This window comes from Paenibacillus sp. FSL H7-0940, from assembly GCF_037979415.1.
Lineage (GTDB): Bacteria > Bacillota > Bacilli > Paenibacillales > Paenibacillaceae > Paenibacillus > Paenibacillus amylolyticus.
The window spans coordinates 5305488-5420830 of sequence record NZ_CP150280.1 but is presented as its reverse complement, the minus strand read 5'-3'; the positions used below and the strand labels follow the sequence as shown (position 1 = coordinate 5420830).

Below are 115343 nucleotides of genomic sequence, written 5' to 3'. Positions count from 1 at the left end.
ATCGCGCTTATGCGGCCCGAAGCCATTGCGTCCATCTCGAACGGGGGCATGCATGGCCTGACTGAAGTTCTCTATGCTTTTGCCTCGGGAGCAGCCAATAATGGATCGGCCTTTGCCGGACTAAATGCCAATACAGACTTTTACAACATCGCAATTGGTATCGTTATGCTGCTGGGAAGGTACGTTTCAATGATCGCCATGCTGGCCATTGCGGGTTCACTCGCTACGAAACGGGTTGTACCGGTAACTACAGGTACGCTGCGTACACACACGCCTTTATTTGCTGGCATCTTGGTCATGATGATTGTTGTTGTCGGCGCGCTTACGTTCTTCCCGTCGCTTGCTCTTGGACCGATTGCAGAGCATCTGGCGATGATTCAATGAGGGATGCAACAGGGGAGCAACAGAGGAATTGGTGCAAGGACGTAACGTATGGAGGTGGCAGTGCACGATGAATGCAGTTGAACGAAAGAAGGAGCAGACGATGCAACACATGGATACAGAAATGTTTAGAACGAAGGGCAATGAGCCGGATAACAACCGAGGTAATATTCAACGTGATCCCGGATCGAAACGGTCGTTAAGCAAGGATATGATACTTCAGGCTTCACTCGATGCGTTCAAGAAACTAAATCCGGTGGTCATGATCAAAAATCCGGTCATGTTTATTGTCGAGATTGGTACATTCATTACGCTCTTATTATGCATTAATCCCGATCTCTTCACCGCATCCGAGGCTGGGCGCGGGTACAACATCGCTGTGTTTTTCATTTTGCTGTTCACGCTGCTGTTTGCTAACTTCGCGGAGGCACTTGCAGAAGGAAGAGGTAAGGCGCAGGCGGATACGTTACGCAAGACGAAGTCGGACACCATGGCCAATCTGGTGCAGAAGGATGGAACGGTTAGACAAGTGTCTTCGACCCAGTTGAAAAAAGGCGATATGGTCCGTGTAGAAGTCGGTGAACTGATTCCAACAGACGGTGAAATTATGGAAGGCTTGGCCTCCATTGATGAATCAGCCATTACCGGAGAATCCGCCCCGGTCATCAAGGAAGCAGGAGGCGATTTCTCCTCCGTTACCGGAGGTACACGTGTCGTGTCCGATTATATCGTCATTCGTGTTCAGACCGATCCGGGTGAGTCATTCCTTGACCGGATGATCTCTCTGGTTGAGGGTGCACAGCGCCAGAAAACACCTAATGAAATCGCGCTGACAACCCTGCTCGCCGTATTAACTCTGATTTTTCTGATTGTCATACTCACGATGGTTCCAATGGCTAATTACCTGGGTATTCGACTGGATCTGGCGACATTGATCGCACTGCTCGTCTGCTTGATCCCAACCACAATTGGTGGATTGTTATCCGCCATTGGTATTGCCGGGATGGACCGTGTTACACAGTTCAATGTGCTCGCTATGTCAGGTAAAGCGGTGGAAGCAGCTGGGGATATCGACACGCTGATTCTGGACAAAACAGGAACGATCACATACGGAAACCGCATGGCATCTGAGTTTATTCCCGTTCAGGGAATTACTTTGTCAGAGATGACGCAAGCTGCTTTACAGGCTTCTGTGCGAGATGAGACCCCGGAAGGACGTTCTGTTGTGGAACTGGCAGGCAAACAAGGCCAGAGCTGGGCTGAGACGGAGTATGCAAATGCGGAAAATGTGGAGTTCACGGCAGAGACCCGGATGTCTGGTCTGAATCTGATCAGCGGAATGAAGATCCGCAAAGGTGCGGTAGATGCGATCAAAAGATATATAACTTCCGAAGGAGGTCGTATACCGGGTGATCTGGATGAGATCGCCAACCGTATTGCGAAGGCCGGAGGCACGCCGCTTGCTGTGGCCATCGATGAACGAATCTACGGTGTGATCTATCTGAAAGACACTGTAAAGCCAGGGCTGAAGGAGAAGTTCGCTGAGATGCGCGCCATGGGCATCAAGACCATTATGTGTACAGGCGACAATCCGCTGACCGCAGCGACCATAGCGCTTGAAGCGGGCGTGGATGATTTTATTGCCGAAGCGAAGCCCGAGGACAAGATTGCGGCGATCAAAAAAGAGCAGCAGGAGGGCAAACTCGTCGCCATGACGGGCGACGGTACCAACGATGCTCCTGCTCTGGCGCAGGCCGATGTGGGCCTGGCGATGAATTCGGGCACCATGGCGGCCAAGGAAGCGGCCAACATGATTGATTTGGACTCCGACCCGACCAAATTATTGTCGGTAGTCTCCATTGGCAAGCAGCTGCTGATTACACGCGGCGCACTCACAACTTTTTCGATATCCAATGATATCGCGAAATACTTTGCCATCATTCCAGCCATGTTTATTCTCGCCATGCCACAACTTCAGGCACTGAACATTATGAATCTGGCTTCACCGCAGTCCGCAATCCTGTCGGCGCTGATCTTCAACGCCATTATTATTCCGCTGCTTATTCCCATCGCGATGAAAGGGGTTAAGTATCGGGCGATGTCAGCCGAAAGGTTGCTTGGCCGCAATGTGTTCATCTATGGCGTAGGTGGCGTGATTGTACCTTTTATCGGCATTAAGCTGATTGATATGGTTCTGTCGGGGATTCTTTAACGAGATAACAACGCTTATCAAAATTGTCCTTCTATCCTAATGAATTCAGGAAGTGATCTGTATGAACATGTTCTTGCCCGCCATACGGTTATCCGTTGTGCTTATGCTGATATGCGGCCTAATCTATCCCCTCGTAACGACTGGTGTAGCCCAGCTTCTCTTTCCTGCGCAGGCGAATGGCAGTCTGATTACGCAAGATGAGAAAATCATCGGCTCGTCCCTGCTGGCGCAGGAAATCCAATCGTCGGGGCTGTTCCAGCCCCGGGCATCAAATGCCGATTATGACCCAACGGCTTCAGCCGGTTCAAATCGCGCCGTAGCTTCGGAGGAATATATCGGCGAGATGAAGGAAAAGATTGCTCAGCTCCAGCAGGAAAACACGGGATTGAAGCAGATCCCTGCTGATCTCGTGACGGGTTCAGGTTCGGGACTTGATCCGGATCTCTCTCCCGAAGCCGCTGAGGCACAGATCCCACGCATTAGCAAAGCTACGGGGCTTAGTGAACAGCAGCTTGTGCAACTTGTAAATGAGCATACGGAAGGTCGTCAGATGGGTATATTCGGGGAACCACGTGTGAATGTAACGGCTCTGAATCTGGCGCTGACAGCAGAAATGAACTAACGAACATATTAGCCTGCTCACGATATATCGGGAGGGGCTTTCTCTATTTGTTTCATCCTATTTTCAAAGGAAAGGAGGAAAGGACGGATGGAAGACAGCTTCAAGCGCAAGTCACCAGAAGAGATGCTGAAGATGATTACGAAGCTGCAGCAGGGTACGCTCAAAATCTACATCGGCCCAGTCAGCGGATCGGGCAAAACGTATCACATGCTGCGGGAAGGGAATACGTTACGCCAACAGGGCATTGATGTGGTCATCTGTGCCGTGTCCACGATGCGCAGACCGGAAACGGTGGAGCAACTTGGCGCACTCGAAAGGATTCCAAGCATTCACTGGGTGCGCCAGAGTGATGATGTAGAGATGAAGGATCTGAACTTGGATGCACTAATGGCGCGTAATCCGGAAGTTGTGCTGGTGGATGGTTTGGCACATCGCAACAGAGAAGGCGCTCGCTATGCTACCCGACTGGAGGACATTCAGTTCTTGCTCCGAAACAACATCAGTGTCATGACAACGGTGAATGTGTATGAGCTGGAAGGCTATACAGAGCTGGCACGACAACTTACAGGGATCGCAGCAGAACATACGGTACCCGCGGATACACTGGAACTTGCGGATGAAGTCAAGCTGATAGACGTCACGCCGGAAACGATACTGAGCCGTCTGGCAGAAGGTCATCTGAAGGGGCATGAGGGAGCAGCTGTATTTCGTCAAGGTAATCTGGGTATTATGCGCGAACTGGCCCTGAGATTGGTGGCAGAAGGGGTGAATGAATCCCTGCGTGAGCATCGGGAGGAGATGGGAATTACCGTCACAACAGGCATCATGGAGCGGATTCTGGTGTCCACGCAATATCATTGGAACGGCTCGATCTATATCCGGCGTGGACAACAGATTGCCAAACGGTTGAACGGTGATCTGTGCGCCGTGGTTTTTCGGGATATGAAGCAGCCATTAACCAAGGAGGCAACCGTATTTCGGCGCAATATGATCAAGCTAGTGGAGAAGTTTGGCGGCCATATGGAGGAGCTGTCTATATTACACCGTCGCAACATCCCGTCTACGCTGGCACGTTACGCCATGGAGCATCAAATCACCCGGATTGTGATGGGGCACTCCCGGCGTACGCGCTGGCAGGAATTGTGGCAGGGGTCCGTTGTTAACTCGCTGTTACGCAGATTACGTGGTGTGGATCTGTTTCTTGTTGCTGATCGAGCGGCCAGGGAGGGTGAGCGTGTGGTTCCGGCCAAGCTAAACGAGGTGGAGTCACTGAAATACCGCAGACTAAGCGAGCAGGAAATGAAGGAACAGATTGGTCAGATTCAGCGCGGCACATTCAAAATATATATTGGAGCCGCACCCGGTGTAGGCAAAACCTACATGATGCTGCGGGAAGGCAATGATTTGCTCCGTAAGGGCATCGATGTGCAGATCGGCTTGCTGGAGACCCATGGGCGGGCGGAAACCGTGGAACAGGTGGGTCACTTATCTGTGATCCCTCGCGTACAGCGAGAGTATCAAGAGGCCCGTCTGGAAGAGATGGACACCGAGGGTATCCTGCGTCTTTGTCCGGAAGTGGTGCTTGTGGATGAACTTGCGCATACAAATGTGCCCGGAAGTGTCCGACAAAAGCGTTATGAAGATGTCCTGCTCCTGCTGAATGCAGGCATCTCGGTGATTACCACAATGAATGTACAGCATCTCGAAAGTCTGAATGATGCCGTTGAGCATATTACTGGTGTTCGTGTGCGCGAGACTGTACCTGATCGGATCATTCAGAAGGCGGATGAGGTGCAGCTGATTGATGTGGCACCCCAGGCCTTGCGGCAGCGCATGAGGGAGGGTAAAATCTATGCAACTGCCAAGGTCGAGCAAGCCCTTGCGAATTTCTTCAAAATCGGTAATCTGATTGCCTTGCGAGAACTTGCCCTTCGTGAACTGGCGGACGATGTCGATGAACGGCTTGAAGCACAGCAGGCCAAAATTGCACTTCGAGGACCTTGGCGCAGACAGGAAGCAGTCTTTGTATGTGTAAGCAGTGATCGCCATGCCGAGCGGCTGATCCGGCGCGGATTCCGCATGGCTTATCGTCTAAAAGCCATCTGGCATGTACACCATATCCACATTGGTGAGTCTATGAGTGACGAGGTGAAGTGCCATCTGGAAGCGTTGGAACAGCTGACGATTCGGCTTGGCGGTCAATTTCACATCCACCACAGCCCAAAGCTGCGGGATGTACCTGGGATTTTGGCAAGAAAGGCATCGGAGGCGCGAGCAACCCAGTTGGTGGTCGGGCAGGCAAGACGGGTGTGGTGGCTGAATGGATACCGTGGATCAGGCTCAGTAGTCAACCGACTTATACGTTTGTCGCGGCATCTGGATGTATTGATCGTTGCAGATTACGATTATGAACTGAGCGGGATGTGAATGATTTTGTCTGAACGAATAAAAAAAGAAACGCGGGCAGCCCATGGGAAACGGGTTCCGGCATATGTATGGGTGACCCTCGGGGTGATACTGCTAACCTTGCTGCTTCATGCCATCGGCATGAGTGGAGATCTGGTTAATGTAGCACTAGTATACCTATTTCCTGTACTGGTGAGTGCCGTGTATTGGGGAATGGGGCCAGCTATATATGCCGCGAGTTTTAGCGTGATTATGTTTGACTTCTTTTTTGTACCGCCATATCTGAGCTTTACGGTTGAAGACTTGAGATACCTCATATCCTTTGTTGTGTATCTTGCGGTGGCGATCCTGACAGCGAGTCTTGCAGGTCGATTGCGACAACAGTTGGAGATGGTAAAAGCACGCGAGGCCACGACGAACTCCCTATACGCATTGAGTCGTCAGATGACAGCTATTACGGATCTGAATACATTACTGGTTAACATTGCAACCCAAGTATCGCTTACCCTGGGTAAGCCAGCAGCTGTGTATCTTCCGAATGGGCAGGGGGATCTGCTGGTTACAAGCTCTTTTGCACCCGCATCAGAAGGGGAAAAGGATGGCTGGGGAGATGGAGAGTCGGAGATTGCCATTGCCAAATGGGTGTATCATCACGGACAGATCGCTGGTAAAGGATCATCCACATTGCGGGAATCTCTCGGGCTATATGTGCCGCTACGTACAGAGGAGCAGATTCATGGCGTGCTCGCCGTGAGCATGGACGCTGGTGAGGTTCATGAGCAGCAAGAACACCTTCGTCTGTTGGAAGCATGCGGAGGACTGGCCGCAGGTGCTATTGCCCGAGTGAAGCTGGCGGAAGAGGCCCGATTGGCGCAGATCACTGCTGAATCAGAGCGCATACGCACAGCGCTGCTGGACTCTGTCTCTCATGAATTGCGTACGCCCCTAACCGCCATTATCGGCTCGGCTACGGGATTGTTGGAGAATGATACTCTTTTTACACCCGAGGATCGGAGAGAATTAACAGGCAACATTCGGGATGGGGCCATGCGTATGAATCGTCTTGTCACGAATCTGCTGGGTATGGTTCGGCTGGAGAGCGGCATGTTGCAGCTGAATCGGAAATGGTGTGACGTGGGGGACATAATCAGCGTTGTACTGATACAGGTTCGGGAATTCAGTCCGCATCGTAACATTCAAGTTGAACTGCCTGATGATCCGGCCTTCATTTACGGAGATGAAGTATTGCTGGAGCAGGTACTGGTCAATATCGTCAGCAACGCCATCAAATATTCGCCTGATGAGAGCAAGATTGTCATCACTGTGGCAAGCGATAAGAGTTCAAATCAATTGACGATCTGGGTAGCTGATCAAGGCATCGGTATACCGGAAGCGGAAAGATTGCGCATATTTGATAAGTTCTATCGCTCAGAGTCGACTCAGCATGTCACAGGAACGGGGCTTGGTCTGGCAATCTGCAAAGGCGTTGTGGAAGTCCACGGAGGTACCATTGTGGCAGAGCCGAATCCGGGCGGGGGAACGAGAATGCGCATAGATATCCCCATGGAGGCTCACGGATCGTCGTTTTCCTATTCAGAACAAGGAGAGGTTGAAGAATAACATGAACGCACCACTAGGGGCTCGCATACTGGTGATCGATGATGAGCCGCAGATTCGCAAATTGCTCAAGGTCACTCTACAGGCGCACCAATTCGATCTCCACGAGTGTGGGGATGGCGAAGAGGGCGTTATTCAGGCCAGTATTGTACATCCGGATCTGATCATCCTTGATCTTGGTTTGCCAGGCATGTCCGGCATGGAAGTGCTTCGCCGGATTCGCGAATGGTCACAGGTACCGATTATTGTGCTGACAGCGAAGGATCAGGAGGGAGACAAAATTGCCGCGTTGGATGGTGGTGCAGATGATTATGTAACCAAACCATTTGGGATGGGTGAGTTGGTCGCTCGTATTCGGGTGGCGCTGCGTCATGTAGCCAAAACGACGGATGAGCCAATACTACGCTTCGGATCACTCACGATTGATCTGGCCCAAAGGCAGGTCGAACTGGAGGGGGCTTTGGTCAAATTAACCCCAACGGAATATGAGATGCTGAAGGTGCTTGCCTCCAATGCAGGGAAAATCATCACTCAGCGTCAGCTTTTGCAGCAAGTATGGGGAGGGCATCATCATGAGTCCGACAGCCATTATCTTCGGGTATATGTGGGACATCTGCGCAAAAAATTAAATGAAGATCCAACGAATCCCCGATATATTCAGACGGAGCCTGGCATTGGTTATCGCTTTTTGCTTCCTGCAGAATAAGGTTTAATGGAGCGGGGCGTTTCTTATAAATGATGTGATGTACGCTTCAGCGGGTGAGCGCTATAGAACGAACAATACACCGTCCCCTTTAGCTGCAAAGGAAACGGTGCTTTTGTATTATGACGTGTATTTTGGCAACCAGTCGCCGTGAGCCTCAATCAACTCATCACACATCGCTACGATGTCATCGATAGACAGCTCCGCAGCTGTATGTGGATCAAGCATGGCGGCGTGATAGATATGTTCTTTTTTTCCAGTGATTGCCGCTTCAATTGTTAGCAGTTGCGTGTTGATGTTTGTCCGGTTCAATGCCGCGAGTTGTGGAGGCAGATCCCCAATGTACGTAGGGCTGATTCCTGATCCATCCACCAAACAAGGTACCTCAACACAAGCCTCGCGAGGCAGGTTGGTGATCAGTCCGTTGTTCATAACGTTTCCGCCAATCTTGTACGGGTTATTCGTCTCCATCGCTTCGATAATATGCGATGCGTATTCACGGCTGCGGGTATGTTCAATATTTTCGCTGGCAAACAGCTTGGTACGCATTTCTTTCCAGCCTTCAATCTGGTTCACACAGCGGCGTGGATACTCATCCAGTGGAATGTTGAAGCGTTCAATCAGCTCCGGGTAATTCCGTTTGATGAAGTAAGGGTGGTACTCGGCATTGTGTTCGGAGGATTCCGTTACATAATAGCCAAAACGCTGCATCAACTCAAAACGAACCATGTCGTCATGCTGTTCTTTCTGTTTTTCCTTCGCCAAACGTTTAATCTCGGGGTACAGATCCTGCCCGTCTTTGGTAACTTCGAGCAGCCACGCCATGTGGTTGATCCCTGCAATCTTAGCCACAACACCTGTCTGATCGATCCCCAGTGCATCAAACAGATGTGGTACACATACCTGAACACTATGACACAATCCTACGGTTTTGATCCCGCCATGCACATTCATGACGTTGGTAAGCACGGCCATCGGGTTGGTGTAGTTCAGGAACCATGCATCCGGACATACTTCCTGCATATCTCGGGCAAAATCCAGCATGACTGGAATCGTCCGCAAGTTACGGAAAATTCCGCCGATACCGAGTGTATCTGCAATCGTTTGACGCAGTCCGTATTTCTTCGGAATCTCGAAGTCTGTAATGGTACAAGGATCATATCCACCGACCTGGATGGCGTTGATGACATATTTGGCCCCGCGTAGCGCTTCTTTGCGGTCATGATATACGTTCACAACGCAACGACTTCCGAGTGAACGGGCCAGACTGGTCAGCAAACGCTCTGAATCGCTCAAACGTTCAGCATCGATATCAAACAATGCCAGTTCAAAATCCTGCAGTGCTTCGGTCATCATGACATCACCCAATACGTTTTTAACAAAGACGGTGCTTCCCGCACCGAGAAACGTAATTTTATTCATTTAAGTTTAGCCTCCCTGAAAAATGTTGTACCCCAACTATAGGCCGATTCGGCACATATAACTATGGCTCAAACCCTTTCAAACATGGCATAATCCCATTTTTGTTCCCGCTTTCAACTAATATGGAAGCACTTTAGCTGTTATAATATAAAATATTAAATAAAGAGGTAAGCGGAACGAAGTCAGGATGGAGGGCGAAAAATGAGTCGCATTGAGATGAATGTGGTTCCCGCAGGCTGGACACAGATGGAGCTGATGTTGTTGTTTTTCGGGTGGGAGGCCTGTGATCCTGCGCATTATTGGGGACCCGGTGTACGTGATTCTTACATTGTTCATTACATCCATGAAGGACGGGGCACCGTGTACATGGGAGATCAGGAATACAAGCTTAGCGAGGGACAGGGTTTTGTCATTCTCCCGGACACACTTATTCATTATGAGGCGGATCCGAAGGAGCCCTGGACGTATTCGTGGTTTGGTTTTAAAGGCATACAAGCCAAAGCATTCATGCAACGTGCCCAATTGAGCCCGGAGCACCCGATATATAATGCCCATGATACAAATACGATGGAAAAGTTGTATACGGAGATGGTCCAGGCTTCTACGCGTCCGGGAGGCGATGTGATGAATCAGAGTCTCTTGTACCGCTTGATGGCAGAATTAATCTCTTCTTCTCCTGTAGAGGAAGAAATAGGGCAGCTCCTTTCGAACAAAGAGACGTATATCCGGCAGGCGGTGCAGTTTATGGAGAACAGGTACAGCCAGCGAACCTCCATTCTGGATATTGCCCAAGCTGTAGGACTGGATCGCACGTATCTGTCGGGATTGTTTAAAGAGCGATATAGCATGTCGCTACAGTCCTTTTTTCTGGAGTACCGTATGAATCGGGCTGCCGAACTTCTTCAGAATCCAGGGCTGTCGGTCAGCGAAGTGGCCCATTCTGTCGGCTATACAGACCCATTACTGTTTTCCAAGATGTTTAAGCGAGTGAAGGGTGTGTCTCCAAAGGGTTCGAGAAATCGAGATTAGACGCACCTAGTGCTTCAAATTTAAAAGAAAAGTTTTGATCATTAAATGTTGTCCCGCGTTACTGATACAGAAGTGTAATTGAATATGTGGAACTTGGTGCTTTGCCCGTCAGGGTGGAAGCTTAATAGGGAAGTCCGGTGTGATACCGGCGCGGTCCCGCCACTGTAACAGAGGAGTCAAGTAGCGATAATCCACTGGTTTAAGCCGGGAAGGAGTTGCAAGTGACGATGATTCCGGAGCCAGAAGACCTGCCAGGTTTAGGAAACACAGTAGTACCCTACGGGAAATAGGAAGGTGTTTAGAGAGCATGATTTTTTCTGAAAATCTGTTTATTTAAGGCGTCCTCATCCAGTAACACGGAGATGGACGCTTTTTTTGATAGAATTTATAAGTTTTCAGCGGAGCTGTGGATGAAGAACATCATGGCACATACATAAAGTTGTGGGGAAGGACGTTAGAGCACTTGAGCAGATATATCGTTAAACGATTATTACAACTCGTAGTCGTATTGTTCGGCATCACGTTCCTGCTAACCTACCTGTCTCCTGGAGAAAGTCTGTTAGGATAATACTAATGTGCGGGTTTTCTTTATAGTCTAAGTAAGGTTATGAAAAAAGAATGATGCAAGAAGGGTTACCCCAGAAGTCCATAGATGACTTTCAGGATAACCCTTTTGTTGTATAACAGGCATGTTGTGTGTAGTTGGGATGTGACACTGGAATCACTTGTGAATGCTTTATCGTATGTGGTTCAGTACACCTATGCATTAAGCACACCATAGTTTTGCGCAGGCTGTATAGTACTCAGTCTGGCACTTCATGGCTATTTCATCATATATTTATTGATTGCTTCATTGGGTGATTATCGGTATACAGATATTCAGTCTTCTTTTGGAGAGGTACTCCGCATACAGACTCTTCTATCCATATGTAGTTGTCTACATATGCTTAGCCAGTCGTGCTGACATGAGAGATTCAAACTAGTGCGGTACTTGGGATTGGAAGTCATTCCGGCTGGACTGATCAGCATGGTAAAAGACAATATCGCCATCCTTCAGCGGCCAGGTTCTGCCTCGAGTGTCTGTTGGTTTTTTGTTGAAACCTTCCATCTGCCATTGATTCATCAGTGGTGCATGAATGTATTGCAGATGAGGTGCATCTGTATTTCCATTCCGCAGGCTCTCCATGTTGAAGTTGACCGCGATATAACCATTCTTTAGAAAAATCTTCGATTTCTCATCCAGCTGATTTTGTCGGGCGAGGGGTTCGAGATCCGTCCCTTTTGGTACAGCATATACATCGGCCGGCAAGCTGTACTCCCCGTACCAACGCTGGATTGCTGCATTGGCCCGGTCCACGTTGACCCCGGAAGGAATCTCCGATTTGGGCCCGATGAGTGTCCGAATCGGAGCGGACAGGATCATCCAGTCATAACGACCTACCCATGTTTTTTGATGAGATGTCTGATCGACTAGGCGAACCATATATTCTGCCAACGTACGCTGATTACGTTCTTCAGCTGACAGTTCATAAGTATACTGGTAACGCGCTGTATCGCCTAACTCTGTGCCGGGTACATTTCGAAGACGTGAGTTCAGGACAACAAAGCGTTTCTCCAGATCCTGCACCGATCCGATACGGATCAGGCGTTCCTGACCGCGATGGTAGTACAGATCCACTTCTTGTCGGGAGGACCCGTCTTTACTTACAAAAGCAAAAGTGGGTGTAATTCGAATACCATCCTGTTTGCCAAACATATTGCCCTTGGTCTTCAGATCGAACTTGAAATGGTATCCAGTCTTCACAGTTGCGTTAGCGAATCCCTGCACCGGATGGCTTCCTGGTCGAATAGGCAATACAAATGGAGCCAGGTTACCTCGCGGATCACCATCAATGCTATTTATCCCGGTCCAGTAGCTATAGCCCGTTGGTTCGGGACTGCCCAATCGCTTGCGAAATACATTTTCCCAGTTGTAATCGGAGATATCAGTGACGTGAAAATCATATAACCTTCCGATAACATCTACCGGTACGGTGTCTGCTGCAACATGATGTGCCAGATTGGTATTCGCATCCTGTTGCTCGGTAAAGTTTGTAGGCGCATTCTCTGCAATATCTCGGAATACAATATGGTATTTGCCTTCGTCTACCCATACAGGGAGATAGAATGTGGTGTCCAGTTGATTGACCGGAATATCCACCCATGTCTTGGCAGGGATAAACTGACTCCGATCTGCGTTATAGACATCAAACGGGAATTGCACCTGTTTGATTCGAAAATATTTGGCATAGTCCCGATTTCCATAACCGGGATAACTCGCTGCGTCCAAGTGCTGTCCCGATGTGGGAATTCGCACAATGAACGGGCGTTCCAGAATGAGTGCAGCGCTGGTTGGGTCCGGTACGGTTTTCTGATTATGCGGCTGATCATCCGATACCCAGGCGTAGTTGACGACAGGGGTGTGTACGGTGACCGTGTTAATGCCGTTAATCGGTAATATTTTACTGGTGCCGCCATTCACGTTACCCGGTAGCAAATCATAATAGATCTCACCAGCGCTTGTGGTGTTTGCTTTATTCAGCAGGGAATTGCTGATCATGTTACCCGGTTTGTACAGCACATCACGCCCAATCGTTGTTGGATTAGGAATATTGGATGGCGTCGGGCCATCTTTGGTTGCTTCCACATCATTCATAATGGTCGTGCTGTTGAATTTCACTAGATCATTATTCACTTTACTTTGAGGTGTGTTGGATTCAGCCATCCCTTTTAACCGTGATGTATCATCAGGCACACTGGGAGGTTGGTTCAAACCACCTGTTAATTTGGGTGGAGTATATGAGATTGAAGTGGTTTGCCCTGGTCGAACATGGCTTTCTACGGATTCATCATTTTTAGACTCTAGTGTTGGTGGTGTGTATCCTGTTGGATTCATCGTAACGGTCTCACCGGGCAAAGCGTAATTATTCATGGTTGCTTTAGCGATCTTGTATACTTCCAGATTGTTAATTTTCCAGTAGGAGTAGTCTCTTGTAATCTGGAAGTTGTATGGCTTGGGTACCGTATCGTTCGCGGGTACAGGTGGCCCTGGTGTACAACCATCATCATCACATTCCTCTGGTCCAGGTACTGTCCACTCTCTGTCGTACGAGATTGTGACATTACAGTTGTATGTAACTTTACCGCTCATTTTCGCCCAAGCTTGTTTAAACAGATAATTGTCAGCAAAGGCATTTGTGTAGAGTGACTCGGAAGTAGGGATTCCTTTTAACACGTTGAATGTTTCATTATCTCTGTTATCTGACTTAATAACACCGTTGGCATTTGGATCAAGATCATTCATGCTCATGATGGTTCCAGCAGAAGGTGGTCCAATCGTTGGTGTGCAACCTCCACCGCCTCCGTTACCGTCGCCTTCGCCAGTACCTGGGCTCTCTTCAACACCGATGTTTGTTGTGGTAGTTAGCTCAAAATCGTCCTTTTCCCACAATACGGTAATGGTTGTGGTTCCTCTGCTGACTGCTTGAACTACTCCGGAGTTACTAACGGTAGCAACACCAGGATTGGATGATTCCCATGTAGTTGTACCACCGCTGCCGTTGTTTACATTGGTCTCCGCTCCAAAGTTTCCATCTCCATTTTTTGTTTTGACCGTTGCATTCAATTGTTTGGACTGGTTCAAGCTAAGTTGTCCACCAGCGGTGAGGTTGATTTCTTTGGTTATCTCAGCCAATGCCTTCCAATAAAGATCAGTTCTGAAAATGTAGTCCGCTGACCATTTCGGAGGGTTATACTCTCTTGATGCAGTAGGGGCGATTGCGCCCCCAATTTGCATTTGGAACTTGGTGCTCAATCCATCGAATTCATCTACAGAAATCAAAATTGGATCTCCAATTCTATAATAGCTAGTGTTGTCCATGTAGTGCGGTTTCTTTGATCTTTCAGTTATTGTAGATGAAGGGGGTTGCTCATTGTTTTTATCTTTGTACTCTGTTGGTTTGTATACATCTTTATCGAGATCTAATTGTACACATACTCTGGATGATCTAGGTAGGTTAGTTGAACTATCATTAAGTAAATCAATGCCGTTACACTGACCTTCCACCCTCCAATCCAAATTATCAAGTTGAAAGATATAGATACCAAGATTTGTTTTTGCTTCTCCTTCAAGAGGAATAACTTTCTTCTGGGACTTTGCTGGTCCTGAGGGTTCCATGTGAAATGGTTTAACTTCTTCTTTAGTGCCTGGCCCTCCGCCAGCTTCAATCGTTGAAAAGGGGGCTAATAATGCACTTATTGTAAAGGCTGCTAAAAGAAATCGACTTAAATTACTTTTTAATGCCAAAATCATCCCATCCTTATTTATTATCGATCACACTAAATGTAACTCCCTCTTTAGTTGTGAGGGTAATTGCAGAAATCAGAGCTTTATCGAAATGTAGTAGTCCATCTCCCCAGAATACAGGATCTTTGACAGTGAAAACTCCTTTATTTTTTAGATATTCAATATTAGTCGGTATTCCGAATGAAGCACTAGTTTTTGTTTTTGGGGAAAGAAGAGGATCAACAGCACTTGAGTTTAATAGACTTCCAGCTTGTAACTGATTCATAGATGAACTTTTAATATTTAATTCAAATTCGACAAATGAGTGGTAGGCACCTCGTAAAGTTGTAATAACTCCTTCATCAACAAATACGGGATAATAAATGCTCCGTTTTGCTCCTACTGCATAAGGACTAACAACAATCCAATTGTGGATTTTGAGATCGGAATAATTTGTTAGTGTTACGAGATTCTTATTTCTTATTTTTGAAAAATCCTCTGTTACAGAATCATAGTCAATGTTAGGATTAACCTTTTTCTGAGGTGTTTTTTTGTACGATGGCGCAATAATATTCAAATTCGTCCCCGTCAAACCCACTGCTCGCAGCTCATTCAGACCCTGAAAATCGGCAGGTTTTGTCTTGGCAACGGCTGCATAACGGGCGATCAATACAGCTACTTCAGCTCGTGTTGTAGTACGATCAACGCCAAATGTTTTATCGTTTGCCACACTCATAAGTCCTGTTCCCAGGGCAACGGCTACTGCATTTTTTTGAGCGCTTGCGAGTTTACCTATAAAATATTCCTTTGCGGGCACAACGGTGTTGGTTACATCAGAGAGTGCTTGTTTGTACTCAGGATCAACCACGGTTAGCCCTTGCGTTAGCCAAGTAGCCATTTCGCCTCGTTGAAGAGCGCCTTGTGCATCCAATTTTCCCTTGTAATTAGAAGGGTTGATAAAACCTTTTGCGATAGCTATTGAGACACCACTCTTTGCCCACTCGGGTATGTCCGTGAAATTGTTTTGTTCTTGTGTCGATGCATTAGGCTGGTCGGATAGACGTCCCAGGATACTTGCCATTTCAGCTTTGGTGACCGGTGAGCTGGGTTTAAAAGTCCCGTCGGCATACCCCTTGAAATAACCTTGTTCCACGGCTGAATTAATCGCTGCGGATGCCCAGTGTGTAGCTGGAACGTCCTTGAATGTAGTTGTAGCTTGTGCGGCTTCTACAGAACTCCCAACGCCTCCAAAACCTACGATACCCCCTGTTAATAAAGCTAATGCCGTTACTCCAGAAATCATCATTTTTTTCATGAATCTTACTCCTCTCAATTGTGAATTTCTCTCCTTGATATGTACTTTTCAGTCTACTAGATACTAAATTTGTAATAATAATCAATATTCTACCATGTATAACTAGGCTGTTGGTATGATTTAGCAATATATTTTCTCCTTTCTACACAACTGTTACTAATGCTCAAGACCTATATTTCCTCAAAAAACACAAAAAAAGGCCACGAATCCGCAGATTCATAGCCTTATGCTTTAAGGTCTCCAACATATGTAGTTCCATCAATAATCAATAAATCAAGAATACTCGATTTCCAAACATTTGAAAAGCCCATATTCTTCTTACTCAAATAAAGTTAGCCTATGGGAATTTCGTTGGGTATTAGGCACCATCGTAGGAGATTAGAAGGGAAATAATATCAGTCGATATTCCCATAGCCGTTGCTGTTTACTTTATACTATAGTAGGATGTATCTCCAAAATTTCAAATGGTAATACATAGTTTTATGCTGTGTGAAAACTCAATACGAAATCAGATAGAACGAATAGGGGGAAATACAACCCTGTTTCCACCTGAATGCGTAAACGAAATTGAATTGCATTAGAAAACCAATCCTGTTAAATATATGTAATGCTGTGGGTGGCCCATTTAGCCTCCATATGGCGTAAACTACTGGAACTCTTTCCCCATTGAAAATCTATTCAAACCCGCTTTAACTTTAAGGAAGAAGTTTGGATAGGTTGCTGAAGTGTGTTCTTTGGACGTGAATAAAGAAAGTATCATGTATGACACATTAGGCAAACTTCGTTTCGAAATTAATGGGTAGTGGAATTCATGACTACAATTAGGGCTTTGAACTTTAATTAAGAGATATTTGACGATTGAGCATATGATGCGAATGAGATTCGAGAGCTTTCTATAGGCTACTTTAGTAATTCCAAGCAAATAGATCTAATTAAAAAAATATTAATGGAAATATCTATTGATAAAACTATTTTGTGTAATACTTATTTTAAAAATTGAGAATTATCGTCTTCCAGCAATCGATCCACTATTTATTATGTTTTTTAGTTTTTTGACACTCACCACCATAATGGTGCGACTTTTCTGATCTTTAATACGCCTAAGTATATCTATGGTAGATCAAAACTTATTTCAATTATAAACTAGATGAGAATGTTTATTAACTAAACTAGTCTTAATTTCTTTAGTAGATAACAATTAGGGGTGTTAAAAAAATCCCTATATTTGATTTCTTTTCCATACAATGATATTATTATAATGTGATTAATACAAAATTTCCTTAAGGAGGAAAATATGCTTAAAAAGAAAACTCTTGTTTCTGGTCTCTTGTCGTTATTTATGTTTTTTAGTCTTTTAACATCAGTTGGTGCTCAAGCCAGCAATGAAGTTGATGAGGCGGTTATTCCTGCATTATCTGATGCCTTTTCTGCTGACGAAAGTACAATAAATAATCATTTGGAAAAAATGGGATTTAATTCAACGGAAATTTTTAATTTACCAATTGATATGAAGAGAGACATCTCCAGTAAAGATGGTAAAAAAGTAGCTTCTCAAGATGTTGATCTCACTATTAATGCTACTGATGAACAAGGAAAATCAGTAAATAAACAAGCTTTAGCTGAACAGGTAAGAGCTGCTGCCAGCGGTCCGACGGTATCGGGTTATGCTGTGTATGGTGGGACATCTAATAATGGAAAAGAACGCATATATCAAGTATATGCGACATATAAATGGAGCAGTAGCCCATTTAATTTTTATACTGATAATCTAGCTATGGCTTGGCAGTCAAATGCTACTCCTACAGGTTCTCCTAATGGACAGCACACGGTTTATAACACGAATGGTGTAAAAGTTGGTAGTTATTCTAGTAAAGTGAGTAAGGAAGAAGTTAGTGGTACTGCTTGGCTTGTGGACATTAAGGCTGGAGGTAGCTACAACGTTCAAGATGGCTGGGGACGTCAGGAATTGCGTTATCCTACTTCTTCTCAAGGGATTAGTACAGCAATTGCAGTAGGCTATTCGCATAGAACTCTTCCTGGATTTACTACAGGAGTAGGCTTAAGTTTCGGCTATGTTTCTTTTACTGGAACAGGTAAAGTGGACTATACTGGTCGATTTAACTTTACTATTTAAATTAATGAAAAAAATAAAAGTAACGCAATCATTTAAAATGATTGCGTTACTTTTATTTTTAGAGTTTCAATTAATAACTCATAGAGTAGCAGTAGCTTCCAAGTAGATACTTGATATAGTTAGATTATGTAAAGATAATAAATAGATGCTTTCTATTTTATTAGAAAGTAATTAATAAAAATGCGTTTTTGTCTGAGAGAAGAAATTTTTATTCAAAATATAAATATACCCAATTATTTCTCACGATAACAAGTTATAAACTTAAAAGACTAAATTATACTAAAAAACCAGATTGTGGTCATACCCCTGTCAAGTAGACAGATGAAAAAAGCTATGCTGCCAGCGCGCATCGATATTCAATCGGTGCGCGCTGTTTGAGTTTGGCTTGAAAGCGTCGGTAGTTGTAATTGTACACGTAATCTTCCACGGCTTGTCGAATCTCGGCTTCTGAATTACACTGGATAAGGTACAGCTTCTCTGTTTTGAGATGCGAAAAGAAAGATTCGATGCATGCGTTATCCAGGCAGGTTGCTTTGCGAGAGTGGCTGCCTTTGACGCCGAATGCTTCTAATCGTGAGTTGTACACCTGAGACGTGTATTGGAAGCCCTGATCCGAATGGAGCACGGCTTCCGAAACGTCTCTTTTTTGTGTCCATTGTTCCACCGTATCCAATACGAGCTGAACATCGTTCCGTTTAGATAATTGCCAAGCGACAATTTCGTTGTTGAACAAGTCTTGAATCACAGACAGGTAAACAAACGTGTTTCCATCCGAAATATAAGTTATATCCGTCACCATTTTTTGCTGAGGTGCTGTGGCATGAAATTTGCGCTTTAGGCGATTCGGATAAATCACAGATGGCGTATAGCTGGACTTCTTCCGCTTCTTGCGAATTACCGATTGGATCGATAGTTCCCGCATGATTCGCCATACTTTCTTGTGATTAACGTTCAGACCAGACTCCCAGAGCGCCGTTGTCATGCGAGGATAACCAAACTCTCGATTTGCAAAATGAATAGCCATCATGTGCTCTTTGATCTCACGCTCACGGTCTTGTCTTGCGTCTCGCTGTGGCTGTGTTGCTCGCCATTTGTAGTAACTGGAACGGGGTATTCCTGTAATCGATAATAGGCGTGTAATGCCATGCGAGCAACGCAATTCGTCTATGATATCGTAGTTCTCCCGTTGGCTTAGTGCTTCTCCTTTACTAGATTTGGATACCGCTTTTTTAAATAATCTACCTGTGCTTGAAGGTAGTCCCGTTCCTCTTCTACACTGCTAAAGGCAGTACGAGGCCGTCCTTTCAGTGGATTCGGAACATTGTTTTTTCGCTCATCGAATGCTTCCCCGTTTTTCCATTTTTTTACCCACACCTTCAGTTGTGAACAGTTTCGAATTCCTTCGCGATCAGCGACCACCTTGTAACTTGAAGAACCTTCGACATAGGATCTAACCGCATTCAATTTAAATTCTTCGGTATACGTGTGAAATGTTTGTCCTTTTTTGGCCATAAAAATATCCCCTCCAAGTGTCACTTGAACCCTCATGATAACATGAAGGTTTTTTCAAGTGTCTACTTAAAGGGGATAATACCAATTGCGCTCTATCGCAATCTGGTTTTTTGTGCCATAAAAATCCAAATCCGCCAAGCTAATAAGAAGTTGCAAAATTAAGCGCCGTTCCAATTCTCTCCGGTGAGGTATTTCTCGGTGAGGATGGATAACATCTGAATACCTACTTCATTATGTCCGCCTTCTGGAATAATGATATCAGCATACTTTTTGGATGGCTCGATAAAAGCATCGTGCATTGGTTTTACCGTTTCGAGATATTGTTTGTATACAGATTGGATCGTGCGTCCACGTTCTTCAATGTCCCGCAGTACTCTACGTAGAATCCGCACATCGGAATCGGTATCAACAAATACTTTGATGTCCATCAGACTGCGAAGATGTTCGTCAATCAGCACATGCAATCCTTCTACAATGACAATATGGTTCGGTGCCAGTTCAACCGTCTCATTGGCAGCACGGTTATCTATGGTGAAGTCATATACGGGGGCATACGCCGCTTGGCCTTTTTTTAACAAGGTGAGATGCTCAATCAACAGATCATTATCGAATGCAAACGGGTGATCGTAATTGGTGAGTCGGCGTTGCTCAGGTGTGAGCTGCGACTGGTCTTTGTAATAATTGTCTTGGGAGATAAACGTAACTTTAGCTGATCCCAGACGGTCTATGACGGAGCGAGCTACCGTCGTTTTACCGGAGCCGGTTCCTCCGGCGATACCAATAATGAGCATGGTTGTTCCATAAGCCTCCCTAAAATGGCAGCATGATGAATGGATAAAAGCGCATCAGAAATCCTTCGTTCATGGCCTTTATCCACATGTCTGTCTCTGAATACACAATTCCTTCATTGTACCATAGCACTCGACTTTTTTCATCTTGGTGTATGGACCATGTTTTGCCTTCAAGGGGCGTTATGCATGCTCATATTCATTTTACTGCATATTTTTGGACGATACTCCCTGTGGTGACTCCCATAGTGCCATTAGTCGCTGGCCGATGGAACTTTTGGTGAACAGATTCAGGATGATAAAACCAAGTACACTTCCTGTTTTATTGGCTATTATATCGTTCAGATCGGTGCTGCGACCGTTGCCCAAGGTTATTCGGAGCAGGAGCTGTGTAATTTCAATGAGGAAACTTAGGGCTAATCCTGCTGTACGCATCGAATGAATCCAAGGCTTTATGAAAGGAAGCATGAACCCCAGTGGCATAAACAGCACAATGTTTAGGAGAAAGCTTGGTGCATCCGCGGTCAGGAGCGGAATCCATTGAATGCTTTGATACCATGGCGTTTGATTGGCATAGATTCCGATGTTCACGTCGATAGGGAAAAATACAAATGCATAACGCCCAACATATATATGGCAAATGCGAGCATCGACACATACTGTCTGACCGTGTACCTGGTTTTGCTCACCCTGGCATGGAGCATCAGGGCGAGCAGGACCAGAACGAATAATGGGCCAAGTACGATGGGAGATGAGATTGAATATTGGATGGACATGGAATGGCTCCTTCGATAAGGCAATGATATTAGGCTATTGAAGCTGAATCTTCATTTCCATTCCCTTGATGAATTGTGTATCTTTAACCTCTTCGGCGAAGTCATCCTTGATCTCAAAAGGTTTCACTATCAGATATTTTACATCCTTGGCTGTTGTGGCATATATGCGTTCCGATTTCAGTTGGTTACCCTCGTATATGCCTTCGCCGCTAAGTGAGGTCAGTTGCCGCCCCTGATCATCATAGACGGCAAATCCGATGTGACTCAGCTTTTCCTGCTCCTTTGCCGTAAGTGTATTCTTATCATTCAAACTGATAACAGTAGCTAGACGAGTAGTGACAGGGGTAACCACAGCTTCCTTAACAGCGGCCATATACAGATCGTTGGTCATGGCTGTGTTAGGCAGAACCTGATGAATGTTTTCTGTTGATTTGGTAAATGGAACCGTAAGCTCGAACTCATGATCGATGCCCTGCAACGTCAATTGAACTTGAGCATCGAACTGATCCGGCCAATGTGCCGTTCCCTGATCGGAGGAAATGACCTGCTCAAAGAGCAGTGTATTTGGCTGCGTTTCTCCTACCGAACTATAGAACAGTCCACTATTCGGAAGGGTTCCGTCGACTTTGAAAAAGACATTCTCAATTCCGCTGCTCAGTTTCACGATGTCCTTGCCATTGTCATATTCGCCTTGATTCAGATTAGGCGCAGTGAAATGAACCAGAAACGCAGCACGGGTACCATCATATACCGCTTCAAGCACTTCCAGCTTCACATCCTGGTAAGCGACCTTGCTGTTAACAGGGGTAGTCAAGCCTTCGTTGCCCGCCGTTCGCAGACCCATATCGGCTTCTATCGAGCTGAAGAGACTGCCCACGAGTGGGATATTGCGCAAGGAGGCAGCCATGGCCGGTGATACAAAGCCGGATGCAAATACGGTCACGCCCAATACTCCGGCTGCGATCGTCGCAGCTGCAGCCTTGTGCCATCGCTTGTTCCGGCGACTGGAGCGCAAAGTCTGTTCCGTTTTCAATGTGTTTGGTGACGTCGGCAGAGATTCCAGTGTGGCATCAATCCGGTTACGAACGAGTTCAGACATCAGAGGACGCTCCTTCGCTTGGTTCTTTAATTCCTGATCGATATTAAACGGGTTTGACATGTAAGTTTACCTCCCGAAAATTTTTGAATTTCTGATATAACTCCTGCCTTGCCCGAGTAAGTCTCATTTTCACTGCACTTTCGGAAATATTGAGGGCATCGGCGACTTGACGCAGGGACAGGTCCTCAAAATAATGCAAAACGACAACAATTCGTTTCGATTCCTCCAGACGGTCTACCGCTTCTCGCATATCGACCTCATCGTAGGGACTGGAATGCTCCTGCTTATCTGAAGGTACTTCCGCATAAGCGGTGGAGAGAGAGCGGCGGGACAGCATCGTGTTACATTCATTGATGAGGATGCGAAACAGCCAGGTTTTGAAATACCGGGGTTCCCGGAGTGTATGCACCGATTTGTATGCGTTCAGGATTGTCTCCTGAATGGCATCGGCCACGTCCTCCTCTTTTCTCAGCATGGATTTTGCCGTATTGTACAAAGAGTTTTCAATGTCTCGAATAAGCCGGATAAAGGCTTCACGATCTCCTTGGATGGCCTGGTTAACGAGATCGGTTGAACCCATGGATAACAGCTCCTTTCGTATTGGAGGGATGAAGCCAGCACTTGGCTGGTTTTTCCCTAAGATTGGATGATTGACTTTTTTAAAAACAGCACTATAATAAACTTATATTCATAACACGGACTGTTACTGGGGAAACCAGGCATGACCGAATTCGATTGCTTTACTGTAATCGCTTTCGGTCTTTTTTTATTTTTGTTGGGGGGTGAGAACATTGAAGGTTATCAAGAAAGTAAACAATAACGTAGCCATCGCTATTAATGAACATAACGAAGAGGTTTTTGTCGTAGGTAAAGGGGTCGGATTTCTGAAAACTCCCTATGAGCTGACGGAGACGGACTTGGTGGAAAAAATATTTGTAGCACCAAAGAACATCCGTATGTATGACCTGCTGAACAGTATTCCGATTGAGGATATTTATCTCGCGGAGGAAGTCATCAAGCTGGGCAGTCAGATCCTGAATAAAACATTTAACCCGAATCTGCTTCTCACCCTGTCCGACCATATCAGTTTTGCATTAACCCGAACCAGAGAAGGTATCCGTATCAAAAACCCGCTGGAATGGGAAGTGCGGACACTCTATCCGGACGAGACCCGGGTGGGGGAGGCTGCGCTGAAGCTGATTCAGGAAAAAACGGATATCGCTCTGCCAACAGCCGAAACAACACTGATTGCTCTGCATTTTGTTAATGCACAGGTGGGCTCTGGAGAGATGACGGACACCACCAAGGTAACTACAGTTACGGGCGAGATCCTGTCCGTGATCAAATATGCTCTCAAAATTGACTTTCAGGAGGATTCCATCCATTTCATGCGCTTTGCCACACATATCCGGTATTTCATTCTGAGGCAGATGAGCGGTAAATCGCTCAAAGACGAGAATGAATCGCTGTTCCTGATGGTGAAGGAGAAGTTTCCAAAAGAACTGGCTTGTGTGGAGAAGATTGCTGATTTCCTGAAAAATAATTATGGCTGGACCTGTTCTGATGATGAAAAATTATATTTGATCTTGCATATTCAACGATTGATCTCAAATGAACCAACGGAATGAACTAACCGAATAATCCATATTGGACTGTTACTGATTCGATCAGGCATGACCAAGCGTAGGGAATGACGATTCCCCGGCTTGGTCATTTTTTATATATCCAATTTATTCATGTAGAGGAGAAGGGTCATGAACAACAAAGACTTGGCTAAAAACGTACTTGATCTCGTTGGCGGCGAGCAAAATATATCGGGTCTGACACACTGTGCAACCCGTTTGAGATTCGTATTAAAGGATGATAACAAAGCAGACCTCAAGGCGCTGGATCAGCTCGAAGGCGTGCTCAAGGCACAAAATTCCGGTGGACAGGTTCAGGTTGTTATCGGTGCTAAAGTAGACGCGGTATACAGTGAAGTGAAGAATCTAACTTCTGACAAGATTGGCGAGCTTACAGAGTCTACAGACAGTGGGCCGAAAAAGAGACGTAACCCCGTCAATGTAGTGCTTGAAACCATCGCAGGTATATTCACGCCTGTTCTGCCAGCACTTGTTGGTTGCGGGATGATCAAATGTTTGGCTACCGTTATAACTGCCATGGGTTACCTGGAAGGCTCCGGCTTCCTGACGATCATTAACATGATCGGGGATTGTATTTTCTACTTCATGCCATTCTTCCTGGCTGTTAGTGCAGCAAATCGTTTCAAAACCAATCCCTATTTGGCGGTAGCTCTTGCTGCGGGGCTGATGCACCCAACCATTTTGAACGCTGCGGCTCAGATTGCTGAGACGGGTGTAAACAGTATTGATTTTCTCGGCATGCCGATTCTGTTGATGAAATATTCCTCTTCCGTCATTCCAATCATTTTGGCGGTATGGATTATGAGTTATGTGTATCCAATTGTTAATCGAGTAATTCCCAAGTTTTTGCAGGTCCTGCTTACCCCAATGATTGTTTTGTTTATTATGATTCCAGTGGAATTAATCGTGCTTGGGCCAGTAGGATCATATATCGGTGACTGGTTGACCAATGGCATTAACTCATTGTTCTCAACCGCAGGTGTTCTTGCTGGTGCGATTCTTGGATTTTTCAAACCAATCATGGTTATGTTCGGTATGCACTATGCCATCATGCCTATTCAGGTTCAACAAGTGGCTACACTGGGCGCAACCGTGTTGTTACCAACGGCACTAGCGGCGAATTTGGCTCAGGCTGGAGCAGCCTTTGGTGTGTTTGTCCTAACGAAGAGTAAAACGATGAAATCAGCGGCTGCTTCGAGTGGATTCACCGCTTTATTCGGGATTACCGAGCCAGCGATCTATGGTGTAACGCTAAAATACAAACGTCCGTTTTTCGCAGGTTGTCTGGCAGGAGGATTAGTTGGTGGATTCTACAGCTTGGTGCATACAACAGCGAATGCAATTTCACTTCCAGGTGTATTGGCAATTGGCACGTATTCATCGGATCGTTACATGTATGTCGTTATTGGTTGTGTTGCCGCAGTTGTACTCGGGTTTGTGTTTACGCTGTTGGCTGGCATCAAGGAAGATACAGATGGAAATAAATCGCAGCAACAAGCTACGAATAAAGTAAATAGCAATCAAACAGCCGTTGCCACAGAGGCAACTACAGCGTCCGTATCATCACTGACATCCACATCTTCTGACATGCTTATCGTTAGTCCAATGACAGGGGAGATTAAACCGATCTCTGAGGTAGAAGATCAGGCATTTGCCCAAGAGTTAATGGGTAAAGGCATTGCAATCGTTCCGACAGATGGAAAAGTATACGCTCCATTTGACGGAGTAGTTGAGGCGCTTTATCGCACCAAACACGCCATCGGTTTGAAGGCAACGAATGGTGTTGAGATCCTGATTCATATCGGGGTGGATACCGTCAGTCTGAAAGGGAAATATTTTAACGCCCATATCGAGCAAGGACAGACAATCAAGGCAGGGGATTTATTGGTTGATTTTGATCCGGAGGGCATTACGTCAGCAGGCTATAACACCATTACATCGATTGTGGTAACCAACATGCAACAGTATGGAGACGTACTGACTACAGCGACCAGCGGCCCGATCCGGGAGAGTGAACCTTTGATCAAGCTTATTCCGTAAGAACTGCTCATCTTTTCACTGGTCCAGCTACGAGTTACAAGCTAGATGGTCTTAATAAGACCTTAATAACACGTAATAACAGGAGGAAACTAAAATGACAAATTCCAATTTTCCAAAAGATTTTTTATGGGGCGGTGCACTGTCTGCCTGTCAGGCAGAGGGAGCTTATAATGTGGACGGCAAGAGTCTGACCATCCCAGAAGTGATGAAGTTTAACGAGAAGAACGATCGCAAAGTGACCAAGCAGATCAGAGTGAATTGGGAGATGATTGAAGAGGCCAGGAATGACCCGGATACCGTGAAATATCCGAAGCGCCGGGGAATCGATTTTTATCATAACTTCCGTGAGGATATCGCCTTGTTTGCCGAGATGGGCTTCAAAGTATTCCGTTATTCCATTTCATGGGCCAGAGTATTTCCGGGTGGCGACAATGCCGCTCCGAACGAAAAGGCACTAGAGTTCTATGATCAGGTTATTGATGAATGTCTTAAACACGGTATGGAGCCCCTGATCACCATCAGTCACTTTGATACGCCAATCGTACTGATGGACAAGTTCGGAGGATGGTATAACCGCAAATTGATCGATCTGTATGTGAACTATTGTGATGTGCTGTTTAATCGCTACAAGGGCAAAGTGAAATATTGGGTGACGTTCAATGAGATCAACATGAGCGTGAAAGCATCGGCCAAGACGCTGGGAATCATTGATTATGATGCTCCAAATTATGAAGAAATGCTGTTCCAGGGGCTGCATCATCAATTTGTAGCTGCGTCTAGAGCAACCAAGATGGCTCATGAGATTGATCCGAATAACCAGATCGGAAGTATGGTGGCTTATTTTACAACGTATCCTTACACTTGCAAGCCGGAGGACGCACTCCAGATGCAACAGGATGATCAGATGAAAAATCAGTTCTATCTCGATGTGCTCAATAAAGGCGAGTACCCTTACTATAGTAAAACGTATTTCAAAAACAAGGAAATCCAGTTGAACATCGAGGACGGCGATCTGGATAGCATTAGTGCACACACGGCTGATTTCGTGGGGATGTCGTATTACAACTCGATGATTTCCAGCAGTGATACGGAGCAGCTCGAACTAACGGCAGGTAATGTACACAGCGTATATAAAAACCCACATCTGCCCGCTAACGAGTGGGGTTGGCAGGTTGATCCCATTGGCCTGCGGTATACGCTTAATCTCGTCTATGATCGGTATCAAAAACCTGTCTTCATTCTGGAGAATAGCTCAGGTTTCTACGATAAACTGAATGAAGATGGAACGATCAACGATCCTTACCGGATTGATTTTCTGAGCAAACATATCGAACAGATGGGACTCGCCATTGCGGATGGGGTCGAAGTGTTGGGATACACGATGTGGGGACCAATCGACATGATCAGTTCAGGGACCTCCGAGATGAGCAAACGGTACGGATTTATCTATGTGGATCAGGACGACTATGGCAATGGTACGCTGAAAAGATATCGTAAGGATTCCTTCTTCTGGTATCAGAATGTGATTCGTACCAACGGAGCAGAACTGTAACGCACCATGAACATTTTGGGTCGTATCCAAAAAATACCCGGCGGCTTACTGATTGTTCCTATGCTGGCCGCCGCGGTCATCAACACGGTGTTTCCATCATTTTTTCAGATCGGAGATCCAACAACAGCGCTGTTCACATCGAAAGGTACCATGGTGCTGATCGGTATGATTTTACTGATATCAGGAACACAGCTTAACTTGTCACAGCTTCTGGTGACTTTGAAGAGAGCAGGGGTGCTCTGTATTTCACGCATCCTCATCAGCTGCCTGTTCGGATGGGCGTTTGTACACTTTTTTGGCATAAGTGGGGTCGGGGGAGTTTCTGCGGTAGCCTTCATTGCCGTTCTGACCAGTTGTAATCCAGGATTATATCTGGCCTTGATGAACACGTATGGAGATGATGTGGATCGTGCTGCGTTTGGCATTCTGAATCTGATCGCCGTACCGGTTATTCCGGTCATGATATTGAATTCGGCAAGTGGCGTCGGTATCGATTATCTTAGTGTACTTGCTACGCTAGTACCTTTCTTGATCGGGATACTGCTTGGTAACCTGGACAGCAATATACAGAAGATGTTCGCTCCGGGAACACTGATTCTGCTGCCTTTTCTAGGTACCAGCTTCGGGTCCAATATTGATCTGCGTATTGCATTTCAGTCCAGTCTGTCCGGCTTGCTGGTCACAGTGTTATTTTTGCTGATCTGCATGTTACCGCTCATTGGAATCGATCGAACGATATTAAGACGACCCGGTTACGCAGCGGCTGCGACATGTTCGGTTGCTGGATTGTCCATGGTCGTGCCATCGATGGCGGCAGAATTCAATCCGACGTATGCGCCATATGTGGACACAGCTATCGCTCAGATTGCGTTTGCCGTGATCCTGACATCGGTGACCGTGCCTTATATCGTGAAGCGTTTGTCTGGAGGAACAGCAACGGAAGTTTCTACTTCGACAAATCACTAGAAAAAAACAGCATGTGTTCTGTCAGATTATGACGGATCACGTGCTGTTTTGCTTTGTACATCTATATGATCTCCTGGGGGAGGAGAGGGATCGATCGGTTTATTTTACAGACCCAGCAGTTGTTTAACACTTTCAGCTACAGCTTTGCTAGATTGCGGATTCTGTCCTGTGACCACGCGGCCATCTGTTGTGACATAGGAACTGAAGGCAGCAGCTTTATCATATTGTGCAGCGCGTTCTCTCAAAGCATCTTCCAGCAGGAAAGGAACATACTCGGTTTGTTGAGCCAATGTTTCTTCTTCATTCGTGAAGCCGGAAACGGTTTTGTCGTTGATCAATAGCAGGCCGTTGGACAGCTTCACATTCAACAGGGCTGTAACCCCGTGGCACACGCCGGATACAACGCCACCTTTTTCATAGATATCACGAGAAAGCTCTTGAAGTTCGGCATTGTCCGGGAAATCCCACATTGTACCGTGACCTCCTGTGAAGTAGATTGCATCGTAGTCACTCGCGTTTACTTCGCCAGGTTTCAACGTATTTTTCAATTGGTTCATGAACGTTTCGTTCTCGAAATAGGCTTTGGTGCTCTCATCCAGAGAGTCGCCCAGACTTTTCGGATCAAGAGGTACGTTCCCGCCTTTAGGGCTGACCAGATCGATCTGAACATTGTCATTATGGTCAAACTCTTCAATAAAATGAGTTGCTTCGCTCAGCCACAAGCCAGTAGGCTCGTCCTTTGTTGCGTACTTATCTACATTTGTTAGAACAACCAGTATCTTTTTCATATTAAAACCTCCCGTAAAATATATAACATAAATTTATAATGAATATCACAAAATTAAATTGTGTAAAATATATTATTAAATATAACATAACCATTTTCCAAAGTAAAATCATGAGCGTATCGTCGATCTCCAATGTGACTTTCAAGCGTAGGAGTAAAGAACAATCTAGTCGTAGTAAATATGCCTGTAAGAATGTACTTTTACTTATTATGCCCTGCTTAATTTACTCAAATTGTAAGCGGAGGTAGCCGTGTGTAAGGGGAAACGAAATTAATTCAAATTTGAAGTTAATTTGATTGTACAACTAGTTCTTTTGATTTAGAATGGCGGAAGATGCCAACAAAAAACTGGTACAAATTACATATATACTTGGAGGAACATTCATGAAACGTTCAGGCAAATTTTTCGCTTCAACAGTGGTTGCTGCTGTTGCTGCAGTATCCATCGTCTCTTCAGCTTCAGCGAGCACAGTTTCAGTCTCCAACATCTCTGGCGTAACACCTATCAACATTAGCAGTATGGATATCGAAACGGCTTTGATGATGGTTCAGAGCGAACGCGCCAAATTGCTGGATGCGCAATTGCAAACGCAAATCCAGGAAGTACAGAACCGTAATCAACAGATCGCGGAGTTGAACTCTCAATTGCAGGTAGCCCAGCAAAACGGGGATGAAGCAGCTGTTCAAAAGCTGAAAGGTCAAATTGATGCTGCAAGCAACTCGCAACAGATGGACATGCTTCGTCTGCAGTCCATGTCCAACAAGCGCAATGAAGCGTTTGATGTCATGACAAACTTTGTCAAAAAAATGCAGGATTCAAGATCATCCATCATCGGTAACATGCGTTAAGAACGGATAATTAACTGCAACAACACAAAAAAAGCGAAGCCGGAATTTACTTTCCGAAACTTCGCTCTTTTTGTATTTCTCTTTTTTATGATATATCTCATCTATTCCGGGTGTGGACCCAGTCTGTATACTGTTTTCTTCAATTCAAGTTAGCCCGACCAGTCACGACGCCGAGTGAACAGATCCTGCAACTCGTCCGTCGACAATTCGGTAATCCAGTTCTCAGAGCTTGTGATGATGTTATCGCTGAGCTGCTGTTTGCTCTCCAACATCTCGTCGATCCGCTCCTCCAATGTGCCAAGAGAGATGAACTTATGCACCTGAACATCTTTGGTCTGACCCATCCGGTAAGCCCGGTCGGTGGCTTGATTCTCAACAGCAGGGTTCCACCAGCGGTCAAAATGGAACACATGGTTGGCTGCGGTCAGATTCAATCCCACACCGCCTGCCTTGATAGACAGAATGAAGACGGACGGTTGCTTATCCTCAGGCAATGTACGGGATTGGAATTCCTCAATCATACGATCCCGTGCCGTTTTGGAGGTCCCCCCGTGCAGATACAGCACAGGCTCCTGCAACTCCTGACGCAGTACCTGTTGCAGCATCTGTCCCATACCGATGTATTGGGTGAAAATAAGGCATCGCTCGCCTTCGTCCCGCAATTCCCGGACAAGTTCCATCAGTCGTTCCAGCTTCGCGGAGCGACTAATCAGCATCGCCATATCCTGCGGGCTGTACACGTCATAAGCAGATGTCAATGCGCCGTCTTCGGGCAGTTCCTCTGGCAAAGCCTCTTTGGTCAACAGCAGAGGGTGGTCACACAGCTGCTTGAGCTGGGTTAACGCCGATAGAATGGCACCTTTGCGCTTGATGCCTTCCAGCTCTTTCATTTTATCCATCAGGGCCTGTACGGACTGGTCATACAATGCACTTTGTTCGCCCGTAAGATGAATGTAAGTCTTCATCTCGTTTTTGTCCGGCAGATCAAGCTGGATATTGGGATCTTTTTTCTTGCGGCGCAACATGAATGGTTTCACCAATTGCTGCAGATCCTGCATGCGCTGCTCATCTTTATCTTTTTCAATGGCACTGATGAAGCGAGTCTGGAATGCCCGGGCGTTGCCCAGATATCCTGGATTGATAAAGTCATAGATCGACCACAGCTCGGACAACCGATTCTCGATCGGCGTACCTGTCATGGCAATGCGGTGTTTCGCAGGGAAGCTGCGGACAGCCAGCGACTGTTTGGTCTGAGCATTCTTGATATTCTGTGCTTCATCGAGACAGATGCATGACCACGTATAGGTTTGTAACATCTCTTGATCCAGTGTAGCCGTAGCAAAGGACGTGATAATAATATCCACCTGCTCGGTCTGCTCCCGGAATTCTTCTCCACTTAATCGGCGTGCGCCATAATGCAGACTGACATTAATGGAGGGTGCGAAGCGGCTAATTTCCTTTTGCCAGTTGCCCAGTACGGAAGTTGGGCAGATCAGAAGTACCGGGGCTTGTCCCGGCTTACGTGGTTCATGATCCTTGATGTGTAACAGATACGTGATGAACTGAATGGTTTTCCCGAGACCCATATCATCGGCAAGACATGCCCCAAGTCCGAATCTGCGCAGGAAACCAAGCCATGCAAAACCTTCCTTCTGATACGATCGCAGCTCGGCATGAAGCCCTGTCGGAATGGGCAGGGAAGGTGCGCCGCCTTGTCCGCCCCCGAGTTGTGCAATAACCCGGTTCAGGTGCTCATTCAGTTCTACTTCCAGCCGAATGTTCTGATCATCCTGTGGTTGCTGCTCTTCCTCGGTTTGTTGTCCTTCCTTCCATTTCTGGTTGCGATATTCCCGTTGCTCATTGTGCAGCAGATGCAGGTGCAGAATATCCTGGAATGAGAGTCCCTGTTCCCGATCTACACCGCCCATGGCACGACGTATCTGTTCCAGCAGGTCGGGGTCGAGAGGAACCCATTCTCCACGGAAGCGAACCAGTCGTTCATTACGGGCAACAAGGTCGGCGAACTCATCTTCGCTAAGATCCGTGTCACCAATCGCAATGCGCCAGTCAAAATGAATAATCGAGTCCAGTCCAAAGAACGATTGTCCCCGCTCACTGCCTTCCTCCGGCTGCACCTTAGCACGCAGCTTTGGTTTCTTCTTACGGGCTGCTTCCCACCAACCAGGCAGCAGAACTTGCCAGCCCGCTGCGAGCAACCTGCCGCTATCCTGTGTGAGGAACTGCCAGGCTTCCTGATCTCCCAAAGGATCACTCAGCACATCGCGTCTACCGCTAATGGAGCTTCCGAGACGGGGCAGATGGGCACGCAGCTGATCCAGCCATCCGGCGGAGCGATCCAGAATGAATGGTGTCCATACCTCTGGCCATTCCCCTTCAAGCCGGCCCCGTGAATCCAGCATGACGGGCACCAATACGGCGGCATCCAGCTTGTTCTGCAATACCAGTCGCAGCCGCCAAGATGGCTCATCCTCGTCCGGTTCCTGCAACTGCAGCATGGGTCTGAATGGTGCGGCATCTGCTTTCCAGCCAATAGATACGAGCCAGGACTGGGCGTCCATTCCGGCTGTCTTAGGGAGAGTGCCGCGCTCTGGGAACAACTGCGGAAATTCACGCCGCAGATCCGTTGCAGCTTCTTCCGAACTGTACCAGCGTTGGAATACAAAGGCGGAATAGGCCGCCCCAAGTCCTTCGGCATAACTCTCGTCCGTTTGCTGAACCGCTTTCGTAAGCGATGCCCGATCCTGCTTTTTCAAGCTATCCGGGTCCCAGGTCCACTGAAGCTGTCCTGCACGGTATGCCTCGAAGCTAGGTACGTATTTTCGTTTCTCTATGGAGGATGCCAGTGCTGGAGCTAGTCGAATCAGATGTTCCGCTTGTTCGTCCCACTTCCATTCAATATGAAGCAGCGTATGCATCTCGGCAAAAAAGGGAATCACTTCTTCCGCAGGCAGAACAACCAGCTCAATCTCCTCAATCTGCCGAACTTCCAGTTCGGTCCCGTAGAAGGAAGGCGCATGCCAAGCGAACAATCGCTGCTTAAGCGACTGTCCCGGTACAAAGTGGTGTGTGTTGAGTGCTCCGTAAAACAAAGCATCGCCATATCCGGTTAAAGCGACGTGAACCTCAATCGTTTCAGTGTAAGGATGAATTAAGCTCATGAGATCAGTTTACCTTTCCGAAGCTCTTCCTGCAGGGCGCGTAGCCGACTGTTACGAACGGCGAGTGTGGTGATGAATTGCTCCCAGTTCGCTTCTTGCTTCATTTTTTTATAGATTTTGGACAGACGTTTCAACAGCTTCACCGCTGCTTTGTATCCGTCCCTGTTTTTGTGTCCGATATAACGCTCCACTGCCTGATGATAGAAGGGAAGCAGCAGCTCAGGTGCATCTTTTTCGATTGGTTGCAGCATCGCTACGCGGAATTCGAGAGGTTCCGTTCCCGTACTCAGCTGAAAATCAATCCATCTGCGCCACTGTCCACGCGAATGCATAGCATCCTCGTAGGCGGGGCGGGAGTGGGGAAGCATACTGACAAGCGTGTCCCACATACGGTTCTCTGCATCGGGCAGATGTTGAATGGCCGTATCCCATAGATGCATGTAATCATTCAAAGGTGTATTGCGCCGATTCGCCAGAAGGGGGCCAAGTTGTACCAACCAATCCCCAAGTCGCTTCCATTCAGCCGAATCTGCGAGTACATGGAGAAAATGCAACAGTTGTTCTGGCGGGAAACCGTAGGCCGAGCTTCCATGGATGAGTCGCTGCCATGCCTGATCATCTTGCCCCAGATGGAAGTGCATCCAGCTCTGCGCGAGTATGAGTGGTAAAGGCAGTGTTACGGCTTTGCCTGGTCTATCACTACTACTTCCATTATTTTGAGCGCTACCCAAGACACTCCCACCTGACTGGGAAGGTGACGAAGCGGCGGTTATATTGCGTTCTATATCATCTAAGATGGCCTGTTCCGACACTAACATGTCCCGCGACCCTTGCAGCTCAGGTACGATCCAGTTCAACCACAGTTGTCGATAGATCGGAGTGAAAAACATCATGCTTGCTGTCTCAGGCATCATCTGTTTGCGTAAATAAGCCGAGGTTTCAGACAGTCTGTTCCAAAGTTGTTCAAGCTTGTTTCCCTTTAGACCTGACAGGTCTAGCGGATGGTTAAAGATCCGTTCAATGTCTTTCTGAAGTGCATCCACCGCGAGCTGGGCAGGGTAGCTCAAGTACACGGGGGTATGAGTGATTGAATTACGAGCCGGCGGCACGCAGAATCGGATGAGGTGTAGCTGCACATGTAGTTCAAAAAGTTGGTCCATTGCAGCGGACAGCCTTGGTTTAATGGCATACAGCTCGTCCGTTGCTTCCTGTACGTAGGATGTGCTTGCTGTGCCAGTACCCAGCCGTCTCAGACAGGAGTGGAATAGTTCGTGCCATTCCGAGATTTCGAGATCAGCAAGCTCTGTTGCACGTTCCTTGATCTGGCTGTATTGGTTGTCCGGAATGTCCATATCCTGTTGTTCATCGGCATCTGCATAGCTGGATATTCCTGCGGACATGGCCCCGACGGGTTTGGTCGTTTGTTTGAGTGCAGTACTGGAGTGCGCATTCACAATCGCATGCACAGGTCGCTCCAGTTGCTCGGCATAACTCATTAATACAGCCGTCATATGTTTGCATACGGAACTCACCGGGCAGGTACAATGACTTGTAGTCAGGGATTGCATGCTTAGTGTGACCTCGTACTCTTCCGATCCTTGTACAACGGCCGAGATCCCTTGTTGTTCGGAATAGGTTAATGGTCCGACACGTTTCTGTTTATAATATTGGAATCCGCGCATGATCGTCAGGTTATTAAAATGCTCTGCAACCTGCCTGATCAACTGTTGCCACTGCGCATCATCCATCCTCATGTTATTCGGTATGTTCATCATTCCATCTCCTGGGGTAAACATAGGTTCAGTAATCACCACGTCTATGACGTGATGTTGTAAATTTGTTGTATCCATCATATCAGTTATGAGCCAATCCGTGCATGGGTTATGAAGAATTTGAAGTTATTTTAGACCAACTGGAATCAGGATGAACACGTCGGTTCTGCTGGCGGACGGAATGCATGATTGCACCATATTGTGTATGCTTATGGTATGTATTCCTTTCAGGAACGATGCAGGCCGGGGAAACGGCCATATTACACACAACAGGAGAGAGCATATGAAAATACTTACGTTAAACACACACGCTTGGGCGGAAGAGGATCAACTGAACAAGATCAGTCAGCTGGCTGATTTTATTAATACACATCAATTCGATATGATCTCCATGCAGGAGGTCAACCAATCGATGCAGGAAGTCGCGCTTTCTGAAGAAGAACTGAAGATGTATTATGCTACTGAACCCGATGCAGTGATTAAAAAAGACAACTATGCCTACGTCCTGCTTCAGCAGCTGACAGAACAATATTACTGGACGTGGATTCCCGCGCATGTCGGGTTTCAAAAATACGATGAAGGACTGGCGATCCTTAGCCGGACGCCGATTAAGCAGGCTTTTGGGGAATACGTGTCCCACATGCGGGATTATAACAACTATCGTACACGCAAAATTGTGGGAATCCAGACGGTCGTCCAAGGTGAAGCAACCTGGTTTGTGAATGGACACTATAACTGGTGGGATGATGCGCAGGAACCTTTCAAGGGACAGTGGGAGTTGACGGAGAGCAAGCTTGCCCCCTACATGGACCAGCCGTTATATATAATGGGTGATTTCAATAATGTCGCGGAAGTGCGTGGTGAAGGCTATGATTATATGATGAGCAGAGGCTGGAATGACCTGTATACCACAGCATTGCAAAAGGATGAAGGAGCAACCGTGGTGAAGGCCATTGCCGGCTGGGCAGATAACAAACGCGATCTTCGGATCGACTATATTTTCTCCAATCGTCCGATTCAGGCTAAATCTTCTACCGTGGTCTTGAACGGTATAAACGGGCCGGTCGTGTCTGACCATTTTGGCGTCGCTGTAGAGATATAACAGCCGTGTGAGCATAAACCGTAAAGGTGATATCACCGCAAGTACGAAACAAAGCCTCCGCTGACTTCCTGTAAAGGGAAGTCAGCGGAGGCTTTTCACATTCTAAATCATTTGTTATGTACATTTCATATCGTTTGTTCTTTCTGTTGTGGGACTCTATTGTTATTCGAGCGCCAGCATCTGATGTACGAACTTTTTCAGATTCGCGCTTGTCTCACTAAGCTGTTCGATACTTTCCATGAACTCGGTAACAAGCTTGGCCTGATCCACTGTTGCGGTTGTAATCTGACCGATCTCCTGCTCCATATGTTTCATGGAATCTTGTACGCTGCCTAGGGATGATTCGATATCAGCTGCTGCTTGTTTCGTATGATCTGACAGCTTACGTACTTCACTGGCAACCACACCGAAGCCGGCTCCCTGATCGCCCACACGGGCTGCCTCTATCATGGCGTTGAGTCCAAGCAGATTGGTTTGTTCCGATACTTCACGAATGACGTTTGTTACTTTACTTACACTGACCGAGTTCTCTGAAGCTTTTTTGGAATTGCGCAGAATCTCTTCCGATGTCGCGGAGAGTTCCTCGGAATGTGCCGCAATCTGCTGAATGCCGCCGACGAGCGCATTAATGGTTGTTTCATTTTCACGGATCAGCGTTTCCAGTGTCATGTGACTATCCAGTGCGTAGTTCACACCCAATATACCCACGACCTGATCGTTCTCTTTAATAGGGATTAGAATGGCATCAAAAGGTCTGCCCTGCAGATCACCAGGCATGCGTGCCACGGTACGGGAATCTCTGTTAGTCAGCATTTTGAAATGTTTATAATCATCATGCAGCTCATCCCCAACCTTCACGCCAATCTCCAGACTTTTTGCTTCGGAAAAATACAATACTTTCTCATGATCATTAATGGATATGGATATGTCGTCACGGAACATTTGGCTAACAAAAGGCATAGCATTTACCAGAGATTCAAGAGTATTCAATGTGCATCTTTCCTTCCCGATACAAAAAGTGGAATTTTTCAATCTATATAAGTTGAACTAAAGATATATTCACACGTACACTCCGATGACAGAATAACCTTCCAATCGCTGTTATCCCCAGATTTTTTTGATTCCCTTTTCTCAAGTGAAAAATCCGGTGATAGCGTATGCTTACGATGCAGCTTTCTTTCAGAAAGCTTTTAGGCGAACGCTTCGCTTTTTCAGTTTTTTCTGTCCTCTACGTTTCTGTGTAAATGATTAGTTCAACATATATAGTTTCTATATCGGTAACATTTTCCGTTTTTTTGATTTAATGTCCCAATGAAGGTGTAATTGGCGAAGTAAAAACCGAATTTTCTGATTTTTTGAAAGCGTAATCAAAAATCTGTAGCCACCACAGAACATGTCAGTTATACTGGGATTATTATTCGGTATTCAGAAGATAACCAAGGGACATACCTATTTCCCGGTAAGGGGATTACCCACCTAGGTTAAGCGCTATACTTAATCACTGCATATTAGTTTGGTGCTCCAGTGTGGATGGTATGAATGCTATGATATAAGACTTTATTTCAACGGGAGAAGGATGTGTGCCATCGATGACGACCTATTTCAGTGAACCGCAGAGCATGTATTACCGATTTGGAGAAGATCAGGATCAGGTGTTGAAGGTACTGGCCGAGAGGTATATTGGAGCCAATGCGCAGGCTGATTTTGTATATCGGGTATTCCAGAAGTCTGGTATTTTGCAAAATGAAAAAGGGCTTTATGATCTGAATTTAAGTAAACGCTTTCCTGATGCGCCTAAAGACCATATATCCTACGCAGCTGCATTGGTTTGGGGGGACGAGGACCGGAATTTGGACGTGTTGGTCCGCTGTTATGGGCCTGTTCGTTTCTATTTCAATGAGCAGTTGGTCTATCGCTCTACCGTAATGGATGAGATTAGTCCAGACGCAACGGTGAAGCTCAGCATCGATATCAAGCCTGGTTGGAACACCATTTGGCTGGAGATGAAAAACACCCCTGCCGGATTTGGCTGCCAATTTGGGTCAGATGAAGGAAAAGTGCGCATTTTGAATGTATATGCTCCATTTCAGGAGAGACAGGGGCAAGCGGGGTGGGTGTTCTCCCAACCGAACCCAGCCACGAGTAAACAACCGGACCTGCTTGGAAAAGAATCAGACGTCAGCTTGAACTGGCTGCCTGAGACAGGCTGGTCTGATGAAGATAAAACCAAGCCAGCTTTCGAGCGAATATACGGAAATCTTGCTGGTAAGCATGCTTATGCTTGGACCCACCTGAACAATAACGATTCAACCGGGAATGCAGTGCGATTGTCAGGTCAATCTTCCGGTTCTCTAAGTATATGGATTAGCGGCAAGCCTGTGGCGCAAGTGAAGGAAGCGGGCCCGTTCGAGGTGGATGTACCAGCCTCTTTTGGGCGGAGTGACCTGCTTGTCCGAAGTGAATATGACGATACGGCTGGACCTTGGCATTTTAATTTGAACGCAACCGTGTCGGGTAAGCCGCTCTCACTGGAACTTCCTCAGCGTGTGCACGGAGCTAATGGAGAGTCTTGGTTATATGTTGGACCTTTTGAGTCGGAGGTTGAACCGGACTTGGCGGATCTGACTCGAACGGACCGAGTGTATCAAACGGGTCTAGAACAGACGTATTGGCGCTTGGATCGACCGGATGCTTGGATCAGACCTTATTATGAGAACGCGATGTTAAGCAACAAATGGACAGTGGGCAGTGTGACCAATTATGGTCGCTGGGATTATCCATTGGGTGTCACTGTATATGGTCTACTACGGACGGGGCGTTATTTGCAAAGACCGGACATTACACGTTATGCGGCTGAGCATGTGCAGGCATGTACCCAGATGTATGAATACTCCTTATGGGATCGGGAGCAGTATGGTTTCCCGGCAGTTAATCAACAATTGGTCATGCTGAAAATGCTGGATAACTGTGGTTCTTTTGGTTCGGCCATGCTAGAAGCGTATTCAGAGTGTCATGAACCAACGTTTCTTCCGATTGCTGAACGGATTGCAGATTTCATGCTTTCCCGCCTGGAACGGCAGGAGGATGGTGCATTTTATCGCACATGTGTAGGGGAGTATGCCGAGAATACCATGTGGGCAGATGACCTCTATATGAGCACGCCGTTTCTCGTTCGTTATGCACGGGTGACAGGCAACTCAGCCGCATTGGATGAAGCCGCCAGACAATTTTCACTGTATCGGAAGTATCTGTTTATGCCTGAGTTCAAGATCATGTCCCATGTGTATGATTTCAAATACGGACAGGCAACGCAGATTCCATGGGGACGGGGAAATGGCTGGACACTGTTTTCCTTGACAGAGGTATTGGAAGCTTTGCCAACAGAGCATCCCGAGCGCCCAGCCTTAATAGATTTCTTCAATGAGCTGTGTGAGGGGTACGCAGCGCTTCAAGGGGAAAGCGGGTTGTGGCATCAGGTGTTGAATGTTCCGCAGACGTATGAAGAAGCCTCCTGCACGGCGATGTTTGCCTATGGTTTTGCGAGAGGTGTACGCTTTGGCTGGTTCAAAGACCCTGAAGTTTATGTCACAGCTGCCGAGCGGGCTTGGAAGGGACTTATCTGCAAAGCCATTGATCGTCAAGGGAGTGTGCATGGCGTGTGTAGCGGATCACGATATGCGTTTACGGCAGAGTATTATGATCAGGACTTGCGTACCGTTACCAATGACAATCACGGAATAGGCATTATGATGCTGGCAGGAACTGAAGTAGCAAAAATGAAGAAACATCTGGCTGAACACAGGGTGTCTTCACCTGCCGTCTCACATTCCTGACAGACCACCGAGGTCTGATTTTCATACTATCGTTTCTATACAACAGTCTTCTGCTCCACGTAATACGGTTGTATATCCGTAATCATATTTGAGACGGGATCATCACCGCCGGGAATATCATTCCTGGTGGTTTTTGATTCCTGTAACTCCTTACTTTTTTGACAGGAAAGCTTACTTTTGTTTATGTCATGTACAGTAATAGACCGATACAATAGGTTTTGTAAGCGATTCCATAAATGCAAGAAGGGGAGGAAATTCATTTATGATGATTACAAAAAAGTGGGTAACCCTGTTCTGCCTGTCCCTGTTATTGTTCGCTACAGCCTGTTCTGGAGGGGCCACCGATACATCTTCTTCTTCTGGGGAAGCAAGTGGAAGTGAAGGAGATTCATCAGGCAAGATTGAACTGCGCATGACCTGGTGGGGATCACAGACCAGACATGATCTGACGACCAAAGTGATCCAATTGTTTGAAGAGAAACATCCGGGAATCACTATTAAACCTGAATATTCCGGTTGGGACGGTTACTTTGATAAGTTGACTACACAGGTAGCTGGTTCGAATGCACCGGACATCATCCAGATGGATTACGCCTTTTTGACTGACTTTGCCCGGCGTGGTGCCTTGCTTGACCTAACCCCGTTTACAGAGAGCAAAGAGCTGCGGACAGAGGATCATGATCAGAGCATGATTACAGCCGGTTCGATTGACGATAAATTATATGCGATTACCCTCGGAGTAAACGCACCAGGTGTCATATATGACGCCACCGTATTTCAGGAATTAGGTATAGAAGAACCACAAGAGAGTTGGACGTGGAAGGATTTTGGGGATATTGCGACCAAGATTGCCGCAGCCAAAGGTGAGGGGTTCTATGGATCGGCAGATATTTCCGGTACAACAAACATGTTTGAAGTGTTTATTCGGCAATCCGGAAAAGGATTGTTTGATGGTGGCACAATGACAGCTACCAACGAGGAGCTTCAACAATGGTTCGATATGTGGAGCGCACTACGCGAGAATGGTGGAGTGACCACAGCGGAGATAACGGCATCCACAACCAATGCGCTGGAGACACGCCCGATCTCACTGGGCACAGCTGCCATGGATTTTGCATGGTCCAATCAATTGCTGACATTCCAGCAGGTGAACAAAAACCAGGATCATAAACTTGGCATACAAGTGCTTCCGCATGGTGTAGGTGAAAAGCAAATCGGTGAATATCTGAAACCAGGCCAGTTCCTCTCCGGTTATGGCAAAACCAAACATCCAAAGGAAGTTGCCATGTTCATTGATTTCATGGTCAATGATCCAGAAGCAACCGCTATTCTTGGTTCTGAACGTGGGGTGCCAGTCAATTCCAGCATTCGTGAACAGATGCAGCCTACGCTACCGGAAGCGGAGCAAACTATTTTCCAATTTATCGATACTGTATCGAAGAACTCCAGCGAGATTGACCCGCCATACCCGCAAGGATTTGCCGAAGTGGACACAAGTTTCAAGAGCGCAAGCGAGCAGATCGCCTTCGGTCAAGGCAATACTCCAGATGTCATTGCCCAGTTTATTGAAGGAGCCAAGGCTACGCTTGGATCGAGTCAATAATAATTGAAACTGTCTCAGACTTCTAATTCTGCGGGGAGGTTGCGAAGATGACGACATCACAGGTCGGTCAAGCCCGAATCGAGCGTGTAGCTACCCGGCGGGTCAAACGGAGATATGCGCATAATGGAGCCGCACTTCTATTTCTCGCCCCATGGGTTGTCGGATTGTTATTTCTCACCTTAGGTCCAATGTTGGTATCCTTGTACATTTCGTTCACCGATTACAGTATCCTGGCCGCCCCTTCCTGGGTCGGTCTGGACAACTACACCACGATGTTTACATCGGATAAACTGTTCACCCAGTCGCTCAAAGTCACCTTCACGTATGTCGCTGTATCCGTACCGGTCAAATTGATTTTCGCGCTGCTGGTAGCGATGTTGCTCAACAAAGGGATTCGAGGATTAGGTATTTATCGGACAGTGTATTACATCCCGACATTGCTTGGAGGTAGCGTGGCGATTGCGATGTTGTGGCGTAAAATGCTGGGTGGGGACGGGCTGCTCAATAGTGTTCTTGCCATGGTGGGCATTAAGGCGCCCGATTGGGTTGCTAATCCGAAGTATGCCCTGTACTCCATCGTCCTGTTATCCGTATGGCAGTTTGGATCATCCATGATTATTTTCCTAGCAGGTTTGAAGCAGATTCCACCCGAATATGATGAAGCCTCAGCGGTAGATGGTGCAGGTCCCTTGCGGAGATTCTTCTATATAACGTTGCCGATTCTGTCACCCGTTATCTTCTTCAATCTTGTCATGCAGCTGATTACATCCTTTCAATCGTTCACGCAGGCTTTTGTTATCAGTAATGGTAGCGGAGGGCCAGTGAACTCAACCCTAATGTACTCTCTGTATCTGTACAAAAAAGGATTTTCATTCTTTCAGATGGGCTATGCTTCTGCGATGGCCTGGGTGCTGGTCATCCTGATTGGCGTATTTACATTGCTCGTATTCCGCAGTAGCAAGCTGTGGGTGCACTATGAGGATGGTGGGAAATCATGATTGGACAACGGAACTCTACAGCATGGGTCGTCAGCAAACATGTGTTGATCTCAGGCATCGCCTTTGTCATGCTCTACCCGATCCTCTGGATGCTGGGCAGCTCATTCAAACCGGGACATATGATCTTTACAGAGACCTGGTTCTGGCCACAGGAATGGAATTGGCAAAATTACATGAATGGCTGGTCGGGAATTCAGGGCAACCCGTTCTCCCGGTTTCTAACTAACTCTGTCGTTCTATCGCTTGGCGCGGTGCTGGGCAATGTGATTTCCTGCTCTATGGCGGCGTATGCCTTCGCCCGACTGAATTTTCGTTTCAAAGCCATTTGCTTTGGCCTGATGCTCATGACGATCATGCTGCCCCATCATGTGACGCTGATCCCGCAGTATATCCTTTTCAACCACCTGGAGTGGGTGAATACGTATCTGCCGCTTGTGGTGCCAAAATGGCTGGCGACAGATGCCTTCTTCATTTTTCTCATGGTACAGTTCTTCCGGGGATTGCCTAAAGAGCTGGATGAGGCAGCAACCATTGATGGATGCGGTCCTGTGAAGATATACACCAAAATCATCATTCCGCTTGCTTTTCCAGCGTTGGTTACCACGATGATCTTTACGTTCTTGTGGACATGGGACGACTTCTTCAGTCAGTTGATCTACTTGAGTGACGTGAGCAAATATACCGTGCCGCTGGGTCTACGCCTGTTCCTTGATTCCAGCTCTCAATCCGATTGGGGTCCGATGTTTGCCATGTCGGTGTTGTCGCTGGTGCCATGTTTTATCGTATTTATCGTGTGTCAAAAGTACTTCGTGGAAGGAATCGCGACCTCTGGGCTCAAAGGGTAATTCCAAGACGAAACGAGTTGATTTTTCCATGGGGAAAGGAAGATGGTCTTCATTTATTAATCAAAAGCTGCAACAAAGCAAGCTCTCCACGTTGATGGTGACTTGCTTTATTGCGTTTAACCTCCTGCTCGTCTCGGTTGTGGTCTGGCTGGCATATCAGTCTTTCTCAGCAGTCACCTTTGCCGAGATTAGCAAAGCACGCCTGGCTCTTCTGAACGAAAGCACACGTCGGGGATTTGATTTCATCACAGGGGTAACCGGAACTTCCTATGCCTTGGCAAGCAATCGGGAACTGTCCAGTCTGCTCGAAACGGCTGATACGGGCAGGCTTGCACAGATTCACCAGCGGAGAGAGGTCTCTCGAATTCTGGATCATACCATGGTCGTGAGTGAAGGCATCACTTCCATCGAACTGTATACGGATGCCTTTAATGAAGTGACAGTGACTATGGCTGATCGCATATTTCCGGTGGACACCATCGCACACGACTCTTGGTTTGCTACGCTGGAAAAGGCTGATGCGGCTTGGGTTCCGCTGCGTGAGAACGAATCTGGCCAATCCCTGGTCGGATACGCCCAACGGATTTTCGACAGTCGTGGTGGGACGGTTGCCTATGTACTCATTCGACTGAGTAGAGCCGACATCGTACGCAGGTTTGCTGATGTACCCATGGTGCTTGATGGAAAAGTCCTGTTGGTAGATACGGCTGGTAATGTCGTAATGCAGATGGGGAGAGTTGATCCAACAGGGGAGAATGAACGAGCGGATCGAAGAAATGAAGCGAGTACAGTACAGGAAACGGGTGAAGCTGTAAATTCATCTTCTTCTATTATAGATAGTGCATGGATTCAGGAACATGTCCAGCATGGTGCAGACGGGTACGAAGTAGTTTCCGGCCAACCTGGAGGTGCTCAATTGGTGCTGTACTCCAGGCCAGCGATGCTTCAGTGGCGCCTCGTACAGACTATTCCGGTATATACACTGTTATCTCCGCTCAGACAAGCAGGCTGGCAGATCCTTGGCATCGCCGTGCTGGGACTATTATGCTCGGCTGTGCTAGCGTACCTGTTTGTAAGGCAGATCATCCGACCTTTGCGACAATTAATCAAGAGAATGAGACAACTGGAGAAAGGGGACTTCGATACCCGGGTCCAACTTTCGTTTACAGAGGAATATGCCCATTTGGCTTATGGCTTTAATCACATGGCTTCACAGCTCACGACGCTGATGGAACAGGTGAAGGATGAGAGCCGGGCCAAGCGTGAAGCCCAGACGGGCTTGCTTGAGGCCCAGATCAAACCCCATTTTTTATACAATACCCTCGACATGATCCACTGGCGCGCACTTGATTATGAAGCCAAGGATATCAGTCGCATGATTGTACAACTCAGTAAGTTATTACGGATCGGACTGAGTGGAGGGAGATTGTTTATACGGGTTCGTGATGAGTTGGAACATGCCCGTTGCTACGTTAACATCCAGTCAGAGCGGCTGCCGTTCTCCATTCAATATCAGGAGCAGATCGATCCGCATATTCGCGGTTGTTACATTCCCAAGATCATTTTGCAGCCCTTCATCGAAAATGCCGTTATGCACGGGCACCCTGAAGAAGGCACACTTCGAATTCAGGTGCATATGCACGAAGAGGTTGGCCCGCATGAGGATATCGTCATTCGTATCACGGATAATGGGCGGGGTTTGCCGGAGGGGTGGAAACTCGAAGAGACGTGTGGCATCGGCGTACGGAATGTACATCAGCGCATCCAGCTTTATTGTGGGAAGAGGTATGGTGTTCAACTGAGCGATAGAGAGTCAGGTGGAGTGGAAGTGACCATTACGCTGCCGCGTATTGAGACCGACGAGCAATTAAATCTATGGCTGGACGGTGAAAAATGATGAAGACCATTATGCTTGTTGATGACGATCCTCATATTGTAAAGGCATTAACAGATCATATCGATTGGCCTTCTCTGGGCCTCAGCATTGCAGGCACTGCTTCCAATGGCTTGGATGCGCTGGAGCTGTTTCACCGTATGCATCCAGATGTCGTTATGACTGACGTATATCTACCGGGAATGACCGGGCTTGAGATCACACAGACGTTGCGACGTGATCATCCCCACTTGCCGATCATCATTCTTAGTGGATATGACGAATTCGAGAACGCCCGGGCAGCCATGCGCTGGGGGGTGAATCACTTTTTGCTGAAGCCGGCAGAGGTTGAGGAGATTGAGTCTGTGCTGCGTGAGGTGCTACTGGAACAAGATGTGCGAGAGCGGCATGAGCGACTGGAGCAGACGTACAAGCAGGAGGTTGGACGGGTACTTCCGTATTTGCGCAAACAATTTCTTCACGAACTGCTGACTACGCGATATCGGGCAGACGAGCTGCCCAAAGAACGCATGGACTATATAGGCATTCATATGTCCTCCCAGACACGCGCCATTAGTCTGCAACTGAATCGCCCCGTATTTTTGACACGGATGAAAGAACGGGATTGGCAGCTTCTCCGCTATGGGGCGGCCGATATTATTCAGGAGACGGTGAAGGAGCACGCGGCGCGCATGAATGGTCAGGTAGAGATTGTTGATTATTCGGATCAGGTATTTGTGTTGCTTCTATTAGGAGATAAAGATCATTTGGAGGAATGCCTGCCACTCGTGGAGAGGATGATCGATCAGATCTTTACGTATCTGAAAATTGAAGTGAGTGCTGGAATCGGAAGATCCAAAAGTCACCCATGTGAGGTGATAGATTCCTATCTCGAGAGCAGGGAAGCGGTGGAAACAGCAGAGTTCCAAGGTGGAAGTCGTATCTACCACTATGAAGCGTTTGAGGAAACAGAACCAAGTGTGACCGATTATTCATTATTGCTTCGTCAATGGAATGAGGCTTGGGCGGATATTCGACCTGACCTGGCGGAAGAGGTATGGCATCATATTTGCCTTTTGCTGAAAGAGGGGAAATGTGTTGGGATACAGGATGTACAGGTTGTGGCCGTCAGTCTGTTTGACACGTTGATGCATAGCTGGAACCGACTTCATCCTATGTTAGCGCCGCCGCTGGCGATGAGTGATTTTTTGCGTGAAATTCAATCGAAATATGCTTTGCATGATCTGGTAAGCTGGATGGATCGTATTATCTGCGACTGGCTGGAACAGATACGCAAGGAGATGGGTGAGAAGAAAAGCAATAAACTTATCGAGCAGGTGAAACAGTATGTAGAGCTTCATTACGCCGAAGAGATTAGTTTTGAAGCGATAGCCAAGGGGCTGTTTGTACATCCGAAGTATCTGAGTCAACTTTTCAAAAGGGTGACCGGTGAGAATTTCGTGAGTTATTTGAACGGGTACCGGATTCAGAGGGCGTTGGAACTGTTGCAGTCGGGACATTACATGGTATATGAGGTGAGCGAGATGACGGGGTTCCGTAATGCAACGTATTTTAGCCAGGTGTTCAAAATGCTTACGGGCAAGAGTCCGTCTGAAGTGGGGTAGAGCGATACAGGTATAGTAATTATACAAAGTGGAAGAGGAGGTATGGTTCTTATGATGAGCGATCAGCAGGAATATTACATTAAAGGCTTATCTTACTCCATTAGATCGGCAGAGGAAAAGGATGCTGAGGCCTTGTCTTCACTACGTGTACAAATCGATGGGGAAACCGAGAACATGGATCGTGAAGAGGGCGAGGCGTATATCGACGCAGCCGGGTTTAGGCGGATCATTCATTTGGACACTGAGAAGTCACGGAATTTGTTCCTTGTTGCTGTAGTGGCAGGGGAGATTGTGGGATACTCCCGATGTGAAGGTACAGAGCTGAAGCGCTTTTGCCATAAAGTTGAGTTCGGCGTGTGTGTAGCCCGAGAGTTCTGGGGACATGGGATTGGCAAGAACTTGTTGGAGAGGTCGATAGAATGGGCAGACCGGACTGGTGTAGAGAAGATGACGTTGAACGTGCTGGCATCCAATGAAAAGGCAATCGAGTTATACTAAAAGAGTGGCTTCGAGATTGAAGGTATTTTGAAAAAGGATCGGCGACACACGGATGGACAGTATCACGACACGATAGTGATGGGCAGGTTCAGAGACTAATAATGGTATAAAAAGTGAAAAGCAGAATCTATATAAGCCCACAGCTTATGGAGCTTAATTATTAGATTTGATACCGACATAATAGATAGCAGTGTTATTGAGAAGATGTATTATGTTTCTTATCTTATAGAACGAATGTAATGATGTTGAATGAGTCTATTCACAACCTATTATTGAGATAGATTAGACCGGTGAGTGTATATAGGATATAGTAAGAGGATATTGCCATTGGAAAAGAGATTATGAAGAGATTGAATCAAATATATAATTAGTTTTTAGATGGGATATTTTACAAGTAGTAATTGTGTTGTGTATATGATATATTCTATTTCCGGCCAAAAAAACACGAGAAACAAAGTGCCGCAGGCAAAACAAATAAGCTTCGAAAGAAACTTAAAAAAAAGAGCTTGCTAAGTTGGTTCGGAAGTGTTATGATATAAAAGTTGCTGAGGAGAACAACGCTCGGTAACGAAAACAAGTTTGATCTTTGAAAACTGAACAACGAGTGAGTAAACATTCTGCTTGCAGAATGAACGCGAAAGTTTGAGACAAGCCTTGGCTTGAATCGACTGGAGCACAATTGAGATTTTTAATCTCGTCAGATTCAAAATGAGCTTATCGCTCTTTTCAATACTTTATTGGAGAGTTTGATCCTGGCTCAGGACGAACGCTGGCGGCATGCCTAATACATGCAAGTCGAGCGGACTTGAAGAGAAGCTTGCTTCTCTGATGGTTAGCGGCGGACGGGTGAGTAACACGTAGGCAACCTGCCCTCAAGTTTGGGACAACTACCGGAAACGGTAGCTAATACCGAATAATTGTTTTCTTCGCCTGAAGGAAACTGGAAAGACGGAGCAATCTGTCACTTGGGGATGGGCCTGCGGCGCATTAGCTAGTTGGTGAGGTAACGGCTCACCAAGGCGACGATGCGTAGCCGACCTGAGAGGGTGATCGGCCACACTGGGACTGAGACACGGCCCAGACTCCTACGGGAGGCAGCAGTAGGGAATCTTCCGCAATGGGCGAAAGCCTGACGGAGCAATGCCGCGTGAGTGATGAAGGTTTTCGGATCGTAAAGCTCTGTTGCCAGGGAAGAACGCTTGGGAGAGTAACTGCTCTCAAGGTGACGGTACCTGAGAAGAAAGCCCCGGCTAACTACGTGCCAGCAGCCGCGGTAATACGTAGGGGGCAAGCGTTGTCCGGAATTATTGGGCGTAAAGCGCGCGCAGGCGGTCATTTAAGTCTGGTGTTTAATCCCGGGGCTCAACCCCGGATCGCACTGGAAACTGGGTGACTTGAGTGCAGAAGAGGAGAGTGGAATTCCACGTGTAGCGGTGAAATGCGTAGATATGTGGAGGAACACCAGTGGCGAAGGCGACTCTCTGGGCTGTAACTGACGCTGAGGCGCGAAAGCGTGGGGAGCAAACAGGATTAGATACCCTGGTAGTCCACGCCGTAAACGATGAGTGCTAGGTGTTAGGGGTTTCGATACCCTTGGTGCCGAAGTTAACACATTAAGCACTCCGCCTGGGGAGTACGGTCGCAAGACTGAAACTCAAAGGAATTGACGGGGACCCGCACAAGCAGTGGAGTATGTGGTTTAATTCGAAGCAACGCGAAGAACCTTACCAGGTCTTGACATCCCTCTGATCGATGCAGAGATGTATCTTTCCTTCGGGACAGAGGAGACAGGTGGTGCATGGTTGTCGTCAGCTCGTGTCGTGAGATGTTGGGTTAAGTCCCGCAACGAGCGCAACCCTTATATTTAGTTGCCAGCATTTCGGATGGGCACTCTAGATAGACTGCCGGTGACAAACCGGAGGAAGGTGGGGATGACGTCAAATCATCATGCCCCTTATGACCTGGGCTACACACGTACTACAATGGCCGGTACAACGGGCTGCGAAATCGCGAGATGGAGCCAATCCCAACAAAGCCGGTCTCAGTTCGGATTGCAGGCTGCAACTCGCCTGCATGAAGTCGGAATTGCTAGTAATCGCGGATCAGCATGCCGCGGTGAATACGTTCCCGGGTCTTGTACACACCGCCCGTCACACCACGAGAGTTTATAACACCCGAAGTCGGTGGGGTAACCGCAAGGAGCCAGCCGCCGAAGGTGGGATAGATGATTGGGGTGAAGTCGTAACAAGGTAGCCGTATCGGAAGGTGCGGCTGGATCACCTCCTTTCTATGGAGAATCGTTTCCCGAGTGGAAACATTCAAATACGCAGCTTAGCTGCAAAACACTCACTCGTTGTTCGGTTTTGAGAGCTCAAACTCTCAAAACAGCTTGCTTTTGCATGGAGCTTGTTCTTTGAAAACTAGATATCGAAACGAAACAAACGCGAATTAGAACATTCCTTTTTAGCTGAACTTGTGTTAAACAAGTTTCAATAAAAACGGTAGTCAAATTGCTTTTGTGAGGGTATCGGGTGAGAGCGACTTTTGGCTTTGCGCAAGTAAAACAAGGGAAGCGAGCGACCGAAACCGGAACAAAATGGTTAAGCTACTAAGAGCACACGGAGGATGCCTAGGCGCTAGGAGCCGATGAAGGACGTGGCGAACAACGAAACTGCCTCGGGGAGCTGTAAGCAAGCTTTGATCCGGGGGTGTCCGAATGGGGAAACCCAGCTGGGGTAATTTCCAGTTACTCATAACTGAATACATAGGTTATGCAGAGGCATACCAGGGGAACTGAAACATCTAAGTACCCTGAGGAAGAGAAAACAATAGTGATTCCGTCAGTAGCGGCGAGCGAACGCGGAGAAGCCCAAACCAAAGAGCTTGCTCTTTGGGGTTGTGGGACGTCTCACATGGAGTTACAAAGGAACCGGTTAAGCGAAGAGGTCTGGAAAGGCCCGCCAAAGAAGGTAAAAGCCCTGTAGTTGAAAGTTGGTTCCCTCCGAGACGGATCCCGAGTAGTGCGGGGCACGTGAAACCCCGTATGAATCCGGCAGGACCATCTGCCAAGGCTAAATACTTCCTAGCGACCGATAGTGAAGCAGTACCGTGAGGGAAAGGTGAAAAGCACCCCGGAAGGGGAGTGAAATAGAACCTGAAACCGTGTGCTTACAAAAAGTCAGAGCCCGTTTTAGGGGTGATGGCGTGCCTTTTGTAGAATGAACCGGCGAGTTACGTTCCCGTGCAAGGTTAAGGTGAAGAGCCGGAGCCGCAGCGAAAGCGAGTCTGAATAGGGCGATGTAGTACGTGGACGTAGACCCGAAACCGGGTGATCTACCCCTGTCCAGGGTGAAGGTGCGGTAACACGCACTGGAGGCCCGAACCCACGCATGTTGAAAAATGCGGGGATGAGGTGGGGGTAGCGGAGAAATTCCAATCGAACTCGGAGATAGCTGGTTCTCCCCGAAATAGCTTTAGGGCTAGCCTCGGAAAACAGAGTCGTGGAGGTAGAGCACTGATTGGGTGCGGGGCCCGCAAGGGTTACCAAGCTCAGTCAAACTCCGAATGCCATAGACTTACTTCCGGGAGTCAGACAGTGAGTGCTAAGATCCATTGTCAAAAGGGAAACAGCCCAGACCATCAGCTAAGGTCCCCAAGTGTGTGTTAAGTGGGAAAGGATGTGGAGTTGCACAGACAACCAGGATGTTGGCTTAGAAGCAGCCACCATTGAAAGAGTGCGTAATAGCTCACTGGTCGAGTGACTCTGCGCCGAAAATGTAACGGGGCTAAACACACCACCGAAGCTATGGCTTGATGCTTTGCATCAGGGGTAGGGGAGCGTTGTATAAGGGTTGAAGGTGTACCGTAAGGAGCGCTGGACATTATACAAGTGAGAATGCCGGTATGAGTAACGAAAAGATCAGTGAGAATCTGATCCGCCGAAAGCCTAAGGGTTCCTGAGGAAGGCTCGTCCGCTCAGGGTAAGTCGGGACCTAAGGCGAGGCCGAAAGGCGTAGTCGAAGGACAACAGGTCGAAATTCCTGTACCACCGTAAGCCGTTATGAGCAATGGGGGGACGCAGTAGGGTAGTGACGCGGACTGATGGATGTCCGTCTAAGCAGTAAGGCTGATGTGTAGGCAAATCCGCACATCGTAAGGCTGAGCTGTGATGGGGAGCGAAAATTATAGTAGCGAAGGTCATGATCTCACACTGCCAAGAAAAGCCTCTAGCCAGGTGATGGTGCCCGTACCGCAAACCGACACAGGTAGGCGAGAAGAGTATTCTAAGGCGCGCGGAAGAACTCTCGTTAAGGAACTCGGCAAAATGACCCCGTAACTTCGGGAGAAGGGGTGCCCCGGTAGTGTGAATAGCACGAGGGGGCCGCAGTGAAAAGGCCCAAGCGACTGTTTAGCAAAAACACAGGTCTGTGCGAAGCCGTAAGGCGAAGTATACGGGCTGACGCCTGCCCGGTGCTGGAAGGTTAAGGGGAGTGGTTAGGAGCAATCCGAAGCTGTGAACCGAAGCCCCAGTAAACGGCGGCCGTAACTATAACGGTCCTAAGGTAGCGAAATTCCTTGTCAGGTAAATTCTGACCCGCACGAATGGCGTAACGACTTGGGCGCTGTCTCAACGAGAGATCCGGTGAAATTTTAATACCTGTGAAGATGCAGGTTACCCGCGACAAGACGGAAAGACCCCATGGAGCTTTACTGCAGCTTGATATTGAATTTGGGTACGATCTGTACAGGATAGGTGGGAGCCTTTGAAGCATGAGCGCCAGCTTGTGTGGAGGCAACGTTGGGATACCACCCTGATCGTATCTAGGTTCTAACCTGGTACCGTAATCCGGTGCGGGGACAGTGTCAGGTGGGCAGTTTGACTGGGGCGGTCGCCTCCTAAAGAGTAACGGAGGCGCCCAAAGGTTCCCTCAGAATGGTTGGAAATCATTCGAAGAGTGCAAAGGCATAAGGGAGCTTGACTGCGAGACCTACAAGTCGAGCAGGGACGAAAGTCGGGCTTAGTGATCCGGTGGTACCGCATGGAAGGGCCATCGCTCAACGGATAAAAGCTACCCTGGGGATAACAGGCTTATCTCCCCCAAGAGTCCACATCGACGGGGAGGTTTGGCACCTCGATGTCGGCTCATCGCATCCTGGGGCTGAAGTAGGTCCCAAGGGTTGGGCTGTTCGCCCATTAAAGCGGTACGCGAGCTGGGTTCAGAACGTCGTGAGACAGTTCGGTCCCTATCTGTCGTGGGCGTAGGAAATTTGAGAGGAGCTGTCCTTAGTACGAGAGGACCGGGATGGACGTACCGCTGGTGTACCAGTTGTTCCGCCAGGAGCACCGCTGGGTAGCTATGTACGGACGGGATAAACGCTGAAAGCATCTAAGCGTGAAGCCCCCCTCAAGATGAGATTTCCCAGTATGTAAGACCCCTTGAAGACGACGAGGTAGATAGGCTGGGGGTGGAAGTGCAGCAATGCATGGAGCTGACCAGTACTAATCGGTCGAGGGCTTATCCAATTAGCAAGTTGTAATTCGCATGTTTCGTTTCGAATCTAGTTTTCAGAGAACAACAACTCTGAAATGTAAGCTACGCGTTTGGTGGCGATGGCGGAGGGGTTCCACACGTACCCATCCCGAACACGACCGTTAAGCCCTCTAGCGCCGATGGTACTTGGACCGCAGGGTCCTGGGAGAGTAGGACGCCGCCAAGCGAAACCCCATTGGGGTATTTTTTTTCGAAAATTGATAAGGGCCCTTAGCTCAGTTGGTTAGAGCGCACCTCTGATAAGGGTGAGGCCGGTGGTTCGAGTCCACCAGGGCCCATAGCAAGACCACAACAAGAAATACACAGTGTATGGGGCCATAGCTCAGCTGGGAGAGCGCCTGCCTTGCAAGCAGGAGGTCAGCGGTTCGATCCCGCTTGGCTCCACCATTCCCTGATAGCTCAGTTGGTAGAGCACTCGACTGTTAATCGAGTTGTCACAGGTTCGAGCCCTGTTCGGGGAGCCAGTAAGGCCCGTTGGTCAAGGGGTTAAGACACCTCCCTTTCACGGAGGTAACAGGGGTTCGAATCCCCTACGGGTCATAATATGGAGGCTTAGCTCAGCTGGGAGAGCATCTGCCTTACAAGCAGAGGGTCGGGGGTTCGATCCCCTCAGCCTCCACCATATAAACTTTATAACGACGCGGGGTGGAGCAGCCCGGTAGCTCGTCGGGCTCATAACCCGAAGGCCGCAGGTTCAAATCCTGCCCCCGCAATTATACTTTCCTTTGAGAAAGTGATCTGGAACCGTGGTGTAGTTGGCCTAACATGCCTGCCTGTCACGCAGGAGATCGCGGGTTCGAATCCCGTCGGTTCCGCCATTTTTTTATTCTAGTAAGGCTCGGTAGCTCAGTCGGTAGAGCAGAGGACTGAAAATCCTCGTGTCGGCGGTTCGATTCCGTCCCGAGCCACCATTTATAACACCATGTAATACGCCGGTGTAGCTCAACTGGTAGAGCAACTGACTTGTAATCAGTAGGTTGGGGGTTCAAGTCCTCTCGCCGGCACCATGTAATCCTGGAGGATTAGCGAAGCGGCCAAACGCATCAGACTGTAAATCTGCTCCCGTACGGGTTCGGTGGTTCGAATCCATCATCCTCCACCAGTTTTTCTATGAGTCATTAGCTCAGTTGGTAGAGCACCTGACTTTTAATCAGGGTGTCGAAGGTTCGAGCCCTTCATGACTCACCATTATATGCGCGTGTGGCGGAATTGGCAGACGCACTAGACTTAGGATCTAGCGTCTTTGACGTGGGGGTTCAAGTCCCTCCACGCGCATCCTTTATTTGCGGAAGTGGCTCAGCGGTAGAGCATCGCCTTGCCAAGGCGAGGGTCGCGGGTTCGATTCCCGTCTTCCGCTCCAATATTTTGCGCCCTTAGCTCAGCTGGATAGAGCGTTTGACTACGAATCAAAAGGCCGGGAGTTCGAATCTCTCAGGGCGCGCCATTATAACTTCATATTTTGCCGGCGTGGCGGAATGGCAGACGCGCTCGACTCAAAATCGAGTGGGAAACCGTGGAGGTTCGAGTCCTCTCGCCGGTATAGTTAACGGGATGTAGCTCAGCTTGGTAGAGCACCTGGTTTGGGACCAGGGGGTCGCATGTTCAAATCGTGTCATCCCGATTGTTGTTATGCGGGTGTAGTTCAATGGTAGAACTTTAGCCTTCCAAGCTAATAGCGTGGGTTCGATTCCCATCACCCGCTTAAATATTGAAAAGAAAGAGATGGTACTCACCGTCTCTTTCTTTTTTTGCATTCACAGGCATATTGATTATAATTGTATGCAAAGATCACGGATTATATGGCTTTAGCGTGTATCCCATCCTCACGATATATTCCCCTCTCTTTTAAGTCTGTCCTTAGTCATTGTGGAAGTGTTCAAATAGAGAAGGTCTAACACATGTTCGAACACAAGAATATCTTTTCTTTATCACAATTTATAAAAACGCTTACAAAAATAGCTTGCGTAAATCATTAACCTGTAATACCATATCAATTAAGCGCTTAACCTTTAGGGGTAAGGCGCTTAAACTTAACGTAGATTAAGCGCTTAACCCGTAAAGGAAAGGACGGCGATCAATTCATGAATACAATTCGACTAACGATGGCTCAGGCACTGCTTCGATACCTGGATCAGCAATATATCTCGGTTGACGGGGTGGAAACCAAGTTTGTGAAGGGAATCATCGGTATTTTTGGACATGGCAATGTAACAGGCATTGGAGAAGCGCTGGAGCGCAGTCCGGGAAGCCTGACGTATATGCAAGGCAAGAACGAACAAGGTATGGTGCATACGGCAACGGCTTATGCCAAGCAGAAGAACCGTAGACAGATTTATGCATGTACAACATCCATTGGACCTGGTGCTTTGAATATGATTACAGCCGCAGCTACTGCAACGGTGAACCGGATTCCGGTTTTATTACTTCCTGGAGATAACTTTGCTACACGGGAACCGGACCCGGTACTTCAGCAGTTGGAAGTGAGCAGTGATTATACAATCTCAGCAACTGATCCATTCAAAGCCGTCAGCAAGTACTGGGATCGCATTGTTCGTCCCGAACAGTTGATGATTGCTGTCACACAGGCCATGCGTGTGCTAACCGATCCAGCAGAGACGGGAGCAGTAACGCTCGCACTGCCGCAGGATGTGCAGGCAGAGGCGTACGATTATCCAGAATCGTTCTTTGCCCGCAAAGTACATTATCTGGATCGTCGCCCCCCAGTACAGGCAGCCATTGAGCGGGCAACGGAGCAGATTGCCCGAGGCAGGAAACCGCTGCTCGTTGCAGGCGGCGGTGTGTTGTACTCTGAGGCGTCCGTTCAACTCGTGGAATTCGCCGAGGCATTTGGTATTCCGATCGCCGAGACGCAGGCGGGCAAGAGCGCAGTTTCTTGGGACCACCCACTAAATGTGGGGGCCATCGGGGTTACAGGTTCTCTAGCAGCCAATAGGCTGGCGAGAGAAGCAGACGTTGTGATCGGCGTCGGTACGCGGTTCTCGGATTTTACGACGGCGTCCCGCTCTGCTTTTCAACATCCGGAAGCTTCATTCATCAACATTAACCTGAATGGCATGGATGCCGCCAAGTTAGGCGGGGAAGCCATTCTGGCAGATGCACGCGAAGGATTGCAGGCTTTGCAGAAGGAATTGCAGGAAAGACAATACCGAAGTGCATATGGCGCATCCGAAATCGCTGATCTCCGCGCTGAATGGAATGCAGAAGTGGATCGGCTGTATGCAGCTCAACATGAAGCAGGGCTGGCACAGACTACAGCAGTTGGCATCGTTAACCGGACCATTGATCCATCTTCCGTTATTGTGTGTGCGGCGGGCAGTCTGCCAGGCGATCTGCATCGTCTGTGGCGTGCGGCTGAACCAAAGACGTATCACATGGAGTATGGGTTCTCCTGTATGGGGTACGAGGTAAGTGGAGCGTTCGGAGCAGCACTTGCCGAGCCGGATCGTGAAGTGTACGCCATGGTAGGGGATGGCAGTTATCTGATGCTGCATTCGGAGTTTGTGACCAGTTTGCAGGAACAGAAGAAGATGACTATTTTATTATTCAACAACAATGGATTCCAATGTATTCATAATTTACAGCGGGAACATGGTAGTGACGGGTTCGGCAATGAGTTCCGTTATCGGGAATCCGAGAGTGGACGACTGACCGGGGATTACATGCCAATGGACTTTGCTGCACACGCCCGAAGCATGGGAGCCAAATCCTATAGAGCGGAGACAGCAGAACAGCTGGAACAAGCACTCCGAGATGCGAAGAACGAAACAGTGAGTACGTTGATTGAGATTCCGGTCGTGCCTGGAACCAACGCAGGTGGATACGAGTCATGGTGGAATGTGGGTGTACCTGAGGTATCTGCCGAAGAAAAGGTAGTTCATGCTCATCACACCATGCAAGCCAACCGTGCCAAAGCAAGACCGATTTAATCCAGTTTAATATAGTGAACCACAATGTTGAACGACAAAGGAGACGTGGAGCAATGAGCAAGCTGCCATTCCAGCTTGGGATTCATCCGATCAATTGGGTCGGTGAAGATGTGAAGGAGCATGGTGATGCGACAACGTGTGCACAGATTCTGGATGACATTCAGCGTCTTGGGCTGACAGGCACAGAGATGGGACGTAAGTATCCAACCGATCCCGCTATATTGCGTGAGGAATTGAGTAAAAGGAATATCAAGCTGGTCTCCCAGTGGAAATCCGTACTTTTCTCCGACCCGGCATATCGTCAGTCGGAGCTGGACAGTTATCGCAAACATGCGGAATTTCTCCAATCCATGGGCAGTAAGGTAATCAGTACGGCAGAGGTAGGCGGGTCACTTCATTTTGATCCAAGACGGACACCGAATGAAAAAGAAGTGCTCAGACTGAGCGAATCTGAATGGCATATCCTCGCTGAAGGATTGAACGAAGCAGGAGCTATTGCCCGCGAACATGGGTTGAAGCTTACGTACCATCATCATGGAGGCACAGTGGTAGAGCAACCGGATGAGATTGATCGACTGATGGAGCTGACAGACCCTTCTCTCGTGTACCTGCTCTATGATACTGGTCATGCCTATTATGGCGGAGCCGATCCACTTGAACTGCTACGCAAACATTATGATCGGATCGCCTATATCCATCTGAAAGATATCCGCCCGCATGTGCTGGATGAAGCACGCGCGGAGCAGTCTGACTTTGTCGGTTGTATTCGTAGAGGAGTGTTCACCGTACCAGGAGATGGATGCATTGATTTTGCACCAATTCTGCAAGAACTGATCACACGAGGGTACGATGGCTGGGCGATGCTTGAAGGAGAGCAGGACCCTGCGATTCATAACCCATATGAGTATGCGAAGCAATCTTTGAACTATATGGAGTCGTTATACCAACACAGCTGATTTGTTCAGCATTGCAGCGGTCAGAGGCCAAACCCATGAAGTGAAAAGGAAGAAGGCTAGCAAGAGTATAACGTTACGATTGGAAAATAAAAATGACTTACTCTAGCCGTTTACGAGTTCTTACGATGGAATGAGTAACTAGTCTAGATATCCATATACAACATGGAAAATCCCACTACAGAAAGGGGCTCACATGCAATGACTTACGTATCCTTTCCGGTATCCAGGAAGAAGGATTTCACCGCCATTGGTCGCTTGTGCATCGACTTGAACGCCAATGAGATCAATCGCCCGATGGAAGAGACGATGACGTTCACAAAGTATGTTGGCGGCTCTCCGGCCAATATTACGATTGGTATGTCCAGACTGGGTATGGAGACGGCTTTTATCGGTAAGATCGCGGGTGACCAGATGGGCAGATTCATCCAGAGTTATTTGGAGAAGAACGGCATCGACACATCAAATGTAGTTACAGATGACACTGGAGCGGTGACAGGGCTTGCCTTTACCGAAATCAAAAGCCCAACGGATTGCAGTATCCTGATGTACCGAGACAACGTAGCGGATCTGTTATTACAGGCGCAAGAGGTGCAAGAGCAGTTGATTGCTGACTCCAAAGTGCTGCTAATCTCAGGCACTGCCCTCGCGCAGAGCCCATCCCGTGAAGCCGTATTACAGGCACTAACGTATGCGAAAAAACATGGCACAGTTATTGTGTTTGATCTGGACTATCGTCCATACACATGGACATCGGACGAAGAGACAGCGGTCTATTATAACCTCGCAGCCGAGAAATGCGATATCATCCTCGGTACACGTGAAGAGTTCGACATGATGGAGACATTCGACCACAATCCGGATCATAGTGATCAGGTGACTGCACAGAAATGGTTTGATTTCTCAGCAAATATTGTAGTAATCAAACACGGCAAGGAAGGGTCCATTGCTTATACGCGTGAAGGGCTTTCTCACCGTGCGGACAGCTATCCGGCAAAAGTGGTCAAAACGTTCGGGGCAGGCGACTCCTATGCGGCCGGCTTCCTGTATGGATTGATGCAGGGCTGGACGATTGAGCGCAGTATGGCGTATGGCAGTGGCGCAGCAAGTATCGTCATTTCAAGCCACAGCTGTTCGGATGCGATGCCAACGGTGGAACAGGTGAATGACTACATCGAACGTTGCAATCGGGGCGAGATCACCGTGTCTTGAAGCTCGTTGCAATACTTTGAATAACACACTCATACAGATCAACATCAATGATATAAGTTGAACATAAGGGATCACACATAAGCGAAGGGAGACAGGGCTATGGGAAAAGGAATTTCTGAAGCGTCTGCAACAGCGACAATGGTACAAAACTGGATCGGAGGTGCCTGGGTAACCCCAGCGTCAACTCGTACGGAGCCGGTTGTGAATCCGGCCACGGAAGAAGTTATTGCACATGTGCCACTGTCCGAACAAGCGGACGTGGATCTGGCGGTTCAGACAGCACGAGAAGCGTTCAAATCCTGGAGCAGCACACCGGTTCCGCGCCGTGCACGTATTCTGTTCCGCTACCAGCAGTTGCTGGTTGAACATTGGGAAGAGCTCGCTCGCCTGGTGACACTGGAGAACGGTAAAAGTTATGCCGAAGCGTACGGCGAGGTATTACGTGGCATTGAATGCGTCGAGTTCGCGGCAGGTGCCCCGAATCTGATGATGGGCAAACAACTGCCTGATATCGCGACAGGACTGGAGTCGGGCATGTACCGCTACCCAATCGGCGTAATTGGGGGGATTACCCCGTTCAACTTCCCGATGATGGTACCGTGCTGGATGTTCCCGCTTGCTATTGCGTGTGGTAACACCTTTGTCCTGAAGCCGTCCGAGCGCACACCGCTGCTGGCAGGCCGCCTGGCAGAGCTGTTCAAGGAAGCGGGGCTTCCTGACGGCGTGCTCAACATCGTTCACGGTGCGCATGATGTCGTGAACGGGTTGCTGGAACATAAGGATGTTCAAGCGATCTCCTTTGTCGGATCACAACCTGTGGCTGAATACGTCTACACTACTGCATCCAAGCATGGCAAACGGGTACAGGCACTCGCGGGTGCCAAAAACCACTCCATCGTTATGCCGGACGCCGATCTGGATCTAACCGTGAAAGAGATTACCAGTGCAGCCTTTGGTTCAGCAGGGGAGCGTTGCATGGCATGTGCGGTTGTTGTGGCTGTGGGTGATGTGGCTGACGAACTGGTACAAAAGCTGGTGGAAGCGGCAGACCGCATTACCATTGGTAACGGCATGGATGAGGGCGTGTTCCTCGGTCCTGTCATCCGTGGACCACATAAAGAGCGTACGCTCAGTTACATTGAAGCCGGAGAGCAGGAAGGCGCGGCATTGATTCGGGATGGACGTAAGGATCAGGCGACAGGTGAATCCGGTTATTTTGTAGGGCCAACGGTATTTGACCAAGTTGATAGCAATATGAAAATTTGGCAGGATGAGATCTTTGCTCCGGTACTCTCGGTGGCAAGAGTGTCTACGCTGGAGGAAGCCGTTGAGCTGGCGAACCGTTCCGACTTTGCCAACGGGGCGTGTCTGTTCACCCGCAGCGGAGCGAGTATGCGTCAATTCCGTGAAACGATTGATGCGGGCATGTTGGGTATTAACCTGGGCGTACCTGCACCAATGGCATTTTTCCCGTTTTCCGGTTGGAAAAAGTCCTTCTATGGTGATCTACATGCCAATGGTACGGATGGTGTTGAATTCTACACTCGCAAGAAGATGGTAACGGCGCGCTGGTAACAACCAGAGCATCACTCGGGCTAAGGGGAATGCCCAGCCCATATGGACGCACATAGGGAGGATAACGGAATGGGCAAGGACAAAGTGAGAATTGGCATCATCGGTGCTGGACGGATCGGCAAAATTCATGCAGACAATCTCCTGCGTAACCCGCATGCCGAGATTGTGGGAATCAGTGACTTATTTGCAGGTCCTGAATTGGAGGCTTGGGCCTCCAGTCGTGGCATCCCTGTTGTAACAACGAACAGCAGCGAGTTGATCTCGATGCCTAATGTAGACGCGGTGCTGATCTGTTCTTCAACAGATACACATGTGCCGTTGATCGAACAGGCCGCCCAGGCGGGCAAACATATCTTCTGCGAGAAGCCGGTCAGCATGGATCTGGCACAGACCCAAGCGGCGGTAGCGGCAGTTCAGAAGGCTGGCGTGAAGCTACAAATTGGATTTAACCGCCGCTTCGATCACAATTTCAGACGGATACGTGCGCATGTGCAGGATGGTACGATTGGTGATCCACATATTATCAAAATTACGTCTCGCGACCCGAGTCCGCCTCCTGCGGAGTACATCCGGGTGTCTGGCGGGATCTTCATGGACATGATGATCCACGATTTTGACATGGCCCGTTATCTGTCCGGGAGTGAAGTGGAAGAAGTGTACGCTCAGGGCAACGTGCTGATCAATCCGGTTTTTGCGGAACATGGTGACGTGGATACAGCGATTGTAACGATGACTTTTGCCAATGGAGCGATTGGTGTTATTGATAACAGCCGTCAGGCAGTATACGGATACGATCAGCGTGTTGAAGTATTTGGCTCGAAGGGCAGCGCCGCAGCGGCGAATGATCATCCAAATACGGCTGAGATCAGTACAGCGGCCGGGCTTATGCGCGACAAACCGTTACACTTTTTCCTGGAACGCTACAATGAAGCATATGTACAGGAGACAGTCCTCTTTATCGATGCAATCATTCATGATACACCGGTTATCGTTGATGGCCACGATGCAGTACAGGCAGAACGAATTGCACTGGCAGCAAAAATGTCCATGGAGCGGGGAAGACCTGTGAAGCTGAGTGAAGTCCCTGGGGTGTCACTGGAATCGCAAACGGCAACGCCATAGGTGGATGATTAAAGTCACTTTTTTCTAATAGAGCGCAAGAATGGTCCAAGTTTTTGTTTTTTATAAGTATCAGGTTGTTGTGGACGATTACAGAAAGGAGTGGATGACAAGATGTCAGAACGTATTGTGAAACCCGTGGTCAACCCGGAGGGAGACGGTACACTTATAAACGTAACACCGGAGTCGGCGGGGTGGGAATATGTTGGCTTTCAGGTAGCGAAGCTGGCGGAGGGGGAGACGCTAACCCGTGAGAGCGGTGATCAGGAACTCTGTGTGGTGCTTCTCAGTGGTTTCGCCAATGTAAGTACCCGGGAGCACACATGGGATAATATCGGAAAAAGAATGAGTGTTTTCGAGAAAATACCTCCGTACTCGGTCTACGTCTCAACTTCCGATCAAGTACAGATCACAGCACGTACCGAACTGGAAATCGCTATATGTGTTGCACCCGGTAAAGGAACGCACCCGGCTCGTCTCATTGCACCCGAAGATGTAGGGGTAGAGGCGCGAGGGTATGGTAATCTGGAACGCCAGATTCACAACATTTTGCCGGAACAGAAGGAAGCGGACAGTCTGCTCGTTGTTGAGGTATTCACACCAGATGGGCATTGGTCCAGTTACCCGCCACATAAGCATGATCGGGACGCACTCCCGGATGAATCTTTGCTGGAAGAAACGTATTATTTCCGCGTGCAGCCTGAGCAGGGGTTTGCCATTCAGCGTATATACACGGATGATCGTTCTGTGGACGAGACGCTAGCAGTGAAGAACGGAGAAGTGGTGCTTGTTCCGGACGGATATCATCCGGTAGGCGCTCCTCCGGGGTATGAAGTCTACTATCTGAACGTGATGGCTGGACCAACCCGGACCTGGAAATTCCATAACGACCCTGACCATGAGTGGTTGATGAAAAAGTAAAGCAGTTTATGCTACGCACATTGTGCTGGCTTCAAGTTGCGTATGCAGACTTCCCCCTGCATAATGAGAAGAAGAGAACAATTATCTATGTATAACGAAATTTATATATAGCACAAATGGGGAAAAACAATGAAAGCAACCATATACGATATAGCACGCGAGGCGGGTGTATCCATTGCAACCGTCTCGCAGGTCATTAATGGCAAAGGCAAGATCAGTGAGAAGCGGCGCGCCGAGATTATGGAGATCATGGAACGCCTTCACTATCAACCCAGTGCGATCGCAGCTGCACTTACAGGTAAGCAGACGTATACACTGGGACTACTTGTACCGGACATTTCCAACCCGTATTTTGCAGAACTCGCTAGAGCAGTCGAGGATCGAAGCCGTCAGTTGGGCTACAGCGTGGTCATCTGCAGTACCGACAATAAGGACGAGCGGGTAGAGCGTTATCTGAATCTGCTTCAGCAAAAAAGGGTCGATGGCATGATGATCGGAACCGGAATCGATAATGCCGAAATTTTGTCACCTCTCTTGCAGCAGTCCATCCCTGTCGCTTTGGTTGCCCGTCATATGCCGTCCCTGTCGGTTCATACAGTCACCATTGATGACATTCTCGGTGGAGCACTCGCAGCGGAGCATCTGCTTGAACTTGGGCACACCCGTATAGCGGTTCTGTCGGAACCGTCCAAAGTCAGCAGCAGTCAGGAACGTGTACGTGGATTCCGTGAAACCCTGATTAAGGCAGGTCATACGCTGGAACCGAATCAAATTCGAGAATCGGCAGCTGACCTGAGCTCGGCCAAAAAAGAGGCGCTATTGCTGCTCGGTGAGAAGGATCACCCGACAGGTTTGTTCTGTTGTAATGACATTCAGGCCATCGGTGCACTTCAGGCAGCCAAAGAGCTGGGCCTACGCGTGCCAGAGGATGTGTCGATTATCGGGTTTGATAATACCATTCTGGCTTCGGTGACCAGTCCACCGCTTACGACCGTTGCCCAGCCAATTGAAGAACTGGGACATCGCGCTGTAGATCTGTTGATTGAAGAGTTAAAGGATGAGCGAAAAGAACCGCAGAAGATTGTCCTGAAGCCCGAGCTGGTTATCCGAGAATCAGCAGGTCGTGTATTGAGCTGAAAACAAATAGTTTTCGGCGTACGCTGAACAGACGTGAGGCCAAGTCTACGAGTGTCATATTCATGGCTCGGGATAAGTGTTATCGTCTTACCTCGTTCTGAATAGGTAATAAAACAATATAACAAAGTAACAAACAAGCCGCGTTCACCCTATGGGAGAACGCGGCTTGTTCATTTAAATCTTTAATTTTTAGTGTAGCCCAAAACGTCATCGTAATTGAGGGACCAGAGATAAGAAATGACATTGGAACAGAAGAAGTGAGATGTTATACTGGAATATATCAATAATTACCAATTTATATGTTTTGTGTAGGTATAGAGAGGGGATTGGGATGACTAAACGAATCAAGATGATTATGGGTATCGCCATGATTATTGTTTTTTTAGCTATTGCAGTGCGTATGTATACCTCTGGTCAATATACTAAGTATATCCCCAGCAAACATACGACGTTTCGAGCAGAGGTTACCGATCATATGACGATGCTGGATACATTGGATCGACTGACGATTAGGAAAATTTTCAACAATGAATCGTATAATGAAGATGATGAAATAACGATTACAGATCCCAAAGAGATTAGAGACATGCTGAAGTTATTAAAGGATGTTGAACTTAAAAGAGTACGGGAATTCGACGTTTCCGAAAGGAATCCGCACTACTATGAGTGGCGACTTACCATTAATAAAGAAGGTCGCTTTACCGATGGATTCGGATTGACGTTTTATAATGAAAAGTCCATCTCCATCTACAATGAGGCGAAAACGAGAGACCAACTTGAGGACTACGAGATTACCAACGAGATTAATCTGAATGAGATGGACCGCCTTTTTGAAAAGATGAAGGAGGAGCAAACATGACCATCATAACCAACTATTATGTACGCCCTATTGAAGAACAGGATATCCCCTTTCTGTGGGAGATGTTATACGCATCCCTGCATAGAAGAGAAGGTGATGAACCTTTTCCAATCGAAAGTATTCATACTCCCGGACTGTCCAAATACGTTGAAGACTGGGGAAGAGAAGGGGATTTCGGGTATGTTGCAGTTGACCAGCAGGGCAAGAGACTAGGTTCAATAACATTAAGATTCTATACGGATCAGAATGCGGGATACGGTTATGTGAATGCAGCTACGCCAGAGATGGGGATGGCTGTAACGGAAGATGCACGTGGAAAAGGAGTAGGTACCTTACTGCTTCAGACCGCATTAGATGAGGTTGAACGGCGGGGAATTGCAGCAGTCTCGCTCAGTGTTGACCCGGATAACCAAGCGATTCGCTTATATAAGCGGTTAGGATTTGTGGAGGAGTCCCTAAATGGTACATCAGTAACGATGGTGCGTGTAAGTAAACTTGAATCTTAAATGATGAGCGTTCGGATCACTGGCAAAACTGAGTAAACCACGTGGAACTGCAAAAGAAGAGGCGTTTCCTCATGGGAACGCCTCTTTCTGTGTGCCATGTACAGCATCGGTATCTCTCTTATTATACTAAGTCCGTAGCACTTCAATATTATTTCAACAAAAATGCCAAAGCCTCGTCATACGTTTCCCATTGGAATTCAGTCTGGTGCGCGGACTCTTTGGAGATCCGATTCAATTGCATTTTGGCGATCGCACCACCTACGGCTACACTAGCTCGTTTCATCCCCCACTGTGTCAGTAGTTTCTGGTGTTCCACAATTTTTTCTTTGGTATCCTGAGGGAAAGCCTTCATGTTCCGCATATCTACTAGCACATCAAACGAATTCCCCAATTGTTCCGCTATTCTCTGGATTTCTGTATTCGTTTGTTCGACATGTTCAGGAGAAACAATACCTTCCCAGATAATTTCAATAATAGGTTTAGTTGAATCCAAACGTCTAACAGACATGTAGGCAACTCCTCGATAATAAAATAATATGTAATATATGAGACTATAAGCCTATTAATTATACCTTTTTATAACGAGAATGAAAACTAAATTCATAATTAAGTGGTTCTTATGGACTACTTATTCCTAGTGAAGTTAAATTCAGGGATTGTTATCATATCGTCATTGGGAGGAAGGTTAAATAGCTAAAAGCCGCCCAGAGAATGAACTCCAGACGGCTTCTACAACTGTGACACGATAAAGTTAAGATAACTACTTAAATTAGAAGCCAATCTTCAAACTGTTACCTTCCGTTGCTACACCTTTGGAAAGGGAAATGCTCAGCTTTTGTTCTGCCGAGAAGCCTAGTGTTTCCCCATCATGCAGTGTGACGTCGTTCTCAACCACATACGTTGTGGTCATGAACATCATCTCAAATACATCGCTTAAGGACTCCGAAGATTGCATAATCTCCATCTCTTCTTTACCAAAGTTACGTAGTCCGTAAGTGTAAGCTGAAGCGCCTTCGGCATTTTGGAATAATCCGATGAAAATCCAGAGCGAGACTGGCAACTCATCATGTTTGATCCCACGGCTGGTTTCGACATACTGACTGGCTTCAACAACAAGTGGGGCCATGTATATGGCAAGCGCGTGATCCAACTGTAACAAAGCACTCGCTGTTTGAGTGAACAGAACATGTCCTTCAATTGCATCTGTTGCGTTCAGAACAGAGACAATAATCTGAGACTGGTGCCGTGAGGTAACTTGCTCCGCTTCTCGCCAAAGGATGTTGAGTTTGGCATTCTCCTCAACTTCACGATCGGGTACAGGCGCGGCAATATGGGCACATACCACCTGCATTCCATTCACTTCGAAAAAGAGATTGCCCTCCTCTGGGCGTTCTTCAATCTCGATATCCCATTCGTTCTTCATGTTCCTGATGAAGAGGTCAAAATCACAATCGTCACGCTCCAGCAGGACAAAACCCACGATGGTTTCACTGTAATTCGTCGATTCGACAGCACCACCTGCAGGTACTTTTTCCTTTTTGCGCCGCCGAAGCTTGTCAAACAATCCCATGACATGTTCTCCTTCCAATTCCAGAACGATTCTGGTCATTGTACACTGCTATCTATTCACTACCTTACCATAAAGGAGTTAACATGAATCGAAGCAATGCACCATTCGACAGAAATTACAGGAACAGAACTAGCAACAACGCAATGATCGCAGGCAAACCTTGTTTGATAATGATCGACCGTGAAGAAGTTGCTCCTCCATAAAGAGCCGCGATAATCACACACGCCAGGAAGAAAATCTGAATATGCTGTCCAACGGCAGCATCCGGATATACGAGTCCCCAGATCAGACCTGCCGCGAGAAATCCATTGTAAAGACCTTGATTGGCCGCGAGAGATTTGGTGGATTTGGCGAATTCCGGCGTGAGATTAAAGGTTTTCATTGTGCGTGGACGAGTCCACATAAACATCTCCATCACCATGATATAGAAGTGTTCGACAGCTACAAGAGCTACAAAAATGATACTAATCAAAGGAAACACCTTGCTTTCTGATATGTAATTTATTTACTTGTCCATCCTAGTATAATTGTTTGCAACAAGAACGGAAAGAGCAAATTTAATTTGTAACAATTTAATTGCGTATTATTAAAATCATTTATCGTTTTCCAGTTGAGTTATGATGTTGAAATTAAAAAATGGTTACAAAGGTAAGCATACGCCGATTGTCGACAATCCATTCATTGGGTAATAATGAACAATAAAGAAGTAATATTGCTCAGGAAAGGGAGGAGATTACTATGGGAACAGTTCAATTCGTCATGTTGGCTGATGATCCATCCACATTTGTGACCCGAGTTGTACCTTTAATCGACATTGAGCTTGCAGGAATTCCGGGTGACCGTCATTATGGTCTGCTTCGTCCGGCGGACTCACGTCAGAAAATCTACAAGCGTGGCACACCGATTGCGAATCGCCGCCAGATCAGTATTGTGTCTGAGGAAGAATGTGCTCTTATTGCTGAGAAAATGAACATTCCTGAAGTGCGTCCAGAGTGGCTTGGTGCCAATATACTGGTTCGTGGCATTGATCGATTGACGGAACTGCCTGCTGGAACGCGGCTCCTATTTCCAAACGGGACAGGGTTAATATGCGAAGGGGAGAACCTTCCCTGTGTACATCCGGGGAAAATGATTGAACAATTCTACGAACAGGACGGTTTGCGCAAAAAGTTCGTGCCAGCCGCTCGCAAAAAACGTGGAATCGTCTGCTCGGTTGAGCGGGAAGGTGTAATCCATACGGGGGATACCATAGAAGTCATTCACCTGTCCTGATTTTCAGGACAGGTTTCTAATTGATCAGCCCTCGGCGCTCACCATGCGGATGTTTAGAGTGTAAGTACTCCTCTGGTGTACTGCCAATAATGGACTTGAAATCTCGGATGAAATGGGATTGATCATGATATCCAAGATCCTGAGATAGTTTAATCAGGTCACAGTGAAGACCCCGGTCCATCCATTCTGCAGCATTTTGCAGACGATACAACTTAATTACCGTTTTGGGTCCGATGCCCACATACTGATTGAACAGGCGTTGAAGCTTTCGTGTATGCATATTCCAATAAGAAGACAGATCATCCACTCTCAGCATCTCTCGGTTCTGTTCGATCTGTTGCACAATATCATGAACCATTCTCGCTTGAGCATCTTCAGCAGGAAGATGTGCACACAATAGCTGGTCGATGTTACTGGTTTTATCCGCATCATCCCCCGCCCCAAGAAGCCGGTCTTCCAAGGACTCCGCTGTGACGTCAAGAATATTGGATACATTCATCGGTTGTCCATACAATGAAGAAACAGGAACCCGAAGGAAGGGATAAAACCCTCCTGGATTGAACTTCACGCCAAATGCACGACCTTTCCCGCTCACAAGATAGGAGAATTTACGCCCCGATGGTCCGAAGAAAAACGTATTGTTCCGTTCCACAATCAGATTGACACAAGGATTAGGCACGACATGTTGGGGATACGGTTCAAGTCCAGTCAGATCCCACGATACGATCCAGTAATGTTTAACAAAAGGTCGAAGTGCTTCGGAAGGAGCATGGCGTGTCAGTTGATATTTATGGTCACCTTCATTCAGATTCAACAGGCCCATACTTGGTCTGTCTCCTTGTTCTACCTGTTTCATCCGAATCATCCCTCCTGCTCATCTCACATTATTTAGGTTCTCTGAACAACAATGCCCGCACAGCAAAACGGGGTAAAATGAGTTGCCTGCGCCATCTCGAAGGTTGACTGAGGAGGCGATAGAGCCATTCCAGGTTAAGCTTCTGCCATATCGCAGGGGCACGTTTGGTTTTGCCAGCCACGATATCGAGACTGCCTCCAACACCTATGGCTACACGAGCGTTCAACTGGTGGCGATACTTGTTAATCCAGTGTTCCGCATGGGGGGCGCCAAGAGCCACGATAAGAAAGTCTGGTTGAGCAGTACAAATCTCTTCCACAATCTGTTGTTCCTCATCTGCCTGGAAGTAACCATGGTGTCTACCTTTTACAACAACTCCCGGATAACGTTGCGCAATAACTTTCACAGCCTCTTCACTGACACGTTCCTCTGCTCCCAGCATATAGAATGACCAGTGTTTTTGATCGCCTTCCTCTAATAAACGAAACAGCAGATCACAACCGGTTACCCGTTCAGTCAATTGTCCGCCGCGGAAACGGGATATCATCACAATGCCAGCACCGTCAGCCGTGACCAACCCGGCTTGATCGACGACTTTCCGAAGAGATGCATTCTTTTGACAGGACATAACAATCTCGGGATTACCTGTGATGACATGGAAGAGTTCATTGCTTTCCTGATCTACGACTTTATCAAGGATCGCAACGGTTTGATCCATCGTGACATTGGGAAAAGGGATACCCATAATATTGGTTGATTGGCTCATATCTCATTTCCTTTCTTAATTAGTCGCATTACCTTGAGCAGACCTGTTATTTCATTCCAGTTTAGTATATCTGATCTTCTGGGAAAGCACTATATAGGCGCAATCCGTTGGGATCATGGTATAACATTCCCGAAAAATAAAGAGCTTATATTTTACCTGTTGTCGCGTTTTTACAATACGGCCTTTGGGGTATAACGATAGGATAGGAGTGCGAGCTTGGCAGATCGCGTATCCAATACATAAAGGGAGTGAGTCCATGGAACTGAAATATGAATTCTATATCAATGCAGGACTGGAAGAGGTGTGGAATGCTCTAATATCACCAGACGGCACACGGAACAGCTTTTTCGGCAGTGAACTTCGCACCAATTTCCAACCAGGCCAGCCGTTTGCTTATGTAGGGCCGGGCAATGATGGTGCGGAGACTGTCCATGTGTATGGAGATATATTAGAATTTGAACCGTTGTCCAGACTTAGTTATCAGGAGCATCCTGGACCGTCGTACCATGCGAATCATGCCGAGCTTCAATCCAGAGTGTTCTTCCAGTTGGAAACGGTAGGCGAGTGTACGAAGCTGACCCTAATCAATGATCAATTTACAGATAACCATCCTTCCATTGCGAATGCACAGAGCAGCTGGTGGATGATTCTAAGCAGCATCAAAACTTGGGTGGAGACGGGGAAAACACTGAATTTTGGCTGGTAGCTGGGAAGAGGTAGTCATTTAAGATTTATTTTCATAAAAGATAAAGGGCAATTAATATAAGAACCAGTGCTGTTTCTGCGCTGGTTCTTGTTTTTATACAAAATTAAGACCATTGCTCTACACTTAATGTCTGATAATGTCGAAATATATATCATATGAGCTAAGAGGAGAAATGAGCATGTTTCGTAAACGTACTGAATCGACCAAACACCTTCGTACAGATACTCATCAGAGATTATTGGAGTATAGTCGTAAACTGGTAGCAAACGCAGAAAAGGGCGACTATGACGCATGGATTGAAGATGGCATTGAGTTTCAGGATACTGATGAAATAGCTAGTAATATCAAAAAAGCAGTACATATGATGAAAGCTCAGAACGAAGACGTGGAAATGCGCCTTAGAATGCTGAATCAGGCAATGAATGTGGGATTATGGGAATCAAAAATTGTTGCTGGTGATCCACTGGATAACAATAATATCGTCGCATTTTCGAATGAATTCCGCCAAATGTTAGGCTTCCATAATGCCAAGGATTATCCCGATTCATTTGCAAGCTGGGCCAAATCGATCTATCCGGATGACAGACCCCAACTGGTGCAGGAGATTATGAAACATGTGAATGACACAAAAGCAACAACTGCCTATAACGTCATCAGCCGTATGATTACAAAAAGTGGAGAAATTCGCTGGTTCCGATGCCTTGGACAAGTCATCCGAAATCAGGCTGGAGTTCCGGTCAAACTTCTGGGCATCATGTTTGATATTCATGAGGAGAAGAGCAAGTCTGATGAGCTGGAAGCACTCGTCACCCGATATGATCTGGTTAACCGCGCCTTGGTGGAGGCACCGTGGGATATGACCGTTGTGGCTGGAGATGTAGTTAATCCAAACAATGAATTTTGGTGGTCACCCCAGTTCCGTAAAGAGTTAGGGTTTAAAGACGAGCAGGATTTCCCGAATGTGTTCAGCAGCTGGAGCAGCCGACTTCATCCGGAAGACCATGATCGGACGATCAACGAATTTGCCAGACACATGAACGATTACAGTGGTCGTACGCCGTACGATCTGGATTATCGTCTGCAGCGCAAAGACGGGGAGTATCGGTGGTATCACGCGGGTGGGGAGACCATTCGGGATCAGGATGGAGTACCACTCCGTGTAGCTGGAACCATTCGAGATGTTACCCATGAGAAGAATAAGGAACAGATCGTGGAGGCCATGAATCTGAAAACAAAACAATTGTCGGAGTCCATTGGCGAGATGGTACGTGGAATCAACTCGATCACCGATCAGGCACAGGATCTGGTTACTGCACAGGAGTTATCCGCCGATGCGGCCATTCAAGTGAAAAGCAGTGCAGATGATACGAAGAATATCACCGTGTTTATTCGAGAGATTGCCAGTCAGACCAATCTGCTGGGGTTGAATGCAGCCATTGAAGCTGCACGAGCGGGAGAGCTGGGACTGGGATTTGGCGTCGTTGCAGGTGAAGTGCGGAAACTGGCTGATCACAGTTCGGAGGCCACAGTAAATATCGAAGATAGCATGCAGAAAATGAAAACATTGATTGATCAGATTCTTGAGCACATCGGTAATATGTCCACGTTAACGCAAAATCAAGCTGCTCTGACACAACAGGTGAATGCTTCAATGGATGAGATCAACACCATGTCACAGGATCTGGTTAATTACTCGAGGAATCTATAATCTCGAAGCCGTTTGTTGTAACATCACGATCATTGGCAACAACATCAACAAAAAACCACCGGGAAGCATTTCTGCTCCCGGTGGTTTTTTGTATTTCTATTTTATAGCTAAAATGTATAGCTTCAGTTTCAGCTATTGAATTAAACTTGTTGAACTTTGATCAGGTTTGTATTACCGGATTGACCGATTGGAACACCAGCGGACAATACAATGATGTCACCTTTTTCAATGTAACCAGTTTTGATTGCGTTACGCGTAGCCGATTCGAACATTTCATCCGTTGTCGTTACTTTGTCGCCCATAACCGGAATGACACCTGAGAGCAGGCAGATTTTCGCCAATACTTCTTCATGTTGTGTAACTGCGATGATTGGTGCTTTTGGACGATACTTGGAGATCATACGTGCCGTGAATCCACTCTCAGTCGAAGTGATGATTGCTTTTGCATTCAGTACGAGGGAAGAACTTACAGCGCCCTGACTGATAACTTCAGTAATATCAGCGATCTGTTGAGCCGATTTTTGTGCGAATTGCTCTTTGTAATCGATCATTGTTTCAGCACGGCGAGCAACAGCAGCCATCGTGCGCACGGATTGTACCGGATATTTACCAGCAGCTGATTCACCGGACAACATCACAACGTCAGCACCTTGAAGTACAGCGTTGGCCACGTCACTAACTTCGGAACGAGTAGGGCGTGGGTTCACTTGCATGGACTCCAGCATGTGTGTAGCTACGATAACCGGTTTACCAGCGCGGTTACATTTATCGATCATTTCTTTTTGCATCATAGGTACGTCTTCGATCGGCACTTCAACCCCGAGATCTCCACGAGCTACCATGATGCCGTCAGATGCTTCAATAATATCGTCCAGATTAGTCATACCTTCTTGATTCTCGATTTTAGAGATGATCTGTACGTGCTCTACACCGCGTTCTTTCAAAATGCTGCGGATTTCACGGATGTCATCACCTTTACGAACAAAGGATGCTGCGATAATTTCGATATCGTTTTCGATCCCAAATCCGATGTGCATAACGTCACGCTCGGTTACACCTGGCAATGTCGTTTTGATTCCTGGCAAGTTAACCCCTTTGCGTGGTTTCAGAATGCCGCCACTGATGATTTTACAATGGATATCGGATCCTTCCACAGACAGTACAGTCAGATCCACAAGGCCATCATCGATGAGGATACGATCGCCAGGTTTCACAACGAGGTTCAGTTCCGGATAGTTTACCGAGATACGCTCAGCGTCACCAAGAATTTCTTCAGTAGTCAGGATCAGCTCTTTACCAGCTTGCAGATGACAGGATGCTTCTTTCAGTTTACCGATACGTACTTCCGGCCCTTTGATGTCCATCATGATCGGTATATAGGTGTTCAGTTCGGAAGCTGCTTTGCGGATATTGTTAATCCGTGTAACGTGATCTTCCAGTTCGCCATGAGCCATGTTCAGACGGGCAACGGTCATACCTTCCTGAATCATTACTTTTAACAATTCGATTGAGTCACAAGCAGGTCCCATGGTACAAATAATTTTTGTTTTTAACATGCTAATTTCCTCCTCATATTTAAGCTTATATGTGTATTGTAGCGTTTTCTGTCGAATCAGGGTATGAACTATAGTACAATGATTAGAGTATAGTCCGATAATGAGGTGTGTTATGGTCACTCCACTTGAAGTACGACATATTAATGGTGTCGGTTGGTACGAAGAAGCTGTGCAATCTCAAGAAACTTGGCGGCTTAGCTTGGTTACTTATGGAAAATGTGTATATTGGGTGAACGGTGATAAACAGATCATGGAAAAGGGTGAATTGCTCCTCATTCCAGGTGGTACCCCATATTACGGCAAGAGTATTCCTACAGTAACGCACACACAGATTGTAATTCAATTGCAACGCGACCATACCGAAACTCTGCCTGCACTGGAACGGTATGAGGCTTTGCGGCATAAACCTGGATGTTACGAACTGATCCATCAACGCATGAGCGCTATTTATCAACAATGGCAGGAGCGTCCGTCTTATTATGTCATGATGAGCCAAGCCTTATTGATGGAAGTGTTGATTTATATGAACAGGGAGCTTGATCGTGGAGTTATCCCGCCGGAGAGGCATAATCATGTTGAACGGATGAAGCGATATATTGAGCGGCATTATCGGGAGAAAGTGACGAAGGAAGAACTCGGGGACGAGATCAATAAAACTCCCAATTATGCTGCCGCATTATTCAAAAGCATGACAAATCAGACCATCAGTCAATATGTCCATGATCAACGGATGAAACGAGCCATTTATCTGCTCACTGAGTCACAACTCTCCATCCAGGAAATTGCCGAATTTCTCGGCTACCGGGACCTGTCTTATTTTTACCGCATATTCAAACGTATAACCGGAAGTCCACCGTCTGACCTTCTTCATGAACGACCACCTATAGCGTGAAACGCGTAGTCCAACCCAAATAAAGTTCTTCTATATAAGTAGGTTTAATTAAATGAGTACAAAAAAAGAGGGCCTAGGCCCTCTTTTGCTGTATAGCAGGATCATCATCCCACCTGTTACATCAATAAATGTCGTTATACATGACTGGTTGGGTTAGAAGCTGTGAGTGGCTGCTTGCCTTTTTTTCGTGCCTGCCCAAGACGAAGAGCAAAGACATGTACAGTCCAATACGCGGCCTCAGCAAACAAAATACCTCCAGCGATGTCCAGCAAGGAATGCTGTTTTACAAACACCGTTGAAGCAATAATCAACCACAGCCATACCGACCAAGCAATCCGTGCCAAAGGCTTAAAGTTCAAGTGTCTGTTGATCACAATAAACAGCAAATAGCTGGTCAGAACGTGAACACTTGGGAAACAGTTGAAGGGCGCATCATTGGTATAGATAAACTGCACTAACACGCTGCTCAGATCAGTTCCGCCGAGCTCCGGGCGCGGGACATGGGTAGGGAACACCGCAAAACAGACATTGGCAGCCATGACACCAACATTATAGGTAATCAACGTACGCCAGAATAGCGACTTGTTCGTCAGACCCAAATAGAGAAATCCAAGATACAGAATGGGCATCCAGCTAATGTACGGATAAATAAATTCTTTGAGAAAAGGAATCTGTGTGTCAATCCAAGCATAATTGTAGAAGACATCACTTCCGGTGTTGCTGCCTAGAAATACGTAAATGGAGCCTTGGAGCGGTATGCACAGAATAGCCAGTAAATGCCCCCAGCGCTGAAAGAATGCTTTCATAGTATCCCCCTGATTTCATTATGCATTGTGAGTCTATCGTTATGGGTACTTCATAGATATAAGACGCTGAAGAGTCGCCACACCCCTGCAGCATTGAACTCTTGTAATACTATAATGGACAGATAAAGGTATAAGCCATACCTGATTTTAGGGGAAAAGAAGTCAGGATAAGTCTCTTTTTTGTTACTTTTATAGTTTTATCCATAATAGGAATATTCAATAGACGGATGATGTGATACAACTATATTGGTATATAAGTTCTTATGACAACGGAAAACATAAATGAAACGAGGTAGGCAAATGTATGATTAATCCGCAATCCAAGCCAAAACATTCCTTTTCTGAGCGCAAACCTGTTCTCACCGTTGTGATTATTGAGCTGCTTCTCCTGTTAGCCGTATTTGCTGCGGGGGCCATTGCAACAATAAAGCAACTTGACTACACTTCCCCTGTACTCATTTCCTTTACACCCATCGCCACTGTTCTGATGATCTATCTGACGTTAAGGCGCAAGTGGGGAGAGACTGGATTCCGATCTTTGCGAAGTATCCCGGCTGGCCACGCAAAGTATTATATTCCACTACTCCTTGTACTGGGTACACTTACCCTGAAAGGATTTGGGGAGCTGAGCTTGTCACGAGTAGCCTTTTTCATCTTTTTTACCTTGCTCGTAGCTTTTGTTGAGGAAACGATCTATCGGGGGCTTATTTTCAAAACATTGCTTCAAAAAAGTGCAGTGGCCGCAGTTGTGACCTCCAGCATCTTGTTTTCCATTACACATCTATTGAACGCATTGTCTGGTCAGGATATGACGGATACGATCATACAATTGATCTATGCGCTGCTCCTGGGAGCTGTACTGGCGTTATTGATGCTGAAGAACGGAAATATCGTACCGCTTATATTGTTTCATTTCATACATAATCTGATTCAATTTCTAGGGAATGATCTGGAGGACACAGGTACACTTCCTTACGATCTGTTTATACTGGCAGTACTGATTGCTTACTGTGCATGGTTAGTGTGGAGCATTCGAACAAATTCATCTATTCCATCCAAAGGGAGTGAACAAGCGAATACGGTTGTTCATTAAGGTTCTTTCCGGTATTGCTTGAAAGTAGTTATCACACAGTTTCCCGTCAGTAGTTGGATCATGGTATACTTCAGTCTGGCGGGAAGACAGATATGTTCATGGTACGAGGTCTGCCTATCCGTACATTAGGTTTAGACAGTAGGTGATATAGTGGAGAAGACAGCACAAGGCGTAGCAGAATGGATGGTTCAGGAGATTAAATTCACAGGAACACTTCATCAGGAAGCTGCCATAGAATATGTGAAGACCCATTTTGGCGAAGAGTTTGTTTTTGTGAACGAGAACGGCAATACATCATTGTCCAAAGAAGTGAAGAAAGCTTTCCGGAAGCTTCATCGTGGGCAGATCGCCTGGGATCGGGATGCATTTATGTGGGCATGGACATAGTGTGTTATACTGGAGTAAGATGATTCATTGGTTGTGTTGGATATGCATGTCAGAATGTTATATAAAAAATGTATAAGATGGATTAGATCTGCATATCCTTTCATAAGACCGTACATAAGCGGCCACACACATAAGTGTGATAAACCCTGTCCCCGCGCGTGTTAATAACATGTATTTCCAAAGCTGTTTGAAAAGAAAATACAAAGATTTGCTTTTTTGCTGAATTGGAGTTATAATAAAAACAAGTTGTAGAGAGTGGAAAACCTAATTCATATATTGTAAAGGGCGATCACTTATAGGTTTATGACTGGTACCTTTTTCAATGTGTGAATTTTTATTTGCTTGCTGCAAAGAACAAAGGAACATGTTAATTTTTATTTGGAGGTGTAATTCACATGCAAAACGGAACAGTAAAATGGTTCAACGCTGATAAAGGCTTCGGTTTCATCGAAGTTGAAGGCGGAGAAGATGTATTCGTACACTTCAGCGCTATTACAGGCGACGGCTTCAAAACTCTGGACGAAGGTCAACGCGTACAATTTAAAATTGTACAAGGAAACCGTGGTCCTCAAGCAGAAGAAGTTGTAAAACTGTAATTAAAGCATAGCTGCCTTTAACATGTTAAAATGGTAAAGGCAGCTTCTTTTTTTTGATCAGTTATATAAAAGTCGACCCATTAGTTGACGAGGCAGGAGTCCGGTGGGACGTGAAACTTCCGCTAAGTGTAGGCTTCTGTGAAATAACGTCGGTTAGATGTTTTTCCATAACAAAGGGGGTAGAAGTCATGTATAATCGCAAAAAACCGTTGGAAGAAATTCCACAAGCTGATGCGGCAATCTGGGAATGTACGAGTGATACGTGCAAAGGATGGATGCGGGACAATTTTGCGTTTGATAACGTACCTACTTGTCCGATATGTGCTTCTGAGATGGTCAGCACGACTAGGATGCTACCATTGCTTGAGAATTCGAATAGTAATCTGAAAACGATGCCTAAAGGAAATCGGATTTAACATAGCTTACCCGCCTCTAACGAGGTGTTTTTTTTTAAGATTAAATAGACACCCTGTGCGAAGGTAAGGGTATTAAATATGAAGTTCCCGGCATTCGTTTTGGCGAATGCCTTTTTTTGTATCATTTTTTAACAGTAAATATAGTGTAATTGACGTGAATCGTATGAAAAAGATAAAGACCCCTTTTGCTATAAGCAAAAAGGGTCTTTGTTATGACTATAATTTTTACAACGATCAGATTGGAATTTAGATGAACAGGAACGGCAGCAGAAACAATGTTGCTACCAGAGCCAGATCGATTCCTGCTCCATAGCCGTAACCCCCACCGTATCCTCCGTAACCATATCGACCGTAGGCCGAAGATTTAACTTTTTTTGTTGCAACAGCGTTTTTCTTGCTGCTTTTTACCAGCTGCTGTTTGGATTTGACTGAACACAGCCGTGGTCCCTCGAAACACCCGTTCAAATAAATTTTGCCATCACGACATTGACTAAGCGTACCATACATATGCTTACCGTCGTTCATAACGAGACAAACGGAACGTCCAACGTGCGGAGAAACCGTTTCTTCACATACCCGATTAATTCTGTACATGCAAATCCTCCTCATTAGATGCGGTTGCCGCTTGAATTCAACGGTTTGTATATCATAGTAAAAAGAAGACCAATTGGTATGGACGAGTACCCGGAAAATCGAATGGGGAGGAGCCGTTTTTGAATCTGCTCCATACACTGGGAGAAGTGAGGAGGGGATGTCGCGTGGATTATCATGACATGCTGGCTCGGTTAGGGGAGGGAAGTGCCCATCCTGGAGGATTTTTGGCAACATTGAAGTTGCTGGATGGCTTATCTCTGCCTGTGAGTAATCATATTCTTGAGATAGGGTGCGGCACTGGGAGGACTGCGTGTTACCTGGCTAAAAGTGGATATCGGGTAACGGCGATTGATCTTCATCGCAATATGCTGGATAAGGCAGTTCGGCGAGCGAGACGAGAACGGGTGGATGTTCGATTTGTTCAGGCTGATGTAACATCGTTACCTTTTCCGGAAAATCATTTTGACGTGGTATTTGTGGAGTCGGTCACGATCTTCACCCCATGGCGGAGTGCACTTGCTGAGTATAGAAGGGTGTTGAAGCCCGGAGGACTTTTAGTGGATCGGGAGATGGTTCTATCAGGCCAGAAGACCGAATTGATGTGTCGTAGGTTAAAGCAATTTTACGGTATACGAACCCTGGTAACGGCCACAGCATGGAGAAAACGCCTCAAGCAGTGTGGTTTCACCAAGGTAGAGGTCAAAGAACATTCGCGATCCATGGGAAAATGGAGCGTTGATCATGATCCACATCGCGAGATCGATATGAATTGGTTTGAGGATGAACGTATGCAGCGAATGAGTCTTACCAATGATCGTTTGCTCGCGAAATACGGCAAAAAGTTGGGATATGCTGTTTTTGCGGCTAGGGCACCGTTGGAGGTCAAAAATGAAAAATAGGAAAAAGACAACTCACACAATCGTGTGGGTTGCCTTTGGTTTGTTTCGACAGCACGTACTACAGCATATCGTTGTCGATAATTCGCCAGTGGTGTTTAAGCAGGGCTTCCAGTTGGTTCTTATCTTTGGCTCGAAAAGCACTTAAAATTTGGCGGTGCTCTTCATTAACTTCCATCAGTACCTCAGATAGCTTTGGTTTATTATCACTAACATAGGACTGCCGGATGAAACTGTTCTTCAATGTGTTTAACATCTCAATGACTGTGGCGTTACCACATCGCTGAATGTACAGATTATGGAACTGATATTGGTTCTTGTTGTAAGCAGCAAGATCAAGCTGGCTGATATCTTCGTCCATTCGAACAACCAGAGTTTCCATCTCCAAAAGTTCAGATGGTCTGAGATGGTCTGCTGCAAGTGTGGCAGCAAGTGCCTCCAGCACACCGATCGCTTGGGAGAATTCCAGTTTTTTGCCTGCATCAAAAGGAGTGACAATAAATCCCCTGCGTGGGATGTATTGCAGCAGATTGTCTGAAGCCAGCTGGAAAAGCGCCTCCCGAGTAGGAGTGCGACTGATGTCCAGCTTTTTGCAAATTTCTGCCTCGTTGATCTTCTGGTTGGGAAGCAACGTCCCGTCTTGGATCTTCTGGGCAATGTAATCGTATACGTGATCTTTCAAGGACCGGTATTTGGGTACCTCCATACCGAATCCTCCTTTCTATGTATAGTGAATAAATAGATGGGTGTGAGGCCGTACTGTACGCGCCGTTCAGGAGTTTCAAGTTTTTATCATCTTAACACCGAGGGGGAAGTTGGGCAAGCAAACTTCATGTTTCAGCCGATGTAAATGCCATGTTATATATAGCACATTTTATGGAATTAAAGCGTATAAATGTTTAAATAATGATTGTGATAAACCAAATTATTTGTTAGTATTACTTACATATAAGTCCATATATTGTCTTATGTATATTGTATACAAATCATTCTGTTACTCATTCAAAAAAAGAATAGGGGTATGATGTGTGAAAAAAGTGCTTTTGCCAATGATGCTGTTGTTAGTGGTTGTATTCATGTCCGCATGTGGGCAGGAAAAAACGACAGAGACCGGATCAGACGCTACTTCGTCTTCGGGCAGTAGCTCTGCGGAAAAGGAAGTCATTGTACTTGGAACCAGTGCGGACTATGCACCCTATGAATTTCATAAGAAAATCGATGGTAAAGATACCATTGTAGGTTTTGACATCGAGATTGCCAAAGCAATTGCGGCTGATCTGGGAGCCGAGCTGAAGATTGAGGACATGGATTTTGATGGCCTTCTTATGGCCCTTGGTACAGATAAGGTTGATTTTGTGATATCAGGCTTAACCCCTACCGAAGAACGAAAGAAGAATGTTGATTTTACGGATATCTACTATTATGCAGAGCAGGCTGTACTTGTTAGAGAAGGGGAAGGTACCGCATTGAAGTCCATAGATGATCTATCAGGCAAACAGGTTGGCGTGCAAAAGAGTTCCATTCAGGAAGGGATTGCTCAGGAAATAGAGGGAGCAAAGCTCACTTCTCTGGCCAAAATACCTGAGCTGATTCTGGAGTTGCAGACGGGGCGTGTAGACGCGCTCATCCTGGAGAAGCCGGTGGCTGAACAGTATGTGAATAACCAAGAGGGGCTTGTTGTTGCAGGTGTGGAGGTTGAACAGGCTGAAGACGAGGGTGGTTCGGCCATCGCGGTGAAGAAAGGTAATCAGAAGCTGCTGGATCAGATCAACACTACATTGGAAAAGCTCAAAACAAACGGAGATATTGAACGGTTCGTCGTTGAAGCGAATGAGATGCTCGGCGAATAAATCGGACGAGTGAGGGATATGCCGTGAATTTAGATTTTTCCTTTCTATTAGAACATTGGCAGGACTATGCACGAAGTGCGTGGGTCACGCTTGAACTTTCCTTCTTCGGTGTATTGTTTGGTACGTTGCTGGGTGTAATCATGGCGCTAATGCGAATATCCCGAATATGGCCAATTAAATTTGTGGCATCGGCGTATATTGAACTCATTCGAGGAACACCGATGCTGGTACAGATTCTTATTATTCATTATGGTCTGACGGTTGTAGGTGTGAACTTGCCGGCATTTATGTCGGGGGTGGTAGCTCTGACGATGAATAGCTCGGCTTATATGGCGGAGGTGTTCAGGGCCGGGATTCAAGCAATTGATAAAGGACAGACCGAAGCTTCGCGCTCCCTTGGTATGACAAATGGTATGACACTTCGTTATATTATACTGCCGCAGGCTTTTCGTAACATGCTTCCAGCTATCGGCAATGAATTCATTATTATTATTAAAGATTCTTCGCTTGTCTCCATGATCGGCATAGCCGAGATTATATACACGGCCAGAACGATTCAGGGTGTTACGTTCCAGCCGCTTGCTCCGCTGCTTGTTGCCGCCGGCCTCTATTTTATAATTACATTTACACTGGCTAATTTACTCTCTTGGTTGGAACGTAGACTTTCTACTTCTCGCTAACTATGGATAAAGGATTGGATTCGAGAAAGGCTTGGATTAGGCTGGAGTGGAAAAAGAGAGATGTAGTCGTAAATAGCGATGGCATCGCATACATTGTTATTGTATTTTGTATACAATATTTTGGAAAGGTGTTGGGTGTGTATGTCAGATTCCAAAATGTTAATTGATTGGTCGGAGCGTTATGCTGCACCTAATTATCATCCGCTCCCAATTGTAATTGAACAGGCGGAAGGGGTATGGGTGGAAGACCCTGAAGGCCGCCGTTATATGGATATGTTAAGTGCATACTCTGCATTGAATCATGGTCATAGACATCCTGTGATCATACAGGCGCTCAAGGATCAGGCAGATCAGGTTACGCTGACATCACGGGCATTCCACAGCAGCTCCGCTTCTCTTTTTTATCAGAAACTCTCACAATTCACGGGGAAATCGAAGATTCTCGCCATGAATACAGGAGCGGAAGCGGTGGAGACTGCGGTGAAGGCGGTACGTAGATGGGCTTATCGTTGCAAAGGTGTACCGGAAAATCAAGCCGAAATCATCGTATGCTCTGGTAACTTTCATGGAAGAACTCTGACGGTTACCTCTTTTTCTTCTTCAGCGGAGTATAAAAAAGATTTTGGACCGTTCACACCTGGATTCCGGATTATTCCCTATGGAGATATTGAAGCGCTGAAGCAGGCCATTACACCAAATACGGCTGGTTTTCTTGTAGAGCCTATTCAGGGCGAAGCTGGAATCGTTATCCCGCCTGATGGATATTTGGCAGAAGCTTTTGCTCTGTGTAAGAGCCAGCAGGTGTTGACTGTATCTGATGAGATCCAGACCGGATTTGGCAGAACAGGTCGCCGTTTTGCCTCCGACTGGGAAGGGGTTGAACCGGACATCTGGATTATGGGCAAAGCGCTGGGGGGAGGAGTCATGCCCATCTCGGCTATCGCTGCTGATGCGGAGATACTTGATTTGTTTGAGCCAGGGTCTCATGGTTCTACGTTTGGGGGTAACCCACTCGCCTGCGCCGTAGCTATAGCAGCTCTGAAAGTTCTTGAAGATGAGAAGCTTGCTGAGCGATCTGAGCGTCTGGGGAACTATTTTATGAAAAGACTTCGAGATATTCGCAGTTCAGCCATACGGGATATTCGGGGGAAAGGCTTATTTATTGGTGTTGATCTGCATGAACCAGCCCGCCCTTATTGTGAGCGTTTGATGTCTGTTGGACTGCTGTGTAAAGAAACACATGAGACAACCATTCGATTTGCCCCACCACTGACGATTAAAGAGTCCGAGATTGACTGGGCACTGGAGAGAATTGAGCAGGTATTGATCACCAATGAGGGAGCTGACCTACATGAAAAATGATGATGATGTCCATGGTGGAATAAAAGATACTTCTATTGATACAAGTCAAACATCTGTGCGGCGTAATATTGCTATCATTAAGGTTCCTTTTGGACTCGGTGGAGCAAGAGGTGGAGCAGAGTTGGGGCCAGATGAATTGATTACAGCTGGACTGAAGCGGGAGATTGCGAGTCTTGGGCTAGTGCTTTCCAAAGAAGTGCGGGTAGATTGTCCTTCTGAACCGGCTGCCCCTATTGAGAGAAATCGTGTAAAACACTTAAATGAGGTACGTCAGGTCAGTGAGAAGGTGTGTAGTGAAGTATCAGGTGCAGTAGAGGAGGGGGCTTTCCCACTTGTGCTTGGGGGAGATCATAGTGTAGCGATTGGTACTTTTGCCGGTCTAACAGCGCACTATTCGAATTTGGGTGTGATCTGGTTTGATGCGCATGCAGACTTGAATACGGAAGAACGCAGCTTGTCCGGTAATATGCATGGGATGAGTGTGGCTGCATCCTTGGGGCATACTGCATTCAATCTGTCGCACATTGCTGGAGCGGGCGCGTTTATTGATCCGTCCAACTTGGTCTATATTGGTCTGCGTGATCTGGATGAGTATGAGAAAGAGCAGATTAAGGGACTGGGAATCCGAGCATTTACGATGCATGATATTGACCGGATGGGAATAAAGCAAGTTATTGAGGAAGCAATAGCTACAGCGGGAAAAGGGACAGATGGTATTCATGTCAGCTTTGACATGGATTGTCTGGATCCGCGGGAAGCTCCGGGTGTGGGAACCCCAGTACCTGGTGGTCTGAATTACCGAGAGGCACATTATGCATTGGAGATACTTGCTTCCACAAAACAAGTTACGTCGATGGAACTGGTTGAGGTGAATCCGTTGTTTGATCATAATAGACATACGGCACGACTTGGCGTGGAACTGATCGCTTCGTTACTTGGTAAGCGCATATTGTAAGCACTGAGAAGTGAAACGGAATATGTAAGCTGTGCCCAAGGAATATACTTTATTATCTATTATAGAAGGAAAGAAAACTGAGATCTCCGAAAACCAGGGCTAGTCACAATCAATTGTTCACTGCAATCGCAGTGGAAGTGGCTTCCCTGGTTATGTTTAATGGACATGTATATTAGAAGCACCGTAATAAGGATGCTGAGAGTGATTTCTATAATACAGGAGCGTCAGATTACATATTGTGCTGATGATGTGGGTTGATTATCATTTTTGAAAAAAGACTTGCAATTGAAATCTGTACATGATATATTCTAATTCCGGCCAAGAAAACACGGTTTACACGGTGCGGCAAGCGAATGAAATAAGCTTCGAAAGAAACTTAAAAAAAGAGCTTGCAAAGTTGGTTCGGACATGATATAATATAAGAGTTACTGAATAGAACAATATTTAGTAACGAAACAAGTTTGATCTTTGAAAACTGAACAACGAGTGAGTAAACATTCTGCTTGCAGAATGAACGCGAAAGTTTGAGACAAGCCTTGGCTTGAATCGACTGGAGCACAAATGAGATTTTTAATCTCGTCAGATTCAAAATGAGCTTATCGCTCTTTTCAATACTTTATTGGAGAGTTTGATCCTGGCTCAGGACGAACGCTGGCGGCATGCCTAATACATGCAAGTCGAGCGGACTTGAAGAGAAGCTTGCTTCTCTGATGGTTAGCGGCGGACGGGTGAGTAACACGTAGGCAACCTGCCCTCAAGTTTGGGACAACTACCGGAAACGGTAGCTAATACCGAATAATTGTTTTCTTCGCCTGAAGAGAACTGGAAAGACGGAGCAATCTGTCACTTGGGGATGGGCCTGCGGCGCATTAGCTAGTTGGTGAGGTAACGGCTCACCAAGGCGACGATGCGTAGCCGACCTGAGAGGGTGATCGGCCACACTGGGACTGAGACACGGCCCAGACTCCTACGGGAGGCAGCAGTAGGGAATCTTCCGCAATGGGCGAAAGCCTGACGGAGCAATGCCGCGTGAGTGATGAAGGTTTTCGGATCGTAAAGCTCTGTTGCCAGGGAAGAACGCTTGGGAGAGTAACTGCTCTCAAGGTGACGGTACCTGAGAAGAAAGCCCCGGCTAACTACGTGCCAGCAGCCGCGGTAATACGTAGGGGGCAAGCGTTGTCCGGAATTATTGGGCGTAAAGCGCGCGCAGGCGGTCATTTAAGTCTGGTGTTTAATCCCGGGGCTCAACCCCGGATCGCACTGGAAACTGGGTGACTTGAGTGCAGAAGAGGAGAGTGGAATTCCACGTGTAGCGGTGAAATGCGTAGATATGTGGAGGAACACCAGTGGCGAAGGCGACTCTCTGGGCTGTAACTGACGCTGAGGCGCGAAAGCGTGGGGAGCAAACAGGATTAGATACCCTGGTAGTCCACGCCGTAAACGATGAGTGCTAGGTGTTAGGGGTTTCGATACCCTTGGTGCCGAAGTTAACACATTAAGCACTCCGCCTGGGGAGTACGGTCGCAAGACTGAAACTCAAAGGAATTGACGGGGACCCGCACAAGCAGTGGAGTATGTGGTTTAATTCGAAGCAACGCGAAGAACCTTACCAGGTCTTGACATCTGAATGACCGGTGCAGAGATGTACCTTTTCTTCGGAACATTCAAGACAGGTGGTGCATGGTTGTCGTCAGCTCGTGTCGTGAGATGTTGGGTTAAGTCCCGCAACGAGCGCAACCCTTATATTTAGTTGCCAGCACTTCGGGTGGGCACTCTAGATAGACTGCCGGTGACAAACCGGAGGAAGGTGGGGATGACGTCAAATCATCATGCCCCTTATGACCTGGGCTACACACGTACTACAATGGCCGGTACAACGGGCTGCGAAATCGCGAGATGGAGCCAATCCCAACAAAGCCGGTCTCAGTTCGGATTGCAGGCTGCAACTCGCCTGCATGAAGTCGGAATTGCTAGTAATCGCGGATCAGCATGCCGCGGTGAATACGTTCCCGGGTCTTGTACACACCGCCCGTCACACCACGAGAGTTTATAACACCCGAAGTCGGTGGGGTAACCGCAAGGAGCCAGCCGCCGAAGGTGGGATAGATGATTGGGGTGAAGTCGTAACAAGGTAGCCGTATCGGAAGGTGCGGCTGGATCACCTCCTTTCTATGGAGAATCGTTTCCCGAGTGGAAACATTCAAATACGCAGCTTAGCTGCAAAACACTCACTCGTTGTTCGGTTTTGAGAGCTCAAACTCTCAAAACAGCTTGCTTTTGCATGGAGCTTGTTCTTTGAAAACTAGATATCGAAACGAAACAAACGCGAATTAGAACATTCCTTTTTAGCTGAACTTGTGTTAAACAAGTTTCAATAAAAACGGTAGTCAAATTGCTTTTGTGATGGTATCGGGTGAGAGCGACTTTTGGCTTTGCGCAAGCAAAACAAGGGAAGCGAGCGACCGAAACCGGAACAAAATGGTTAAGCTACTAAGAGCACACGGAGGATGCCTAGGCGCTAGGAGCCGATGAAGGACGTGGCGAACAACGAAACTGCCTCGGGGAGCTGTAAGCAAGCTTTGATCCGGGGGTGTCCGAATGGGGAAACCCAGCTGGGGTAATTTCCAGTTACTCATAACTGAATACATAGGTTATGCAGAGGCATACCAGGGGAACTGAAACATCTAAGTACCCTGAGGAAGAGAAAACAATAGTGATTCCGTCAGTAGCGGCGAGCGAACGCGGAGAAGCCCAAACCAGAGAGCTTGCTCTTTGGGGTTGTGGGACGTCTCACATGGAGTTACAAAGGAACCGGTTAAGCGAAGAGGTCTGGAAAGGCCCGCCAAAGAAGGTAAAAGCCCTGTAGTTGAAAGTTGGTTCCCTCCGAGACGGATCCCGAGTAGTGCGGGGCACGTGAAACCCCGTATGAATCCGGCAGGACCATCTGCCAAGGCTAAATACTTCCTAGCGACCGATAGTGAAGCAGTACCGTGAGGGAAAGGTGAAAAGCACCCCGGAAGGGGAGTGAAATAGAACCTGAAACCGTGTGCTTACAAAAAGTCAGAGCCCGTTTTAGGGGTGATGGCGTGCCTTTTGTAGAATGAACCGGCGAGTTACGTTCCCGTGCAAGGTTAAGGTGAAGAGCCGGAGCCGCAGCGAAAGCGAGTCTGAATAGGGCGATGTAGTACGTGGACGTAGACCCGAAACCGGGTGATCTACCCCTGTCCAGGGTGAAGGTGCGGTAACACGCACTGGAGGCCCGAACCCACGCATGTTGAAAAATGCGGGGATGAGGTGGGGGTAGCGGAGAAATTCCAATCGAACTCGGAGATAGCTGGTTCTCCCCGAAATAGCTTTAGGGCTAGCCTCGGAAAACAGAGTCGTGGAGGTAGAGCACTGATTGGGTGCGGGGCCCGCAAGGGTTACCAAGCTCAGTCAAACTCCGAATGCCATAGACTTACTTCCGGGAGTCAGACAGTGAGTGCTAAGATCCATTGTCAAAAGGGAAACAGCCCAGACCATCAGCTAAGGTCCCCAAGTGTGTGTTAAGTGGGAAAGGATGTGGAGTTGCACAGACAACCAGGATGTTGGCTTAGAAGCAGCCATCATTGAAAGAGTGCGTAATAGCTCACTGGTCGAGTGACTCTGCGCCGAAAATGTAACGGGGCTAAACACACCACCGAAGCTATGGCTTGATGCTTTGCATCAGGGGTAGGGGAGCGTTGTATAAGGGTTGAAGGTGTACCGTAAGGAGCGCTGGACATTATACAAGTGAGAATGCCGGTATGAGTAACGAAAAGATCAGTGAGAATCTGATCCGCCGAAAGCCTAAGGGTTCCTGAGGAAGGCTCGTCCGCTCAGGGTAAGTCGGGACCTAAGGCGAGGCCGAAAGGCGTAGTCGAAGGACAACAGGTCGAAATTCCTGTACCACCGTAAGCCGTTATGAGCAATGGGGGGACGCAGTAGGGTAGTGACGCGGACTGATGGATGTCCGTCTAAGCAGTAAGGCTGATGTGTAGGCAAATCCGCACATTGTAAGGCTGAGCTGTGATGGGGAGCGAAAATTATAGTAGCGAAGGTCATGATCTCACACTGCCAAGAAAAGCCTCTAGCCAGGTGATGGTGCCCGTACCGCAAACCGACACAGGTAGGCGAGAAGAGTATTCTAAGGCGCGCGGAAGAACTCTCGTTAAGGAACTCGGCAAAATGACCCCGTAACTTCGGGAGAAGGGGTGCCCCGGTAGTGTGAATAGCACGAGGGGGCCGCAGTGAAAAGGCCCAAGCGACTGTTTAGCAAAAACACAGGTCTGTGCGAAGCCGTAAGGCGAAGTATACGGGCTGACGCCTGCCCGGTGCTGGAAGGTTAAGGGGAGTGGTTAGGAGCAATCCGAAGCTGTGAACCGAAGCCCCAGTAAACGGCGGCCGTAACTATAACGGTCCTAAGGTAGCGAAATTCCTTGTCAGGTAAATTCTGACCCGCACGAATGGCGTAACGACTTGGGCGCTGTCTCAACGAGAGATCCGGTGAAATTTTAATACCTGTGAAGATGCAGGTTACCCGCGACAAGACGGAAAGACCCCATGGAGCTTTACTGCAGCTTGATATTGAATTTGGGTACGATCTGTACAGGATAGGTGGGAGCCTTTGAAACGTGAGCGCCAGCTTGCGTGGAGGCAACGTTGGGATACCACCCTGATCGTATCTAGGTTCTAACCTGGTACCGTAATCCGGTGCGGGGACAGTGTCAGGTGGGCAGTTTGACTGGGGCGGTCGCCTCCTAAAGAGTAACGGAGGCGCCCAAAGGTTCCCTCAGAATGGTTGGAAATCATTCGAAGAGTGCAAAGGCATAAGGGAGCTTGACTGCGAGACCTACAAGTCGAGCAGGGACGAAAGTCGGGCTTAGTGATCCGGTGGTACCGCATGGAAGGGCCATCGCTCAACGGATAAAAGCTACCCTGGGGATAACAGGCTTATCTCCCCCAAGAGTCCACATCGACGGGGAGGTTTGGCACCTCGATGTCGGCTCATCGCATCCTGGGGCTGAAGTAGGTCCCAAGGGTTGGGCTGTTCGCCCATTAAAGCGGTACGCGAGCTGGGTTCAGAACGTCGTGAGACAGTTCGGTCCCTATCTGTCGTGGGCGTAGGAAATTTGAGAGGAGCTGTCCTTAGTACGAGAGGACCGGGATGGACGTACCGCTGGTGTACCAGTTGTTCCGCCAGGAGCACCGCTGGGTAGCTATGTACGGACGGGATAAACGCTGAAAGCATCTAAGCGTGAAGCCCCCCTCAAGATGAGATTTCCCAGTATGTAAGACCCCTTGAAGACGACGAGGTAGATAGGCTGGGGGTGGAAGTGCAGCAATGCATGGAGCTGACCAGTACTAATCGGTCGAGGGCTTATCCAATAGCAAGTTGTAATTCGCATGTTTCGTTTCGAATCTAGTTTTCAGAGAACGATCTCTGAATGTAAGCTATGCTATGCGTTTGGTGGCGATGGCGGAGGGGTTCCACACGTACCCATCCCGAACACGACCGTTAAGCCCTCTAGCGCCGATGGTACTTGGACCGCAGGGTCCTGGGAGAGTAGGACGCCGCCAAGCGATTTCCCTTTGGGGTATTTTTTTTGCCCCCCTTGCCAAGGAATAAGGGATATATATTAGGGCCCTTAGCTCAGTTGGTTAGAGCGCACCTCTGATAAGGGTGAGGCCGGTGGTTCGAGTCCACCAGGGCCCATAGCAAGACCACAACAAGAAATACACAGTGTATGGGGCCATAGCTCAGCTGGGAGAGCGCCTGCCTTGCAAGCAGGAGGTCAGCGGTTCGATCCCGCTTGGCTCCACCATTCCCTGATAGCTCAGTTGGTAGAGCACTCGACTGTTAATCGAGTTGTCACAGGTTCGAGCCCTGTTCGGGGAGCCATATGGAGAGGTGTCCGAGCTGGCCGAAGGAGCACGATTGGAAATCGTGTAGGCGTCACAAGCGTCTCGAGGGTTCGAATCCCTCTCTCTCCGCCAGATATTTTTAGCAAGGCCCGTTGGTCAAGGGGTTAAGACACCTCCCTTTCACGGAGGTAACAGGGGTTCGAATCCCCTACGGGTCATATTATGGAGGCTTAGCTCAGCTGGGAGAGCATCTGCCTTACAAGCAGAGGGTCGGGGGTTCGATCCCCTCAGCCTCCACCATATAACTTTATAATGACGCGGGGTGGAGCAGCCCGGTAGCTCGTCGGGCTCATAACCCGAAGGCCGCAGGTTCAAATCCTGCCCCCGCAATTAACTTTCCTTGAGAAAGTGATCTGGAACCGTGGTGTAGTTGGCCTAACATGCCTGCCTGTCACGCAGGAGATCGCGGGTTCGAATCCCGTCGGTTCCGCCATTTTTTAATTAAATATACACCGTGCCGGTGTAGCTCAACTGGTAGAGCAACTGACTTGTAATCAGTAGGTTGGGGGTTCAAGTCCTCTCGCCGGCACCATTTTTTAGTATTTACATCTGAATTTGTGATAGAATGTATATTACAAGTAAAATTGTTAATACTAAGATACTCTTAGTGGATGAATGGCTTACTCTATGGCGGTCGTGGCGAAGTGGTTAACGCACCGGTTTGTGGATCCGGCATTCGGGGGTTCAATTCCCCTCGATCGCCCCATGATTTTTTAATGGGGATTAGCCAAGCGGTAAGGCAACGGACTTTGACTCCGTCATGCATAGGTTCAAATCCTATATCCCCAGCCATTTCATTACGAGTCATTAGCTCAGTTGGTAGAGCACCTGACTTTTAATCAGGGTGTCGAAGGTTCGAGCCCTTCATGACTCACCATTATATTTTGCGGTCGTGGCGGAATTGGCAGACGCGCACGGTTCAGGTCCGTGTGGGCTAACCCCCGTGGAGGTTCGAGTCCTCTCGACCGCACCATATGTTTTGCGGAAGTGGCTCAGCGGTAGAGCATCGCCTTGCCAAGGCGAGGGTCGCGGGTTCGATTCCCGTCTTCCGCTCCAATATTTGCGCCCTTAGCTCAGCTGGATAGAGCGTTTGACTACGAATCAAAAGGCCGGGAGTTCGAATCTCTCAGGGCGCGCCATTATTCTCATAAGTATCGGGATGTAGCTCAGCTTGGTAGAGCACCTGGTTTGGGACCAGGGGGTCGCATGTTCAAATCGTGTCATCCCGATTTTTTTTATTTGCGGGTGTAGTTCAATGGTAGAACTTTAGCCTTCCAAGCTAATAGCGTGGGTTCGATTCCCATCACCCGCTTCCTAGTAACATATAGAAGAGCCTTTGCTTATAGCAAAGGCTTTTTTTGTGTTAAAAAGAATAAGTGTAATTTATTTAAAATAGGGTCAATTGTCATTTGATTAAGGATGGAATCTTTGTTTAAATAAATAGAACAATTCGTATCTGATTAACCGTATTTATTTATAAAGGAGGACAAACAGTAATGAAAAGAGCTCTGGTCATTGGTGGAAACGGAACATTAGGTAAAGCCGTTGTTGCGAAACTGAGAGATTATTCCATTGAGGTTATTACAGCAGGTAGACAATCCGGGGATGTTCAGGTGGATATGACGTCGACAGAGAGTATTACTACCCTCTTCGAAACGGTGAGAAATATTGATTACGTCATTGTGGCGGCGGGCCAGACCCATTATGCGAAACTCGAAGAACTGACACCTGAGAACAATATGATTAGTGTGCAGGGTAAACTGCTTGGACAGGTCAATATCGTATTGATTGGACAGCACTATATTAACGACAAGGGGAGTTTCACGCTGGTCAGTGGCATTATACAAGACCACCCTATTGAGCAAGGTGCATCAAGTGCTATGGTCAATGGGGCTATTGATTCGTTTGCCAAAGCGGCAGCGTTTGAGTTACCAAGAGGCATTCGTTTGAATTCGGTTAGTCCTAATCTGTTTGTAGAGTCTGCGGAAAAATATAAGGATTTCTTTATTGGATTTAATCCTGTACCTGTAGAGAAAGTGGCTAATACGTTTATCCAGAGTGCACTTGGGATTGAAACAGCCCAAAATTTCAAAATATATTAAAAGCCGGAAAGTTATATATGATTTTGATGATTACCTATCCCTAATTAATTGCAGGATGAGAAAGGTGTACATGAAATACATTTAGCTGTTAAGCATGTAGAATGATTTTTCATGAAACAGAACTGAATGAGGCCATTTGAAATATTAAATAAAAAGGAGATCCACCGAAAATCCGGTGAATCTCCTTTTGTTTGTTGTGAATGAAACAGAGGTATATTGACTATTATGGAGCAGGTAGCCCAAGAACTTCGAGCATTTCATTACGTTTGAGCGATTCGGCAATGGGGCCGTCAATGAGCCATTTCTTAGCATTGAGGACATAGACATGACCATTTTGAACAGCAGGTAGGCTTTTCCATACTTGGAGTTGCTGGATTTCATTGAGTTCATCTTTTGTTTTTTGCAACGCTTCAGCTGACCCATCTGAGCTAATGGACACGATAAACAGATAGTCTGCTTTGATTTCAGGCAAAAATTCTACCGAGATACTGGCATTCATCCGATCCGGGTTCTCTGCCTCGAGTTTGGTAACGAGAGCATCGGGAGTGAATCCAACCTCATAACCCGCTCCTACATAACTGGAAGCTGGAAATGGCGTGGATGGAATGGAAGAGAAGAACAAACGCATATCCTTCTCTTCCAGGCGCAGGAATGCAGCTGTAGGTTTGGTCTTGGTGATATCGGCTGCGAGCTTCTGAGCTTCAGTTACTTGGTCTTTATTTTTTTGTAAAAGCTGTTCAGCCCGCTCTTCAATATCTAGCGCAGTAGCTACCTGTACGATAGATTCCTGCCAATTACGGCGATCATAAGTGATCGTAGGCGCGATCTTCTCGAGTTGTTCGAGAATTTTGGCATCCAAACTGGCATTGGCAATAATGAGGTCCGGGTTGGCGCTGACTACAGCTTCAAAATTGACACTTTCATTGATGGGTTCGACATCCACGCCTTGAGCTTCAAGTTGCTCATTCAGGTAATCTTGCCGACCAATAGGTGTAGCAAGTACCAGTGGTACCTCCAAGGAGAGGAGAATGTCCTCCATATTAATGGACACAATCCGTTCGGGATGTGCCGGGATTTCTTTGCTGCCACTGGCGCTCTCCACGGTCTTAGTAGCTGATTCAGTGGATGAGTCGCCATCTGTCCCCGCAGCTGATTTTACGCCATCTGCAGATGGCTGCGAAGTGCTTGCAGGTGTCTGCCCACACGCAACAAGTAACATGGCGAGTATGAACATGATCCCCGTTATTTTGACATAATGCTGTTTGTACATCATAATCCCCCTGTGTTTCTAATGATATTGATTCTCAGTATACTTTATATTGTAGCGGTCTCATGTTGAGGGAGACATAGCCTTCTGTGCTATCCGGTCATGGATTAATGTGCTGAGTCCCACCAAAAAGTTTCAGGGTTTCATCGATGATCTGATCATGGGCATATGGTGAATAATCCAACCAAGGCATTTCATCAAGCAGATATACATGTTGGTTCTGCACAGGCATCAAATCTTGCCATAGCTGAGTATGTTGTAGTTTATGCCAACGTTGCTGGGATTCTGAGTCCTGGTCCACAATCAGTAACATGCGATCTCCAACCATTTGAGGCAACTCCTGTTCATCCAATGCACGATAGACTTGCCCCGGAAGCAGATCGTGTGAAGGGGACACGCCCAGGTCGTTATATAGAACAGCGCCCCCATTGCGTCGCCCGTAGATTAACAGATGACCCATCATGATATGAATAATGGAGACCGTATCCTTACCGATTAAATGAGTAAGCTGCTCTTTGGCTTGGATTACCTTGTCATCGTACTGCTCCAACCATTGCTGAGCATCTTGTTGCTGTCCCACAATGGAGGCAACTTGTACGAAGTGTTCCCGCCAGCTCAATCCTTTCCATGGAATAACGATGGTAGGCGCAATTCGCTGCAGTGTTCTTTTTAACGTATGGGCTTCGTACTCATTACAGAGTATGAGGTCCGGGCTCGCTTGCATCAACAACTCAACGTTGGTTTGCCAGATATGAGGATTCATTCGTTTGCTACGCCCCAGATGATAAGGGATATTGGAGAAAAAAAGATTCCTGTGTTGATCCCGTCGGTTATCGATCAATGCCGCATGGGGGATGATCTGCAATGCCAGCAGATGGCCAGTGGTTCCGAAGGAGAGAGTAGCAATTTTACTGCGTTTCTGCCGTTGATAGGTAGAGGGAGACACGCCAACATATTTTTTGAATTTGCGACTAAAGTAAAACTCGTCCTGAAAACCAACCTGTGAGGCGATATGTTTGATGGTTTGGCCGGGGACGAGCAGCATCTCTTTGGCCCGGTCCATGCGGATGTTATTCACGTATTCCATGGGACTGATGCCAGTGCTGTTTTTGAATACCCGCGAATAGTGCCATACACTCATGCCTGCCACTCCGGCAAGAACTTCCCGAGAAAGATGCTCAGCATATCCAAGCTCAATAAGTTCAAGCGTTTGATCCAAAGCAGAGGTGTGTTCGGAATCTCCTATTGCACTTTCTTTGGGAGGAGCATACACATGGGTCAACAATTCATGCATCAAAGTCTGAATACGAAATGGACGATTTTCTTGAGGTACAGAGATGCATTCATAGAGCTGGGAGGCAATTCTGGTACATTCCTGAAAAAGTTCATGCGGTAATTCATCAGCGTAAGATGAACGAAGTAACCCTTTTTGGTAAATCTCCCTTACAGTAGAGCCGGAAGTAGCTTTATTGATATCGGAGAGAGGCTTCAACATATCAAAATATATCGCGATGCCCTGTAAAGGATGAACCTCATCCGTTGTATATTCTATCGCTGTTCCTGGCAGGATCAGATACATCTTGCCGAGTGTGGCATGATTCAGTCTGTGCCCAATACGAATATCGGCTTCACCACCAGTACAGATGAGCAGAAGATGTGAGTCCGCTAATACGAATGGGGCAAGAAAAGACGCTTGATCGAGAACTTCGGATGTCTTGAATCTTGCATATAGGTCACGGGTATGGTCACCGTTAGATATCAGTGGAAAGACTTGCAAAGTCACCAGAATCCCTCCTTAACTTACGATAGTAACATTACATATGATGTATTTGAGAATAATTATCAATTATCGCATATTGTCATTCAAATAAGAAGTCCATTATGTATAAGTCGAACTATCATTTAAACGAGAACGTAGAGGACAGAAATAATATGAGGAAGCGAAGCGTGCGTCTAAAAGCTTTCTGAAAGAAAGCTGCATCGGAAGCATAGGTTATTCCTGGATTTCCACCTTTTAAAGACTAATTAAAAAAACTTGGGATAACAGCGATCGGAAGGTTGTTCGATCATCTGAGTGGTAGTGGAGAGAATACGAAGGAGGTTTCAGGGCTTCTAGTTTGTTACAGAGGGTAGGCAGATAGATGTTTTGTTAAAGCATGGAATTACACGATATATATAATCCATGGCATTCATTAATTCACTACGCAAAAAAAGACAAGCCCTCTCCTACGATGTCCGCGGGAAGAGGAACTTGTCTTTTTAATTAGAGCTTGCGATTAGTATCTTTCCAGAATCGTCTGTGTTTTCAAGCCATCAGCCGGAATCAGCCAGTTGTTGTTCTCCAGTAATTGCAGTAGTTGGGTACGGAGTCCGGATACGGCTACAGCATCATCGGTTTTGAAAGAAACCTCTACGATATTCTCAATACCTGTACCTGCTGCGTCACGGATCGGCCATACTTCGAGTGTAAGCTCTTGACCACTCCATGTACCTTCATATCGTTGGAATGTGATTGGACCATATGCACGGGATTGAGTCAATTGCTGCTTGCCCCAGTTGGAGGCAGACCAGTTTTTCAATTTGCCCGGAAGCTTGTCCAGTAACATGTTCAAGGCTTCTTGCTGGGAAGGAAGTTGGACTCCTGTCGCTTTGGTATCGACTTTTTTGGTGTTGGAGAAGCTCAGCGTCTGTTTGCCGTATCCCCAATCAATTTCAGCCTCGTAGTTATCATCCGATTTATCAAATCCCTCTTGGTTAGCCAGAGTCAGCGCTGCGTTGATATCGCCATTGATCACAGGGTAGCGTTTTTTATAAGTCAATTCGTAGTTATTTTTATCATCCTTTTTGCGAAAACGAACGTTCCATCCTTGTTGATCCAATCCGAGAGCATTGGTGTCGAAGTACTCTACGTTAATATTTCTTGGCGTGGAATTTAGGCCGAGTGTCTGGATCACTTCACTGCGTGGTGTCCCATCTGTATTCAATACAAGTTCCGGCTTGGCCAGAAACTTTACTTCATATGCAGGAACGGCATTGGCAGCAGCTGAAGCCTGGGGTGCTCCCAGAAATGTCATTCCACTTCCCAATGTTACGATGCTCAGCATCAATGAGGCGGTTACCTTTTTCCACTTTTTCAAAACCAATCACTCTCCTAATCTGGATTAACGTACAGATCCCACTTTATCGCCCGAATATATGAAAGCGATTAAAGGGAAGCGCACATTGCGTTAACCCTGCATAGATTTGATGAATGGCAAACGATAGTTTATAGCGGATCAGGGCAATCAGCCATGGAAAATGGGGAAGCCGTGACTCACCTCTCGCAGCACTTCTTTGAAGCGGTTTACCTGAACGGAAGGGTGGCGATCCTTGTTATGTACAGTATAGATATGGCGCGGTGCCTGCTCTCCCGGAATTGGAAGAACTTGAATGAGCCCGTGCTGTTCCTCCCACTGTACCGCCATCCGAGACATGAATGAGACATGCCCCCCGATTAACACGAGCTGTTTGATCGCTTCCAGGGAATCCATCTCCACGGTACTCCGCAAACGAATATCATGTTGCGCAAGCCATTGATTGGTTAGCCGCCGTGTACTGGATTCATTGCCATGTAAGGCAAAAGGAATCTGCGCGATATGATCAGGTGTTAATGTATCCTTCTGTGCCAACCCATGCTGCGGAGAACAGATCAGTACCAGGTCGTCTTCACATAACGTCTCAGCTTGCAGGGCGGGTCCAACAAATGGCTCGGAAGAGATCACCCCCAGATCAATCTGATGACGAATTAACATCTCGCGAATAACAGGTGACGGTTTGACGGATAAGACGATACGAATGCCCGGGAATTCTTGAGAAAAGGTATTGAGTATGGTGGGCAGCAAATATGTAGCCGGTACATAGCTTGCTCCAATGTGCAGGGTGCCCCGATAGAGACTGTCATATTCCTTCACTACCCGCCTTGCCTCTTGGGTCAGAGCATTGATTTTGACGGAATAATGGAGCAGAGCTTGTCCGGCCTCCGTTAGAAAAGTCTTTCCACTACGCGATTCGAATAATCGCACGCCCATCTCTTCCTCCAATGACTTCATATGAAATGTAACGGTAGGTTGCTTGATCCCCAGTAACTCGGCCACGCTTGTCATGTGATGATGTTTGTCGATCAGTTCAACAATTTGTAATTTGATCAGATTCAATGTCCCGACACTCCTCTCACTTCTACTATATAAATTGAACTAAAGATTATTTACACAGACACTACGATGACAGAACAACCTTCCAATCGCTGTTATCCCCAGATTTTTTGATTCCCTTTTCTTAAAGGGAAAATCCGGTGATAAAGGCGAACGCTTCGCTTTTTCAGGTTTTTTCTGTCCTCTCCGTTATCGTGCAAATGATTAGTTCACCTACTATAGATTTAATCTATGAACATCAACAGAATTCATCTAAAAAGTTAATTCCAATTTTACATACAAGACATACAACTCGCGAAAGCGGACGTTAGACTGAGAACAGTGCAAGAGATTAAGTAACAGAAGACAGGCAGGGATGCTTATGAAATTAGAGATAACAGGAATTCAAAAATCATTTAATCAAACACCCGCACTGCTGCCGACAGATCTAACGCTGGAGCATGGAAAGTTCACGACCCTGCTCGGCCCATCGGGCTGTGGCAAAACAACACTGCTTCGCATGTTGGCCGGGCTGGAACAGCCGGACGCGGGGGAGATTCGTGCAGATGGTCAGTGTATCTACTCTGCGGCGAAGCGGATTGATATACCAACACACAAGCGTAATCTGGGCATGGTGTTTCAGGATTTTGCATTATGGCCGCATATGACCGTATACGAAAATGTTGCGTTTGGCCTGAAGGCCGGAAAACAGAAATCTGATCTGCGGCAAAAGGTGAACGAAGCGCTTGGCATGGTTCGCCTGCAAGGCATGGAAGATCGATATCCTCATCAGCTGTCTGGTGGACAGCAGCAACGGGTTGCTTTTGCCAGAGCCGTAGCGGTCAGACCTGGTGTGATCCTGTTCGATGAACCACTGAGCGCACTGGATGCTGTACTCCGGGAAGAGATGCGGATTGAGATGATGTCACTGGTTCGGGACATGGGATTGACTGCGCTGTACGTCACACATGATCAGATTGAAGCGATGTCGATGTCAGATGAGATTGTGGTGATGCAGAAGGGGCGGATATTGCAAAAGGGAAGCCCGGAAACGATCTACTCGGCGCCAAGTGATCCGTATGTCGCTTCGTTTATCGGAAAGTCCAACTGGCTCACGCCTAATCAATCGATGGTGCGTCCAGAGCATGTCACCTGGAACAAAACAGGTCATGATGATCTGTATTATCCGGGGACGGTACTTAGTGTCAGCTATGTAGGTGAACGATATGAAGTACGAGTGCAGATGGAAGGGCTGGGCATATGGACAGCCTATATGAACCAAAGGGTGCGCGTAGGGGAGCGGGTGCAGCTCTATGTAACCCCTGAGCGGATATGCCGAATGGACGGTTATGACCACCCGAGTATGAAGCAGAACGAAGCGATCGCAGTGGCATATTAGATTGTTGAACAAGCACGCAGTTGGAAGCAGAAGTACACATTTTATAAGAAACCAGGGGAGATGGACGAATATGTTGGGTATGAACACACGAAAAAAGAGCGCAATGCTGTTATTGACAGCGGTAATGAGTATCAGTTTGTTCGGATGTAGTACAGGGAACTCGACCACAGGCAACGCGGCACAACCCGCGGGCGAAGGAAACACGGCAGCAGCGGCGGAAACAACGAAACCAGCTGGCGGCAAGCTTGTCTTGTACAGTGCTGGTCCACAGAAGCTGGCGGATAACATCGTGAGCGGATTTACGGACAAAACGGGAATTGAAGTCGAGATGTTCCAGGGAACGACAGGCAAAATTCTGGCTCGTATGGAAGCTGAGAAATCCAATCCGGTTGCAGACGTTGTAATCCTGGCTTCTTTACCTTCCGCACAGGCTCTGAAAGCCGATGGACTGACTATGCCTTACCCTGAAGCAGCCAATGCAGACAAGCTGAACAAGGACTGGTCGGATGCAGAGGGCAACTATTTCAGCAGCAGTGCTTCCGCACTGGGTATTGTGTATAACACCAAACTGGTATCTACACCACCAACAAGTTGGGCAGAGCTTGCTACACCTGCATGGAAAGATGCAGTGAACATTCCGGACCCTACATTATCAGGTTCAGCACTCGACTTCATCACAGGCTACCTGAGCGCGAACGGTGAAAAAGGTTGGGATCTGTTGAGTGCCTATAAAGCCAATGGTGTAGCGATGGCAGGCGCCAATCAGGAAGCACTTGATCCGGTCATTACGGGTGCCAAAAGCATCGTAGCAGCAGGTGTGGACTACATGGCGTATTCCTCTAAGGCAAAAGGCGAACCACTGGATATCGTATATCCTGAGGAAGGCACGGTAATCAGCCCAAGACCGGCAGCGATTCTGAAATCCAGTCCAAATGTAGAAAATGCCAAAGCGTTCATTGACTACCTGTTGTCCGATGAAGCACAGAAGCTTGTTGCAGATGCTTATCTGATTCCGGGCCGCGAAGACATTGAAGCGACTAACCGTGCCAATGTGAAGGATATTCCACAACTTAAAGTGGATTGGAACTGGATGAGTGAACATGGCGAAGAGACAGCGGCACGTTTTTCCGAGACTTTTAAGTAAGAAGAACAAGGATAGAGACAACTAGGCAAAAGGAATACCTGCTGTCTGTGGAAAGTCATGTGAGGTGAACGTAGTGAAACCTGTTGGAATGGACAACAACCGAATTTTTCGGAGAGTGGGCGTGATTCTGGCCCTCTTTCTGCTGACCATAAGCATTGGCGTGCCGCTCTTGCTGATCTTCTGGCAAAGTGTGTATCCGGATGGACAATGGGACTGGATGGCTCCGATTCGCACGATTACAGGTCATCATCTATCAGGTGTATTGCTGAATTCCGTCTGGCTTGGCATCTGCGTTGTAGCGGTAACTACGCTGCTGGCGCTACCGCTGGCTTGGATGATGGCGAAGACTCGGATGGGTGAGCATCGCTGGGTCGATGTAATCCTGATGATTCCGTTCATGACTCCGCCGTATATCGGATCGATGGGCTGGATTCTGTTTATGCAAAAAGGGGGGTATCTCCAGCAATGGGTGCCCTCATCTGCGGGCTGGAGTGAGCTGTTCTTCAGTTTCTGGGGCATGGTGCTCATCATGAGCTTGCACCTGTTCCCGTTCCTGTATCTGCTGCTTAGAGATGCGTTGATCCGCATCGGTGGCAATCTGGAAGAAGCGGGAGCCGTGCATGGTGCACGTGCAGGGTACCGTTTCAGACGTATTATTTTACCCTTATTGTTGTCATCTTACGGCATGGGGATCATGCTGGTCTTTGTCAAAACGATTGCGGAATTCGGAACTCCGGCAACCTTCGGGCGCAAGATTGGCTATTATGTCATGACCTCCGAGATCCATAAGTACATCTCCAGTTGGCCGATTGACTTCGGCAAGGCGACTTCGCTGGCATCGGTGCTGTTGTCCGTCTGTCTGGTGATGTGGTATATGCAGTCTGCCATGAGTCGAAAGTTCACGTATCGTCTGGTCGGTGGCAAAGGGCAACGTTCGAAGCGATATTCTCTTCGTGGCGGAGCAGGATGGTTATGCGGGGTGTATCTTGCGATTCTGTTGATCCTGTCGATAGGTATCCCGTATTTCTCCATCATTGCCGCTTCGACCATGAAGTTACGGGGATCGGGAATTGCATTTGATAATCTGACCTTGGATCATTACAAAGAGCTGTTATCGTGGGGATCGGTGAGCATGAAGGCCATCGGGAACAGTCTCGGTCTATCCCTTGCGGCTTCAACGGTCGCTGTTATTATCGGAACTGGATTTGCGCTGGCGATCGGCAGATCATCTTCATTCATGCAACGTGTGATTGATTTGTTCAGTCTGTTGCCTAATACGGTGCCGGGTATCGTGATGGTCGTGGGTCTGATTCTATTCTGGAACTCACCCTGGATGCCAGTCACGTTGTATAACACCTATGGCATGGTTGTGCTCACGTACGTTGTGCTCTTCTTGCCTTACACCGTGCAGTATGTAAAATCGAGCTTTACCCAGATTGACGGAACGTTGTTCCAGGCTGGGCAAGTCTTTGGCGGGAAGCCGCTGTATATTCTGCGGCGAATCCTGATCCCGCTGATCCTGCCCGGCATGTTGGCCGGTTGGATGATGACCTTTACGATTGCTACCCGGGAGCTGGTAGGTTCGTTATTGATTCTTCCGCCGTCGATGCAGACGTCGGCTACGTATATTTTTGCCCAGTTTGAACAAGGTCAGGTATCCCTCGGCATGGCGATGGCCGTGGTGACTGTAGGTATGACTGTGCTGATGCTGCTGGGAATCGAACTGCTGAATTCAAAGAGAAAGTGGAATGCATCATGATCAAACTGAACGTATGGGGCGGTGCAGGGGAACACGGACGTTCCGCCTATCTCCTGAGCGGGAGCCAGTTCCACCTTTTGCTGGATTGTGGTGTGAAAAAAGAAGGAACGGGCGAGTATCCGCTGATTGACCCGGAGATTGTCCCGCAACTGGATGCGGTCCTCTTGTCCCACGCCCATGAGGACCATTCGGTCGCTATCCCTTTACTGTATAAGTTGGGCTACCAGGGTGAAGTGTGGACGACGAGGGAGACGAGGGCGCAGCTGCGTACGTATTTTGCCAACTGGCGTAGGTTTGTAGAGCGTGTAGGGGAAGAACTTCCTTATGATGAAGCAGATGAGCAAGCTATTCGTTATCGGTATCTGGAGGATGAGGTTGTATCCCAAACCTGGTTCGAACCCATTCCTGAAGTAAAAGTGATGTGGGGACGCAGTGGACATCTGGCCGGATCGGTGTGGTTTGGGGTTGAAATGGAAGGTAAGCGGATTTTTTATTCCGGGGACTACACGTCCGAATCGATGCTTTTACAGGAGGATTGTCCAGCGGAGGCGTTCTGGCAGACAAGCATGCTTCGTGAGATCCCGGTGTTCGATGCTCCGAGCAGCGAACAGTGGAGTACGGAGGAACTAATCGCTATAAACAGTGGGCAAAAGGCTGGAGAATTCATAACGTCACAAGATCAGACATCTGTTGCATCAGAGGCGTTGTCAAGAACACTTGTATCCATGGAGATACCCATGAAGCAGAGAAATTTCACATCCAATGTAGCAGATGGAGCAGTCAGAGCAGGCAGAGCAGACGTTGCAGACGCTGCGCCAATATCTTCCGTCGTGGTGGATCTGGCGATCGTTGATGCGGCCTACGGTACGGACCAGGATACACAGGCCGACAAACTGGAACAGCTTGAACGAGCCATTCGCCAGACGATTGCTCAAGGTGGAAAGGTGCTCTTACCTATGCCTGTCGTAGGGCGTGGACAGGAGATCATACTGTGGGCACAGCAACAATTCCCGGCTATCCCAATCGTAGTGGAACAAGGGCTGGTGGAAGGGATGAAGCAGCTTATGCATGTTCCGTATTGGTTGAGGGAGAAGGGAGAGCATGTCATTGGAAGTTCGTTGAAAGACAAAATTGATTGCTTTCTGACCGGACGAGGATGGGATCTACCTACAACCACCCAAGAGCGGGAACAACTGTTGGAACATCATGCTGCTTCGCTATGGTTCATTCCGGACGGCATGATGCAGTCCTCGCTTGCCCGTTGGTACTATAGTCAATTATCGGACAGGGAGGAGAATCTGATTCTGCTCACCGGGCATGTTGCTCATGGTACATTTGCTGATAAGTTGCTACGGGTTCCTGACAAGTATGGAGTGTGTGATGTGCGGAAAATACGTTATAAAGTACATCAGGGCTGGAAGGATGTTGAACGGATGCTGCATCAGGTTCCAGCAGGGCATACGGTCCTTGTGCATGCTGACCGGGCAGAGACGGACAGATTAAAAGAAGGATTGCTCAGAAATAGCCCGTCACCGAGAACAGTGATACATTCACTGTCTGCTGGTGACGAGCTATATGTGTGAATTGTGCATGAATCGAATTGATGCGTCAGATTGGAACGTCCCTGGGGACGTTCTTTTTCCATTGTTGTCTGATCATTTAGGGTTCGCGATGAATGGGGTGCTCCAGTTCGGCATGACCCATCAAACTATCAACGGCTTCACCATCCACCAGTATATCCAGACTCTTCACTTCATCAAATTGAAACATCGTTGTTGTTAAAGCTTCCAATGCGAGCAATTCTCCACTGGTACCGAGGTTCGCTTCAGCGGGGATATGAACATCCAAAGTCACCGTACCCTCAGCATATTGGACAGAGAGCAATTCCACCTGCACCCAGAGGGAAACAAGCTCTGAATCGGTGTTTGTTTGCAACGCTGCAAATGTTTTTTCATATTTTTCGGAGTCATCCTTGTACTCAATTTCCTGCTCTGTTTTCTCTAGCTCAAGTACCTGAGAGTCTGCCAAATATACATCGACGACTTGTGTATTCATTGTGCCCAGATCCACCTCCGTTTCGGATGGGTTTGGTGCCTGCACCTGTCCTCCCTGAACAGCAGGTTCATTTGAACCGGATTGGCTCACTGGCTTCTGGGCACATCCAACTCCGATAAGGATCAAGCATGATAATATAAGTGCACAACCTAGCTTCTTATTCAAAGAATCACTTCCTTTATCTGATTTATTTGATGATTTATAGGCCCAAATACTCCTTGATTCCATCGGCTATCGCTTGAGCGGCTTTCATCTGAACAACTTCGGACGACATCAGTTCTTCATCGAGCACATTACTCAAGAATCCCACTTCCAAAAGCACTGCAGGCATGGTCGTGTCTCGGATTACTTCCAAGTTGCCATTTTTCACACCACGATCTCTGAGACCCATGGCTTTCACCAAACGTTGATGAATGATAGTGGCTAATTCCTTGCTATTACTGCGTTGATAATAGTATGTCTCCGTACCTGTGGCTTGGGGGGCGGACTTCACACTATTGCCGTGGATAGATACGAATACATCCGCATTTAATTGATTGGCGAGTTGAACACGCTCAGGGCGAGTTGGATAAGTATCACCTTCACGAGTCATCACCAATTCGATATTGGGTTCATTGAGCAGCAGGGCTTGTACTTTGTGAGCTAATGCCAGATTGTATTCCTTTTCGGGTTTGTTCGTGATGCTGATCGTCCCTGGATCACTGCCACCGTGTCCTGGATCAATGACCACAACCTTGCGTCCTGAGTCGCCTACTGGAGTGACTGGAGCAGGTGTGACATTGTCACCCGCAACATTCAGATCAATAATCAGTTTGTCGGCAATGACGTTCTGGCTGTACTGGACATTCTTCACATTATTCAATTCTACAACAATGCGAACTTGTGCCGGTTCTCGTTTGAACAGTGAATATCTCACTTCTGTCACATTGGGATAACCGCTCACATCCAACTTGCCATTGAGTCCTTGATCCAGCGGCTGGGAGATATCACCAAAGGTGGCTCCGGGCAAGTCCACAACCAGACGATCAGGGTACTTGAGGGTCGTTACTATTGGCTGAACGGCCCCATCGGTGGATAAGACGAGCTGATTGTTGGCAAATTGGATATCGGTAACCTGAGCGGTAGAGCTTGAATCCCCTTTTTCAGGACTATTGCCTGGTTCGATAGCAGGTTCCTTACTGGTGTTTGTTAAGTATACGATCTTGTCTTGATTGTTCCATCTCACCTTAAGCCCCATTTGTTCACTGACAAATCGAATGGGCACCACCAGCGTTTTATTCAAAATCTGCGGTGCTGTGTTCAAAGTGACTTGTTTGTCAGCAACCATGGCTTGCTTTTGATCCACGGTTAGGGAAATCGTCTGTTGATCTTGCTGAATTTTTACAGTGCGTGCTTGTTGGTTCCAATCGACTTTGAATTTCAAATTTTCGGCAACGACACGAATCGGGATCATCACGTTTTTATTGATAATCGTCACCTGTACATCACTTGGGAGGACTAATTCCTCTCCATCCATAAAGATTTTCGACGTGCTTGCAGCGGCATTTCCCTGATTAGGGAGCAAAACGAGTAAGAATAGACTCAAAAACAGTAGTAAAATGGTTTTCTTCATTATGCACCTCGACTAATATTAGATCATTTTCTTAAATCCAAAATATCCCTACATAATATAAACGGTAAAAATGTAAAAATGTTTCTCTTCTGATATCTAATTATCAATTGATGGAAGAAAACATGGTGTGTGATCGCAAATGGGATGAATATCTCTCTTTTTATTTTTAATGATGTAATTAAATTTCATATAATGTTTGACTTGTGAAATTTAATATCATATACTGGGTGAAATTATGGCAGGATGATGTGTTCATCGGGTCTTGCAGGAGGTTGGAAGTGGATGGATACAGGTAGCTATCCAATGTGGGAGAAGTATCGTTTGAAGCAGGAGCATCTGGTCATCGGACTAATGTCAGGAACGTCACTTGATGGAACTGACGCGGCACTGGTGCGTATTCAAACCGATATGAGCGGGGCATTACAGCAGATAGAGCTGGTTGATTTCGTCTGTGTGCCGTATTCGAATGGATTGAGAGACCTACTGATCCGGTTATGTTCACCGAGGACGGCGCGTGTCGACGAGCTGACAGCCGCGCATTTTGGTGTATCGGAGTGGTATGCGCATAGCGTTACGGAACTGATGCAGTCTGCCGGTATCTCAACGCAGCAGGTGGATATGATTAGCATGCATGGGCAGACGGTATGGCATGCTCCTGTAGCATCTGCATTTCCAGGGCCAACGGGAGCAAGTATTGATGTGGTATCGACATTGCAGATCGGTGAATGTGCTGTCGTTCGAGAACGGACAGGACTGCCAGTGATTGGCAACCTGCGGGCAAGGGATATGGCCGCTGGTGGGGAAGGTGCCCCGCTTACGCCTTATGCGGATGCTCTGATGTTCCGTAGCCCGACGGAAGGACGGCTGGTGCAGAATATCGGTGGTATTGGCAATGTGACGGTGCTTCCCTCCGAGTCTTTTACCGAAGGTATTTCGGCATTTGATACGGGACCAGGGAATATGGTGATGGACGCCATTGTGCGGCAGGCAACGGATGGGCGGCAGCATTATGATCCGAATGGAAGTATTGCCGCACAGGGAAAGGTCGATCAGGGTCTGGTAGACCTGTGTTTGGAGGATGAGTATTTCAAAAGACTTCCACCGAAAAGTACCGGGCGAGAAGTATATGGAGCCGCGTATGCAGTGAGACTGATGGAGATGGCCGCAAAGCGTTCCTTATCTCTTGAAGATACGCTGGCTACTGCCACCTGTCTGACCGCGGAAACCATCGTGCGTGCAGTGAAGGATTTTATCCTGCCCAAGGTGCAAATATCGGCCATGCTCGCGTGCGGTGGTGGCACTTCCAATGCCACGTTAATGGAGATGATCCGTCAGAGACTACCGAAGGATATCCGTTTGGAGCGAACGGCAGATTATGGTATACCCGATGATGCTCGGGAAGCCATTGGATTTGCTTTACTTGGCCATGAGGCACTTATGGGAAGAACCAATACACTCCCGGCAGTAACCGGCGCGAAACACGCTGTAATCTCGGGCAATCTCACACTTTAGTGAGCCCTGAATTTAATATGAGTTCAGTTATGGAAGGGCGAGGAATTCGATTAGACGCGAGTGGAATTATAAGATAAAATGCTTGTACATGAATGCAGTACGGAAAGGAGGAGCGAATGGAAGGCATGAAAGGTGGACTTGTACGTTTACGCGCATTAATGGATGACTTGACCCCGTCCGAACGGAAGATCGGAGCTTATATTCTCGATCACCCGCAAGAAACTGTTCAATCCTCGGTGGCCCAGTTGTCTGAACGGAGTGGAGGCAGCCCAGCTGCAATTATCCGTCTCTGCAAATCACTAGGTGTAACGGGTTTTCAGGAGCTGAAGCTGAAGATTGCCGGAGATTTGCAGACGAGTGAGCCATATCAATATACGGAGATTCGTCCCCAGGACTCCATGGAGAGCATTATTCAGCATGTGTCCGCAAACAATATTCAGTCGGTGAAGGATACGGTTCATATTCTGGACCCACGTCTGGTGGAAAAAGCTGTGGACGTGCTTCATCAGGCAAACCGGATCTTTTTCTATGGAGTAGGGGCCTCCAACCTGATTGCGCTGGATGCACATTACAAGTTCATGCGAATCAATCGCACAAGCTTTTCGTTCGCCGATCCGCATATGCAGATTTCGTCCGCAACGACGCTTCGTGAGGATGATGCGGTGGTATGTATCTCGTATTCAGGGGAGACGTCGAACGTAATCTCCTGTCTCAAGCATGCTCATGATGGTGGTGCAGCGACAATCAGCATTACCAAGTGGGGCAGCAATACACTCAGTAGTATGGCAGATGTACCCCTGATGATTACTTCCACCGAAAGTGATATTCGAAGCGGAGCAACTTCGTCACGGATTGCACAGCTGAACGTGATCGACATTTTGTATCTAGCGATTGCCAGTCGGGATTATAACCAGTCGGTGGAATATTTGGAGAAGAGCCGACAGGCTATTCTGGAGCACAAGTGAAGTAGAACCATATGAATCCCTTTCTGTTTATGCAGGAGGGGATTTTTTGACGGATTATATCCGCTTTTAGAATAAAAAAATAAAAAAAAGAGCCCAGACTAATGTTGGGCTCCTCTCTTACCACCTCTAATAATACCCCTTGATACGGCTCAGGAAGGCCCCGCAATGGCGCTGCGGACAAATCCGTCAGCCAGATCAAGCCTGTGCTGGGCTTCCGTTGCGTCCACACCTGCCATCAGCATGACGATTGCCGTTTTTACATGACCGTCTGCACCGGTAAAAGCCTCTTCAATATCCGCTTCATTTGCTCCGGTTGCTAGATGGATCATGCGTTTGGCACGATGGACAAGCTTCTCATTCGAAGGGTTCAGATCAACCATGAAATTACGGTAAACCTTGCCCAGACGAATCATGGCGGTAGTGGTGAGCATGTTCAGAATCATTTTCTGTGCGCTGCCTGCCTTCATACGTGTTGAACCCATGACAACCTCTGGGCCGACAACAGCCTCAATGCTCACATCAGCCAACAGGGTCATCGGCGTGCCTGCATTATTACTCAGGCTGATCACCGTAGCCCCGATCTCCTTGGCATGTCTCATCGCACCCAGCACATACGGTGTTCGTCCACTGGCTGCAATGCCAACCACGACATCGTTTTTGTCTAAGCCATGTTCATCAAGGTCGGCAGCTCCCAACTCCTCACTATCTTCAGCACCTTCAACTGGGTCCTTCACTGCCCGGAATCCCCCTGCAATAATACCCTGTACCATGGAGGGCGGGGTTCCGTAGGTAGGCGGGCATTCCGAAGCGTCAAGTATTCCTAATCGTCCACTGGTACCTGCGCCTACATAAAAAAGCCTGCCGCCAGACTGAAATGCCTCCAAGATCCGATCCGCAGCTTGAGCAATGACCGGAATCAGGGGCTGAATGAGCTCCGCAATGCGTTGATCTTCCTTATTAATGAGTTCCATAATTTCTGCCGAAGGCAATTCATCTATATGATCCGTTAGTGGATTGGGTTGTTCTGTTAGTAGTGAATTCAGCATGTGATTCATCCGTATGGCCTCCTTCTCTCTTTTAAAATGATTCATTCAGGGAACGGCGTTTTCTTGCCAGTTGTGCTGCACCAACCGCTGGAGCGGGGGCATCTTCACGATATACAAAGTCCAACTCTTCATAATATTCAGATAACTTGTGAATAAATGTATTTCGGAAAAGTGTAGCGTATCGAAACATTGATCCGGACAGGACAACCGGAGTGGATGCAAATTCGGGATGACGGGCAATCAGCGCCTTGGCGGTATCCGCCAATTGTGAGGCTTCGTCGATGATCAGTGCCTGGGCGGCCTCATCTCCGAGTTCAGCTGCTTCCATAGCTAAGCGGGCGATGGATGCGGTCTCGGTTTTGCCCCAATCCGTCTGATACACTCGCGTCTTTAGCTCCGATATATCCCGAAGGCTCAGATTCTTTAGAAGAAGCGGGGTTAAACAGGTTGGAGGAAGAACACCGTCATAACTTTGCATAACCACTTGGAGTGCACGCTGCCCAATACGATAGCCGCTCCCCTCATCTCCGAGCAGATGACCCCAGCCTCCTGCACGGTATCGCTCGCCTTCCCGCGTAAATCCGTACACGATGGAACCTGTTCCAGAGATACACAATACACCGTGAGTATGTTCAAGAGAGGCCATCAGAGCAATCTCTCCTTCGGATACAACCCAGACGGGACAACCTTCTGATGCCTGTCGATTACGACTCTTCATATAGTTATTTACTGCTTCGGCTATAAGTTGCCGTTCTTGGATCGTATCTACACCTGACATACCAAGGCATATACCCTCACAATTTGTCGATAAATCACTTATTAGATTAAATAGCTGTTCCAGCACTCGTTGCAGTTCGGAAATGGCCTGTTCAGTGGATACGCTGTGAGGATTCGTGGGACCGCCGCTGAGTCGGGCGAGAATTTCACCAGATTCAGAAATGATTGCTGCATCAGTATTGGTACCGCCTCCATCTACGCCTACATATACTCGCAAAGTGGCTCACCTCGCTTGCTTGGGTTTTCTTTTTACATAGTATAGTTGCATGAAAAGAAAAAGTAAAATTAAATTTTATAATAAAAAATAATGTTGAATTTTTATTTTACAACTCATATAATGAATTCAATCTACAATTTTGGAAGGAATTAATACTGTTAATGTCAATTAAGTTGACGTTAATATTGCATTTAAGAGATTTAGCCTGCGACTGGCAGGCCCAATCTACAGGGGAGGTGCTTTTCCTTACTGCCGCGTGTATAGGTGGATGGCGTTTGAAGGCCGAACGATCACAAAAGGGGTAGCATGGTTAGGCAATGAAAGAATCGGATGATGACATGCAAAGGAGATGAAGGGATGAAAAAGAAGGGTCTGGTATGGGCAATGTTGTTGATGATGGTCTGGGTTACAGCCTGTGGGAATAGCGGAGGTGCTGCTTCGGATGACCCGAATGCCGATGATACGGTAACTGTATGGACCTATCCTGTACATGGCACATATGAAGATGAACTGAAGGATCTAATCTCTGATTTCAATAAAGAACACCCAAACATTACCGTGAAGACGGAAATGCTCTCCTGGGCGGAAGGGCCCAAAAAATTCGATGTCGCTTTGAACGCAGGCAACCCGCCGGATCTTTACTTTCATAGCGTAGACGGCACATATGTGAATACGGGATTGGCACTTGAGCTCGACAGCTACCTGACACCTGAGATCAAGGACGACTACCTGCCAGGTACGGTTGATTTAGGCCAGATTCAGGGGAAACAGTATGGACTGCCTTTGTATCAATTCCAATGGGCTTGGGGTGGCAACAAACGCATTCTGGAGGAAGCGGGCATTGATTGGAAGTCCATTCAACAAAATGGCTGGACCTGGTCCGAATTCAACGATGCTGCTACCAAGCTGACCAAAACGCTGGATGGCGGGGCCAAGCAATATGCACTGGTTACCGACGGAACCTCGCTTGACTTCATTGAAATGCTGTCTCGTAACAACGGGATGATCGATGTTCTTGATAAAGACGGCACGTTCCAATGGAATGATGGTCGCATTCTAGATACCCTCTCTTTTATCAAAAACCTGATGGATAAAGGGTATATGCCGAAGGAAACGGCGGCTCTCGCTCCAGCGAAACGTACGGATATGTTCTACGCGGGGGAAACGGCGATCATCTCCAAAGCAATTCCTTATTATGATGTGATGATTCAGAATCGCAACAAGGACATCGATGATGGCAAGGTGCAGGGAGAGAAGATTGATTTTGTCCTGTTGCCTGTACCACATAATGATGATCAACCTGCGGCCACAACGATGGGTGGCGAAGGGTATGTAGCCTTCAAACAGAAAAAGGACAAGGGCGAACAGCATGCCAAAAATACGTTCCTGGTGATGGAGGCGCTCAGTGGTGCCAAAGCAGGGAACTCGGCCAATGAACTGGCGCTTCCATTCGTAAGACAGTCCCAGGTGGATCTGTTTAAAGGAAAAGAGCTTGGTCAACCGGATAATCTGGCTGCTGCAAAAGTCATGGCAGAGAATATCGCGATGCCGGTTGTACTTGAACTGGATATCGACAAAGCATCTCAGCAAAAACAATTCAAGGAACAGGTTGTGAAGCCTAATATTCAGGCGCTGTTCTCGGGTGAAAAATCACCGGAGCAGATCGCAGAAGACTTCAAGAGCAGAGGCCAGCAGATGTTTGGACAATAACTCGGACAATCAAACATAACGTAAAACCACACTGATTAGGAGAGGAGGATTCGCCATGCAGACCGCCCTTGCGCCAAAATCGTCAGTGCCCCGGACTTCCCGGGTTGCCCGGTTTTGGCGAGACTACGGGTGGGCGTATTTGTTTATTTTGGCGCCTGTCCTGCTGTTTCTCATTTTCACACTGTATCCCGTTCTGACGGCTCTTGTGATGAGCTTCCAGAAATACAATATTATGAACTCGACGTGGGTTGGATTGGATAACTACGAGCGTTTGGTGAAGGATGAGACATTCTGGAAGTCGATTAAAAATACAGTCATCTTCACCGTAGGCACAGTCCCGGTCAATATTCTCATTACATTTGTACTGTCCTATTTCATCTATCAGATGAAAAGCAAATGGCAGACATTTTTCAAAGCTACCATGTATCTGCCTGCGGTAGCCTCCGGGGTGACCATCTCCATTGTATGGCTGGCGATCTTTGACCCGACGAATTCAGGACTGCTTAACCGTTTCCTCGGTCTGTTCGGCCTGGATCCGGTGATCTGGCTGGGCCAGTCGGGAACGGCACTCTTTTCCCTCATTCTGATGAACTGGCTTGGATCGCACGGAGCGGGCATTATTCTGTATCTGGCAGCCATGGGTGGTATTCCGAAATCGCTGTACGAAGCGGCGGATATTGATCATGCCAGCGGCTGGACCCAGTTCAGCAAGATTACATGGCCGCTGCTCAAACCAACGACGCTGTATCTGCTCGTCACGGGTGTCATTACATCCTTCCAGGTGTTTATCTCGGTTTATCTGATGACACAGGGTGGACCAAACTTTGCGACAACAACAATCGCTTATCTGATCTATGAAACGGCATTTAAATTCTATGAGTTCGGATTGGCTTCGGCTCAGTCGTTTGTACTGGCGATTATCATCATTGTCATCTCCGTCATACAGTTCAAATATTTCTCCAGCGATATTGAGTATTAGAGGTAGTTCAAAACACGGACTATTAGAGCACGTTGCATTAAGCATCCGGGGGTGAATGAAATCCATGAAATCAACACAGAAAAAGATTCTGCTCGTTGTTGCATCCATTCTGCTGGTAGTCTGGGCGCTGGTGACGGTCATTCCGATGTATTGGATGCTCGTTGGTTCGGTGCAGGATAGCGCGATGTCGGCTTCGTTTAAACCACAGATGATTCCGGAGCAGTTGTCGTTATCACCATATGAGCGCTTTTTTGCCAAAACTGATGCCTGGCGCTGGTTATACAACTCGCTGCTCATCTCGATCATTCTGACCGTAACAAATGTATTCTTCGCCTCCCTGGCGGGATATGCGTTCGCCAAACTGAAGTTTCCGGGTAGTCAGGCGGTATTCTGGACGTTGCTTGGGACAATGATGATCCCGGCGCAGGTGACACTAATTCCTTTGTACATTCTGATGGTCAACGTGTTTGATCTAGGGGATACGTATACGGCCATTATTCTGCCTGCTGCCGTTAGTGTGGGCAACATTTTCTTGATGAAACAGTTCATGTCTACGCTGCCCACATCGCTGATACATGCGGCACGTATCGATGCATGCAGTGAGTTCGGCATCTTCTGGAAAGTCATTCTGCCGATGGCAAAGCCGGGAATCGCGGTGCTGGCGATATTCACGTTTGTGGCTTCGTGGAACGAATTCTTCTGGCCGTTCCTCATTACCAATTCCAACGAGATGCGTACCATTCAGGTGGGGCTGGCTTCGTTTGTATTTGCCGAATCAACGGACTTCGGCGCGATGATGGCAGGGGCAACAATAGGTGCGCTGCCAATGATCATTCTGTTTTTCTCACTGCAACGTTATTTCCTACAAGGCATTACGATCGGTGCAGTAAAAGGTTAACTGTTAGTTCAGGACAAGCGACAACGTAAAGGGGGATTTACCTATGGCACGCGTGGAGTTTCGCCAAGTGCGCAAAGAATTCAAAGACGATCATAAAGGAACGTTCACGGCTGTGGCCGGCTCGGACTTTGTTATAGAAGATAAGGAATTCGTAGTGTTTGTGGGTCCTTCGGGCTGTGGCAAGACAACGTCACTGCGGATGATTGCCGGACTTGAAAAGCAAACAAGCGGTGATATTGTGATCGGTGACCGGCTTGTTAACGATCTGCATCCGAAGGATCGCGATATCGCGATGGTGTTTCAGGATTATGCACTCTATCCGCATATGACCATCCGTGAGAATCTTTCCTTTGGCCTGAAAAACCTGAAAAAGCCAAAGTCCTACATTGATGAACAGGTGCAGAATGCGGCCTCCATTCTGGGACTGGAAGCTATGCTGGAGCGCAAACCACGCGAGCTGTCTGGTGGTCAGCGCCAGCGTGTTGCGGTGGGACGGGCGATCGTCCGTGATCCGCAGGTGTTTTTATTCGACGAACCACTGTCCAATCTGGATGCCAAGTTGCGGGTACAGATGCGAGTGGAGTTGGGTGAGCTGCATAAACGTCTCGGTGCCACGATTGTGTACGTGACGCATGATCAGGTAGAAGCCATGACACTTGGGGAACGCATCGTGGTCATGAATCATGGAGATATTCAGCAGGTGGCTTCACCGAAAGAATTGTATGCGAGTCCGCGGAATATGTTTGTTGCCGGATTTATCGGTTCCCCGGCGATGAACTTCATCGATGCCCGGATTGAAGGCACGCAGGTTGTCGTGGACGGTGCATCATTCACCTTGCCAGAAGATCTACTCGCTCGTCTTCAGAGTCATCAAGGCAAGCCGGTGATTATGGGTCTGCGTCCAGAGCATATTTTTGGTGATGATGTCGCTCCGAATATCCCGACAGACCACATGCTGCAGGCGCGAGTTCAGGTTGTAGAACATCTGGGCTCCGAGAATTTGGTATATTTCCATTCCGGTGCCCGTACTGTTACGGCCAAGGTCCACCCGGAAACACATGCTTATGTAGGTATGGACAAAATTTTTGTACTGGACCTGCGTAAGGCACACTTTTTTGATCCAGAGACGGAGCTTGCGATCGGACGTGAGTAAGAGACGATGCCTGGTGAAGAAGGAACGGTGAGAAAGGGGAGAATAAAAATGCGTAAGCTGAGTGAAGTATTGATCAAGTCGGGTGCGGAAATCTATCGGGATATTATTTCGGTGGCCTTGTACAGTGTCGTTAGCTCCATCGTTTTGATTCCCATTCTGATGTTTGCTCCGCTGCCGATCGCTATACTGCTTCTGGCCTTGATGTATATGCCCATCCTGTTCGGGGTCTGTTATGCCGTACATCACAGATTGGAACGTAAGGAACGACGCAATGGACTTAAGGATATCTGGGTCGGAACATTGAAGGGAATAATCCCGGGAGGATCGGTGGGTGTGCTTTTCGCGGTGCTTGGCTTCATTCTATGGTCAACTTGGTGGTATTACGGTGG

The 115343-nt window shown here is 47.4% G+C and carries 85 protein-coding genes, 34 tRNA genes, 6 rRNA genes, 1 pseudogene and 1 riboswitch (2 of these 127 cut by a window edge); of the genes and pseudogenes, 95 read left to right on the top strand and 31 right to left on the bottom strand.

Annotated elements, in window-relative coordinates; genetic code table 11:
* The 6 genes from kdpA to MHB71_RS23920 all read left to right on the top strand — a co-directional run.
* Positions 1-384: the final stretch of a potassium-transporting ATPase subunit KdpA gene (kdpA, locus tag MHB71_RS23945; protein ID WP_340030223.1), read on the top strand. 1290 nt of this gene lie to the left of the window's left edge; 384 of the gene's 1674 nt are visible here — the last part of the coding sequence; the start codon falls outside the window, past its left edge; the stop codon is at positions 382-384.
* Between the two features lie 208 nt (positions 385-592).
* Positions 593-2593, top strand: coding sequence for a potassium-transporting ATPase subunit KdpB (kdpB, locus tag MHB71_RS23940; RefSeq protein WP_340030222.1), 2001 nt, complete (start codon positions 593-595; stop codon positions 2591-2593).
* Between the two features lie 61 nt (positions 2594-2654).
* Positions 2655-3215, top strand: a complete 561-nt coding sequence (kdpC, locus tag MHB71_RS23935; protein ID WP_340027881.1) for a potassium-transporting ATPase subunit KdpC — start codon at positions 2655-2657, stop codon at positions 3213-3215.
* A gap of 87 nt (positions 3216-3302) precedes the next feature.
* Complete coding sequence (locus MHB71_RS23930; protein WP_340027880.1) at positions 3303-5642, top strand: histidine kinase; 2340 nt, start codon at positions 3303-3305, stop codon at positions 5640-5642.
* A complete protein-coding gene (locus MHB71_RS23925; protein ID WP_340027879.1) occupies positions 5643-7241 on the top strand; it encodes an ATP-binding protein in 1599 nt (532 codons plus the stop codon). It begins immediately after the preceding gene.
* Position 7242: 1 nt separating this feature from the next.
* Positions 7243-7944: a response regulator gene (locus tag MHB71_RS23920; protein WP_340027878.1), complete on the top strand. Its 702-nt coding sequence runs from the start codon at positions 7243-7245 to the stop codon at positions 7942-7944.
* Between the two features lie 117 nt (positions 7945-8061).
* Here MHB71_RS23920 and MHB71_RS23915 read toward each other — a convergent pair whose 3' ends face one another.
* Positions 8062-9363 carry an alpha-glucosidase/alpha-galactosidase gene (locus MHB71_RS23915; protein WP_036616368.1) on the bottom strand — a complete coding sequence of 434 codons (1302 nt, stop codon included), beginning with the start codon at positions 9361-9363 and terminating at the stop codon, positions 8062-8064.
* A gap of 201 nt (positions 9364-9564) precedes the next feature.
* On the opposite strand from MHB71_RS23915, the gene MHB71_RS23910 reads away from it, so the two are divergent.
* Positions 9565-10392: an AraC family transcriptional regulator gene (locus MHB71_RS23910; protein WP_340027877.1), complete on the top strand. Its 828-nt coding sequence runs from the start codon at positions 9565-9567 to the stop codon at positions 10390-10392.
* A 77-nt stretch (positions 10393-10469) separates the two neighbouring features.
* Positions 10470-10663: riboswitch (cobalamin riboswitch) on the top strand.
* Between the two features lie 708 nt (positions 10664-11371).
* Here the strand turns inward: MHB71_RS23910 and MHB71_RS23905 are convergent.
* Both MHB71_RS23905 and MHB71_RS23900 read right to left on the bottom strand, forming a co-directional pair.
* The gene (locus tag MHB71_RS23905) at positions 11372-14272 is read right to left on the bottom strand and encodes a DUF5704 domain-containing protein (protein WP_340027876.1); all 2901 of its coding nucleotides are present in this window, start codon (positions 14270-14272) and stop codon (positions 11372-11374) included.
* A gap of 478 nt (positions 14273-14750) precedes the next feature.
* Positions 14751-16031, bottom strand: coding sequence for an S-layer homology domain-containing protein (locus MHB71_RS23900; RefSeq protein WP_340027875.1), 1281 nt, complete (start codon positions 16029-16031; stop codon positions 14751-14753).
* 1294 nt (positions 16032-17325) lie between these two features.
* Here MHB71_RS23900 and MHB71_RS23895 point away from each other — a divergent pair.
* Positions 17326-18165 (top strand): hypothetical protein, encoded by an 840-nt coding sequence (locus MHB71_RS23895; protein WP_340027874.1) that lies wholly within the window; start codon positions 17326-17328, stop codon positions 18163-18165.
* A gap of 331 nt (positions 18166-18496) precedes the next feature.
* Here MHB71_RS23895 and MHB71_RS23890 read toward each other — a convergent pair whose 3' ends face one another.
* The 7 genes from MHB71_RS23890 to MHB71_RS23860 form a co-directional block, all read right to left on the bottom strand.
* Positions 18497-19333, bottom strand: coding sequence for an IS3 family transposase (locus MHB71_RS23890; RefSeq protein WP_235193718.1), 837 nt, complete (start codon positions 19331-19333; stop codon positions 18497-18499).
* A gap of 23 nt (positions 19334-19356) precedes the next feature.
* Positions 19357-19677, bottom strand: a complete 321-nt coding sequence (locus tag MHB71_RS23885) for a transposase (protein WP_076319340.1) — start codon at positions 19675-19677, stop codon at positions 19357-19359.
* 158 nt (positions 19678-19835) lie between these two features.
* Complete coding sequence (gene udk / locus MHB71_RS23880; RefSeq protein WP_036616377.1) at positions 19836-20468, bottom strand: uridine kinase; 633 nt, start codon at positions 20466-20468, stop codon at positions 19836-19838.
* A 201-nt stretch (positions 20469-20669) separates the two neighbouring features.
* Positions 20670-21056, bottom strand: a complete 387-nt coding sequence (locus MHB71_RS23875; RefSeq protein WP_340027873.1) for a VanZ family protein — start codon at positions 21054-21056, stop codon at positions 20670-20672.
* Positions 21053-21241, bottom strand: a complete 189-nt coding sequence (locus MHB71_RS23870; RefSeq protein ID WP_340027872.1) for a hypothetical protein — start codon at positions 21239-21241, stop codon at positions 21053-21055. The genes MHB71_RS23875 and MHB71_RS23870 overlap by 4 nt, the downstream gene beginning before the upstream one ends.
* A gap of 34 nt (positions 21242-21275) precedes the next feature.
* Positions 21276-22400 carry a DUF4179 domain-containing protein gene (locus MHB71_RS23865; RefSeq protein ID WP_340027871.1) on the bottom strand — a complete coding sequence of 375 codons (1125 nt, stop codon included), beginning with the start codon at positions 22398-22400 and terminating at the stop codon, positions 21276-21278.
* Complete coding sequence (locus MHB71_RS23860; protein ID WP_192136148.1) at positions 22384-22920, bottom strand: sigma-70 family RNA polymerase sigma factor; 537 nt, start codon at positions 22918-22920, stop codon at positions 22384-22386. Before MHB71_RS23860 ends, MHB71_RS23865 begins: the two co-directional genes overlap by 17 nt.
* Before the next feature lie 211 nt (positions 22921-23131).
* On the opposite strand from MHB71_RS23860, the gene MHB71_RS23855 reads away from it, so the two are divergent.
* The 4 genes from MHB71_RS23855 to MHB71_RS23840 all read left to right on the top strand — a co-directional run bounded on the left by MHB71_RS23855 (position 23132) and on the right by MHB71_RS23840 (position 28541).
* Entirely contained in the window at positions 23132-23968 is an 837-nt protein-coding gene (locus MHB71_RS23855; protein ID WP_036616378.1) for a PRD domain-containing protein, read from the top strand.
* A 126-nt stretch (positions 23969-24094) separates the two neighbouring features.
* On the top strand, positions 24095-26023 hold the full coding sequence (locus MHB71_RS23850) for a beta-glucoside-specific PTS transporter subunit IIABC (protein WP_340027870.1): 1929 nt from the start codon (positions 24095-24097) through the stop codon (positions 26021-26023).
* A gap of 94 nt (positions 26024-26117) precedes the next feature.
* Complete coding sequence (locus MHB71_RS23845) at positions 26118-27575, top strand: family 1 glycosylhydrolase (RefSeq protein WP_340027869.1); 1458 nt, start codon at positions 26118-26120, stop codon at positions 27573-27575.
* Between the two features lie 6 nt (positions 27576-27581).
* Positions 27582-28541, top strand: coding sequence for a 2-keto-3-deoxygluconate permease (locus tag MHB71_RS23840; RefSeq protein WP_340027868.1), 960 nt, complete (start codon positions 27582-27584; stop codon positions 28539-28541).
* A 104-nt stretch (positions 28542-28645) separates the two neighbouring features.
* On the opposite strand, the gene MHB71_RS23835 is transcribed toward MHB71_RS23840, so the two are convergent.
* The gene (locus MHB71_RS23835) at positions 28646-29329 is read right to left on the bottom strand and encodes a type 1 glutamine amidotransferase domain-containing protein (protein ID WP_100526493.1); all 684 of its coding nucleotides are present in this window, start codon (positions 29327-29329) and stop codon (positions 28646-28648) included.
* Positions 29330-29712: 383 nt separating this feature from the next.
* Between MHB71_RS23835 and MHB71_RS23830 the strand changes: the two genes are divergently transcribed.
* Positions 29713-30177 (top strand): hypothetical protein, encoded by a 465-nt coding sequence (locus MHB71_RS23830; RefSeq protein WP_051447427.1) that lies wholly within the window; start codon positions 29713-29715, stop codon positions 30175-30177.
* A gap of 149 nt (positions 30178-30326) precedes the next feature.
* On the opposite strand, the gene MHB71_RS23825 is transcribed toward MHB71_RS23830, so the two are convergent.
* Together MHB71_RS23825 and MHB71_RS23820 are read right to left on the bottom strand one after the other, a co-directional pair.
* Positions 30327-33347 (bottom strand): DEAD/DEAH box helicase, encoded by a 3021-nt coding sequence (locus MHB71_RS23825; RefSeq protein WP_340030221.1) that lies wholly within the window; start codon positions 33345-33347, stop codon positions 30327-30329.
* Between the two features lie 5 nt (positions 33348-33352).
* The gene (locus tag MHB71_RS23820; RefSeq protein ID WP_340027867.1) at positions 33353-35131 is read right to left on the bottom strand and encodes a hypothetical protein; all 1779 of its coding nucleotides are present in this window, start codon (positions 35129-35131) and stop codon (positions 33353-33355) included.
* A gap of 280 nt (positions 35132-35411) precedes the next feature.
* Between MHB71_RS23820 and MHB71_RS23815 the strand changes: the two genes are divergently transcribed.
* The gene (locus MHB71_RS23815) at positions 35412-36230 is read left to right on the top strand and encodes an endonuclease/exonuclease/phosphatase family protein (RefSeq protein WP_340027866.1); all 819 of its coding nucleotides are present in this window, start codon (positions 35412-35414) and stop codon (positions 36228-36230) included.
* Positions 36231-36392: 162 nt separating this feature from the next.
* Here the strand turns inward: MHB71_RS23815 and MHB71_RS23810 are convergent, their stop codons facing one another.
* The gene (locus MHB71_RS23810; RefSeq protein ID WP_017691152.1) at positions 36393-37220 is read right to left on the bottom strand and encodes a methyl-accepting chemotaxis protein; all 828 of its coding nucleotides are present in this window, start codon (positions 37218-37220) and stop codon (positions 36393-36395) included.
* 599 nt (positions 37221-37819) lie between these two features.
* On the opposite strand from MHB71_RS23810, the gene MHB71_RS23805 reads away from it, so the two are divergent.
* From MHB71_RS23805 to MHB71_RS23630, 36 genes and pseudogenes are all read left to right on the top strand, one after another.
* A complete protein-coding gene (locus MHB71_RS23805; RefSeq protein WP_340030220.1) occupies positions 37820-40063 on the top strand; it encodes a glycoside hydrolase family 88 protein in 2244 nt (747 codons plus the stop codon).
* Between the two features lie 262 nt (positions 40064-40325).
* Positions 40326-41666 carry an ABC transporter substrate-binding protein gene (locus tag MHB71_RS23800; RefSeq protein ID WP_340027864.1) on the top strand — a complete coding sequence of 447 codons (1341 nt, stop codon included), beginning with the start codon at positions 40326-40328 and terminating at the stop codon, positions 41664-41666.
* Between the two features lie 47 nt (positions 41667-41713).
* Positions 41714-42664 carry a sugar ABC transporter permease gene (locus tag MHB71_RS23795; RefSeq protein ID WP_340027863.1) on the top strand — a complete coding sequence of 317 codons (951 nt, stop codon included), beginning with the start codon at positions 41714-41716 and terminating at the stop codon, positions 42662-42664.
* Positions 42661-43509 carry a carbohydrate ABC transporter permease gene (locus tag MHB71_RS23790; protein ID WP_047841525.1) on the top strand — a complete coding sequence of 283 codons (849 nt, stop codon included), beginning with the start codon at positions 42661-42663 and terminating at the stop codon, positions 43507-43509. The genes MHB71_RS23795 and MHB71_RS23790 overlap by 4 nt, the downstream gene beginning before the upstream one ends.
* Positions 43510-43537: 28 nt before the next feature.
* Positions 43538-45406 carry a sensor histidine kinase gene (locus MHB71_RS23785; RefSeq protein WP_340027862.1) on the top strand — a complete coding sequence of 623 codons (1869 nt, stop codon included), beginning with the start codon at positions 43538-43540 and terminating at the stop codon, positions 45404-45406.
* A complete protein-coding gene (locus tag MHB71_RS23780; protein WP_340027861.1) occupies positions 45403-47007 on the top strand; it encodes a response regulator in 1605 nt (534 codons plus the stop codon). Before MHB71_RS23785 ends, MHB71_RS23780 begins: the two co-directional genes overlap by 4 nt.
* A gap of 51 nt (positions 47008-47058) precedes the next feature.
* A pseudogene (locus MHB71_RS23775) lies at positions 47059-47604 on the top strand (GNAT family N-acetyltransferase).
* A 635-nt stretch (positions 47605-48239) separates the two neighbouring features.
* A 16S ribosomal RNA gene (locus MHB71_RS23770) occupies positions 48240-49792 on the top strand.
* Between the two features lie 311 nt (positions 49793-50103).
* Positions 50104-53029: ribosomal RNA gene (locus MHB71_RS23765) — 23S ribosomal RNA — on the top strand.
* A 77-nt stretch (positions 53030-53106) separates the two neighbouring features.
* Positions 53107-53223: ribosomal RNA gene (gene rrf, locus MHB71_RS23760) — 5S ribosomal RNA — on the top strand.
* Together the 16S, 23S and 5S rRNA genes with 17 tRNA genes alongside form the textbook arrangement of a ribosomal RNA operon.
* Positions 53224-53261: 38 nt before the next feature.
* Positions 53262-53335 (top strand) — tRNA-Ile (locus MHB71_RS23755).
* A gap of 33 nt (positions 53336-53368) precedes the next feature.
* A tRNA-Ala gene (locus tag MHB71_RS23750) sits at positions 53369-53444 on the top strand.
* Position 53445: 1 nt separating this feature from the next.
* Positions 53446-53521 (top strand) — tRNA-Asn (locus tag MHB71_RS23745).
* A 4-nt stretch (positions 53522-53525) separates the two neighbouring features.
* Positions 53526-53597: transfer RNA gene (locus MHB71_RS23740), tRNA-Glu, on the top strand.
* A 6-nt stretch (positions 53598-53603) separates the two neighbouring features.
* Positions 53604-53679: transfer RNA gene (locus MHB71_RS23735), tRNA-Val, on the top strand.
* A gap of 17 nt (positions 53680-53696) precedes the next feature.
* Positions 53697-53770: transfer RNA gene (locus tag MHB71_RS23730), tRNA-Met, on the top strand.
* Positions 53771-53797: 27 nt separating this feature from the next.
* Positions 53798-53875: transfer RNA gene (locus MHB71_RS23725), tRNA-Asp, on the top strand.
* 17 nt (positions 53876-53892) lie between these two features.
* A tRNA-Phe gene (locus tag MHB71_RS23720) sits at positions 53893-53968 on the top strand.
* A 20-nt stretch (positions 53969-53988) separates the two neighbouring features.
* Positions 53989-54064: transfer RNA gene (locus MHB71_RS23715), tRNA-Thr, on the top strand.
* A gap of 9 nt (positions 54065-54073) precedes the next feature.
* Positions 54074-54159: transfer RNA gene (locus MHB71_RS23710), tRNA-Tyr, on the top strand.
* A gap of 10 nt (positions 54160-54169) precedes the next feature.
* Positions 54170-54245, top strand: a tRNA-Lys gene (locus MHB71_RS23705).
* 6 nt (positions 54246-54251) lie between these two features.
* A tRNA-Leu gene (locus MHB71_RS23700) sits at positions 54252-54332 on the top strand.
* Positions 54333-54342: 10 nt separating this feature from the next.
* Positions 54343-54417, top strand: a tRNA-Gly gene (locus tag MHB71_RS23695).
* A gap of 7 nt (positions 54418-54424) precedes the next feature.
* A tRNA-Arg gene (locus MHB71_RS23690) sits at positions 54425-54501 on the top strand.
* 17 nt (positions 54502-54518) lie between these two features.
* A tRNA-Leu gene (locus tag MHB71_RS23685) sits at positions 54519-54597 on the top strand.
* A gap of 7 nt (positions 54598-54604) precedes the next feature.
* Positions 54605-54678, top strand: a tRNA-Pro gene (locus MHB71_RS23680).
* Positions 54679-54688: 10 nt separating this feature from the next.
* A tRNA-Gly gene (locus tag MHB71_RS23675) sits at positions 54689-54759 on the top strand.
* A gap of 379 nt (positions 54760-55138) precedes the next feature.
* Positions 55139-57004, top strand: coding sequence for a 3D-(3,5/4)-trihydroxycyclohexane-1,2-dione acylhydrolase (decyclizing) (iolD, locus tag MHB71_RS23670; RefSeq protein ID WP_340027860.1), 1866 nt, complete (start codon positions 55139-55141; stop codon positions 57002-57004).
* Between the two features lie 53 nt (positions 57005-57057).
* Positions 57058-57960, top strand: a complete 903-nt coding sequence (iolE, locus tag MHB71_RS23665; RefSeq protein ID WP_340027859.1) for a myo-inosose-2 dehydratase — start codon at positions 57058-57060, stop codon at positions 57958-57960.
* Positions 57961-58158: 198 nt separating this feature from the next.
* On the top strand, positions 58159-59169 hold the full coding sequence (gene iolC / locus MHB71_RS23660) for a 5-dehydro-2-deoxygluconokinase (protein ID WP_047841171.1): 1011 nt from the start codon (positions 58159-58161) through the stop codon (positions 59167-59169).
* A 99-nt stretch (positions 59170-59268) separates the two neighbouring features.
* Entirely contained in the window at positions 59269-60744 is a 1476-nt protein-coding gene (locus MHB71_RS23655; RefSeq protein ID WP_244661184.1) for a CoA-acylating methylmalonate-semialdehyde dehydrogenase, read from the top strand.
* 69 nt (positions 60745-60813) lie between these two features.
* Positions 60814-61866 (top strand): inositol 2-dehydrogenase, encoded by a 1053-nt coding sequence (gene iolG / locus MHB71_RS23650; RefSeq protein ID WP_340027858.1) that lies wholly within the window; start codon positions 60814-60816, stop codon positions 61864-61866.
* Positions 61867-61977: 111 nt separating this feature from the next.
* Entirely contained in the window at positions 61978-62784 is an 807-nt protein-coding gene (gene iolB / locus MHB71_RS23645) for a 5-deoxy-glucuronate isomerase (RefSeq protein WP_036607990.1), read from the top strand.
* A gap of 129 nt (positions 62785-62913) precedes the next feature.
* Entirely contained in the window at positions 62914-63921 is a 1008-nt protein-coding gene (locus MHB71_RS23640; protein ID WP_340027857.1) for a LacI family DNA-binding transcriptional regulator, read from the top strand.
* A gap of 331 nt (positions 63922-64252) precedes the next feature.
* Positions 64253-64780 (top strand): hypothetical protein, encoded by a 528-nt coding sequence (locus MHB71_RS23635; protein WP_340027856.1) that lies wholly within the window; start codon positions 64253-64255, stop codon positions 64778-64780.
* Positions 64777-65286: a GNAT family N-acetyltransferase gene (locus MHB71_RS23630; protein ID WP_051449808.1), complete on the top strand. Its 510-nt coding sequence runs from the start codon at positions 64777-64779 to the stop codon at positions 65284-65286. Before MHB71_RS23635 ends, MHB71_RS23630 begins: the two co-directional genes overlap by 4 nt.
* Before the next feature lie 148 nt (positions 65287-65434).
* Here the strand turns inward: MHB71_RS23630 and MHB71_RS23625 are convergent, their stop codons facing one another.
* The 3 genes from MHB71_RS23625 to MHB71_RS23615 form a co-directional block, all read right to left on the bottom strand.
* Positions 65435-65794: a hypothetical protein gene (locus MHB71_RS23625; RefSeq protein ID WP_036607981.1), complete on the bottom strand. Its 360-nt coding sequence runs from the start codon at positions 65792-65794 to the stop codon at positions 65435-65437.
* A gap of 261 nt (positions 65795-66055) precedes the next feature.
* Entirely contained in the window at positions 66056-66895 is an 840-nt protein-coding gene (locus MHB71_RS23620) for a DUF4261 domain-containing protein (RefSeq protein ID WP_082218897.1), read from the bottom strand.
* Positions 66896-66971: 76 nt separating this feature from the next.
* Positions 66972-67328, bottom strand: a complete 357-nt coding sequence (locus MHB71_RS23615) for a DUF1304 domain-containing protein (RefSeq protein WP_036608019.1) — start codon at positions 67326-67328, stop codon at positions 66972-66974.
* A gap of 266 nt (positions 67329-67594) precedes the next feature.
* Between MHB71_RS23615 and MHB71_RS23610 the strand changes: the two genes are divergently transcribed.
* Positions 67595-68128 carry an MOSC domain-containing protein gene (locus MHB71_RS23610; RefSeq protein WP_340027855.1) on the top strand — a complete coding sequence of 178 codons (534 nt, stop codon included), beginning with the start codon at positions 67595-67597 and terminating at the stop codon, positions 68126-68128.
* Between the two features lie 16 nt (positions 68129-68144).
* Here MHB71_RS23610 and MHB71_RS23605 read toward each other — a convergent pair whose 3' ends face one another.
* Both MHB71_RS23605 and MHB71_RS23600 read right to left on the bottom strand, forming a co-directional pair.
* A complete protein-coding gene (locus tag MHB71_RS23605; protein WP_340027854.1) occupies positions 68145-68984 on the bottom strand; it encodes a helix-turn-helix transcriptional regulator in 840 nt (279 codons plus the stop codon).
* 28 nt (positions 68985-69012) lie between these two features.
* Positions 69013-69750: a WecB/TagA/CpsF family glycosyltransferase gene (locus MHB71_RS23600; RefSeq protein WP_340027853.1), complete on the bottom strand. Its 738-nt coding sequence runs from the start codon at positions 69748-69750 to the stop codon at positions 69013-69015.
* A 256-nt stretch (positions 69751-70006) separates the two neighbouring features.
* On the opposite strand from MHB71_RS23600, the gene MHB71_RS23595 reads away from it, so the two are divergent.
* Both MHB71_RS23595 and MHB71_RS23590 read left to right on the top strand, forming a co-directional pair.
* Positions 70007-70456 carry an SRPBCC family protein gene (locus MHB71_RS23595; protein ID WP_340027852.1) on the top strand — a complete coding sequence of 150 codons (450 nt, stop codon included), beginning with the start codon at positions 70007-70009 and terminating at the stop codon, positions 70454-70456.
* Between the two features lie 178 nt (positions 70457-70634).
* Complete coding sequence (locus MHB71_RS23590) at positions 70635-72164, top strand: PAS domain-containing protein (protein WP_076320397.1); 1530 nt, start codon at positions 70635-70637, stop codon at positions 72162-72164.
* Between the two features lie 140 nt (positions 72165-72304).
* On the opposite strand, the gene pyk is transcribed toward MHB71_RS23590, so the two are convergent.
* Complete coding sequence (gene pyk / locus MHB71_RS23585) at positions 72305-73720, bottom strand: pyruvate kinase (RefSeq protein ID WP_145326629.1); 1416 nt, start codon at positions 73718-73720, stop codon at positions 72305-72307.
* A 112-nt stretch (positions 73721-73832) separates the two neighbouring features.
* On the opposite strand from pyk, the gene MHB71_RS23580 reads away from it, so the two are divergent.
* Positions 73833-74612 carry an AraC family transcriptional regulator gene (locus MHB71_RS23580; RefSeq protein WP_036607966.1) on the top strand — a complete coding sequence of 260 codons (780 nt, stop codon included), beginning with the start codon at positions 73833-73835 and terminating at the stop codon, positions 74610-74612.
* Positions 74613-74746: 134 nt separating this feature from the next.
* Here MHB71_RS23580 and MHB71_RS23575 read toward each other — a convergent pair whose 3' ends face one another.
* Positions 74747-75418 carry a phosphatase PAP2 family protein gene (locus MHB71_RS23575; protein WP_051449805.1) on the bottom strand — a complete coding sequence of 224 codons (672 nt, stop codon included), beginning with the start codon at positions 75416-75418 and terminating at the stop codon, positions 74747-74749.
* A 304-nt stretch (positions 75419-75722) separates the two neighbouring features.
* On the opposite strand from MHB71_RS23575, the gene MHB71_RS23570 reads away from it, so the two are divergent.
* The 4 genes from MHB71_RS23570 to MHB71_RS23555 all read left to right on the top strand — a co-directional run bounded on the left by MHB71_RS23570 (position 75723) and on the right by MHB71_RS23555 (position 77910).
* A complete protein-coding gene (locus MHB71_RS23570) occupies positions 75723-76511 on the top strand; it encodes a CPBP family intramembrane glutamic endopeptidase (protein ID WP_340027851.1) in 789 nt (262 codons plus the stop codon).
* Positions 76512-76661: 150 nt separating this feature from the next.
* The gene (locus MHB71_RS23565) at positions 76662-76898 is read left to right on the top strand and encodes a hypothetical protein (protein ID WP_036607962.1); all 237 of its coding nucleotides are present in this window, start codon (positions 76662-76664) and stop codon (positions 76896-76898) included.
* 395 nt (positions 76899-77293) lie between these two features.
* Positions 77294-77494, top strand: a complete 201-nt coding sequence (locus MHB71_RS23560; protein WP_017691122.1) for a cold-shock protein — start codon at positions 77294-77296, stop codon at positions 77492-77494.
* Positions 77495-77682: 188 nt separating this feature from the next.
* Positions 77683-77910, top strand: a complete 228-nt coding sequence (locus MHB71_RS23555; RefSeq protein ID WP_017691121.1) for a cold-shock protein — start codon at positions 77683-77685, stop codon at positions 77908-77910.
* A gap of 246 nt (positions 77911-78156) precedes the next feature.
* Here MHB71_RS23555 and MHB71_RS23550 read toward each other — a convergent pair whose 3' ends face one another.
* The gene (locus MHB71_RS23550) at positions 78157-78504 is read right to left on the bottom strand and encodes a hypothetical protein (RefSeq protein WP_074093127.1); all 348 of its coding nucleotides are present in this window, start codon (positions 78502-78504) and stop codon (positions 78157-78159) included.
* Between the two features lie 164 nt (positions 78505-78668).
* On the opposite strand from MHB71_RS23550, the gene MHB71_RS23545 reads away from it, so the two are divergent.
* Positions 78669-79403, top strand: a complete 735-nt coding sequence (locus MHB71_RS23545; RefSeq protein WP_340027850.1) for a class I SAM-dependent methyltransferase — start codon at positions 78669-78671, stop codon at positions 79401-79403.
* Between the two features lie 58 nt (positions 79404-79461).
* Here MHB71_RS23545 and MHB71_RS23540 read toward each other — a convergent pair whose 3' ends face one another.
* Complete coding sequence (locus MHB71_RS23540; protein WP_036607955.1) at positions 79462-80106, bottom strand: GntR family transcriptional regulator; 645 nt, start codon at positions 80104-80106, stop codon at positions 79462-79464.
* Between the two features lie 322 nt (positions 80107-80428).
* Here MHB71_RS23540 and MHB71_RS23535 point away from each other — a divergent pair, with 322 nt between their 5' ends.
* From MHB71_RS23535 to MHB71_RS23415, 25 genes are all read left to right on the top strand, one after another.
* Positions 80429-81250, top strand: coding sequence for a transporter substrate-binding domain-containing protein (locus MHB71_RS23535; RefSeq protein WP_340027849.1), 822 nt, complete (start codon positions 80429-80431; stop codon positions 81248-81250).
* 23 nt (positions 81251-81273) lie between these two features.
* Complete coding sequence (locus tag MHB71_RS23530) at positions 81274-81930, top strand: amino acid ABC transporter permease (RefSeq protein ID WP_036671925.1); 657 nt, start codon at positions 81274-81276, stop codon at positions 81928-81930.
* A 141-nt stretch (positions 81931-82071) separates the two neighbouring features.
* Positions 82072-83292, top strand: a complete 1221-nt coding sequence (locus MHB71_RS23525; RefSeq protein ID WP_340027848.1) for an ornithine--oxo-acid transaminase — start codon at positions 82072-82074, stop codon at positions 83290-83292.
* Entirely contained in the window at positions 83282-84247 is a 966-nt protein-coding gene (rocF, locus tag MHB71_RS23520; protein WP_340027847.1) for an arginase, read from the top strand. The genes MHB71_RS23525 and rocF overlap by 11 nt, the downstream gene beginning before the upstream one ends.
* A gap of 616 nt (positions 84248-84863) precedes the next feature.
* A 16S ribosomal RNA gene (locus MHB71_RS23515) occupies positions 84864-86416 on the top strand.
* A gap of 311 nt (positions 86417-86727) precedes the next feature.
* Positions 86728-89653, top strand: a 23S ribosomal RNA gene (locus MHB71_RS23510).
* Positions 89654-89731: 78 nt separating this feature from the next.
* Positions 89732-89848: ribosomal RNA gene (gene rrf, locus MHB71_RS23505) — 5S ribosomal RNA — on the top strand.
* A gap of 59 nt (positions 89849-89907) precedes the next feature.
* Positions 89908-89981 (top strand) — tRNA-Ile (locus MHB71_RS23500).
* 33 nt (positions 89982-90014) lie between these two features.
* Positions 90015-90090, top strand: a tRNA-Ala gene (locus MHB71_RS23495).
* Position 90091: 1 nt separating this feature from the next.
* Positions 90092-90167 (top strand) — tRNA-Asn (locus tag MHB71_RS23490).
* A gap of 3 nt (positions 90168-90170) precedes the next feature.
* A tRNA-Ser gene (locus tag MHB71_RS23485) sits at positions 90171-90262 on the top strand.
* Between the two features lie 14 nt (positions 90263-90276).
* Positions 90277-90348 (top strand) — tRNA-Glu (locus MHB71_RS23480).
* 6 nt (positions 90349-90354) lie between these two features.
* Positions 90355-90430: transfer RNA gene (locus tag MHB71_RS23475), tRNA-Val, on the top strand.
* 16 nt (positions 90431-90446) lie between these two features.
* Positions 90447-90520, top strand: a tRNA-Met gene (locus tag MHB71_RS23470).
* Positions 90521-90545: 25 nt separating this feature from the next.
* Positions 90546-90623 (top strand) — tRNA-Asp (locus MHB71_RS23465).
* A 23-nt stretch (positions 90624-90646) separates the two neighbouring features.
* Positions 90647-90722 (top strand) — tRNA-Thr (locus MHB71_RS23460).
* Positions 90723-90820: 98 nt separating this feature from the next.
* Positions 90821-90896 (top strand) — tRNA-His (locus MHB71_RS23455).
* An 11-nt stretch (positions 90897-90907) separates the two neighbouring features.
* Positions 90908-90982, top strand: a tRNA-Gln gene (locus MHB71_RS23450).
* A gap of 9 nt (positions 90983-90991) precedes the next feature.
* Positions 90992-91067, top strand: a tRNA-Lys gene (locus MHB71_RS23445).
* Positions 91068-91076: 9 nt separating this feature from the next.
* Positions 91077-91163 (top strand) — tRNA-Leu (locus tag MHB71_RS23440).
* 8 nt (positions 91164-91171) lie between these two features.
* Positions 91172-91246 (top strand) — tRNA-Gly (locus MHB71_RS23435).
* A 6-nt stretch (positions 91247-91252) separates the two neighbouring features.
* Positions 91253-91329 (top strand) — tRNA-Arg (locus tag MHB71_RS23430).
* Positions 91330-91345: 16 nt separating this feature from the next.
* Positions 91346-91419 (top strand) — tRNA-Pro (locus MHB71_RS23425).
* A gap of 12 nt (positions 91420-91431) precedes the next feature.
* A tRNA-Gly gene (locus MHB71_RS23420) sits at positions 91432-91502 on the top strand.
* A 184-nt stretch (positions 91503-91686) separates the two neighbouring features.
* Positions 91687-92292 (top strand): short chain dehydrogenase, encoded by a 606-nt coding sequence (locus MHB71_RS23415; RefSeq protein ID WP_340027846.1) that lies wholly within the window; start codon positions 91687-91689, stop codon positions 92290-92292.
* Positions 92293-92515: 223 nt separating this feature from the next.
* On the opposite strand, the gene MHB71_RS23410 is transcribed toward MHB71_RS23415, so the two are convergent.
* From MHB71_RS23410 to MHB71_RS23395, 4 genes are all read right to left on the bottom strand, one after another.
* Positions 92516-93565, bottom strand: coding sequence for an ABC transporter substrate-binding protein (locus tag MHB71_RS23410; RefSeq protein ID WP_340027845.1), 1050 nt, complete (start codon positions 93563-93565; stop codon positions 92516-92518).
* Between the two features lie 94 nt (positions 93566-93659).
* A complete protein-coding gene (locus MHB71_RS23405; RefSeq protein WP_340027844.1) occupies positions 93660-95342 on the bottom strand; it encodes an AraC family transcriptional regulator in 1683 nt (560 codons plus the stop codon).
* Between the two features lie 493 nt (positions 95343-95835).
* Entirely contained in the window at positions 95836-96696 is an 861-nt protein-coding gene (locus MHB71_RS23400) for a hypothetical protein (RefSeq protein ID WP_076319606.1), read from the bottom strand.
* 147 nt (positions 96697-96843) lie between these two features.
* Positions 96844-97752 (bottom strand): LysR family transcriptional regulator, encoded by a 909-nt coding sequence (locus MHB71_RS23395; RefSeq protein WP_036672999.1) that lies wholly within the window; start codon positions 97750-97752, stop codon positions 96844-96846.
* A 358-nt stretch (positions 97753-98110) separates the two neighbouring features.
* On the opposite strand from MHB71_RS23395, the gene MHB71_RS23390 reads away from it, so the two are divergent.
* The 4 genes from MHB71_RS23390 (at position 98111) to MHB71_RS23375 (ending at position 103613) form a co-directional block, all read left to right on the top strand.
* Positions 98111-99127 (top strand): ABC transporter ATP-binding protein, encoded by a 1017-nt coding sequence (locus MHB71_RS23390; protein WP_340027843.1) that lies wholly within the window; start codon positions 98111-98113, stop codon positions 99125-99127.
* Positions 99128-99197: 70 nt separating this feature from the next.
* Positions 99198-100271, top strand: coding sequence for an ABC transporter substrate-binding protein (locus MHB71_RS23385; RefSeq protein ID WP_339190239.1), 1074 nt, complete (start codon positions 99198-99200; stop codon positions 100269-100271).
* 88 nt (positions 100272-100359) lie between these two features.
* Positions 100360-102030 (top strand): iron ABC transporter permease, encoded by a 1671-nt coding sequence (locus MHB71_RS23380; protein ID WP_076319625.1) that lies wholly within the window; start codon positions 100360-100362, stop codon positions 102028-102030.
* The gene (locus tag MHB71_RS23375; protein WP_340027842.1) at positions 102027-103613 is read left to right on the top strand and encodes an MBL fold metallo-hydrolase; all 1587 of its coding nucleotides are present in this window, start codon (positions 102027-102029) and stop codon (positions 103611-103613) included. Before MHB71_RS23380 ends, MHB71_RS23375 begins: the two co-directional genes overlap by 4 nt.
* A 76-nt stretch (positions 103614-103689) precedes the next feature.
* On the opposite strand, the gene MHB71_RS23370 is transcribed toward MHB71_RS23375, so the two are convergent.
* Together MHB71_RS23370 and MHB71_RS23365 are read right to left on the bottom strand one after the other, a co-directional pair.
* Positions 103690-104250, bottom strand: coding sequence for a GerMN domain-containing protein (locus tag MHB71_RS23370; RefSeq protein WP_340027841.1), 561 nt, complete (start codon positions 104248-104250; stop codon positions 103690-103692).
* 34 nt (positions 104251-104284) lie between these two features.
* Positions 104285-105697, bottom strand: a complete 1413-nt coding sequence (locus MHB71_RS23365) for an N-acetylmuramoyl-L-alanine amidase family protein (protein ID WP_340027840.1) — start codon at positions 105695-105697, stop codon at positions 104285-104287.
* 282 nt (positions 105698-105979) lie between these two features.
* Between MHB71_RS23365 and MHB71_RS23360 the strand changes: the two genes are divergently transcribed.
* Together MHB71_RS23360 and MHB71_RS23355 are read left to right on the top strand one after the other, a co-directional pair.
* Positions 105980-107209, top strand: a complete 1230-nt coding sequence (locus MHB71_RS23360) for an anhydro-N-acetylmuramic acid kinase (protein ID WP_340027839.1) — start codon at positions 105980-105982, stop codon at positions 107207-107209.
* Positions 107210-107334: 125 nt separating this feature from the next.
* Positions 107335-108174 (top strand): MurR/RpiR family transcriptional regulator, encoded by an 840-nt coding sequence (locus tag MHB71_RS23355; protein WP_036616797.1) that lies wholly within the window; start codon positions 107335-107337, stop codon positions 108172-108174.
* A gap of 149 nt (positions 108175-108323) precedes the next feature.
* On the opposite strand, the gene murQ is transcribed toward MHB71_RS23355, so the two are convergent.
* Together murQ and MHB71_RS23345 are read right to left on the bottom strand one after the other, a co-directional pair.
* Positions 108324-109229: an N-acetylmuramic acid 6-phosphate etherase gene (gene murQ, locus MHB71_RS23350; RefSeq protein ID WP_100527788.1), complete on the bottom strand. Its 906-nt coding sequence runs from the start codon at positions 109227-109229 to the stop codon at positions 108324-108326.
* A gap of 22 nt (positions 109230-109251) precedes the next feature.
* On the bottom strand, positions 109252-110214 hold the full coding sequence (locus tag MHB71_RS23345) for a BadF/BadG/BcrA/BcrD ATPase family protein (protein ID WP_340027838.1): 963 nt from the start codon (positions 110212-110214) through the stop codon (positions 109252-109254).
* Between the two features lie 357 nt (positions 110215-110571).
* Here MHB71_RS23345 and MHB71_RS23340 point away from each other — a divergent pair, with 357 nt between their 5' ends.
* From MHB71_RS23340 to MHB71_RS23320, 5 genes are all read left to right on the top strand, one after another.
* On the top strand, positions 110572-111924 hold the full coding sequence (locus MHB71_RS23340) for an extracellular solute-binding protein (protein ID WP_340027837.1): 1353 nt from the start codon (positions 110572-110574) through the stop codon (positions 111922-111924).
* Positions 111925-111979: 55 nt separating this feature from the next.
* Positions 111980-112903 carry a sugar ABC transporter permease gene (locus MHB71_RS23335; RefSeq protein WP_253505095.1) on the top strand — a complete coding sequence of 308 codons (924 nt, stop codon included), beginning with the start codon at positions 111980-111982 and terminating at the stop codon, positions 112901-112903.
* Positions 112904-112967: 64 nt separating this feature from the next.
* A complete protein-coding gene (locus MHB71_RS23330) occupies positions 112968-113801 on the top strand; it encodes a carbohydrate ABC transporter permease (RefSeq protein ID WP_017691096.1) in 834 nt (277 codons plus the stop codon).
* Between the two features lie 43 nt (positions 113802-113844).
* Positions 113845-114954, top strand: a complete 1110-nt coding sequence (gene ugpC / locus MHB71_RS23325; protein WP_076329882.1) for a sn-glycerol-3-phosphate ABC transporter ATP-binding protein UgpC — start codon at positions 113845-113847, stop codon at positions 114952-114954.
* Positions 114955-115002: 48 nt separating this feature from the next.
* Positions 115003-115343: the 5' portion of a hypothetical protein gene (locus MHB71_RS23320; RefSeq protein ID WP_339190227.1), read on the top strand. Its footprint extends 370 nt past the window's final position; the window shows 341 of its 711 coding nt (coding positions 1-341); its start codon is at positions 115003-115005; the stop codon falls past the right edge of the window.

What these genes read in the sequence shown, in the direction of transcription:
- MHB71_RS23910 (WP_340027877.1), top strand. Translation starts at nt 9,565, where the DNA reads ATGAGTCGCATTGAGATGAATGTGGTTCCCGCAGGCTGGACACAGATG.
- MHB71_RS23655 (WP_244661184.1), top strand. Translation starts at nt 59,269, where the DNA reads ATGGGAAAAGGAATTTCTGAAGCGTCTGCAACAGCGACAATGGTACAA.
- MHB71_RS23800 (WP_340027864.1), top strand. Translation starts at nt 40,326, where the DNA reads ATGATGATTACAAAAAAGTGGGTAACCCTGTTCTGCCTGTCCCTGTTA.
- iolB (WP_036607990.1), top strand. Translation starts at nt 61,978, where the DNA reads ATGTCAGAACGTATTGTGAAACCCGTGGTCAACCCGGAGGGAGACGGT.
- MHB71_RS23780 (WP_340027861.1), top strand. Translation starts at nt 45,403, where the DNA reads ATGATGAAGACCATTATGCTTGTTGATGACGATCCTCATATTGTAAAG.
- pyk (WP_145326629.1), bottom strand. Translation starts at nt 73,720, where the DNA reads ATGTTAAAAACAAAAATTATTTGTACCATGGGACCTGCTTGTGACTCA.
- MHB71_RS23595 (WP_340027852.1), top strand. Translation starts at nt 70,007, where the DNA reads ATGGAACTGAAATATGAATTCTATATCAATGCAGGACTGGAAGAGGTG.
- MHB71_RS23835 (WP_100526493.1), bottom strand. Translation starts at nt 29,329, where the DNA reads ATGAAAAAGATACTGGTTGTTCTAACAAATGTAGATAAGTACGCAACA.
- MHB71_RS23925 (WP_340027879.1), top strand. Translation starts at nt 5,643, where the DNA reads ATGATTTTGTCTGAACGAATAAAAAAAGAAACGCGGGCAGCCCATGGG.
- iolE (WP_340027859.1), top strand. Translation starts at nt 57,058, where the DNA reads ATGAGCAAGCTGCCATTCCAGCTTGGGATTCATCCGATCAATTGGGTC.
- MHB71_RS23830 (WP_051447427.1), top strand. Translation starts at nt 29,713, where the DNA reads ATGAAACGTTCAGGCAAATTTTTCGCTTCAACAGTGGTTGCTGCTGTT.
- MHB71_RS23785 (WP_340027862.1), top strand. Translation starts at nt 43,538, where the DNA reads ATGGGGAAAGGAAGATGGTCTTCATTTATTAATCAAAAGCTGCAACAA.
- MHB71_RS23415 (WP_340027846.1), top strand. Translation starts at nt 91,687, where the DNA reads ATGAAAAGAGCTCTGGTCATTGGTGGAAACGGAACATTAGGTAAAGCC.
- murQ (WP_100527788.1), bottom strand. Translation starts at nt 109,229, where the DNA reads ATGAATCACATGCTGAATTCACTACTAACAGAACAACCCAATCCACTA.
- MHB71_RS23840 (WP_340027868.1), top strand. Translation starts at nt 27,582, where the DNA reads ATGAACATTTTGGGTCGTATCCAAAAAATACCCGGCGGCTTACTGATT.
- MHB71_RS23820 (WP_340027867.1), bottom strand. Translation starts at nt 35,131, where the DNA reads ATGATGAACATACCGAATAACATGAGGATGGATGATGCGCAGTGGCAA.
- MHB71_RS23605 (WP_340027854.1), bottom strand. Translation starts at nt 68,984, where the DNA reads ATGAAACAGGTAGAACAAGGAGACAGACCAAGTATGGGCCTGTTGAAT.
- MHB71_RS23600 (WP_340027853.1), bottom strand. Translation starts at nt 69,750, where the DNA reads ATGAGCCAATCAACCAATATTATGGGTATCCCTTTTCCCAATGTCACG.
- MHB71_RS23410 (WP_340027845.1), bottom strand. Translation starts at nt 93,565, where the DNA reads ATGATGTACAAACAGCATTATGTCAAAATAACGGGGATCATGTTCATA.
- MHB71_RS23385 (WP_339190239.1), top strand. Translation starts at nt 99,198, where the DNA reads ATGTTGGGTATGAACACACGAAAAAAGAGCGCAATGCTGTTATTGACA.
- MHB71_RS23790 (WP_047841525.1), top strand. Translation starts at nt 42,661, where the DNA reads ATGATTGGACAACGGAACTCTACAGCATGGGTCGTCAGCAAACATGTG.
- MHB71_RS23380 (WP_076319625.1), top strand. Translation starts at nt 100,360, where the DNA reads ATGGACAACAACCGAATTTTTCGGAGAGTGGGCGTGATTCTGGCCCTC.
- MHB71_RS23365 (WP_340027840.1), bottom strand. Translation starts at nt 105,697, where the DNA reads ATGAAGAAAACCATTTTACTACTGTTTTTGAGTCTATTCTTACTCGTT.
- MHB71_RS23865 (WP_340027871.1), bottom strand. Translation starts at nt 22,400, where the DNA reads ATGTCAAACCCGTTTAATATCGATCAGGAATTAAAGAACCAAGCGAAG.
- MHB71_RS23590 (WP_076320397.1), top strand. Translation starts at nt 70,635, where the DNA reads ATGTTTCGTAAACGTACTGAATCGACCAAACACCTTCGTACAGATACT.
- MHB71_RS23915 (WP_036616368.1), bottom strand. Translation starts at nt 9,363, where the DNA reads ATGAATAAAATTACGTTTCTCGGTGCGGGAAGCACCGTCTTTGTTAAA.
- MHB71_RS23850 (WP_340027870.1), top strand. Translation starts at nt 24,095, where the DNA reads ATGAACAACAAAGACTTGGCTAAAAACGTACTTGATCTCGTTGGCGGC.
- MHB71_RS23795 (WP_340027863.1), top strand. Translation starts at nt 41,714, where the DNA reads ATGACGACATCACAGGTCGGTCAAGCCCGAATCGAGCGTGTAGCTACC.
- MHB71_RS23525 (WP_340027848.1), top strand. Translation starts at nt 82,072, where the DNA reads ATGTCAGATTCCAAAATGTTAATTGATTGGTCGGAGCGTTATGCTGCA.
- MHB71_RS23640 (WP_340027857.1), top strand. Translation starts at nt 62,914, where the DNA reads ATGAAAGCAACCATATACGATATAGCACGCGAGGCGGGTGTATCCATT.
- MHB71_RS23930 (WP_340027880.1), top strand. Translation starts at nt 3,303, where the DNA reads ATGGAAGACAGCTTCAAGCGCAAGTCACCAGAAGAGATGCTGAAGATG.
- MHB71_RS23550 (WP_074093127.1), bottom strand. Translation starts at nt 78,504, where the DNA reads ATGTACAGAATTAATCGGGTATGTGAAGAAACGGTTTCTCCGCACGTT.
- MHB71_RS23885 (WP_076319340.1), bottom strand. Translation starts at nt 19,677, where the DNA reads ATGGCCAAAAAAGGACAAACATTTCACACGTATACCGAAGAATTTAAA.
- ugpC (WP_076329882.1), top strand. Translation starts at nt 113,845, where the DNA reads ATGGCACGCGTGGAGTTTCGCCAAGTGCGCAAAGAATTCAAAGACGAT.
- MHB71_RS23625 (WP_036607981.1), bottom strand. Translation starts at nt 65,794, where the DNA reads ATGTCTGTTAGACGTTTGGATTCAACTAAACCTATTATTGAAATTATC.
- MHB71_RS23555 (WP_017691121.1), top strand. Translation starts at nt 77,683, where the DNA reads ATGTATAATCGCAAAAAACCGTTGGAAGAAATTCCACAAGCTGATGCG.
- MHB71_RS23630 (WP_051449808.1), top strand. Translation starts at nt 64,777, where the DNA reads ATGACCATCATAACCAACTATTATGTACGCCCTATTGAAGAACAGGAT.
- MHB71_RS23610 (WP_340027855.1), top strand. Translation starts at nt 67,595, where the DNA reads ATGGGAACAGTTCAATTCGTCATGTTGGCTGATGATCCATCCACATTT.
- MHB71_RS23805 (WP_340030220.1), top strand. Translation starts at nt 37,820, where the DNA reads ATGACGACCTATTTCAGTGAACCGCAGAGCATGTATTACCGATTTGGA.
- MHB71_RS23390 (WP_340027843.1), top strand. Translation starts at nt 98,111, where the DNA reads ATGAAATTAGAGATAACAGGAATTCAAAAATCATTTAATCAAACACCC.
- MHB71_RS23635 (WP_340027856.1), top strand. Translation starts at nt 64,253, where the DNA reads ATGACTAAACGAATCAAGATGATTATGGGTATCGCCATGATTATTGTT.
- MHB71_RS23620 (WP_082218897.1), bottom strand. Translation starts at nt 66,895, where the DNA reads ATGACCAGAATCGTTCTGGAATTGGAAGGAGAACATGTCATGGGATTG.
- MHB71_RS23540 (WP_036607955.1), bottom strand. Translation starts at nt 80,106, where the DNA reads ATGGAGGTACCCAAATACCGGTCCTTGAAAGATCACGTATACGATTAC.
- MHB71_RS23900 (WP_340027875.1), bottom strand. Translation starts at nt 16,031, where the DNA reads ATGAAAAAAATGATGATTTCTGGAGTAACGGCATTAGCTTTATTAACA.
- MHB71_RS23330 (WP_017691096.1), top strand. Translation starts at nt 112,968, where the DNA reads ATGAAATCAACACAGAAAAAGATTCTGCTCGTTGTTGCATCCATTCTG.
- iolD (WP_340027860.1), top strand. Translation starts at nt 55,139, where the DNA reads ATGAATACAATTCGACTAACGATGGCTCAGGCACTGCTTCGATACCTG.
- kdpC (WP_340027881.1), top strand. Translation starts at nt 2,655, where the DNA reads ATGAACATGTTCTTGCCCGCCATACGGTTATCCGTTGTGCTTATGCTG.
- iolG (WP_340027858.1), top strand. Translation starts at nt 60,814, where the DNA reads ATGGGCAAGGACAAAGTGAGAATTGGCATCATCGGTGCTGGACGGATC.
- MHB71_RS23580 (WP_036607966.1), top strand. Translation starts at nt 73,833, where the DNA reads ATGGTCACTCCACTTGAAGTACGACATATTAATGGTGTCGGTTGGTAC.
- MHB71_RS23570 (WP_340027851.1), top strand. Translation starts at nt 75,723, where the DNA reads ATGATTAATCCGCAATCCAAGCCAAAACATTCCTTTTCTGAGCGCAAA.
- MHB71_RS23375 (WP_340027842.1), top strand. Translation starts at nt 102,027, where the DNA reads ATGATCAAACTGAACGTATGGGGCGGTGCAGGGGAACACGGACGTTCC.
- MHB71_RS23355 (WP_036616797.1), top strand. Translation starts at nt 107,335, where the DNA reads ATGAAAGGTGGACTTGTACGTTTACGCGCATTAATGGATGACTTGACC.
- MHB71_RS23895 (WP_340027874.1), top strand. Translation starts at nt 17,326, where the DNA reads ATGCTTAAAAAGAAAACTCTTGTTTCTGGTCTCTTGTCGTTATTTATG.
- MHB71_RS23335 (WP_253505095.1), top strand. Translation starts at nt 111,980, where the DNA reads ATGCAGACCGCCCTTGCGCCAAAATCGTCAGTGCCCCGGACTTCCCGG.
- MHB71_RS23845 (WP_340027869.1), top strand. Translation starts at nt 26,118, where the DNA reads ATGACAAATTCCAATTTTCCAAAAGATTTTTTATGGGGCGGTGCACTG.
- MHB71_RS23575 (WP_051449805.1), bottom strand. Translation starts at nt 75,418, where the DNA reads ATGAAAGCATTCTTTCAGCGCTGGGGGCATTTACTGGCTATTCTGTGC.
- MHB71_RS23340 (WP_340027837.1), top strand. Translation starts at nt 110,572, where the DNA reads ATGAAAAAGAAGGGTCTGGTATGGGCAATGTTGTTGATGATGGTCTGG.
- iolC (WP_047841171.1), top strand. Translation starts at nt 58,159, where the DNA reads ATGACTTACGTATCCTTTCCGGTATCCAGGAAGAAGGATTTCACCGCC.
- MHB71_RS23560 (WP_017691122.1), top strand. Translation starts at nt 77,294, where the DNA reads ATGCAAAACGGAACAGTAAAATGGTTCAACGCTGATAAAGGCTTCGGT.
- MHB71_RS23860 (WP_192136148.1), bottom strand. Translation starts at nt 22,920, where the DNA reads ATGGGTTCAACCGATCTCGTTAACCAGGCCATCCAAGGAGATCGTGAA.
- MHB71_RS23920 (WP_340027878.1), top strand. Translation starts at nt 7,243, where the DNA reads ATGAACGCACCACTAGGGGCTCGCATACTGGTGATCGATGATGAGCCG.
- udk (WP_036616377.1), bottom strand. Translation starts at nt 20,468, where the DNA reads ATGCTCATTATTGGTATCGCCGGAGGAACCGGCTCCGGTAAAACGACG.
- rocF (WP_340027847.1), top strand. Translation starts at nt 83,282, where the DNA reads ATGAAAAATGATGATGATGTCCATGGTGGAATAAAAGATACTTCTATT.
- kdpB (WP_340030222.1), top strand. Translation starts at nt 593, where the DNA reads ATGATACTTCAGGCTTCACTCGATGCGTTCAAGAAACTAAATCCGGTG.
- MHB71_RS23815 (WP_340027866.1), top strand. Translation starts at nt 35,412, where the DNA reads ATGAAAATACTTACGTTAAACACACACGCTTGGGCGGAAGAGGATCAA.
- MHB71_RS23870 (WP_340027872.1), bottom strand. Translation starts at nt 21,241, where the DNA reads ATGTCCATCCAATATTCAATCTCATCTCCCATCGTACTTGGCCCATTA.
- MHB71_RS23360 (WP_340027839.1), top strand. Translation starts at nt 105,980, where the DNA reads ATGGATACAGGTAGCTATCCAATGTGGGAGAAGTATCGTTTGAAGCAG.